This window comes from Chryseobacterium piscicola (assembly GCF_900156685.1).
GTDB classification, from domain to species: Bacteria; Bacteroidota; Bacteroidia; order Flavobacteriales; family Weeksellaceae; genus Chryseobacterium; species Chryseobacterium piscicola.
In genome coordinates this window covers 1-115343 of the sequence record NZ_FTOJ01000007.1, presented here as the reverse complement: position 1 = coordinate 115343, position 115343 = coordinate 1, and the positions used below count along the sequence as shown (strand labels likewise).

At 33.9% G+C, this 115343-nt stretch carries 96 protein-coding genes, 9 tRNA genes, 1 other RNA gene and 1 pseudogene (1 of these 107 running past the window's edge); 56 read left to right on the top strand and 51 right to left on the bottom strand.

Going from position 1 to position 115343, the window contains the following annotated elements:
- The 3 genes in view from BW939_RS11465 to BW939_RS11455 are tightly spaced (at most 2 nt apart) and all read left to right on the top strand, a layout consistent with a single transcriptional unit that may run on beyond the window.
- Window positions 1-255, top strand: the final stretch of a protein-coding gene (locus BW939_RS11465) for a C40 family peptidase (RefSeq protein WP_076452157.1). It extends 462 nt beyond the left edge of the window; the window shows 255 of its 717 coding nt (coding positions 463-717); the start codon falls outside the window, past its left edge; the stop codon is at window positions 253-255.
- A gap of 1 nt (window position 256) precedes the next feature.
- A complete protein-coding gene (locus BW939_RS11460) occupies window positions 257-727 on the top strand; it encodes a DUF1648 domain-containing protein (RefSeq protein WP_076452156.1) in 471 nt (156 codons plus the stop codon).
- A gap of 2 nt (window positions 728-729) precedes the next feature.
- Window positions 730-1968, top strand: coding sequence for a 3-deoxy-D-manno-octulosonic acid transferase (locus tag BW939_RS11455; RefSeq protein WP_076452155.1), 1239 nt, complete (start codon window positions 730-732; stop codon window positions 1966-1968).
- Here BW939_RS11455 and BW939_RS11450 read toward each other — a convergent pair.
- Window positions 1960-2586 carry a deoxyuridine 5'-triphosphate nucleotidohydrolase gene (locus tag BW939_RS11450; protein ID WP_076452154.1) on the bottom strand — a complete coding sequence of 209 codons (627 nt, stop codon included), beginning with the start codon at window positions 2584-2586 and terminating at the stop codon, window positions 1960-1962. The two genes, BW939_RS11455 and BW939_RS11450, sit on opposite strands and share 9 nt — an antisense overlap.
- The gene (locus tag BW939_RS11445; protein WP_076452153.1) at window positions 2586-3338 is read right to left on the bottom strand and encodes a glycosyltransferase family 2 protein; all 753 of its coding nucleotides are present in this window, start codon (window positions 3336-3338) and stop codon (window positions 2586-2588) included. The genes BW939_RS11450 and BW939_RS11445 overlap by 1 nt, the downstream gene beginning before the upstream one ends.
- A gap of 148 nt (window positions 3339-3486) precedes the next feature.
- Between BW939_RS11445 and BW939_RS11440 the strand changes: the two genes are divergently transcribed.
- The 11 genes from BW939_RS11440 (at window position 3487) to BW939_RS11390 (ending at window position 14020) form a co-directional block, all read left to right on the top strand.
- Window positions 3487-3966 carry a lipocalin family protein gene (locus BW939_RS11440; RefSeq protein ID WP_076452152.1) on the top strand — a complete coding sequence of 160 codons (480 nt, stop codon included), beginning with the start codon at window positions 3487-3489 and terminating at the stop codon, window positions 3964-3966.
- Window positions 3967-4140: 174 nt separating this feature from the next.
- The gene (gene leuS / locus BW939_RS11435) at window positions 4141-6981 is read left to right on the top strand and encodes a leucine--tRNA ligase (RefSeq protein WP_076452151.1); all 2841 of its coding nucleotides are present in this window, start codon (window positions 4141-4143) and stop codon (window positions 6979-6981) included.
- A 240-nt stretch (window positions 6982-7221) separates the two neighbouring features.
- Window positions 7222-8094 (top strand): MotA/TolQ/ExbB proton channel family protein, encoded by an 873-nt coding sequence (locus tag BW939_RS11430; RefSeq protein WP_076452150.1) that lies wholly within the window; start codon window positions 7222-7224, stop codon window positions 8092-8094.
- Window positions 8095-8156: 62 nt separating this feature from the next.
- The gene (locus tag BW939_RS11425; protein WP_076452149.1) at window positions 8157-8747 is read left to right on the top strand and encodes an ExbD/TolR family protein; all 591 of its coding nucleotides are present in this window, start codon (window positions 8157-8159) and stop codon (window positions 8745-8747) included.
- Between the two features lie 20 nt (window positions 8748-8767).
- Window positions 8768-9316 carry an ExbD/TolR family protein gene (locus BW939_RS11420; RefSeq protein WP_076452148.1) on the top strand — a complete coding sequence of 183 codons (549 nt, stop codon included), beginning with the start codon at window positions 8768-8770 and terminating at the stop codon, window positions 9314-9316.
- Window positions 9317-9343: 27 nt separating this feature from the next.
- Complete coding sequence (locus tag BW939_RS11415) at window positions 9344-10177, top strand: energy transducer TonB (RefSeq protein WP_076452147.1); 834 nt, start codon at window positions 9344-9346, stop codon at window positions 10175-10177.
- A gap of 105 nt (window positions 10178-10282) precedes the next feature.
- Entirely contained in the window at window positions 10283-10483 is a 201-nt protein-coding gene (locus BW939_RS11410; RefSeq protein ID WP_084566648.1) for a C4-dicarboxylate ABC transporter, read from the top strand.
- Entirely contained in the window at window positions 10476-11345 is an 870-nt protein-coding gene (locus BW939_RS11405) for a PstS family phosphate ABC transporter substrate-binding protein (protein WP_076452146.1), read from the top strand. Before BW939_RS11410 ends, BW939_RS11405 begins: the two co-directional genes overlap by 8 nt.
- A gap of 75 nt (window positions 11346-11420) precedes the next feature.
- On the top strand, window positions 11421-13097 hold the full coding sequence (locus BW939_RS11400; RefSeq protein ID WP_076452145.1) for a tetratricopeptide repeat protein: 1677 nt from the start codon (window positions 11421-11423) through the stop codon (window positions 13095-13097).
- 91 nt (window positions 13098-13188) lie between these two features.
- On the top strand, window positions 13189-13908 hold the full coding sequence (gene bshB1, locus BW939_RS11395; protein ID WP_076452144.1) for a bacillithiol biosynthesis deacetylase BshB1: 720 nt from the start codon (window positions 13189-13191) through the stop codon (window positions 13906-13908).
- Between the two features lie 36 nt (window positions 13909-13944).
- Window positions 13945-14020, top strand: a tRNA-His gene (locus BW939_RS11390).
- Window positions 14021-14146: 126 nt separating this feature from the next.
- On the opposite strand, the gene BW939_RS11385 is transcribed toward BW939_RS11390, so the two are convergent.
- A complete protein-coding gene (locus BW939_RS11385) occupies window positions 14147-14482 on the bottom strand; it encodes a DUF3276 family protein (protein WP_076452143.1) in 336 nt (111 codons plus the stop codon).
- A gap of 124 nt (window positions 14483-14606) precedes the next feature.
- The gene (locus BW939_RS11380) at window positions 14607-16244 is read right to left on the bottom strand and encodes an ABC transporter ATP-binding protein (RefSeq protein WP_076452142.1); all 1638 of its coding nucleotides are present in this window, start codon (window positions 16242-16244) and stop codon (window positions 14607-14609) included.
- A gap of 90 nt (window positions 16245-16334) precedes the next feature.
- Here BW939_RS11380 and nusB point away from each other — a divergent pair, with 90 nt between their 5' ends.
- From nusB to BW939_RS11360, 4 genes are all read left to right on the top strand, one after another.
- On the top strand, window positions 16335-17240 hold the full coding sequence (gene nusB / locus BW939_RS11375; RefSeq protein ID WP_076452141.1) for a transcription antitermination factor NusB: 906 nt from the start codon (window positions 16335-16337) through the stop codon (window positions 17238-17240).
- A gap of 10 nt (window positions 17241-17250) precedes the next feature.
- Window positions 17251-17754, top strand: coding sequence for a DUF1573 domain-containing protein (locus BW939_RS11370; protein ID WP_076452140.1), 504 nt, complete (start codon window positions 17251-17253; stop codon window positions 17752-17754).
- Window positions 17755-17760: 6 nt separating this feature from the next.
- A complete protein-coding gene (gene yajC, locus BW939_RS11365; protein WP_076452139.1) occupies window positions 17761-18117 on the top strand; it encodes a preprotein translocase subunit YajC in 357 nt (118 codons plus the stop codon).
- 213 nt (window positions 18118-18330) lie between these two features.
- The gene (locus BW939_RS11360) at window positions 18331-19065 is read left to right on the top strand and encodes an SDR family NAD(P)-dependent oxidoreductase (protein WP_076452138.1); all 735 of its coding nucleotides are present in this window, start codon (window positions 18331-18333) and stop codon (window positions 19063-19065) included.
- Between the two features lie 36 nt (window positions 19066-19101).
- Here the strand turns inward: BW939_RS11360 and BW939_RS11355 are convergent, their stop codons facing one another.
- The 9 genes from BW939_RS11355 to BW939_RS11315 all read right to left on the bottom strand — a co-directional run bounded on the left by BW939_RS11355 (window position 19102) and on the right by BW939_RS11315 (window position 29806).
- A complete protein-coding gene (locus BW939_RS11355; RefSeq protein ID WP_028123041.1) occupies window positions 19102-20067 on the bottom strand; it encodes a Fic family protein in 966 nt (321 codons plus the stop codon).
- Between the two features lie 72 nt (window positions 20068-20139).
- Window positions 20140-22314, bottom strand: coding sequence for a DNA helicase RecQ (recQ, locus tag BW939_RS11350; protein WP_076452224.1), 2175 nt, complete (start codon window positions 22312-22314; stop codon window positions 20140-20142).
- 156 nt (window positions 22315-22470) lie between these two features.
- Window positions 22471-23520, bottom strand: coding sequence for an acyltransferase family protein (locus tag BW939_RS11345; protein WP_159439269.1), 1050 nt, complete (start codon window positions 23518-23520; stop codon window positions 22471-22473).
- Window positions 23521-24185: 665 nt separating this feature from the next.
- Window positions 24186-24422, bottom strand: coding sequence for a type II toxin-antitoxin system ParD family antitoxin (locus BW939_RS11340; RefSeq protein ID WP_076452136.1), 237 nt, complete (start codon window positions 24420-24422; stop codon window positions 24186-24188).
- Between the two features lie 126 nt (window positions 24423-24548).
- On the bottom strand, window positions 24549-26303 hold the full coding sequence (gene aspS / locus BW939_RS11335) for an aspartate--tRNA ligase (protein WP_076452135.1): 1755 nt from the start codon (window positions 26301-26303) through the stop codon (window positions 24549-24551).
- A 169-nt stretch (window positions 26304-26472) separates the two neighbouring features.
- A complete protein-coding gene (locus tag BW939_RS11330; RefSeq protein WP_076452134.1) occupies window positions 26473-26910 on the bottom strand; it encodes an ankyrin repeat domain-containing protein in 438 nt (145 codons plus the stop codon).
- A gap of 395 nt (window positions 26911-27305) precedes the next feature.
- On the bottom strand, window positions 27306-27959 hold the full coding sequence (locus tag BW939_RS11325) for a DUF937 domain-containing protein (protein WP_076452133.1): 654 nt from the start codon (window positions 27957-27959) through the stop codon (window positions 27306-27308).
- 77 nt (window positions 27960-28036) lie between these two features.
- The gene (locus BW939_RS11320) at window positions 28037-29293 is read right to left on the bottom strand and encodes a protein O-mannosyl-transferase family (RefSeq protein WP_076452132.1); all 1257 of its coding nucleotides are present in this window, start codon (window positions 29291-29293) and stop codon (window positions 28037-28039) included.
- Between the two features lie 3 nt (window positions 29294-29296).
- Window positions 29297-29806, bottom strand: coding sequence for a DUF2480 family protein (locus BW939_RS11315; protein ID WP_076452131.1), 510 nt, complete (start codon window positions 29804-29806; stop codon window positions 29297-29299).
- A gap of 118 nt (window positions 29807-29924) precedes the next feature.
- Between BW939_RS11315 and lpxB the strand changes: the two genes are divergently transcribed.
- From lpxB to BW939_RS11290, 5 genes are all read left to right on the top strand, one after another.
- A complete protein-coding gene (gene lpxB / locus BW939_RS11310) occupies window positions 29925-31034 on the top strand; it encodes a lipid-A-disaccharide synthase (RefSeq protein WP_076452223.1) in 1110 nt (369 codons plus the stop codon).
- 54 nt (window positions 31035-31088) lie between these two features.
- A complete protein-coding gene (locus BW939_RS11305; protein ID WP_076452130.1) occupies window positions 31089-32864 on the top strand; it encodes a ComEC/Rec2 family competence protein in 1776 nt (591 codons plus the stop codon).
- Between the two features lie 140 nt (window positions 32865-33004).
- Entirely contained in the window at window positions 33005-33667 is a 663-nt protein-coding gene (locus tag BW939_RS11300) for a succinate dehydrogenase cytochrome b subunit (protein ID WP_076452129.1), read from the top strand.
- Between the two features lie 15 nt (window positions 33668-33682).
- Window positions 33683-35695 carry a fumarate reductase/succinate dehydrogenase flavoprotein subunit gene (locus BW939_RS11295; protein ID WP_076452128.1) on the top strand — a complete coding sequence of 671 codons (2013 nt, stop codon included), beginning with the start codon at window positions 33683-33685 and terminating at the stop codon, window positions 35693-35695.
- 24 nt (window positions 35696-35719) lie between these two features.
- Window positions 35720-36487, top strand: a complete 768-nt coding sequence (locus BW939_RS11290) for a succinate dehydrogenase/fumarate reductase iron-sulfur subunit (protein WP_076452127.1) — start codon at window positions 35720-35722, stop codon at window positions 36485-36487.
- A gap of 62 nt (window positions 36488-36549) precedes the next feature.
- Here the strand turns inward: BW939_RS11290 and BW939_RS11285 are convergent, their stop codons facing one another.
- The gene (locus BW939_RS11285; RefSeq protein ID WP_076452126.1) at window positions 36550-36765 is read right to left on the bottom strand and encodes a helix-turn-helix domain-containing protein; all 216 of its coding nucleotides are present in this window, start codon (window positions 36763-36765) and stop codon (window positions 36550-36552) included.
- Window positions 36766-36931: 166 nt separating this feature from the next.
- On the opposite strand from BW939_RS11285, the gene BW939_RS11280 reads away from it, so the two are divergent.
- The 7 genes from BW939_RS11280 (at window position 36932) to BW939_RS11250 (ending at window position 45006) form a co-directional block, all read left to right on the top strand.
- On the top strand, window positions 36932-37237 hold the full coding sequence (locus BW939_RS11280; RefSeq protein WP_076452125.1) for a hypothetical protein: 306 nt from the start codon (window positions 36932-36934) through the stop codon (window positions 37235-37237).
- A 62-nt stretch (window positions 37238-37299) separates the two neighbouring features.
- Window positions 37300-38055 carry a GLPGLI family protein gene (locus BW939_RS11275; protein WP_076452124.1) on the top strand — a complete coding sequence of 252 codons (756 nt, stop codon included), beginning with the start codon at window positions 37300-37302 and terminating at the stop codon, window positions 38053-38055.
- A 232-nt stretch (window positions 38056-38287) separates the two neighbouring features.
- Window positions 38288-39820 (top strand): TlpA family protein disulfide reductase, encoded by a 1533-nt coding sequence (locus BW939_RS11270; protein WP_076452123.1) that lies wholly within the window; start codon window positions 38288-38290, stop codon window positions 39818-39820.
- A gap of 156 nt (window positions 39821-39976) precedes the next feature.
- Window positions 39977-41383 carry a 23S rRNA (uracil(1939)-C(5))-methyltransferase RlmD gene (gene rlmD / locus BW939_RS11265; RefSeq protein WP_076452122.1) on the top strand — a complete coding sequence of 469 codons (1407 nt, stop codon included), beginning with the start codon at window positions 39977-39979 and terminating at the stop codon, window positions 41381-41383.
- 36 nt (window positions 41384-41419) lie between these two features.
- Entirely contained in the window at window positions 41420-43891 is a 2472-nt protein-coding gene (locus BW939_RS11260) for a zinc-dependent metalloprotease (protein ID WP_076452121.1), read from the top strand.
- 1 nt (window position 43892) lies between these two features.
- Window positions 43893-44369 carry a DUF6452 family protein gene (locus tag BW939_RS11255; protein ID WP_076452120.1) on the top strand — a complete coding sequence of 159 codons (477 nt, stop codon included), beginning with the start codon at window positions 43893-43895 and terminating at the stop codon, window positions 44367-44369.
- Window positions 44335-45006 carry a DUF6048 family protein gene (locus BW939_RS11250; RefSeq protein WP_076452119.1) on the top strand — a complete coding sequence of 224 codons (672 nt, stop codon included), beginning with the start codon at window positions 44335-44337 and terminating at the stop codon, window positions 45004-45006. Before BW939_RS11255 ends, BW939_RS11250 begins: the two co-directional genes overlap by 35 nt.
- Window positions 45007-45026: 20 nt before the next feature.
- On the opposite strand, the gene BW939_RS11245 is transcribed toward BW939_RS11250, so the two are convergent.
- Window positions 45027-45497, bottom strand: coding sequence for a hypothetical protein (locus BW939_RS11245; protein WP_076452118.1), 471 nt, complete (start codon window positions 45495-45497; stop codon window positions 45027-45029).
- 122 nt (window positions 45498-45619) lie between these two features.
- Here BW939_RS11245 and BW939_RS11240 point away from each other — a divergent pair, with 122 nt between their 5' ends.
- From BW939_RS11240 to BW939_RS11225, 4 genes are all read left to right on the top strand, one after another.
- On the top strand, window positions 45620-47623 hold the full coding sequence (locus BW939_RS11240) for a M43 family zinc metalloprotease (RefSeq protein WP_076452117.1): 2004 nt from the start codon (window positions 45620-45622) through the stop codon (window positions 47621-47623).
- A 329-nt stretch (window positions 47624-47952) separates the two neighbouring features.
- On the top strand, window positions 47953-49989 hold the full coding sequence (locus BW939_RS11235; protein WP_076452116.1) for a M43 family zinc metalloprotease: 2037 nt from the start codon (window positions 47953-47955) through the stop codon (window positions 49987-49989).
- 179 nt (window positions 49990-50168) lie between these two features.
- The gene (locus tag BW939_RS11230) at window positions 50169-53135 is read left to right on the top strand and encodes a reprolysin-like metallopeptidase (RefSeq protein WP_076452115.1); all 2967 of its coding nucleotides are present in this window, start codon (window positions 50169-50171) and stop codon (window positions 53133-53135) included.
- Window positions 53136-53514: 379 nt separating this feature from the next.
- Window positions 53515-58167, top strand: coding sequence for a GEVED domain-containing protein (locus BW939_RS11225; RefSeq protein ID WP_076452114.1), 4653 nt, complete (start codon window positions 53515-53517; stop codon window positions 58165-58167).
- 194 nt (window positions 58168-58361) lie between these two features.
- Here BW939_RS11225 and coaE read toward each other — a convergent pair whose 3' ends face one another.
- From coaE to ruvB, 5 genes are all read right to left on the bottom strand, one after another.
- A complete protein-coding gene (coaE, locus tag BW939_RS11220) occupies window positions 58362-58997 on the bottom strand; it encodes a dephospho-CoA kinase (RefSeq protein ID WP_076452222.1) in 636 nt (211 codons plus the stop codon).
- Between the two features lie 7 nt (window positions 58998-59004).
- Window positions 59005-59871 carry an MBL fold metallo-hydrolase gene (locus BW939_RS11215; RefSeq protein WP_076452113.1) on the bottom strand — a complete coding sequence of 289 codons (867 nt, stop codon included), beginning with the start codon at window positions 59869-59871 and terminating at the stop codon, window positions 59005-59007.
- Window positions 59868-60509, bottom strand: a complete 642-nt coding sequence (locus BW939_RS11210; RefSeq protein WP_076452112.1) for an FMN-binding negative transcriptional regulator — start codon at window positions 60507-60509, stop codon at window positions 59868-59870. Before BW939_RS11210 ends, BW939_RS11215 begins: the two co-directional genes overlap by 4 nt.
- A 103-nt stretch (window positions 60510-60612) precedes the next feature.
- Window positions 60613-60915, bottom strand: a complete 303-nt coding sequence (locus tag BW939_RS11205; RefSeq protein WP_317043281.1) for a four helix bundle protein — start codon at window positions 60913-60915, stop codon at window positions 60613-60615.
- 20 nt (window positions 60916-60935) lie between these two features.
- On the bottom strand, window positions 60936-61958 hold the full coding sequence (gene ruvB / locus BW939_RS11200; protein ID WP_076452111.1) for a Holliday junction branch migration DNA helicase RuvB: 1023 nt from the start codon (window positions 61956-61958) through the stop codon (window positions 60936-60938).
- Window positions 61959-62114: 156 nt separating this feature from the next.
- On the opposite strand from ruvB, the pseudogene BW939_RS11195 reads away from it, so the two are divergent.
- The 4 genes and pseudogenes from BW939_RS11195 (at window position 62115) to BW939_RS11180 (ending at window position 66228) form a co-directional block, all read left to right on the top strand.
- A pseudogene (locus BW939_RS11195) lies at window positions 62115-62479 on the top strand (four helix bundle protein).
- 28 nt (window positions 62480-62507) lie between these two features.
- Window positions 62508-63731 carry an imidazolonepropionase gene (gene hutI / locus BW939_RS11190; RefSeq protein WP_076452110.1) on the top strand — a complete coding sequence of 408 codons (1224 nt, stop codon included), beginning with the start codon at window positions 62508-62510 and terminating at the stop codon, window positions 63729-63731.
- Window positions 63732-63771: 40 nt separating this feature from the next.
- Complete coding sequence (gene hutG / locus BW939_RS11185) at window positions 63772-64692, top strand: formimidoylglutamase (protein ID WP_076452109.1); 921 nt, start codon at window positions 63772-63774, stop codon at window positions 64690-64692.
- 243 nt (window positions 64693-64935) lie between these two features.
- Complete coding sequence (locus BW939_RS11180) at window positions 64936-66228, top strand: aldehyde dehydrogenase family protein (RefSeq protein ID WP_076452108.1); 1293 nt, start codon at window positions 64936-64938, stop codon at window positions 66226-66228.
- A gap of 70 nt (window positions 66229-66298) precedes the next feature.
- Here BW939_RS11180 and BW939_RS11175 read toward each other — a convergent pair whose 3' ends face one another.
- From BW939_RS11175 to rpsU, 15 genes are all read right to left on the bottom strand, one after another.
- Window positions 66299-69400: an efflux RND transporter permease subunit gene (locus BW939_RS11175; RefSeq protein WP_076452107.1), complete on the bottom strand. Its 3102-nt coding sequence runs from the start codon at window positions 69398-69400 to the stop codon at window positions 66299-66301.
- A gap of 103 nt (window positions 69401-69503) precedes the next feature.
- Window positions 69504-70586: an efflux RND transporter periplasmic adaptor subunit gene (locus BW939_RS11170; protein WP_076452221.1), complete on the bottom strand. Its 1083-nt coding sequence runs from the start codon at window positions 70584-70586 to the stop codon at window positions 69504-69506.
- 5 nt (window positions 70587-70591) lie between these two features.
- Window positions 70592-71833 carry a TolC family protein gene (locus tag BW939_RS11165; RefSeq protein WP_185115895.1) on the bottom strand — a complete coding sequence of 414 codons (1242 nt, stop codon included), beginning with the start codon at window positions 71831-71833 and terminating at the stop codon, window positions 70592-70594.
- A gap of 473 nt (window positions 71834-72306) precedes the next feature.
- The gene (locus BW939_RS11160; protein ID WP_076452106.1) at window positions 72307-73671 is read right to left on the bottom strand and encodes a sensor histidine kinase; all 1365 of its coding nucleotides are present in this window, start codon (window positions 73669-73671) and stop codon (window positions 72307-72309) included.
- Window position 73672: 1 nt separating this feature from the next.
- Window positions 73673-74353 (bottom strand): response regulator transcription factor, encoded by a 681-nt coding sequence (locus BW939_RS11155; protein WP_076452105.1) that lies wholly within the window; start codon window positions 74351-74353, stop codon window positions 73673-73675.
- Between the two features lie 252 nt (window positions 74354-74605).
- Window positions 74606-74677, bottom strand: a tRNA-Thr gene (locus BW939_RS11150).
- Window positions 74678-74716: 39 nt separating this feature from the next.
- Window positions 74717-74789: transfer RNA gene (locus BW939_RS11145), tRNA-Gly, on the bottom strand.
- An 86-nt stretch (window positions 74790-74875) separates the two neighbouring features.
- Window positions 74876-74956 (bottom strand) — tRNA-Tyr (locus BW939_RS11140).
- Window positions 74957-74972: 16 nt separating this feature from the next.
- Window positions 74973-75046, bottom strand: a tRNA-Thr gene (locus tag BW939_RS11135).
- Window positions 75047-75135: 89 nt separating this feature from the next.
- A tRNA-Gly gene (locus BW939_RS11130) sits at window positions 75136-75211 on the bottom strand.
- Window positions 75212-75297: 86 nt separating this feature from the next.
- Window positions 75298-75378, bottom strand: a tRNA-Tyr gene (locus tag BW939_RS11125).
- 20 nt (window positions 75379-75398) lie between these two features.
- Window positions 75399-75472: transfer RNA gene (locus BW939_RS11120), tRNA-Thr, on the bottom strand.
- 108 nt (window positions 75473-75580) lie between these two features.
- A complete protein-coding gene (locus tag BW939_RS11115) occupies window positions 75581-75871 on the bottom strand; it encodes an HPF/RaiA family ribosome-associated protein (RefSeq protein ID WP_076452104.1) in 291 nt (96 codons plus the stop codon).
- Window positions 75868-76755 (bottom strand): tyrosine-type recombinase/integrase, encoded by an 888-nt coding sequence (locus tag BW939_RS11110; protein WP_076452103.1) that lies wholly within the window; start codon window positions 76753-76755, stop codon window positions 75868-75870. Before BW939_RS11110 ends, BW939_RS11115 begins: the two co-directional genes overlap by 4 nt.
- Window positions 76756-76837: 82 nt before the next feature.
- Window positions 76838-77035, bottom strand: coding sequence for a 30S ribosomal protein S21 (rpsU, locus tag BW939_RS11105; RefSeq protein WP_076452102.1), 198 nt, complete (start codon window positions 77033-77035; stop codon window positions 76838-76840).
- A 146-nt stretch (window positions 77036-77181) separates the two neighbouring features.
- On the opposite strand from rpsU, the gene ssrA reads away from it, so the two are divergent.
- Window positions 77182-77581: a transfer-messenger RNA gene (gene ssrA, locus BW939_RS11100) on the top strand.
- A 65-nt stretch (window positions 77582-77646) separates the two neighbouring features.
- Here ssrA and BW939_RS11095 read toward each other — a convergent pair.
- The 7 genes from BW939_RS11095 to BW939_RS11065 form a co-directional block, all read right to left on the bottom strand.
- Window positions 77647-78372, bottom strand: coding sequence for a glycosyltransferase family 2 protein (locus tag BW939_RS11095; RefSeq protein ID WP_076452101.1), 726 nt, complete (start codon window positions 78370-78372; stop codon window positions 77647-77649).
- A 20-nt stretch (window positions 78373-78392) separates the two neighbouring features.
- A complete protein-coding gene (locus tag BW939_RS11090) occupies window positions 78393-80663 on the bottom strand; it encodes a tetratricopeptide repeat protein (RefSeq protein ID WP_076452100.1) in 2271 nt (756 codons plus the stop codon).
- Window positions 80635-82950: a YfhO family protein gene (locus BW939_RS11085; RefSeq protein WP_076452099.1), complete on the bottom strand. Its 2316-nt coding sequence runs from the start codon at window positions 82948-82950 to the stop codon at window positions 80635-80637. The genes BW939_RS11090 and BW939_RS11085 overlap by 29 nt, the downstream gene beginning before the upstream one ends.
- Window positions 82951-83014: 64 nt before the next feature.
- Window positions 83015-84301 carry a hypothetical protein gene (locus tag BW939_RS11080; RefSeq protein WP_076452098.1) on the bottom strand — a complete coding sequence of 429 codons (1287 nt, stop codon included), beginning with the start codon at window positions 84299-84301 and terminating at the stop codon, window positions 83015-83017.
- Window positions 84302-84307: 6 nt separating this feature from the next.
- Window positions 84308-84784 (bottom strand): T9SS type A sorting domain-containing protein, encoded by a 477-nt coding sequence (locus tag BW939_RS11075; protein WP_076452097.1) that lies wholly within the window; start codon window positions 84782-84784, stop codon window positions 84308-84310.
- Window positions 84785-84948: 164 nt separating this feature from the next.
- Complete coding sequence (locus BW939_RS15950) at window positions 84949-85794, bottom strand: hypothetical protein (RefSeq protein ID WP_185115892.1); 846 nt, start codon at window positions 85792-85794, stop codon at window positions 84949-84951.
- A gap of 509 nt (window positions 85795-86303) precedes the next feature.
- Window positions 86304-87500 carry a LuxR C-terminal-related transcriptional regulator gene (locus BW939_RS11065; RefSeq protein WP_076452095.1) on the bottom strand — a complete coding sequence of 399 codons (1197 nt, stop codon included), beginning with the start codon at window positions 87498-87500 and terminating at the stop codon, window positions 86304-86306.
- A gap of 375 nt (window positions 87501-87875) precedes the next feature.
- Between BW939_RS11065 and BW939_RS15855 the strand changes: the two genes are divergently transcribed.
- Complete coding sequence (locus BW939_RS15855) at window positions 87876-88025, top strand: hypothetical protein (protein ID WP_159439268.1); 150 nt, start codon at window positions 87876-87878, stop codon at window positions 88023-88025.
- Between the two features lie 411 nt (window positions 88026-88436).
- On the opposite strand, the gene BW939_RS11060 is transcribed toward BW939_RS15855, so the two are convergent.
- Genes BW939_RS11060 through BW939_RS11035 form a run of 6 tightly spaced genes read right to left on the bottom strand, consistent with a single transcriptional unit; the run spans window position 88437 to window position 97570 of the window.
- Complete coding sequence (locus tag BW939_RS11060; RefSeq protein ID WP_076452094.1) at window positions 88437-90812, bottom strand: AIPR family protein; 2376 nt, start codon at window positions 90810-90812, stop codon at window positions 88437-88439.
- Window positions 90813-90815: 3 nt separating this feature from the next.
- Complete coding sequence (locus tag BW939_RS11055; protein ID WP_076452093.1) at window positions 90816-91784, bottom strand: PD-(D/E)XK motif protein; 969 nt, start codon at window positions 91782-91784, stop codon at window positions 90816-90818.
- A 2-nt stretch (window positions 91785-91786) separates the two neighbouring features.
- Entirely contained in the window at window positions 91787-94615 is a 2829-nt protein-coding gene (locus tag BW939_RS11050; protein ID WP_076452092.1) for a Z1 domain-containing protein, read from the bottom strand.
- Complete coding sequence (locus BW939_RS11045; protein WP_076452091.1) at window positions 94612-96069, bottom strand: ATP-binding protein; 1458 nt, start codon at window positions 96067-96069, stop codon at window positions 94612-94614. Before BW939_RS11045 ends, BW939_RS11050 begins: the two co-directional genes overlap by 4 nt.
- A gap of 9 nt (window positions 96070-96078) precedes the next feature.
- Window positions 96079-96336, bottom strand: coding sequence for a hypothetical protein (locus BW939_RS11040; protein ID WP_076452090.1), 258 nt, complete (start codon window positions 96334-96336; stop codon window positions 96079-96081).
- Between the two features lie 4 nt (window positions 96337-96340).
- On the bottom strand, window positions 96341-97570 hold the full coding sequence (locus BW939_RS11035) for a DNA cytosine methyltransferase (protein WP_076452089.1): 1230 nt from the start codon (window positions 97568-97570) through the stop codon (window positions 96341-96343).
- Between the two features lie 509 nt (window positions 97571-98079).
- Between BW939_RS11035 and BW939_RS11030 the strand changes: the two genes are divergently transcribed.
- From BW939_RS11030 to pyk, 5 genes are read left to right on the top strand one after another with little or no spacing between them, the layout of a single operon-like run.
- Entirely contained in the window at window positions 98080-98319 is a 240-nt protein-coding gene (locus BW939_RS11030; protein WP_002976354.1) for an acyl carrier protein, read from the top strand.
- Window positions 98320-98351: 32 nt separating this feature from the next.
- Window positions 98352-99596, top strand: a complete 1245-nt coding sequence (gene fabF, locus BW939_RS11025) for a beta-ketoacyl-ACP synthase II (RefSeq protein ID WP_076452088.1) — start codon at window positions 98352-98354, stop codon at window positions 99594-99596.
- Window positions 99597-99605: 9 nt separating this feature from the next.
- Complete coding sequence (rnc, locus tag BW939_RS11020) at window positions 99606-100370, top strand: ribonuclease III (RefSeq protein ID WP_076452087.1); 765 nt, start codon at window positions 99606-99608, stop codon at window positions 100368-100370.
- Complete coding sequence (locus tag BW939_RS11015; RefSeq protein ID WP_076452086.1) at window positions 100348-100821, top strand: IPExxxVDY family protein; 474 nt, start codon at window positions 100348-100350, stop codon at window positions 100819-100821. Before rnc ends, BW939_RS11015 begins: the two co-directional genes overlap by 23 nt.
- The gene (gene pyk, locus BW939_RS11010) at window positions 100814-102259 is read left to right on the top strand and encodes a pyruvate kinase (RefSeq protein WP_076452085.1); all 1446 of its coding nucleotides are present in this window, start codon (window positions 100814-100816) and stop codon (window positions 102257-102259) included. The genes BW939_RS11015 and pyk overlap by 8 nt, the downstream gene beginning before the upstream one ends.
- Before the next feature lie 72 nt (window positions 102260-102331).
- Here the strand turns inward: pyk and BW939_RS11005 are convergent, their stop codons facing one another.
- On the bottom strand, window positions 102332-103849 hold the full coding sequence (locus BW939_RS11005; RefSeq protein ID WP_084566647.1) for a DUF4394 domain-containing protein: 1518 nt from the start codon (window positions 103847-103849) through the stop codon (window positions 102332-102334).
- 246 nt (window positions 103850-104095) lie between these two features.
- Here BW939_RS11005 and tuf point away from each other — a divergent pair, with 246 nt between their 5' ends.
- The 10 genes from tuf to rplL all read left to right on the top strand — a co-directional run bounded on the left by tuf (window position 104096) and on the right by rplL (window position 110989).
- A complete protein-coding gene (gene tuf, locus BW939_RS10995; RefSeq protein ID WP_076452082.1) occupies window positions 104096-105310 on the top strand; it encodes an elongation factor Tu in 1215 nt (404 codons plus the stop codon).
- Window positions 105311-105363: 53 nt separating this feature from the next.
- Window positions 105364-105434: transfer RNA gene (locus BW939_RS10990), tRNA-Trp, on the top strand.
- A gap of 12 nt (window positions 105435-105446) precedes the next feature.
- A complete protein-coding gene (gene secE / locus BW939_RS10985) occupies window positions 105447-105653 on the top strand; it encodes a preprotein translocase subunit SecE (protein ID WP_076452081.1) in 207 nt (68 codons plus the stop codon).
- 17 nt (window positions 105654-105670) lie between these two features.
- Entirely contained in the window at window positions 105671-106213 is a 543-nt protein-coding gene (nusG, locus tag BW939_RS10980; RefSeq protein ID WP_076452080.1) for a transcription termination/antitermination protein NusG, read from the top strand.
- Window positions 106214-106287: 74 nt separating this feature from the next.
- On the top strand, window positions 106288-107541 hold the full coding sequence (locus tag BW939_RS15850) for a hypothetical protein (RefSeq protein WP_076452079.1): 1254 nt from the start codon (window positions 106288-106290) through the stop codon (window positions 107539-107541).
- 84 nt (window positions 107542-107625) lie between these two features.
- A complete protein-coding gene (locus BW939_RS10970; RefSeq protein ID WP_123891592.1) occupies window positions 107626-108489 on the top strand; it encodes a hypothetical protein in 864 nt (287 codons plus the stop codon).
- Window positions 108490-108819: 330 nt separating this feature from the next.
- Complete coding sequence (gene rplK / locus BW939_RS10965; RefSeq protein ID WP_047444876.1) at window positions 108820-109263, top strand: 50S ribosomal protein L11; 444 nt, start codon at window positions 108820-108822, stop codon at window positions 109261-109263.
- 11 nt (window positions 109264-109274) lie between these two features.
- Window positions 109275-109967, top strand: a complete 693-nt coding sequence (gene rplA / locus BW939_RS10960) for a 50S ribosomal protein L1 (RefSeq protein ID WP_076452077.1) — start codon at window positions 109275-109277, stop codon at window positions 109965-109967.
- Window positions 109968-109984: 17 nt separating this feature from the next.
- A complete protein-coding gene (gene rplJ, locus BW939_RS10955) occupies window positions 109985-110572 on the top strand; it encodes a 50S ribosomal protein L10 (protein WP_076452076.1) in 588 nt (195 codons plus the stop codon).
- A 48-nt stretch (window positions 110573-110620) separates the two neighbouring features.
- Entirely contained in the window at window positions 110621-110989 is a 369-nt protein-coding gene (gene rplL / locus BW939_RS10950; RefSeq protein WP_076452075.1) for a 50S ribosomal protein L7/L12, read from the top strand.
- A 728-nt stretch (window positions 110990-111717) separates the two neighbouring features.
- Here rplL and BW939_RS10945 read toward each other — a convergent pair.
- Both BW939_RS10945 and BW939_RS10940 read right to left on the bottom strand, forming a co-directional pair.
- Window positions 111718-113670 carry a zinc-dependent metalloprotease gene (locus tag BW939_RS10945; protein WP_076452074.1) on the bottom strand — a complete coding sequence of 651 codons (1953 nt, stop codon included), beginning with the start codon at window positions 113668-113670 and terminating at the stop codon, window positions 111718-111720.
- A 545-nt stretch (window positions 113671-114215) separates the two neighbouring features.
- A complete protein-coding gene (locus BW939_RS10940; protein ID WP_076452073.1) occupies window positions 114216-114572 on the bottom strand; it encodes a prevent-host-death protein in 357 nt (118 codons plus the stop codon).
- Window positions 114573-114984: 412 nt separating this feature from the next.
- Here BW939_RS10940 and BW939_RS10935 point away from each other — a divergent pair, with 412 nt between their 5' ends.
- The gene (locus BW939_RS10935; RefSeq protein ID WP_076452072.1) at window positions 114985-115278 is read left to right on the top strand and encodes a hypothetical protein; all 294 of its coding nucleotides are present in this window, start codon (window positions 114985-114987) and stop codon (window positions 115276-115278) included.
- Window positions 115279-115343 lie beyond the last annotated feature (65 nt).

Below are 115343 nucleotides of genomic sequence, written 5' to 3'. Positions count from 1 at the left end.
CTTCCGCGCGATGCTTCGCAACAAGTGGAAGTGGGAGAGTCTCTTACTTTTGTAGAAGAAACTGCACCTGGAGATCTAGCTTTTTTTGAAAACGCAGAAGGGAAGATAATTCATGTGGGGATTATGCTAGAAAATCAAAAAATCATTCATGCTTCAGGAAAAGTGAGAATTGACACGTTGGATTCTACCGGAATTTTTAATGAAGAGTTGAATCAACATACACATAAATTGAGAGTGATAAAAAGTGTAATTTAAGATGAAAACTTCAAATTTACTTTTCAGCATAAATATTATACTTCTTGTTTTTATTTGGGTTTTCGTAGGAGCAAATTATGCGGGGCTACCGGAGGCCGTTCCTTCTCATTTTGCAGTTAACGGAAATGTAGATGGAGAAAGTAAAAAGGGGGCAATCTGGTTTTTGCCGGGGATTGCTACATTTGTATTTTTACTGCTTTTAGGTATTCCTAGAGATCCCAATTCACCACTGTTGAATGTTCCCGATTCTTATCGGAATAAAGAAAGCCTGAAACTTTTCGCATACAGCATATTGTTTCCTATATTGCTTTTGCTAGCAGATACAGTAGTGGAAAGTATTCTTATTGCGCAAGGTAAATTGCAGGAAATGAGCAATGCCGTGTTTATTTTGTTAGCCCTTTTGTTTATTATAATGGGAATACACATCTTCAGAATGATTAAAGAAAGCAAATCTGAAACATCTAAAATATAAAATTGAAATTCCTTTACAACATATTCATTCAACTTCTCATTTTCGGAATGAAGGTTTTCTCATTGTTCAATGCAAAAACTAAAAAAGGCATTGTAGGGAGAAGGCAATCTCTACATATTGTACAATCTAAGTTTTCTCCCAAAGAGGAGGTTTTGTGGATGCATGCAGCAAGTTTAGGCGAGTACGAACAAGGTTTGCCTGTTTTAGAAAAGCTGAAAGACCAGTTTCCTTCATATAAAATTTTGGTGACTTTTTTTTCACCTTCCGGCTATGAAAATGTGGTTAAAAAAAACACAATAGCAGATGCCGTCTGTTATCTTCCGTTCGATCGAAATTCAGATTTAGAAGAGTTTTTAAATGCATTTCAGCCTAAACTTTTTTTTACTGTAAAATACGATTTTTGGTATAATCTTTTAAATCAACTGAAAAAAAGAAAAACAAAAATATTGGTGATTTCAGCATTGTTTTATGAAAGGCAATCATTCTTCACTTCCTATGGAAGATGGTTTGTAAATCAGTTACAAAAAAATATTGATTGGTTCTTTCATCAGACTCAGCATTCTTATCTTTTGGCTAAAAGTATTGGTTTGCAAAAATCGTCTGTCACTGGCGATACAAGATTTGACAGGGTGAAATATCAGAAAAATCGTGATAATCACGTAGATTACATCAAAGAATTTATAGGAAACGAAAAAGCAATTGTTTTTGGAAGTTCTTGGCAAGCAGAAGAGAAATTAGCCAAAATGATTTTTGAAAAAGATCAAGATGTAAAATTAATCATTGCACCGCACGATTTAAAAAGAGTTAACAACTTAAAAGCAATTTTTCCTAATGCAATTCTTTACAGCGATTTAAAAAATTCTCAAACCCTCGAATCCTCGAACTCTCAAACACTTATCATTGATAGTATTGGTTTGCTATCAAGATTGTATTCTTATGCTGATATTGCCGTTGTGGGAGGCGGTTTTCAAGATTCTGGTTTGCATAATATTCTTGAGGCGGCTACCTTTGGTGTTCCTGTGATTTTCGGGAACCAGTATAAGAAAAATCCAGAAGCAGATGATTTAATAAAATCTGATGGTGGAAAATCTTTTGAGCATGAAAATGAAGCCGCAGAGTTTGTTCTTTTCCTTTTAAACAATAATGAAGAATTAGAAACTAGGTCAGAAAATGCTGGGAAATTTGTCTCTGAACAACCCAATTCAACAGAATTAATTGTAAAGAAAATTTTATCACTTTAGAAATCCCTGACTTTTAATATCTTTAATGATTAAGTCAAAATGATCCGGAATTCTTTCTATAGTCAGCCAATTGAAGTCTATTCCATTATTGATGAAAAGTTTTTCAAGGTAAACATTCGATGTGATTTTGGCGTGCAATTCAGAGAGATATTTGTCAATTTCCAACCAATAATCTTCATTTAGTTTTTTAGTTAACGACAAGGCTTTTACTACTTTATTGATGATGTATAGATACAATTTATATATGTCATTAAACCTTTGTCTGCTGAGTTTGTCATTGGATTCTAAAATCTGATTGATGAGAAAAAGATTCAAGGTAACATCTCCAAATTTATCGGTCGTTACTTTTACATGCTCCGTAATTTCAGCACTTATTTTCCGGATTAAAACAACAAAATATTTTTGATTACTAATATGTTTCGAGATAGATTCTACCTTTTCTTTGATGTACTCTTCCATTGCATCCCGCTTTTGATCGGTAGTTTCAGTATCAATCAATTCAAAATAAAGTTTTTTAGACAAGATTTTATCCTTTTTCAATAATCTGAAAATTAATTTATCCTTTTCGGTAGGTGTAAGTACACTTAGTGCAGCTTTAAATTCTTTAGAATATTCCATTAATTAAATATTTTAGAGTATTTCAAAAATCCGTTAAACGCCCAATTGGCAGTGTAATACAAAGACTTTACTGTAGAGAATTTCATAAAATCTTTGTACACCAAATATTGATCTTTTACAATATTTTGTTTTTTTCTGGATATACTCGATGCATGCATTCTGTATTTTGCCATAGTCTTCGGCAAAGCTTTTCCTTCAGAGATTTTCTTCAAAAGATTCAGCCACATTACATGATCTTCACGCTTGCTTCCTTCTGGGAAAAATTCTATGCCAACTCTTTTAGAATCATACATAGATGAAAGAAGTGAAAGCCTGCAGGTTTTAAGCAAATTTTCAAATGTTACGGTTTTATCAGCCTTGAAGTCTTCTATTATTGGATTGAGATTTTCATCACATCTTGCATAGTTGGAGTACGCAAGTTCCGCATTTTCCTTTTTCATAAAGTTCACCATCTCTTCCAAAAATTCTGGATTCCAAAAATCATCAGCATCCAAAAAAGTAATAAATCTTCCGGAAGCTTTTCTTAGCGAAATATTTCTTGCATGACCAGCGCCACCGTTTTTTTCTGCAACATGGAGAATAATTCTCGGATCTGAAATGGTTTTAATGATTTCTGCAGAATCGTCTTGAGAGCAATCATCAGTAATCAGCCATTCCCAATCGGTAAAAGTTTGATTGAGAACTGAATCTATAGTTTCTTTCAGAAATTTTGAAGAATTATAGCAGGGAGTGATGATGGAAACTTCAGGCATTTGTAGCTTTTTGTACAAAGATAAACTTTTTAAAATGTGTTTAAATAAACCAAAATCACAAGAAAATGTAAAATATGATTCCAAAAATCAAAAAAAATAACGAAATATTTAAAAAAAATCATAATTTTAGCCCTTGAAAAAATGTTCTATGAAGAAATTAGCATTATTATTTGCAGGATTAGCTCTTTTTGCCACTACAACTACAGCTTGTAAAGACGACGAAACTACAGCTCCCGATGTCCCTTTGGTAGGAACTTGGCAGCCGTTGACAGAAGTGAGAACAGAAGTTCCGGCCAATGGTGCTGGTTTTAGTGACTTGGTTACCTACAGTACATGTCAGCGCCAAGCAAGATGGGTTTTTAAAGAAAATAGTTCTGGTACACGTACAACTTTTGAAGAGTCTGGAGTTTCGCCCGTAGTTTGTGCCCAAACTTCAAACCGTACTTTCTCTTATAATTATAATAAAGATGCTAAAACAATAGAATTAAAGTACCAGGGAACCGTTGTTTCTGATAAAGGTAAAATTACAAAACTAGATGCAGACGCATTGAATGTGATGATAGAAGATACCACAGATCCTACAGTATATAAAACAGTAACGTATTCTTTTAAGAGAATTCCACAATAATTGTTGAATATATTTTATTTACAATATCAAGTCTCATCTCCGGATGAGATTTTTTGTTTTTACCTTAAGCTATTTTAACTCTTATTTCTTTTAAAATCATTATTTTTGTGAAAATTAATATTAGAACTGTAAAATCTAATATCCAAAATATAACATCTAATATCTATAAATAAAGTGTTTTACGATCATCAGCAGATAGAAAAAAAGTGGCAGAAATACTGGGAAGACAATCAAACCTACAAAACTTCCAATAACACAGACAAACCGAAATTTTATGTTCTCGATATGTTTCCATATCCATCCGGAGCAGGGCTTCATGTAGGTCATCCGCTTGGGTATATTGCATCAGATATCTATGCAAGATATAAAAGACATCAAGGGTTTAATGTTCTTCATCCGGTTGGTTATGATAGTTTCGGGCTTCCGGCTGAGCAATATGCAATTCAAACAGGAACGCATCCTGCTATTACAACAGAGCAAAACATTACTAGATATGAACAACAATTAAGAAAAATTGGCTTTTCATTCGATTGGAGCAGGGAGGTAAGAACTTCTGATGCTTCCTATTATAAATGGACGCAATGGATTTTTATTGAATTGTTCAATTCTTGGTATAATAAAGATACTGATCAGGCAGCATCTATCGAAACGTTGATTAAACATTTTGAAGAAAAAGGAACAGAAGGGGTAAATGCCAATCAAAACGAAGAATTAAATTTCACAGCAGAAGAATGGAAGTCTGCTTCCGAAATCGATAAAGAAGATATTCTATTAAATTACCGTTTGTCTTTCCGAGCTGAAACAACAGTGAACTGGTGCCCTGCTTTAGGAACCGTTTTAGCCAACGACGAAATCAAGGACGGAAAATCTGAAAGAGGAGGTTTCCCTGTTTTCCAAAAGAAAATGATGCAGTGGAGCATGAGAATTTCTGCATACTCAGAAAGATTATTGCAAGGCCTGAAAACTCTAGACTGGCCACAACCATTGAAAGATTCTCAGGAATATTGGATCGGGAAATCACAAGGCGCACAGGTAAGGTTTTTAGTTGATGAACAAGAAGCCAACAACCAACAAGCAACAGCCAACAACTCTATAGAAGTTTTTACCACAAGACCAGATACTATTTTCGGGGCAACTTTTATGGTTTTGGCTCCAGAAAATCCTTTAGTAGAAAACATCACAACCGCAGAACAAAAAGCTGAGGTTGATTCTTATATAGAAGAAACGTCCAAAAAAACAGAACGTGATAGAATGGCAGACGTGAAAAACGTTTCGGGTGCTTTCACGGGAAGTTATGCCATCAATCCGTTTAGTGGAGAAAAAATGCCGATCTATATTTCAGATTATGTTTTGATGGGCTATGGAACGGGAGCGGTAATGGCAGTCCCAGCACATGACGAGCGCGATCATAGATTTGCAAAGAAATTTAATTTAGAAATTAAAAAAGTTGTAGAAAATGATGAAGACGTTCAAGAAAAATCTTTTGATTCTAAAGATTCAGTTTGTGTAAACTCAGGCTTTTTAAATGGATTAAATTATAATGAAGCCAAATCTAAAATAATTGCTGAGATAGAAAACAAAGGAATCGGTCACGGAACTACAAATTATAGACAGCGTGATGCGATTTTCTCAAGACAAAGATATTGGGGAGAGCCAGTTCCTATCTATTATAAAGAAGGAATGCCTTACACCTTGCCAACTTCTGCTTTGCCTTTGGAGCTTCCTGAAGTAGAAAAATATTTACCGACAGAAGATGGCGACCCACCATTAGGAAATGCAAAAACTTTTGCCTGGGATGAAGCAAATCAAAAAGTGGTTGAAACAGATTTAATTGATAACAAAACCGTTTTCCCATTAGAATTATCTACAATGCCGGGTTGGGCAGGAAGCTCATGGTATTTCCTGAGATATATGGATCCTAATAACGATGAGGTTTTTGCTAAAAAAGAACTCTCAGACTATTGGGGACAAGTAGATTTATATATTGGAGGTAGCGAACATGCAACCGGTCACTTATTATATTCTCGTTTCTGGAATATGTTCTTAAAAGACAGAGGGTATATTAATCAGGATGAGCCTTTCCAAAAGTTGATTAATCAGGGAATGATTTTGGGGATGAGTGCATTTGTTTATAGAATTGAAGGAACTAATCAATTTGTTTCTAAAAATTTGATAAACGAACATAAAACTCAGGCAATTCACGTAGATGTATCTTTACTGAAAGGAACATCTGACGAATTAGATACTGTAGCTTTCAAAGCCTGGAGACCAGATTATGCTGATGCAGAATTTATTTTGGAAGATGGTAAATACATTACAGGCCGTGAAGTAGAAAAAATGTCTAAATCAAAATACAATGTTGTAAATCCTGATGACATCTGTGAAGAATATGGAGCAGACGGTCTAAGATTGTATGAAATGTTCTTAGGTCCGTTGGAACAATCTAAGCCTTGGAACACGCAAGGTCTTAGTGGAGTTTACGGTTTCTTAAAAAAATTCTGGAATTTACATTTTAATGGAGAGGTTTTTGAAGTATCAGATGAGGAACCTACGAAAGCAGAATATAAAGTATTGCATAGCTTAATAAAAAAAGTGGTTTATGATATAGAAAATTTCTCTTTCAACACTTCTGTTTCTTCATTTATGATTGCTGTAAACGAATTGCAGAAATTGAAATGTAATAAGCGTAATATTTTAGAACCACTTGCTGTTGTCATTTCTCCTTATGCACCTCACATCTGCGAAGAACTTTGGAGTTTAATGGGTAAAAAAGAATCTATTGAATATGTAAGATTCCCTATACTAGACGAAAAGTACCTTGAAGAAGACGAAATAGAGTATCCAATTAGTATTAACGGGAAAACCAAATTCAAAATCTCACTGTCTGCACAACTTTCTCCGAAAGAAGTGGAAAGTTTAGTGCTTCAAAATGAGAAAATGGAACAGATTTTGGAGGGTAAAACTCCGAAAAAAATCATTGTTGTACCCAAAAGAATAGTCAATATTGTAATTTAAAAAAAACTTAACATTGGAACATTTTAAAAAATTAGACTTTAAATTTTTTAAATATTCAATGTTTTGTAGTTCATTAGTAGAATATTGATAAAATAATATCTTATTTTTAGCAAAATAAAAACAGATTAATTATTTGTTATCCTAAAAATACAAAATGTTTATTTATGTCTCTTGCAAGTTAAATTATTTTATCTTTATTTTACAATCTCAAAAATTTTAAACAATATAATTTAGTTAAATATGGAAATGAATGTTTCAAAAAATGAAGAGCAAGTAGTTGCTAAAAAGAAGAGCGGTCTAAACCCTGCTATTGTAATTCCTGTATTATTCGTAATTGGAGTTGCTATCTATATGTTTGTGTTGGGTAATCCTTCAAACTTCCAGCATACTGAGAAGTTTAAAGGTGCATTATCTGTTGCTTTAAGCGATGTGGAAGGTAAAAAAATTGAACCAGCTGAAGGTTCAATGATGGGTATTGTTTACAAAGGAGGACCTGTAGTTCCAATCTTGCTTACATTTATGATCACGGTTTTGGTGTTTTCTATCGAGAGAGCTTTAATCTTAGGAAGAGCAAGCGGTAAAAACAACTTAGACAACTTCGTAACAACAATCAGAACGTATCTGAACAAAAACCAAATTAACGAAGCTTTGGAAGAGTGCGACAGACAGCAAGGTTCTGTTGGAAATGTTGTAAAAGAAGGTCTTACTACTTATAAAATTCTTGAGAAAGATGCTACTTTAAATAAAGAGCAAAAATTGGTTGCATTAAGCAAGTCTTTAGAAGAAGCTACTACTTTAGAAATGCCAATGCTAGAGAAGAACATGATGATTCTTTCTACTTTAGGTACAGTAGCAACTTTGATTGCACTTTTAGGAACTGTACTTGGTATGATTAAGGCGTTTGCTGCATTAGGTGCAGGTGGAGGATCTCCAGATGCTGCTGCTCTATCTACAGGTATCTCTGAAGCATTGATTAATACAGCTTTAGGTATTGGTACTTCTGCGATTGCAATTATCCTTTACAACTATTTTACATCTAAAATTGATGGATTAACTTATAAAATAGACGAAATAGGATTAAGCATTCAGCAATCTTTTGCAGAATTCAACTAATACTTGAATCTGGTCTGCAAACAGACACAATCTTATTTTGTTAAATTTTATAAATATTTAATATGGCGAGAGTCAAACCAAAAAGACACGGGGTAGTTACGGATATGACGGCAATGTGCGACGTTGCTTTCCTGCTCCTTACGTTCTTCATCCTTACAACGCAATTTAAAAAGCCGGATGCAGAGCAGATTACTACGCCATCTTCAGTTTCAACACAAAAGTTGGATGATACCAACTTGATGACGATAAGTGTAACTCCGGATGGAAGATTCTTCTTTACACCTACTACTACACCAAGTGAGAGAGAAACAGTTCTCGATTTAATGGCTGGTGAATATAGAGTTGGGTTTTCAGAAGCTCAGAAAAAAGCATTTAAAAATGCAAGTGCCATCGGTGTTGCTATGAAACAGCTTCCTTCTTATTTAGATAAGCCGGAAGATGTGAGACAAGAGATCAAAGGAATTTCGGTTCCTATGGATTCTGTGAATAAAGAATTAACCAGCTGGGTAAAATATTCTTTACAGGCAAACCCACAAGCTAAATTAGCCATTAAAGGGGATGCTAAAGCACAATATCCACAATTCAAAGCTCTCTTTGACGGATTGAAAGAAATACAGTTTTATAAATTTGTACTGATTACTTCTTCTGAGTAGTCGGATTAAAAAAGCGAATAATGGCAGAAGTACAAGTACAAGAAAAAGGCGGCAAAGGCGGCAAGGTAAGATCCAAAAAGCACAATGCCAGAGTTGATATGACTCCCATGGTAGATTTAGGTTTCTTGTTGATTACATTCTTTATGTTTACCACAACTTTCAGCAAACCCAATATTATGGATATGAAGTTGCCGGCCAAACCACCAATTAACCAACCGGAAACTGATAAACCTGAGATTGATTTATCAAACGCAATTACATTTCTTTTAGGAAAAGACGATAAAATGTATTATCACCAGTATGACCAAACAGGTCTTACAGATCCGAGCAAGTTGACCCCATCAACCTTAGATTCTGAAGACATTGCGAAAGTTATAGCAACAGCAAAAGCTAGAGCTAAGAAACCTGAGATTTTTACTATTATCATCAAGCCTACCGATGATTCTACTTATGAAAACTTTGTAGATATCTTAGATGAAATGGCGATTACTAAGACTGATCACTATGGTATCGGTGAGGTAAAGCCTTGGGAAAAAACTGTTTATGACCAAAAAGTTGGAAATAAATAAGTTGTTTAATATTTTAAATTAAAAAGTATGTCAACAGATAATTATACTGCTACAACTCCTACTCTTGATGAGGTGGTATTTGAACGCAGAAATAAAGAGTATGGTGCGTACGACCTTAGATTGGCGTATAGATCATTGCTTACAAAGGCATTTCTTTTAGGTACTCTTATTTTTGTTCTTCTTGTAGTGGGCCCATTTTTATATTTGAAAATGACTCAGGAGAAAGCAAAAGAAGAAAAGATTGTGGAAGTAAATTTAGATGATATCAAAGATTTGCCTCCGCCACCTGAAGAAATAAAGGCACCACCTCCACCACCTCCACCACCAGTGGAGCCACCAAAAGTGGAGATTGTGAAGGATATGATTCCTGAGCCAAAACCAAATCCTAAAAGAGAGGAGCCGCCAAAGAAAATGGAGGAAACCAAAGATACCACGATAGGTACAGCAGATCAAAAAGGTGAAAAAACAACAGCTTTTGTACAGCCACCACCACCAAAAGATACTGGTGCTGGTAAAGCAGTAGAAGCTCCTAAAGCAGATCCTAATAAGATTATTGAAGGAGGTCTTGAGCAACAAGCTGATTTTATCGGTGGTATTGAGAAATTCAGAAGATTGGTAGGAGACAACTTCGATCAGTCGGATTTTGAAGGTCTTGGTGAAACTATAAGTTCAAGTATCAGTTTCGTTGTAGAAAGAGATGGTACAATTTCTGACGTGAGAGCTACTGGTTCAAACTCAGCTTTTAACAAAGAAGCAGAGAAAACCATCAGAGGAATCAAAGGAAAATGGACTCCAGGAAAAATGCAAGGAGATTATGTAAGATCTAGATTTAGATTACCATTAAAAATGGCTTTCGAATAGCTTGATTCTTAATTAAATATAAAAAGAGCAACAATTTATTTTGTTGCTCTTTTTTATTAACTTTTTTTAACTTTCATACTGATATTATTTTAGTATTTTTGCTATATGTTGTTTAGATATTTATCAATTTTGGTGGGTTTATGCTATATTCTTGTAGGCATATTTACCATTATTTACAAAGCGTTTATTGTATTTCCGCTAGAGCAAATTACTGCATACGCTTTAGGTGCTGTGCTGATAGGTTATGGTATTTTTAGAATTGCCAGAGGCTATTATCAAATAAAAAAATCAGACCAAGATGAATAAAAATTTCGCATACCTGCTTCTCTTATTATCATTTTTCATATCATGTTCTAAAGATACTACAGATTCTCCACAATCGGGGACTATAACAGTAGTAGCCGACGAGTCTTTTGAAAATGTAACAAGGGTTTTGAAAGACCGTTACATGCTTTTTTATCCTAAAACAAAAATTAATTTTGTCACCAAAAAAGAAAATGTAGCACTACAGGATCTTCTGCACAATAAAGCGAGAGTAATTGTAATGTCTCGTGAGCTAACAGACGATGAAAAGACGGCTTTTAAACAAAAATTCAATGCAGAAGTAGAGCCAGCAAGATTTGCAGCAGATGGTTTGGTATTTATAGTTTCAAAGACTTCATCATTAAGTCAACTATCGATAGACGAGATAAAAAGCAGACTTTTAGACGGTAAAAATTCATTAATATTTGATGGGTCAAATTCTGCGAATACGAGTTTTATCGCTAAACGACTAGGGATCTCGCCTAATGATTTAAAATATTCTTCACTTCCTAATAACGAAGAAATCATTAAGCAAATCAATAAATACCCAAACAGTATCGGTGTTGTTGGCTATAATTCGATAAGTCGACCTCACAATACAGAATCTAAAATGTTTCGTGAATTAGTAAATGTACTTCCGATCAGTAATTCTGCAGGAAAGACTATCAGCATCACGCCGCAAACTTTGAAAAATAATTCTTACCCTTTCACAAGAGTCTTATACTTCATTACAAATGAGCCTTATTTTGGGTTAGGGAACGGTTTTGTAAGATTTTCTTGTTCACAACCTGGGCAAATCATCGTTAAGAAACAAGGATTACAGCCTTTTTATATCATTCCGAGAGAAGTGAAGATTACGGAATAATATACTGAATGGTCTGATAATTGATAAAATATTTAAGGTAAAATTTAAAATAATTATAATTTCAAAAATATGTCAATGGAAATAAGAGTTGGAATATCTAAAAAATTAGCATTAGGAGGAATTGCTGCATTTTCTTTTTTAAATGTTGCTTATGCGCAGAGTGCTCAACAAGGTGAAAACTTGGTTGAAAGCTACAAATTTGGTCAAGCTAAAGAGGTATTTACCCAATTGGTAGCCAAAGAACCTACTGATAAAAACTTTTTCTATTTAGGAAATACGTATCTGTCTCAGGCTGAGCCTGATTTTGCTAAAGCTACAGAAGCTTTTAATAAAGGATTAGCTTTAGATGCAAAAAAATCTTTCTATAGCAGACTAGGTTTAGCATCTGTAAAATTAGGTAAAGGAGATAAAGCTTCTGCAATCGCTGAGATTAATGCAATCGTGAAAGATTCTCGCGAGAAAGACAATGATTTGTTGGTTGAAGCAGGTAAAACTTTAGTAAAATATGAAAAAAATAGCGATCCTAGACTAGCTATTGAATTATTGAAAAAGGCTGTAGAAAAATCTGAGAAATCTGGAACACCGGCATCTTATTTATATAATTTAGGTGATGCATACAGTGCACTGGGTGTACAAACTAAAAATGGTGTAGACTATGGTAATGCAATGACTGCTTTTGAAAAAGCTTTGCCATCTGCAAAATCTAAAGCTGTAGTGTACACAAGAATGGGAGCACTTTGGATGAATGCCAAGGCTTATGCCAAAGCAAAAACTAATCTTGATCAAGCTGTAGCAGCAGATCCTGGTTTCTCTCCGGCATATAAATCTTTGGGTACATTGTATAGCATTTATCAAGATTGGCCTCAAGCTTCAGCGAGCTACAAAAAATACCTTTCGTTAGCTGATAATGATCCAGATACAGTTCTGGATTATGCAAAATTGGCATTTTTGTCTAAAGATTTTGAAGGCGCAGGATCGTCTTTAAATTCAGTTTTTGATAAAGTTCAAGATCCTATTAAATATAGAATCAAAGCTTATCTTGATTATCAGAAAAAAGATTATGCTTCAGCAAAAACGAATATTGAAACTTTTATGTCTAAAGCTGAGAAATCTAGAATGCAACCTAGTGATACTGGTCTTCTTGGTCTTATTCAGGCAGGTTTGGCAAAAGCAAACAACGATCAAGCAATGTTGGCAGATGCAAAAGCAAAAGTAGCGATTGCAAAAGCAGCTAAAGACGATACATTCAACTGGGATGAAGAGCTAGAAATCGCAAGTGGTGCCAAAAAAACTATTGTGAAAGTTACTGCTCCGGCAGATGGGCCAACGAATGCTACTATAGATGCTTTAAACAAGAAATTGCTTGCTGATCCTAAAGATTCAGATGCTTTGTATTCATTAGCTACAGAATACCAAAACGTTGAAAACTGGAAAGGCTCTGCTTATGCATGGCAAAAACTTACAGAGGTTCTTCCAACTTGGGAATCTGGTTACTATGGTTTAGGATATGCTTTCCAAAAAGCAGGTGATGCAGAAAATGCAATAGCTTCTTACGAAAGATATATCTCTACATTGGCTACAAAGACTCCTGAAGAAAAGGAAAAAGGTAAGGAAACCCTCTCTACTGTTTACTATAATCTGGCTAACTTAACCAAAGGTGATAAAGCGAAAAGCTTACAGTATATTACAAAGTCTATCGAAACTTTTTCTACACCAGATGCGGTGAAGTTGAAAGAAAGCTTATCTAAATAATTTTTAGATTATATTAGAATAAATTCAAGAGACTGTTTTTTTAAGCAGTCTCTTTTTTTATAAATTATATTAAAGTAATTATCTTTGAATCATGAAAACATACATACTTGCCTTTGGCGCACATCCAGATGATGTAGAATTGGGTTGTGGTGGAACAATAGCTAAACTAATCTCAGAAGGAAAAACTTGTGTTATCGTAGATTTAACGAGAGGAGAATTGGGAACCCGAGGAACAGACCAAACAAGAAAAGAAGAAGCTGCTGAAGCTGCCAAAATTCTGGGTGTGGCGGCAAGAGAAAATTTGGGTTTCAAAGACGGGTTTTTGGTTAATTCTGAAGAATATCAAATAGAACTCGTAAAAATGATTCGCAAATACAGACCAGAAATCGTTTTAGCTAATGCCATTGATGATAGACATCCAGATCACGCCAAAGCGGCGAAATTAGAGTCTGATGCGTGCTTTTTATCTGGGCTTAGAAAAATTGAAACTGTACTCAGCGGGCAATCGCAGGAGGCTTGGAGGCCGAAACAAATTTACCATTATATACAGTGGAAGGATGTGAAGCCTGAATTCGTTATTGATATTTCCGAGCATCTAGATAAGAAAATTGAAGCGTGTATGGCATTCAAAACTCAGTTTTACGATCCAAAATCTACAGAACCAGAGACGCCAATTACCTCAAAAGATTTTTATGAAAGCTTAACTTACCGCGCACAAGACCTAGGAAGATTGTCTGGTGTAACGTATGCAGAAGGCTTTACAACGGAAAAGTTAATTGCAATGAAAAATTTTGACGGAATAGTTTTGTAATTAAAATATCTTTCCTATATTTGCACCACGAAAAACGGTGATTGTAGCTCAGTTGGTTAGAGCGCCGGATTGTGGTTCCGGAGGTCGGGGGTTCGAGACCCCTCATTCACCCTAAAAAAGTACACTTTTAAAGTGTACTTTTTTTTTATATTTACTTGTAAAGATTTTATCCAAATAGTGGATCCCAAAAAAAAGCATCCTTTAAAGATGCTGTCTATTTTTCTAATTTTTTCTGAGATTAAATTTCCTCGTCAGATTCTATTGTAAATGTTCTTCCTTTGAAATCTTTATCGTGCTTTTCAGAGATTACATCTTCTCCTTTTTCGTTGATGATAAAGTCTGTAGATTCATTAAACATATCTTGGAAATTCTTGAAATCTTCTTTGTAAAGATAGATTTTATGCTTCTCAAAAGTTGCTTCACCATTGTCTCCGAAATTCTTTTTACTTTCGGTAATCGTCAGATAATAATCTCCCGCTTTAGTCTCGCGAACATCAAAGAAATACGTCCTTCTTCCTGCCTTTAACACCTTCGTGAAAATTTCATTTTCATGGCGTTCCTTATAATCACTCATTATTAGATAAATTTTTAATCTTGTTTAGAACAAATATAAAAGTTTTCTTTTAACCACGAAATTTTTTTTATGATTTATTTAACAATTATGAAAGAAACTGTTAACCGCTTGCAGAATTGTCAATTTAAGTAAGGTAAATGATTTTATCTGCTCGTTGTGCGCTAGATTCTCTGTGTGTAATAATAATCGATGTTGCATTTTTGATTTTCCGTTCAATATTTTCAAGAATATTCTGTTCTGTTTCCGTATCTAAAGCTGAAAGGGAATCATCAAAAATGATTATGCGAGGATTTTTGATTAATGCTCTTGCAATACATATTCTTTGCTTTTGGCCGCCAGAAAGCATTACCCCACGTTCGCCTACTGTTGTTTTGTACTGATCTTTAAACTTGATAATGTTCTTGTCTACATCTGCTATTTTAGCATATTCTACTACTTTTTCGTGTGAAGGATTATCTATTGCAAAACCGATGTTGTGCTCTATGGTATCAGAAAAAAGATAACTTTCCTGAGGTGTATAGCCAATGTGATCTCTGTAATTTTTTAAATTGTGGTCTTTAAGGTTTTTACCGTCAATAAAAATTTCTCCAGATGTAGGATCTATCAGCCTGCAGAGAAGAAGGGCAATGGTAGATTTGCCGCTTCCGGTTTTACCCATGATGGCAAGTGATTTTCCTGCTTCTATTTTGAAGCTTAAATTTTCTAATGCTTTAATTCCTGTATTAGGGTAAGTATAAGATACGTTTTTGAACTCAATATCTCCTTTAATTTTGTATTCATCAAAATTGGTATTTGAGATTTCAGATTTTTTATCCAAAAACTCATTGATTCTTTCCATTGATGCGTCTGCACGTTGATTAACAGATGTTACCCAACCCACCATTGAAAACGGCCAAATTAAAATATTGATGTACATAAAGAAGTCTGCAATTTTACCTACAGAAAGCTCTCCGGCGATATATTTTTGTCCACCAACTAAAATTACCACAACATTTAGCAGCCCAATAACAAATAAAATGATGGTAAAGAAATAAGCCTCAGTTTTTGCTAAATCTAAAGCTTTGTCTTGATAATCGGAAACCTTGGCGCCATAATTTTTTTTAATATAGCTTTCTTTAGCAAAAAATTTCACTACTCTTATTCCCGAAAAGCTGTCTTGTACAAAAGTAGAAATGCCAGATTGGCTTTTCTGCATTATTTTAGATTTTTGATTGATGATTGAGCTTACTTTAAAAATCACATAAGATAAAATCGGAAGAGGAAGTAAAGTCCACAATGTCATAGAAACATCTGTAGTGAGCATGTAAATACTCGTGATAATTAATAAAATAATGAGGTTGACCACATACATCACGCCGGGGCCTAGATACATTCGCACTGCTACAACATCTTCGCTCAGCCTGTTCATTAAATCTCCGATGGTGGTTTGTTTGTAATCTGTAAGCGAAAGATCTTGGTAATGTCTGTAGATTTTATTTTTAAGCTCGTATTCAATTCTTCTAGAAGCAACAATGATGGTCTGTCGCATCATAAAAGTGAAAATACCTGTAAGAAGAGAGCAACCAACGATGATGGCAACGTAAACAAGAACCTGCTTGTTGAATCCCAGATGTCCGCCTTTGGTAAGTTCGTCTACAGATTTACCGATAAACTGTACCTTGTAAATATTAAAAAAATTACTTGCGATGATAAAAAGTAATCCCCAAAAAAGGAGTATTCTGTGTTTCCAGAAATATGGATTTAATGTTTTTAGCGCTTTCATAAAGTTTTACAAAATTACAAAATTAGCTTCACTCTACGAATTTCATCAATTTTAAATTTCATATCTTTGCAGTCATAAAAAGCTCTTTGAATGTTAGGAAGAAGACAAATCCGTGAGAAAGTTGTAGAATCGGTGTATTCGTATTGCCAAAACCCGATAAAATTTGATGTATTAGAGAAAAATATGTTCTCTTCTATAGAAAAAATTTATCATCTTTATATTTATGAACTCAATTTTTTGGTAGCGTTGAAAGACCTTGCCGAAAACCAAATAGAGATCAGTAAAAACAAATATTTGAAAACAGATTCAGATATTAATCCTAATCAAAAATTTATCAGCAACCAAATCCTGAAAAAGCTTGAAGAAAATCCTGAGAGATTATTTTTCTCTGGTCAGCACAAAGATTTGAAGTGGGATTTGCATGATGATCTTCTGGTAAAAACGTTCCAAAGAATTACAGCCGGGAAAAGATATCAGGATTTTATGAAAGAAGATGGTTATTCTTTTGAAGAAGACCAAAAATTCATAGGTAAATTATTCTTAAGATATATCGCAGAAAATGACGATTTCCATGGATATGTAGAAGATAGAGAGCTTACTTGGTCAGACGATCTTCATATTGCCAACTCTATGGTACAAAAAACGATTGGATTCTTAAAAGAAAATGACGAAAGTAAAACTTTGATTAAAATGATCAAAGATGAAGAAGATAAGCATTTTGCTTCAAAATTGATTCGTGAAACTTTAAACGATTGGGAAAACAACGAGAAGAAATTAAGCGAAAGACTCGAAAACTGGGATCTTGAAAGAATTGCTTTGATGGATAAAGTGATTTTGGCAACCGCTATTACAGAATTGGATAAATTCCCTCTTACTCCTTCAAGAGTAATCATCAATGAATATATTGAAATAGCAAAAGTATTTGCAACCGACCGATCAAATATATTCATCAATGGTATTCTAGATAAATACTGCAAAGATCTAAACAGAAATTAATACATTTAAAATGAAAAAAACAGTATCAATCATCGCATTGTCGGTAATAGGATTGGGTTTGGTTTCATGTAAAAAAGAAACTAAAGAAACACCAACAGCATTAAATACAAATGCAGACTCTACTGTAGCACCCGCTCAAGATTCTATAGCTCCTATGGTTTCTGGAGAAAGCACACCAGCTACTGCTTCGTCTTCACCCATCACCACTATTGCTCTTTCTGAAAGTAATTTCGATTTTGGGAAAATAAAAAAAGGAGATAAAGTAAGCCACGTTTATGAAATTACCAATATGGGAAAAAATCCGTTGGTTATTTCTGAAGTTAAACCAGGTTGCGGTTGTACAGCTCCAGAATTTACAAAAGAACCAATTTTACCAGGTAAAAAAGGGAAAATCACACTAAGTTTTGATTCTTCAACTTTTGATGGTGCAGTTCAGAAGTTTGCAGATGTATATGCAAATGTAGAAAAGGCTCCTATAAAACTAACGTTCAATGCCAATATTGAACCTAAATAATTAGCTATGTTAACAATATTTTTACAAGCAGCACCCAATAGCAATCCTTATATGATGCCAATCATGATGGTGGCTATGATTGTTGGTTTTTATTTTCTGATGATCAGACCTCAGATGAAAAAACAAAAGCAAGAGAAAAAATTTCAAGAAGATTTGAAAGTGGGAAGCAGAGTAGTGCTTACTTCTGGTCTTCACGGAAGGATTGCCCAAATTCAGGAAGACGGAATTGTTATTGAAACATTATCCGGAAAACTAAAATTCGAGAAAGCGGCTATCTCAAGAGAGTTTACAGCTACTAGATTTGGTGATAAAGCTACAGCAAATACAGACAAAAAAGAAGTTATAGAAACTGAAAAGAAATAATTTTTAGTTTTACAATATATTGCTAATCGGCGCGGTGAAATTTGTTCACCGCGCCGATTCTTTTTTTATCGTCATACACAACAAAATGGAGTGAATGATTTTAGGAAAGAGATTTTAGCAAATTTATTACTGATTTCATTGGAAATATTAAGTTTCATATAAGTTTTAAGAAACGTATTTGTGTTCCTTGGGTTTATAAAATATCTTTGCATAATGAATCAAAACACAAACAAAACCGTTCTTATTCTCGGTGCAAACTCGGATGTTGCCAAACAATGCATCATTCAATATATTGAAAAAGGATTTTCAATCATTGTAGCTTCTAGAAATACGAAATCACTTGAAGATTTTATTAAAGTAAAAAATATAAATCCATCAAAAATGACTGTTTTGTATTTCGATGCAGCAAATTTTGATTCACACCAGAAATTTTATGATCATCTTCCTATAAAACCTCATATTGTTGTTTACGCTGCAGGATTTTTAGTGGAAAATTCAGACGCTTTAAATGATTTTAAAGGAACTCAGCAAATGATGCAGGTGAACTACATAGGAGGAGTTTCTATTCTGAATATTGTGGCAATGGACAAGTCTAACAAAAATTTAGAAAGAATCATCGGTTTATCTTCACTTTCCGGAGTGAGAGGAAGAAAAAGCAACTTCGTTTACGGAAGTACAAAGGCTGCTTTTACAACTTATTTGGCCGGCTTAAGACAAGAATTGTCGCATAGGAATATTACGGTCAATGTATTGGTCAGTGGATATATCAACACAAAAATAAACGAAGGTTTGGAACTCAATAAAAACCTTTTAATGGAGCCAGATTATGTTGCAAGCCATATTGTGAATGCAGGAAACTCCTTCACAATCGTTCCCAATTGGAAATGGAAGATCATCTACTGGATTTTAAAATTGTCACCAGAATTTTTGGTAGCGAAATTGCCCTAAATAGATAAGCGAAGATAAAATCCTCGCTTTCTGTATCTAGTGTTTTTTCAAAATCCTTTTTCGATCGCGATTATCAATATAATCTAAAACGGCTTCTTTCGTCGTCATCCAATTTCGGCCTTCTTTGAAAGCGTCTATTTTTCCTTTTCTTGCCAAGAGGCTCACATATTCCTGGCCGTAAGGGAGCTTTTCCTCTTCCACAATGTCTGAAATTGAGCGGTAATTATCATAAGTGTTATTAAGACTTCCTAAATAGATATTTAAACTCCTTTCCAAAGCTTGTAAAATGAGCAATACCAATTTTGCATAATTCCCATTATTAGCAGAATTCAAAGCGTCATAATATTTTTTACGGTCGTTTTTCAGGATGATGGCAGGCGGAAAACCTTCTTTCATAAGCAACAAATTAAATAACAGCCTTGCCGTTCTTCCATTCCCATCAAAAAAAGGATGAATCCAAACAAAACGATGGTGAAAAATGGCAGATTTCAAGACGATATTTAGGTCAGAACTATTTGCCCAATCTGTTAATTCTGTAATATAATCATCTATTTTCAAGGCGTTAGGCGGAACGAAATTGGCTCCGGAAATCCTTACTCCCGATGTTCTGAATCGTCCGGCAAAATCTTTTTCAATTTTTTGGAGAACCAGTTCGTGGATGTTCAAAATATCGGTTTCTTTCAAAATATAGCTATCCGATACTAAGCTTTCTACCAATTCAATCGCCTCTTGGTGATTTACAGCTTCGAAATGTTCTCGCAAAGATTTTCCTTTAATGGTGAATCCTTCTTCTATCACCATTTTTGTTTCTTGCAGTGTTAAAGTATTCCCCTCGATACTGTTAGAATTGTAGGTCCATTCTATCATCAAACTTTCTTTAATGCTTTTCAATGCATAAGTAGGAATTGGGCGCAACTTGTCTAACTCTGCTTTTTTCTGCAGAATTCTTTCAAGTTGTTTTTCTAAACCTTCAAAGTGATATGGATATTCTTGCCATTTCATTCCACAAAATTACAACTTTATTTTAATATCGTATATTATATAAATTAATGATATCCGATATTAATATTTTTTTTATTGCTGAGATTGATGATAAGCTATCGCAATATGAATTTCAAAATAAGAAAAATCATCACCTAATTCATCTTTTATAGATTTTAATGAAGGAATTGATTGTGTTTTTGCAAGTTCTATTATGGGTTCTATTTTGTTAACATCCATCAATTCATTTGGCTTTATTGTTCCTACTGCTACAAAATTTACCAAATGATTTTGGATGGTGTTGATAGATAGATTTCTCGTTTTAGCGATTTCTTCTACACTATTTCCATCTTTAAACATTTGAAAAGTGATGGTAAAAGTTCCAGCTTCGTACTTTTTGGTGCTTTTGGAAGGCGTTTTCTTCTTAGGTTTTTTCTCTGAAATTTTACTGCTCAAATTATTATTCTGGCAAAATTCAATAATCGTGGGAAGAAAAATCTCACCATATTTTTCAATTTTAAAAGCTCCGAAACCACTTATCTCATTCAATTGTTCTTTTGAATTGGGAAGATAAGTTGACAACTCCAGCAAAGTTGCATCGGAGAAAATAACATAAGGAGGAACATTTTCACTTTCGGCGATTTCTCGTCTCAAGATCCTTAGTTCTGCAAACAAATCTTCATTGGCGTTGATATTGGGTGTTGAGTAATCAGTCTCTATTTCAGCGACAGTCACGGCTTTGGCTTGTTCCTTTACTTTTTGGAAGATGACTTTTTTATTTTTAAATAATATTAATTTGCTCTCTTCATTTAATTTTAAAACAGAAAACTCCTCATTCGATTCACTTAGAAAACCATTGATGAGCAATTGTCTTAAAAGATTTTGCCAATAATTTTTATCTTGATTATTTCCAATGCCGTAAGTAGGCAAACTGCGCATAAAATCTGTAATTTTCACACTTTTGGAGCCTCTCAGAAAATCAATTATAAGATTTTTTCCGTATCGTTCTTTAAGTCTGAAAACAGCACTCAGTAATTTTTGAGCATCAACCGTTGCGTCCCAATTCTCGAAATTACTAAGACAATAATCGCAGGAATTGCAATTGCCATCGTGCTTTTCGCCGAAATATTCCATAAGATATTGTCTTCGGCATTTTTGCATTTCTGCAAAGTCAGACATTTGCTGAAGCTTTCGCAACATCAGTTCAGATTGTTCCTCATTACCTTCTATCATTGCAAATCTTCTCAATTTCGTCACATCAGCATTTGAATAAAATAGAATGGCTTCACTTGGCAAACCATCTCTTCCGGCTCTTCCCGTTTCCTGGTAATAACTTTCGATGTTTTTTGGCAAGTCTGCGTGCATCACAAAACGCACATTGCTCTTGTCTATTCCCATTCCAAATGCAATCGTTGCCACTATTACCCGAATTTTGTCCTTCAAAAAGTCTTCCTGAACTTTAGCTCTATCTACAGACAAAATTCCGGCGTGATAAAAAGCCGAACTGATGCCATTTTCTTTCAATTTATTAGACATTTCTTCCGTTCCTTTTCTAGACAAACAGTAGACAATCCCTGAGTCGTTCGGATGTTCATTGAGATATTGAATAATATTCTGAAGAACAGATTGCTTTGGCTGAACAAAATATTTGATGTTGGCTCTATCAAAAGAAGAAACCAAAACCAAAGGTTCATTGAGATTCAATTGTTTGATGATATCTTTCCTCGTGATTTCATCCGCACTTGCCGTTAATGCAATAATTGGGATTTTAGGAAACTGATTTTTAATTCCATTCAGAAATAAATAATCCGGACGAAAATCGTGTCCCCAATGCGAAACACAATGCGCCTCATCTACCGCAAACAGGGAAATATGGATGTCATTCAAAAATTTTAAAAATGCACCATTATCTGCGCTCAATTTTTCGGGAGCAACATATAAAAGTTTAAGTTTTCGGTTTTTTAATTGATTTAAAGTCTCGTTTTGTTCATAAGCCGACATCGAAGAATTGATGTATGCAGCAGGAATTCCGTTCACGCGCAAGGCATCAACTTGGTCTTTCATCAAAGCAATTAATGGTGAAATAACTATGGCAGTTCCTTCCAAAACCAATGCCGGAACTTGATAGCAAAGCGATTTTCCGCCACCAGTAGGCATCAAAACAAAAGTATCTTTTTTCGAAATTACATTTTCAACTGCGTTTGCTTGCTCTAGTCGGAAATTGTTATAACCAAAATATTGCTGTAATATTTCTAAAGGTGATTTCATCATTTAAAATTTGTGTTTAAGTAAAAATAGTAAGTTTTGATTTTACTTTTTATTAAAAAGAAAGAATATTGGAATCTAGTCATAGAAAATAACCAAAATTTTTGTCTTTGGTTTTAAATTTAATTATAAATCGTACAGTAAAATGCCAGTTTTATTTCAGGCAAATTTTCTTTTAAAAGTAAGAAATTTCTTTTCTATTAGATTATAGCTAAGTATGGAAATCAGATACGCAAAAGTAAAACTCGCCAAAAAATTTCCGATGATGTTGAGATGTAAGTAATATAAAATTAAGGTAAAACAAAGCGGATGATAAACATACAATCCGAAACTGATTTTCCCAGTAAATCTGAGGAAATCAGTGCTCAGAATTTTGCTGATTATGCTTGTGTTTTTTGCAATTATTACAAGAGAAACAAAACTGCCATAGAAAATTGCAAGAATAATATGCCTTGAAATTTTATCAAACAAAGAATAATCTCCGTTTTTAAATGAAACATATCCCAAAGGAATAGTAGAGAGTAGAAATAGTGCAAAAAAAATAGTGCTGTTTTTGGAGATGAGTTTTTGCTCAATTTCCAGTACGGAAAGTAATGCTCCGATGGCAAGTTCGTCAAACCTTGCGAAGGTAAACTGAGATTCTTCGAGGTTATTTTTTATGAGTACAATTCTTGTGATTACAGAAATAATAAAGAGAGTTACAATGCCCCATTTTATATTTTTTAATGGTAAAAAATAGATGATGAATGGCCAGAATAAATAGAAATGTTCTTCAACGGAAAGAGACCAATAATGGCTTGGCCCGATATTTTGCCATTCAAAAGTAGATGCGAAATTTTGCAGGAACGTCCAGTAATAAATTTGATCCGAAAAATGGGGAAAAGCATTTTTGGTAATTAGAGGGATAAAAAAATAGTAGATAATCAGGAAAAAATAATACAAAGGAAAAATTCTTAGGGCTCTTCTGATGTAGAAATTTTTGAAATATGATGGTTGATCTTTAGTATTCAGCAATATTCTGGTAATGAGAAATCCGGATAAAACAAAGAAAAGTGAAACTCCGGTTTTTCCAAAGAGCGAGAGTTTTTTCAGAAGCAGAACACTCTCATTGGTAGAATTAAAATCTTGAAAAAAATGATAAAACATTACCATAATAACGGCAATAGCACGTACTCCGTCTAGTTGGTTGTAATGTTTAAGGTTTTTCATTTCTAAGATTTTTAAAGAGTTATTAGATTCCGTTTTTGTCATAGTAATTTTTAGAATTGATTTTTTTCGGTGTTAAATTTCTTTAAAATCATATTTACGCTCAAGGGATTTCCTTTTTTTTAGATTATTTTTTGTCTAAAATGACAATAATATGAAAAGTTGTAATGTAAAGATATTAATTATCTAAAATACAGTAATTAATACTATACTAATTAAATTTCCTAGCTGGAATATTTTGATGTGTATTCTGAAATTACATTTTCAACTGCGTTTGCTTGCTCTAGTCGGAAATTGTTGTAACCAAAATATTGCTGTAATATTTCTAAAGGTGATTTCATAGGATTTGTGTGTTAGTAAAAATAAGACATTTTAATTATTTTTATGTTTGATTTTAAATGAAAGAAAACCTCATAATTATAGAAAACTATGAGGTTTTATTATAAATTCTAGAATTTAATCTTGATTAAAAATAATTGACATTTTTTTGGATAGAATTAATAGGTCGCTCTTATGAAGCTTTAATTTTAAAAACAACTATTTTCTATTAACAGTTTGCTCCTAATGGAGCTGTAAAATATCCCATCGGGATGTACTGTAATAGAAAAATGAAATGACCAAGAAGCAAAGCTCCAGGGGAGCGACCTGTCTATTCATTTTTAGGCAACCTATTTTTGATGCAGATTTTCTTTAAATTTTTCACGATTAAAATTGACAGAAAACCCAGATTTTTCTCCTTTTTTAAGTTCTTTAATCAATTCAAATTTCTGGGTTTCTTCTTGTTTAAACGTTCGTAAAGCAGCTCTTACAACTTCACTTGCAGAAGAATATTTTCTTGTTTTAATTTGAGAGTTGATAAAATTGTCGAAATAATCTCTCAATAAAATCGATGTATTCTTAGCCATAACTTTAGAGTTTACTTTCTAAAATTAAATATACCAAGGTTTGGTATGTATCCAAATTTACTTATGGGAAAATTGTTGGATATTATTGATGTAAAAAAAAGCGAGAAAAAAATTCTCGCTTTTAATTTATGATTTTAAATTCAATTGTAATTCCAACTCATTCAGCTGTTCCTGATGAATCGCCGCCGGCGCATCAATCATCACATCTCGGCCAGAGTTATTTTTCGGGAAAGCGATATAGTCTCTGATTACTTCATTTCCATCAAGAATCGCCACCAATCGGTCAAATCCGAAAGCCAAACCACCGTGTGGCGGAGCGCCGTATTTGAAGGCGTTCATCAAAAATCCGAACTGCGCTTCTGCTTCTTCTTTTGAGAATCCTAAAAGGTCAAACATTTTCGATTGCAAATCTCTGTCAAAAATTCTGATAGAACCGCCACCAATTTCGTTTCCGTTTAACACCAAATCATAAGCGTTGGCTCTGGCTTTTCCGGGGTCGGTTTCCAAAAGGTGGAAATCTTCGGTTTTCGGAGACGTGAAAGGGTGGTGCATAGCGTGGTAACGTCCGCTTTCTTCATCAAATTCTAATAGAGGGAAATCTACAACCCAAAGTGGTGCAAATTCGTTTCCTTTTCTTAAGCCAAGACGGTTTCCGAGTTCCATTCTTAACGCTGAAAGTTGGGTTCTCACTTTGTCAGCATTTCCGCTCATTACGAAAATTAAATCTCCAGCTTTTGCTCCGAATTCTTCTGTGATTTTCTTTAAATCGTCTTCAGAATAGAATTTATTGACAGACGAAGTTACAACGCCATCGTTTTGGAATTTAATCCAAACCAATCCAGTTGCGCCTATCTGTGGGCGTTTTACCCAATCCACCAATTCGTCGATTTGCTTTCTGGTGTAATCTGCAATTCCTTCAACGTTGATTCCGACAACCAATTCTGCTTCGTCGAATATTTTGAAGTCTTTTCCTTTTGTTAAATCGTTCAACTCGTGGAATTCCATTCCGAAACGGATATCCGGTTTGTCGTTTCCATATTTTTGCATCGCATCTGCGAAAGTCATTCTTGGGAAATCTTGGAAATCATTTCCTGTGATGTCTTTCAAAAGAACTTTTGTCATTCCTTCGAAAATATTCATAATATCTTCCTGCTCTACAAACGCCATTTCGCAATCGATTTGAGTAAATTCCGGCTGTCTGTCGGCTCTTAAATCTTCATCACGGAAACATTTTACGATTTGGAAATATTTGTCCATTCCGCCAACCATCAACAATTGTTTGAAAGTTTGTGGCGATTGTGGAAGTGCATAAAACTGTCCAGGATTCATTCTACTTGGAACCACGAAATCTCTTGCGCCTTCCGGAGTAGATTTGATTAAAACGGGAGTTTCAACCTCAATAAAACCTTCGTCTGAAAGATAATTTCTTACTTTCTGCGCCATTTTGTGACGGAAAATCAATTTATCTCTTACGGGAGCTCTTCTGATATCCAGGTATCGGTATTTCATTCTCAGTTCTTCGCCACCGTCGGTTTCGTCTTCAATGGTGAAAGGAGGCAGTTGAGATTCATTAAGAACTTCTAATTTTTCAACTAAAATTTCAATTTCTCCTGTTGGAATATTGGGGTTTTTGCTTACTCTTTCTATTACTTTTCCTGTAATCTGAATTACGAATTCACGTCCCAATTTTTTTGCATTATCCATCAATTCTGCTGAAGAACGGTCTTGGTCCCAAACCAATTGTGTGATTCCATAACGATCTCGCAGATCTATCCAAATCATAAAACCTTTGTCGCGGATGGTTTGTACCCAGCCAGAAAGTGTTACTTTTTCATTAAGATTTTTAAGAGATAGTTCTCCGTTTGTGTGCGATCGAAACATAAAATTGAGTTTAAGATTAAGATTTAAGGTTCAATATTTGTGAAATCAACTTCATGAGATTGAATATGAACTTTTAATTTACGGGTGCAAAGATAAGATTTTTGAAGGGTTTAGAAATAAAAAAAACTTCCCGAGGGAAGTTTGTGATGTATTTTTTTTAAAAAATATATTATTTAAGAAGTCCTAGAACTGCAGTACGCTTATAAGTTGTAGCATAATCTTTAGCAGTTAGCCCATTGTTGTCTTTTGCATCTTTATTAGCCCCTTTTTGTAAAAGAATTTTCACAAGTTCTGGGGTGTCAAATTTTGCCCCTTCCATTAGCGGAGTGTTCCCTTTGCAGGCAATATTTACATCTGCACCGTTTTGTAAAAGGAAATTAAAAATTGCAGTTTTATTAAACCTTGTAGCGTATGCAATTGGTGTGAAAGATTCGTCTTTTACATTGATGCATTTATTGTAAGAGTCTTTAGGGAAGGCTTTTTTAAACTCTTCTACGTTACCTGTCTGGAAACGTCTTTGCTGTTCGTTTGTGATTTGCTGAGCATTTACTGTTACCGAAATGATGACGAATGCTAAAGATAAGAAAGTAGAAATTATATTTTTCATAGATCAATTATTTTCTTAATTATATACAAATGTAAATATTTTTTTTGATAAATTTTGATGCAACTTGCAAAGAGACAAACGGTAAGTTAAAATTTCTTTAAATTTTATTCTATTAGTATAATGATTTCTGTTTTTTTCCATTTTTTTTGGTTTATCTAATGTGGTTTGTGCTTTTGTTGTATTATTGTTTATTTAGGGCGCTATTTGAAATAATAAGATTAATTCATAGAATGATTTTCAAGAATGTAATTGCTTGTTTTTCATTATTAGACTCTTATTATTACAAGTTTGTATTTCTATATCAGGAAATAATAAATAATTATTGAAATTTTAATTTTAAAAAAAATACCGAAGAAATAATTCTCCGGTATTCAAATATTTAATTTTAATTTCTATTATTTTCCGCCAAGAAACCCTCCAAGTAGGTCGCCTAGTCCGCCACCACCTTGCTTGTTGTTTCCAGCGCCTCCAAGTACGCTTCCCAAGATATCGCCCAATCCTCCAGCAGAAGATTGCGCTCCGCTTCCTCCAAGTACGCTTCCTAAGATATTGCTTAAAGGATCATTTTGCCCTTGGGCCTGATTTTGTGCATTGCCAAGAATTCCACCTAAAAGATCTCCGAGACCACCTGCTCCAACGTTGCTTTGTTGTTTTTCTTTACCTATATAGCCCATAATTACTGGTGCAAGCATTGCCAAAATAGGTCCTATTTTATCAATGGAAATTCCTGTATTTTGTGAAAGATTATTTTCAAAGGTATTTTTTTCGTTTCCGAAAATGTGTGAAAGGATAGAACCTCCTTCGTTTTGTCTTGCATCAGCCTGTGAAACATCATCTAAGATACTTCCGTCATGGTCTTTGTCTAAAGCGTTATTTAAAGCTTCAGCCTCTTTTGCGTCTTGAGATTTGTTTCTAAGATAAGAAATAACCAATGGTGCAGCTACTGCCAAGAGTGCTAAAATCTGTGTTTTGCTTACTCCAAATTTATTTTCTGCTTGTTCAGCAACTTGATTGCCTGTGTTTCCTGTTAAAAGATCAATTAAACTCATTTTGTGTTTAAATTTTAATTATTATACTTCAAATTTAGTAAAAAATATTCTTTGTAGTAAAACACAAATACAATATTTTAAAATTTCTTTATTTCACTTTCTGTAAAGCCTTTAGATTTCATAAGTTTTACATATTCATCCACAGAAGCCTTCATCCAATGTATGGGTTCTGGAGCTGTTTTTTTATCAATTACGAATTCTATTATCCCCTTATTGTTATTCATCCAAGGTAAAAGATAATATGCAATTCCACCTTTGTAACTTTTGAAATCATCAAATGCTTTTCCTTTCGCAGTTTTCCCTACAATACAAAAGGATAAAATGTAAAACACGGGTATAAAAGCACATGTGAAAGAAGTTTTTTTGAATAGATTTTCTCTGTACGTAAATCCGTATCCTATAGCTATTGCAAAAATAATGTTGAATGGTAAGAAAAAAACATAATTATCTGATACTGCATAAAATGTAGAAAAGCCGTACACAAAAAAAGAGCATACTAGGAAAACGAAAAACATTTTTCTGTTTTCTTTGTACAAAGTAAAGATACCCACGATGCCAAAAAAGATAAAAAATGTAAAATTATAAACCAAGTAGAATATTGATTTTATAAAATCTGTGATGTATTGTATAGAATTTTTTTTGAAAGAATCTGCCAACCATTCACCTTGGTCAGATGAATAGGGAGAATTAAGAGGTAATCCTTGGGAATAATTTAAAATAAATAAAGCCGAAAAAATGAATGCAAATAGTACTAAAGAAGTAATTGCCTGTTTTTTTTGAAATCTCATATAATAGATGAAAGTCAAAAACCCAGGTATCATAAGTACGTTCTGAATGTGTACCCACATAGAAACACCAAAAAACAAACCGCAGAGTACAATGTAAAATGTATTTTCAGAATAAAAACTTTTGATCATACAGAAAATAAAAAGAGCTATCCATAAACAATTGAAGGTGTAAACTTCAATTATTTCTGCATTTCGCCAAAAACTGAAACTAAAATCAAAGATTACTGCGGCAACAAAACTGGTAAATTTGTTTGCATTTAAAGTAAAAATGCTGAAATAAACAACGACTACCGATAAAGCAGCGGAAATGATAACTAAAGCTCTGTTGGCCTCAATTCCGCTCAAAGAAAAAATGTCTTTAAACAGTATTGCAGTATTAATGTAAAGAAAATGAGAAGTTGCCGTGGCAGTTGTAATGTAATCGCCTTGCTCTACAGTGAGTACAAAACCGGTACAGTCGGCAAAAGGTATTCTATCAAAACTGCCACAGTAGTAAATAGTAAGAAAAATTAAAAAAAGCAGAAGCGCGGTAACGTATCTATTCATTCATTAATTTTTCAAAATAGGAACATTCGAACAAGCTTCTCCGAACATGAGAGATTTTACAATAGGCTGTATTTTTTCTACCAATTCTACATAGGCATTTTCGGGAATTTTTTTGTCTGAACAACCTTTTACCAACACTCTTTTGCCGTTCATTTCAGAAAAATCATGGTTTTTGATGGCATCATGCATCAGAATTATTTCTAAATTGTCTAAGTCCCCAAAAACTATTTTTTTTGTCACATTGGTTAATTTTGCTGTGATTAAAAAATAGGCCCAAAGCGGTACAATTGCATCTGCAGAATTATAGATATAAACGAAAGAATCGCGAAAATCTTCAATGTTGATGTCTGACACTTTTTCGCGAAAGTCTTTTTCTTTTAAAACCATTTCCATAAAAAGAAAATCTTTTAGATCAATCCCTTTTCTATTGCCTTTGGGAACCAAATCGGAAAGGTCGAAATTAATCAATCCGCTGGTGGCTACTTTATTTTTTATTTCAAATTCTTCTGACATTTTTATCATTATCTTTGAAGCAAATTTACTCAATTATTATTTGAAATTTGAGGTTTACAATTTAAGTTTAAATGTCACTTCAATAGACAAAATCATTCATCGTATATCATTTTACATTATGAAATACTACATCATCGCAGGTGAGGCATCCGGAGATTTGCACGGAAGCAATTTAATGAAAGCTTTAAAGCAGAAAGATTCTCAAGCAGAATTCAGGTTTTGGGGTGGAGATTTGATGCAGAAACAAGGCGGAATTTTAGTGAAACACTATCGTGATCTTGCATTTATGGGATTTCTGGAAGTGGCGAAGAACTTGAGGACGATTTTAAACAACATTAAAATCTGTAAACAAGATATTAAAAAAAATAAACCAGACGTTTTGGTTTTAGTAGATTATCCGGGCTTCAATCTCCGAATTGCTAAATTTGCTAAAGAAATAGGAATTAAAGTGGTTTACTATATTTCGCCACAGCTTTGGGCTTGGAAAGAAGGTCGTGTAGAGATTATCAAAAAATATGTGGATGAAATGATGGTTATTTTGCCTTTCGAGGAAGAATTTTATCAAAAACATGGAGTGAAATCTCATTTTGTTGGGCATCCACTTTTAGATGCAATTTCAAGTCTCGATGATATTATCGCTGATGATTTTAAATGTGAAAATGGCCTAAACGAAAAAGAAATAATAGCTCTTTTACCAGGCTCTAGAAAACAAGAAGTGGAGAAAATGCTGGAAATCATGCTTTCTGTTCGCCCCTATTTTGAAAATTATCAGTTTGTGATTGCCGGTGCGCCGAGTTTGGAAAAAGAATTTTACCAAAAATATGTGGATGATAACGTGCATTTCGTTTCCAATAAAACATACGATTTACTTAGGTGTTCCAAAGCAGCATTGGTAACATCTGGAACGGCTACATTGGAAACGGCTCTCCTCAATATTCCGGAAGTGGTTTGCTATCGTGGAAGCAAAATTTCTTACGCAATTGCCAAAAGATTAGTGAAAAATATTAAATACATCTCTTTGGTCAATTTGATTATGGATAGGGAAGTGGTGAAGGAATTGATTCAGGATGAACTCAATACCAAAAATCTTGTCAGCGAACTGAATTTCATTCTAGAAGGCGATAGAAGAGAGGTTATGCTCACTAATTTTAAACTTTTAAGGGAAAAACTAGGAGGAAAAGGCGCTAGTGAAAATGCAGCAGATATTATTTTAATTCAAAAAAAATAGAAAAAAAAATTCACTGTATTATAAAAATTTTTAATTTAGTTTGTTCAAACACAAATGATTTTGAACAAGCAACCTCTCTTGATTCTTGTCCTTTCTTTTATCCTAGGAATTTTCTTTCAGGATATATTTTCTTTTGATCAAGGTTTCATCTTTGTAATTCTTTTATTTTCAATAATAATTATTGTATTATTTTTTCTGAAAAATCGTATTGTATTTAAAATCAGAAATCTTCTTCTCATAATTTTACTTTTCGGCTTAGGAATTTTTTTTCATTTTTATAATAGTTGGAGTGAAGATAATTTGAATTTAAAGTCGAATGAAACGATTGTTTTTAAAATTTCAAAGAAGCTGAACTCCAATGATAAATATAAAAAGTATGAAGTTTGTGCTCAGGTTGGTGAAAAATCGTTTGATGCAATTGTGAATGTAGAAAAAAATCACAAAGAATTAGATTTTAACCATTATTATCAAACTAAAGCGTATGTTATTCAATCTAAATCTCCTGAACATGATTTTCAGTTTGATTATGCAAAATATTTAAAACGTAAAAACCTTCATTATCAATGTTTTATCAATGGGCAGATTTTCTCTGTAATAAGAAATGATTTAAATCTAAGCGAAAGAATTAGGCAAAAACGTCTTGAGATTTTGCAAAAAATCAATCATTCTGAAATGAATTTCAGTAGTCGGGAGTTTTTAAAAGGAATTATTCTTGCAGACCGTACAGAAATAGATTCTCAAACCCTTCAAGATTTTAATCGTTCTGGTTTGGTGCATTTTTTAGCTATTTCAGGAACACACATAGTTGTAATTTTCGGAATGTTTTACTTCTTGTTGATGAGGTTTTCGCCCGTTGGTTTGAAGAAGTACGCCATTGTCATCAGTTTACTATTCATCTGGGTTTTTGCAATCTTCATTGGTTTTGGAAACTCTGTAGTGCGCTCTTGCATTATGATTTCAGTTTATTTTATTTACGTATTGCTACAACGTAAGCCAGATTTACTTCACTCAATGGCACTTTCTGCCTTTGTTATTTTAATTATTGATACTCAGCAGATTTTTGATGTTGGCTTTCAGCTGAGTTTTCTTGCTGTTTTAGGGATTTATTGGCTCAATCAACCTATTCTGAAATACCTTCCGAGGCAAGATAATTATTTCAAGAGACTTATTTTCAATACAATTTCTATTTCTATTGCTGCACAATTGGCTACCTTGCCTTTGGTTTTTTATTATTTTCATCAGTTTTCTTTGATTTCTATTTTTGCCAATTTCTTCATTGTTCCTTTTTCAGAATTAATCATCATTTTTTCTTTTGTAATGACGGCCTTAATTGGTTTAGATTTAGATTTTGAATTCATTGTTGTAGCCTATGACTTTATTATTCAAGTGTTGTTAAAAATTATTCATTGGTTTGCTGGTTTTGATAGTTTGTTTTTTGAAAACATTCCTTTGAATTTAACTGAAGTAGCTGTTTTAATGGGAGTTGTGTATTTACTTAAACCTTTGCTTAATAAGTTTAATTCAAAAAATTTCTCTAATGTGATTTTCTTAATTATTACATTTTTTATCATAAGGATTTTATTTAATATTACTGAAAATCAAAAAGATGAATTGTTGATTCATCACTACAAAAAACAAATAGTAGTTTCTGTAAAGACTAGAGATAAAGTAGAATTTTGGATCAATTCTCAAGGTCCAAAAGATAAAATTCAACAATACATTATCAATCCATATATTTCATCACGCAGAATTCATCAATTTGAAATTAAAAATATGCCGCCCGCATCAAAGATGGTTACTTTTAAAGGCAAATCTTATCTATTGAAATAATTCTTGAGGTAAAACTTCATCCATTTAGATGAATTTCAATCCTATTTAGAAACATTACAAACTGCTTAATAGTGAGATTTCTCACTTTTTAGTTTTGTTAACATTTCTTAATTTTGTGGAAAATCAAATTTAAACTCAATATGGCAGGTTTAACAAGTACTTCGATAGGAAGGAAATATGCAATGGCACTTTCAGCAATGTTTTTGCTGATTTTTTTGTTGATGCATTTATCCACCAACATGACATCTGTTTTCAGTGAAGATGTTTTCAACTCAGCTTCTCATTTTATGGGTTACAATCCGGCGGTTCAGTTCCTGATGCAACCTATTTTGATGTTTGCAGTGATATTCCATTTTGTAATGGGATTCATTTTGGAAATAAGAAATAACAAGGCACGTCCTATAAAATATGCCGATAACAAAGGTTCTGCTAACTCTACATGGATGTCTAGAAATATGATTATTTCTGGTGCTGTGATTTTAGCATTTTTGGTATTGCATTTTTATGATTTTTATTTTCCTGAAATGAATTACAAATACATTCAGGCAAATACACCAGATGAGACCAGATATTATGCTGAGCTTCATCACAAATTCCACGATCTTTGGAGAGTGATTCTTTATGTAGTCGCTTTCGGTTTGCTTGGTTTACACTTAGCACACGGATTTCAGTCTTCTTTCCAATCAATTGGAGCGAGACATCCAAAATATACACCAGTAATTAAGGCTTTTGGAAATTGGTATTCTATCCTTATTCCGCTTGGTTTTATTTTCATCGCAGTTTTTCATTACGTAACTCAATAATTTCAATATACTAATATGAGTAAATTAGATTCTAGAATTCCAGCTGGTCCACTTAAGGATAAATGGAAAAATCATAAAGACCATATGAACCTTGTTGCGCCTAACAACCGTGATAAAATTGATATTATTGTTGTAGGTACAGGTTTGGCAGGTGGTTCTGCAGCAGCTACTTTAGCTGAGCAAGGATATAATGTAAAGGCATTTTGTTATCAAGATTCACCTAGAAGAGCCCATTCTATTGCGGCACAAGGTGGTATAAACGCGGCTAAAAATTATCAGGGAGACGGTGACTCTACTTACAGATTGTTCTACGACACCATTAAAGGTGGAGATTACAGAGCAAGAGAAGCAAATGTTTACAGATTAGCTGAGGTTTCTGCAAATATAATTGACCAATGTGTTTCTCAGGGAGTTCCATTTGGTAGAGATTACGGCGGACAGTTAGATAACCGTTCATTTGGTGGGGTTCAGGTTAAAAGAACTTTCTACGCAAAAGGACAAACTGGTCAGCAGTTATTATTAGGTGCTTATTCTTCATTAAGCCGTCAAATCGGAAAAGGAAGAGTGAAAATGTACAACCGTCATGAAATGCTTGAATTGGTAATCGTAGACGGAAAAGCAAGAGGAATCATCGCAAGAAACCTTGTAACAGGCGAGATCGAAAGACACTCAGCTCACGCAGTGGTAATTGCTTCAGGAGGTTACGGAAACGTTTATTTCCTTTCTACCAACGCAATGGGATCAAACGTTTCTGCAGCTTGGAAAATTCATAAAAAAGGAGCGTATTTCGCTAACCCTTGTTATGTTCAGATTCACCCGACTTGTATTCCGGTTCACGGAACTCAGCAGTCTAAACTTACCTTGATGTCTGAATCATTAAGAAACTCAGGCAGAATCTGGGTTCCTAAAAAAATTGAAGATTCAGTTGCCATCAGAGAAGGTAAATTAAGACCTGAAAACATTAAAGAAGAAGATAGAGATTACTATTTAGAAAGAAGATATCCTGCATTCGGAAACTTAGTTCCTCGTGACGTTGCGTCTAGAGCAGGTAAAGAAAGATGTGATGCTGGTTTCGGAATAGAAAATAATGAAACTAAAGAAGGGGTTTACCTAGATTTCTCTACAGAGATTATTAAAAAAGGTAGAGAAACCGCTATCGAAAAAAACATTCAAAATCCTACAGATCAACAAATATACGATCTTGGAAAAGCTTGGATTGAAGAAAAGTATGGTAACTTATTCGTAATGTATGAAAAGATTACGGCAGATGACCCTTACAAAACCCCAATGAAAATTTATCCTGCCGTTCATTACACAATGGGTGGTGTATGGGTTGATTACAATTTACAATCTACAATCCCTGGATGTTTCGTAATTGGTGAAGCCAACTTCTCAGACCACGGAGCCAACAGATTGGGTGCTTCTGCATTGATGCAAGGTTTGGCAGACGGATATTTCGTTCTACCTTACACTATTGCAGATTATCTTTCTGCTGACATCAGAACGGGAACAATTCCTACAAATTCTGCTGAGTTTGAAGCAGCTGAAAAGGAAATTAAAGACAAAGTAAACTTCTTTGTAAATAATAAAGGAACACATTCAGTAGATCATTTCCACAAAAGGCTAGGACACATCATGTGGAATAAGGTGGGGATGGGAAGAACTCCTGAAGGTTTAAGAGAAGCGATTGCAGAAATTGATCAAGTTAAAAAAGATTTCTGGAAAGACGTGAAAGTAATGGGTGAAGCTGAAGGAATGAACACCGAGCTTGAAAAAGCGTTCAGAGTAGCAGACTTTATCGAGTTAGGACAATTGATGGCTATCGATGCTTTACACAGAAACGAATCTTGTGGAGGGCATTTCAGAGAAGATCATTCTACTCCTGAAGGCGAGGCAGAAAGAGATGATGTTAACTTTAAATATGTAGGAGCTTGGGAATATCAAGGTGATGATATCAAACAGGAAGTTCTGCATAAAGAAGAGCTTATCTATGAGAACATCGAAGTTAAAGCGAGAAGTTACAAATAATCTCCAACCTATAAATATAAAATTATGAGTGCAAAAAAAGGCCTTCATCTTACGCTGAAAATTTGGAGACAAAAAAATACAAAGACCAAAGGTCAGTTTGAGACCTACAAAATATCAGATGTTTCTACAGATTCTTCATTCTTGGAGATGCTAGACATTCTGAACGAAAACTTAATCAACGAAGGAAAAGAACCTATCGCTTTTGATCACGACTGTCGTGAAGGAATCTGCGGGATGTGTTCTCTTTACATCAATGGTAGAGCGCACGGGCCAGATACCGGGATTACAACGTGTCAGCTTCACATGAGAATGTTCAAAGACGGTGAAACTATCGTTATCGAACCTTGGAGAAGTGCAGCATTCCCAGTTATCAAAGATTTGATGGTAGACAGAAGTGCGTTCGACAGGATTATGGCTGCAGGTGGTTTCATCTCGGTAAATACTTCCGGAAATACTTTGGATGCCAATGCAATTCCGGTTCCCAAAGAAGATGCAGATAAAGCAATGGATGCTGCAGCATGTATCGGTTGTGGAGCTTGTGTAGCTTCTTGTAAAAACGGTTCAGCGATGTTATTCGTTGGAGCTAAAGTTTCTCAATATGCACTTTTACCTCAAGGTAGAGTAGAAGCTAAGAGAAGAGTTTTGAACATGGTAAAAGCGATGGATGAAGAAGGATTCGGAAACTGTTCAAACACCGGAGCTTGTGAAGTAGAATGTCCTAAAGGTATTTCTCTAGAGAATATCGCAAGAATGAACAGAGAGTACTTTGTTGCAAATGTAGACAGAGGATAATCTGTTTAAAAACAAATCATAAAAAACCGGTTTCAAACATTTGAAACCGGTTTTTTTGTATTTTAAGCTTCTTGCAAAAATTCCTTCATTTCATCACAAGATATTGAAAAATAAGCTTTGATTTTTTCGAGGTACTCTAAGGTGGCTTTTTCGCTGCCATTCTCTATTTTAGAAACTTTACTTTGGGGAATGCCTAAATCTATGGCTAATGTTTCCTGTGAAATATTTTTTCTTTCTCTAAATTTTCTTAGACGAAAACCTCTTTCTTTATTAGTCATTTGTTGTTTTTTTGTGGTTCAAATGTAAAAAAAAATAATTTAAACACGTAAAATATTTTTGGTTTTAAGGTGTACGATTATTCTAAAATAGAATAGGTAGCGAAAAATAATATTTTCAAATTTGTGAAGGTTTTTAAACTATTAATAAACAAAATTTTTAAACATTATGAAAAAACTATTCGTAGGAGCTGCTATTGTAGTAGCTGGATTAGCAAGTGCAAAAAATTCCGTAGAAAGCAAAGTAGAGACTAAGCCAAAAACTGAGTTTAAAGCTGAAGCAAAAACAGAAGCTAAACCAGAGGTTAAATACGTAAAACAAACATGCGGAGTACAAATTACGTATTATTCTGGAGGTCAAGTTGTAGGTAGCCAACTAGTAACATCAGAACAGGAAACTTTGTCAGATTGCCAAAAATGGCAAAATGGAGTAAGATTTGCTTTGCAAATTGCAGGCTATTGGACGGTAGGATAACCCTAACAAAACTTAAAGTCCCTATTAAAAAATAGGGGCTTTTAATTAATAAAATCAATAATATGAATAAAATATTCTTTTTCATCCTATTTTCAATCTCTTTATTTTTCAATGCACAACAAATCCACGTTAGATATTTGAAGGTGCTGTCTTCTTTTGCAACCACTCACGAAGATCTATATATTAAGAACAATCAAGTTATATCAATCCAAGATTCAATTATCACCCAAAATAAATTAACTGACAGTTGGACGATGGCTGTTAACATAGACAATGGAAAAAAACCTCCAAAACAATATTATGTATCTGATTTAAGTAAGGATAAATCAAAAGATTTCTTTTTTACTTCAAATGTGGATAGCAGAAGTTTTTTCATCTATGATAAAGTTGATCAACCAAATTGGAAAATAGAAGAAAATCAAACGAAAACAATCGCTGGCTATAAATGTATAAAGGCAACTGGTGTGTTTAGAGGTTCAAATATTACAGCGTATTTTACAAAGGACCTACCTTACTCTGCCGGACCATTCAAATTTTATGGATTACCTGGTTTGATACTAGATATTAGGGTAGATAATATGGATCATGAAATATGGAAGGCTGAAAAAGTTACTGTCGATGATAAAAAATCTATAGTTTATAAACCACAGTTTCTCAAAAATGAAAAAATAAGCTTAAAAGATTATGTAGAAGTAAAAGAAGCTCACCTGAATAGTTTATTTAAAAAGGTAAGTGATGCTCTTCCAACTTCAGGTGGGAAAATTACTGTTCAAAATAACCAAAGGTTTACCGTGGAACAAAAGTATGAATGGGAATAGAATCAATAAACAAAATTTTTAATTCTAACTGAGGCTGTAATTCTAACTGAGTCAAGAGTATATTTAAAATAGTAATAATGAAAAGATAAGACGAATTTGTTTTGTAAGACAGTAAAACAACAAAACAAAAATTCAATTGATTTTTTTAGTTAAATCTTTCATAAAATAAGTTTAAACAGTATCTGTAGTTGGCTTGAAAAACTTATTTTTGCCTAATTATTTAAAATCAAAAATGAAGAAATATCTTTTGTTATTCGTCATTGCAATATTTGTAATGTCTTGTTCAAAAAAAGTTGAGATCAAAGGAAAGATCGCAGGAAGTTCTCCACTAGAAAGAATCGAGTTTGTAGAGGCTTCCGGTGTAGCTACTTTACCGTTAATCAATATCGGTTTAGATAAAGACGGAAATTTCACAGGAAACTTTGAAGCTCCGAAAGACGGAATGTACCTGATGAATTATGCAGGGAAATCTAACCTTATTTTCTTAAAAGGGGGTCAGAATATCAATATTTCGGGTAATTCTGCTACATTTCCAAACGAATTCACAGTAACGGGAGACGGTAAAGCAGATAACGAATTCTTTCAGGCTTGTCAGAAATATTTAATTACCTATGGTCAAACTTTAGATATTCAGGGATTAAGTAATGGTACTGAAGCCGATTTTATTAAAGGAATTAAAAAAATTGAAGCTGACCTTAATAAGAATGTTGATGAAAACATCAAAAAATTCAACCCTGGGAAAGAAATTACACAATGGAAGAAGAATGATGTAAACACTGCAATTCTTAATGTAATGGCAGGTTATGAATTATCACAAATGCAAAAATCGGGTAATCCTGCATTTAAAGTTTCAAAATCTTTTACAGATTATGAAAACAAATTGCTAGAGAATAAAGAAGAGATGGTGAAATCTAGTCCTTTCTTCAGACAATATCTTTTAACGAAACTAAGCCCAGAATTTGAGAAATTTGCTCAAAACGCAGCTAAAGGAAAAGCGGATATTACAGCTTCAGAGCTTTTTGATGATTTCCTTAAAACCAAAAAAGATTTATCACAAGTTGCCAAAGATTATCTTTTGTCATTCGTAATTGCTCAACGTGATATGCACTTGGGGACTTCTGCAAAAGCTTCTGCAAAAATCGCTGAGATTATAGAAAAAGATATTAAAGACGCTTCGGTAAAAGAAGATCTTAAAAAAATGCAGTTTGCCATCAACGGTGTTAAAATAGGAGATGCTGTTCCGGATGTGAAATTGGTGAAACAAGACGGTACTGCTTTCAAACTTACAGAAAATGGTAACAAGCCCACAGTTGTAGTATTCTATGCATCATGGAATCCTTATATTGCAGAAGGTACAGTTCCAGTAATGAAAGAAGTGGTAAACTTCTATAAAGCTAAAATGAATTTCGTTTACGTAAACCTTGATGATACAAAAGATCAGTTTGCAAAAACAAGCAGTGCAATGCTAAAAGGTATTGCAGGAACAAATGTTTACGCAGAAGGAGGTTTGAATTCTGATGCTGCCAAAAAATTCGGAATTTATGGTTTCAAACTACCTTGCTTCATCGTTGTAGACAAAAGCGGTAAAGTGGCAAGCAGACCATACATGAATTTGGGCGAGCAAGAATTGGTAACGATTCTTGATAAGCAAACAGGATTGTCTGCACCAATGGCAGCACCAAACCCTCAGCAACAACAAATGCTGACTCCAGAGCAAATGCAGGAAATGGCGCCTCCACCGCCACCTGTTGAGACAAAAAAATAATTGATAAAATACAGCAAAACCTTGTCTTCGGATAAGGTTTTTTTTATTTGTATTTTTGCAAACTGAAATCGATAGGTTTCGGAAAAAAGTATTCGAAAAAATAGAAAACTTACGGAGATAAAATAGAAAACTAACTCCGTAGCAATAGAAATTGTTATGAGAAAGAAGAAAGATGTAATTCTAGAAAATATAAAACTTTTTGCAGCTGGTGCAAAAGGGGTTGCGATAGGAAAAACCCAAGAAGGGAAAACTGTTTTGGTATCGGGAGCAATTCCTGGTGATGTGGTAAATGCGAGAGTGAAAAAATCGAAATCTAATTATTTTGAGGCAGAAGTAAAAGAAATCGTAGAGAAATCACCATTCCGTGTAGAGCCGAAATGCATTCACTTTGGTGTTTGTGGAGGCTGCAAATGGCAGAATATGAGTTACGAAAAGCAACTCGATTTCAAACAAGAAGAAGTTTACAATAATATTAAAAGAATCGGTGGAATTGAAAACTTTGAAACTATTCCTATTTTGGGTGCAGAAGAGCAGTATTTCTACCGAAATAAAATGGAGTTTTCTTTCTCTAACGCAAGATGGTTGACGCAATATGAAATCAGCTCGGAAGAAAATTTTGGAAGCAGAGATGCTTTAGGATTTCATATTCCAGGGATGTGGAGTAAGATTTTAGATTTAAAGGAATGTTTTCTACAAGAAGATCCTTCTAATGCAATTCGTTTAGCGGTTAAAAAATTTGCCGAAAATAAAGGTCTAGACTTTTTTGATGTGAAAGCTCAGAAAGGCTTCTTGCGTACCTTAATGATGAGACAAAATTCTAAAGGAGAATGGATGGTTTTGTTCCAACTTTACAGAGAAGAAAAAGAAAACCGTACTCAATTATTTGATTTTCTTCTGGAGCAATTCCCACAAATTAAAACACTGGTTTACGCCATCAATCCTAAGCAGAATGATTCTATTTATGATTTAAATGTAAATACCTACTTCGGAGATGGTTTTTTAATGGAAGAAATGGATGGGCTGAAATTTAAAATAGGACCTAAATCTTTCTTTCAAACCAACTATAAACAAGCTTTAGAACTCTACAGAAAAACACTTGAATTTGCCGATTTAAAAGGCGATGAAGTAGTTTACGATTTATATACAGGCACAGGAACAATTGCCCAATATGTTGCAAGAAATGCAAAACACGTTATAGGAATAGAATCTGTGCAAGAAGCCATCGACGCAGCCATCGAACATGCTGAACTAAATGGTTTAAAGAATACTACTTTCTACTGTGGCGATATGAAAAATGTTTTCAACGATGAGTTTTTAGAAAATCATCCGAAAGCAGATGTTCTTATTACTGATCCGCCAAGAGATGGTATGCACCAGAAAGTGGTAGAGCAAATCTTGAAATTAGCCCCAGAAAAAGTAGTTTATGTGAGCTGTAATTCTGCTACACAAGCAAGAGATATTGCATTGATGAAAGAGCATTATACCTTAGTGAAAATTCTTCCTGTAGATATGTTCCCGCAAACGCACCACGTGGAGAATATAGCACTGCTTATCAAAAAATAATTGCTTAATTTTGAAATTGTAAATTTAAAGAACTGAATGAAAAACGTGAAAAAACTTTGCATAGCGCTAGCTTCTGTGGTATTTATGATGTCTGTACAGAATTTTTATTCTCAAGAAAAAGATTCTACTATTATAAAAAAAGATCCGGCCACTGCGAAAAAGGAAGATGATAAAAAGAAGTCGCCAATGAAGCCTTACAAAGAAATTATTACCGATAAGGCAATTTCGGATGATGGCGTTTTCACAGTTCATAAAGTTGATGACAAATATTATTTTGAAATTCCGGATTCTGTATTGAAAAAAGAATTTCTCCTGGTAACAAGACTCACCAAAGCGGCTGCAGGAATGCGTTCCGGAACATCTGGTTATGCAGGTGACCAGATTGGTCAGCAGGTGGTAGCTTTCGAGAAAGGCCCGAAAGATAAAATTCTTTTAAGATCAATTTCGTTTGTAGATTATGCTAAAGATTCTACATCAGATATGTACAATTCTGTAACGAGAAACAACGTGCAGTCAATCATCAAATCTTTTGATGTGAAAACGTATGGTGTTAATAAGAAAACAACCGTAATAGAAGTTACAGATGTTTTGAACGCAGATACAGAACTTACTTCTTTCTCGGTTTGGTATAAAGATGCTTACAGAGTTGGAGCTTTCCAAAAAGATATGTCTTTTGTGAATTTTGTAAAGTCTTATCCTACGAATATTGAAATCAACACTACGAAAACTTTCGCAAGAACTTTAGGGAAATTATCTCCGGAGCTGGCAAAAGATGCACCCAAAATCAGCGGAAATTATACAGTAGAAGTTAACTCTTCATTTGTGCTTCTTCCTGAAAACAAAATGCAGGCAAGATATTTTGACCAGAGAGTAGGGTATTTTACAGTAGGTTACACAGATTTTGATCTGGATCCTCAGGGAGTGAAGAAAATTTCTTTAGTGAAAAGATGGAGACTAGAGCCAAAACCTCAGGATCTAGAAAAATATAATAATGGTGAACTGGTAGACCCTGCAAAACCAATCGTTTTCTACATTGATCCAGCAACTCCCAAAAAATGGATTCCTTATTTAATACAGGGCGTTAATGATTGGCAAAAAGCTTTCGAAAAAGCAGGTTTCAAAAATGCCATCATCGCAAAGGTTCCGAACTCAAAAACAGATCCGGAATGGAGCCTTGAAGACGCAAGATTTTCGGCTATTGTTTATAAGCCTTCAGACGTACCTAATGCTTCGGGACCCTCAATTTCAGATCCAAGAACAGGGGAAATCTTAGAAAGTCATATCAATTGGTATCACAACGTAATGCAGCTTTTGAGAAACTGGTATTTCGTTCAGGCATCTCCAAACGACCCAAGAGCTAGAAAAGTAGAGTTTGACGATAAATTGATGGGAGAACTCATTCGTTTTGTTTCTTCTCATGAAGTGGGACACACTTTAGGCCTGAGGCATAATTACGGTTCTAGCTCTACCGTGCCTGTTGAAAAATTAAGAGATAAAAAATGGGTTGAAAAAAATGGGCACACTCCTTCAATTATGGATTATGCAAGATTTAATTATGTAGCACAACCAGAAGACAATATCAGCGATGCAGGGATTATGCCTAGAATTGGTGATTACGACGATTGGGCTATTGAATGGGGATATAGAAGATTTAATGAATACAAAACCCCTGAAGCTGAAAAAGAATTTTTAAACAAATGGGTCATTAAAAACCTTAAAAATGATAGACTTTGGTTTGGTACAGAAACGAATCCTTTTGACCCCAGATCCCAAAGTGAACAAGTTGGTGACAATGCTATGCTTGCAAGCACTTACGGAATCAAAAACCTTAAAAGAATCATTGATAATCTAGAGGAATGGACAAAAAAACCAAACGAAGATTACGATAATTTGGGAATGATGTACGATCAAGTGGTTACTCAGTTTAAAAGATATGCCGGCCACGTTTCAAAATATATTGGTGGTGAAATGGAAACGCCTAAAATGGTGGAACAATCTGGAGCTGTTTACGAACCTGTCTCTAAGAAAGAACAGAAAGAAGCGATGCTATTTTTAAATGAAAATGTTTTCGCCACTCCAAATTGGCTCATTAAAAAAGAAATTTTTGAGAAAACAGGAAAAGCACCAGCAGAAACGATTTCTGATATTCAAACCGGTGTTTTGTCTAGAATATTAAGCCCTATGGTATTGCAAAAAATGTATCAAATGGAAACTATCGATTCTAATACGTATACTTTAATTGAGTTGTTTTCAGATTTGAATACTTCTATTATAAGAAAAGATAATCCGGATGTTTATTCCAGAAATCTTCAGAGAAATTATGTAGAACAACAAATAAAATTGGCAGATTCTAAATCTTTTGAAAAAACAGATGTCTCGGCTGTTGCAAGAGGAAATTTAAACTCAATAAAAAAAGAATTGGCCGCAAAAACTGATGAAAATACGATAAACAAATACCATTACGAAGATCTTGTTTTTAGAATAGAAAAAGCTTTAGACCCAAAATAAAATGAAGAAGGTTTTTAAATGTATATTTTTGTTTTCTTGCCTCGGAATAGTTGTAAGTTGCGGCGGAGATGATGACATCTGCGAAAGCGGCGAGGGAACTCCAAGGATGAAAGTGAAATTTAGAAATATAGGAAATCAGCTTAAAAAGGTTGATTCTATATATTTAAGAGTAGATTACGGTAACCGAATTGTAGATTTTGGTAAAACAGCCAATGCAGATTCACTTTTGATTCCCTTGAGGGTTGATGATTCGCCATATACAGATATCTATTTTAAAACAAGAAAAAAGGAAATAGAATCTAAAGTAAGGGTGAATTATTCTACCACATCATCTTATGTGTCGCCAGGATGTGGGATAAAAAAAACGTATCAAAATGTAAATTCCCAATTGACAATACCTGGTTTGGTAACGGCAGTAGCAAACGGGCAAAACTTTATCGAAAATGAAGACAAAACTAATCTTTTCCTTACTCTTTAGTGTTATTGTATTGCAGCTCTCTGCACAAGATATAAAAGATAAAAAGGAAGATAATAAAAAAGAAAAATGGATTTACAAACCCAACTTTATGGTGGGTGTAGACGTCTTGAATGGTACTGTTGCTTTTTTTTCAGACCGTCAGCTTTTTCAAGGTTTTATTTCGTCAAAAGTTAAAGGAAATACCCATGCCATCATAGATGCCGGTTTTGAAAAAAATAGATACCTGAAAAATGGATATGATGCCACCGTAAACGGGCCATTTGCTAAAATTGGCGCCTTTTATATGTTGGCAACAGATAAAGAGAATGAATTGAATGGTTTCTATGCAGGAGGAAAAGTTGCTGGATCTTTTTATAATCAAGAGTATAAGGCAATTCCTGTGAGAGGTTTTGGTGGAAGCTCGTCTAGTGTTTCTATGCCCTCATCTTCACAATCTTCTTTTTGGATAGAGGGTATTATAGGAGGAAGAGTACAACTTTTTGAATCCAATTTTTTCATTGATGTCAGTATGCAGCCACATTATTTGATTTCAACCTCAAAACAAGACGAAGTACAACCCATGATTGTTCCTGGTTTTGGGAGAAGTTCTAGTAAATTTAATATGGGATTTTCTTGGTCTCTGGCATATAAATTTTAAAACAATAAAAAGGGTGGAAGTTAATTTCCACCCTTCTTTATTCCAACTGTATTTTGAATACTTAGGTACAGGTCTTTCAGTTCTTCGGGAGGATTTCCAGAATCAAAATCTGATGAGCCGTAGGTTTTACCGTCTTTTTCAATCGTTATTTGTGAAGCTAAAGCAGCATCGCTGTATCTTTTGGTTGTAGGTGATTGGTAGGATTGTAATTCATTAAGATTTAACTGCGCAATTTTGTCTGAAATCATTTTCCAACTGCCGGAAGAAAGGCTTTTGCTTGTTATAGTTCCATTCATATTGGTTTCCACATTATCTGAAGTGATGGTGAATAATCTATTGGTACCTCTGGTTCTTTCAGATAAGGAAATTCTTTGAACGGAGAGTTTTCCTGCCTCTGTTTTATCTTTATTCATACTCATTTCGCTGGTTTTTGCTGTATTACAGTTGATTAATGTAAGTAAAATTATGGCGAGGCTAATGTGTAGTTTCATTTTAAATTTTTTGTAAAAATACAGTAATTTTGATGCCAAATATTTATTTTAAATAAATTTTTAGACTAAATATTTATGCAAATTCTAATTTTGAATTATATTTGTAGTAAAATAGAATCTATATGAATATAAAATCTACAATTTTAAAAACAGCAGTGTTATTTGCTTTTTACAGCGGTGGATTGGTTTTCGGCCAGTCTGTAAAGGGGGATAGAAATGCTGGGTTTTCTCATCCATCAGCAGAAGAATTAGCAAAAGCAGGAGGGATAGAAAGATGTTCATCTACAGAATATGAAGCATTTTTGCAAAAGCATTTTCCTGGTAGAATGACGGCAGATCAATTTGAGGCGTGGCTTGCACCTTTGGTTGAAAAAGAAAGAAATAACAGTAATAAATCTCAGAATGGGAATATCGTGACCATTCCCGTAGTGGTGCATGTAATCCATGCTGGTCAAGCGTATGGTGCCGCTCCTAATATTGTTGATGAGCAGGTACAATCGCAAATTACGGTAATGAATAATGATTTCCGAAGAATTGCCGGAACTCCCGGTTTCAACAGTAATGCGATAGGAGCTGATACTCAGATTCAGTTTGCTCTCGCAAAAGTAGATCCAAACGGTAATCCTACCAATGGTATCAATAGAGTAAATCTTTGCCAGGCAAGTTGGTCGCAGACACAAATAAATTCATTTGTAAAACCCGAAACAATCTGGGATCCAACATTGTATATGAACATGTGGAGCGTGCAGTTCTCTTCTTCAGGTTTGTTGGGATATGCACAGTTTCCATCTGGTTCAGGTTTAGCAGGGCTTAATGCTGTAGGAGGAGAAGCGTATACAGATGGAGTTGTGGCAAACTATTCCACTTTTGGAAGTAGTGATTATAATAACGGATCATTTATTTTGGGAGCACCTTATGATAAAGGCAGAACAATGACGCATGAGGTAGGTCACTTTATGGGTCTTAGACATATTTGGGGAGATGCAACTTGTGGTGATGATTTCTGTGCAGATACTCCTACTGCTCACACATCAAATTATACTTGTAATCCTAATATTGCAAGCTGTACCGTTCCTTCAGTTTTTGAAATGGTGCAAAACTATATGGATTACACAAATGATACTTGTATGAATATTTATACAATTAATCAAAAAGATAGAATTACGGCAGTGATGAACAATTCTCCTAGAAGAGTGGAATTGAAAACTTCTACTAAAGATATTGCAATCCCATTATTTCCAAATGATGCAGAAGTAAAACTAGAAAGAGATTGTACAACGTTAAGCTGCACTACAGCGACTGCTCAAAATGTAAAAGTTTCGCTTTATAACAGAGGGAATACAACGATGACCTCAGCGGTTATTACTTACACAGTAAACAATTTGTCGCAAACTTTTAACTGGACAGGTAGTCTTGCTCAGGATAAATACGCTATTGTAACTTTGCCTATGCCAACTAATGCTTTGGGTGGCTATATGAATATTGCTGTAAATACCGTAAACGGTGTTGCAGACCAAAGAGCATCCAACAGTAATATATTTGTAGACTACATGGGAGCTCCTACAAGATTAAATGAAAGTGTAGTATTCAACCTTCAAAGAGATCAATATGGTAGTGAAACCTCTTGGGAACTTAAAAATAGTGCTGGCATTACAGTCTACAGTGGAGGACCTTACACAGATGCTGTAAATCCACCATTAATTACCCAAAACTGGACTTTGAACGCAAACGAATGTTATACTTTTGTTATTTCAGACTCTTATGGTGATGGTTTTTATCCTTACGGTGGTTACTACAATATTAAGTCTACCACAGGATCTACTTTGGTTACAGGATCACATTTTGCATCTAGCCAAACCAAATATTTTAAAATACAGACTCTAGGCACTGCTGAAGCAGTTAAAAGAACTTTTGGCATCTATCCAAATCCTGCAACAGATGTTTTGAATGTTACCAATTTGTCTGATAATGCAAAATATGAAATTCACAATGCTGTGGGGCAACTTGTAAAAAAAGGAAATGTAGAAAATGAGCAGATAAGAGTGGCAGAATTTGTAAAAGGAATTTATGTGATTACCATAATAGATAAAGATTTGAAAGAAACTCTTAAATTTATTAAAAAATAACAGTTATTTCAAATTTATAAAAAAGACCTCCAATTCTGGAGGTTTTTTTTATAGATAATTCGGTGTAGTATTCATATAATTTTAAATTAAAAATATATTTAGAGTCTGTTTAAAAATGATTAAAAAACAAATTTTCAAGGCATTTTTCTTTTCCCCAACCCTAAAGGGTGGAAAAATGCCTTGAAAATTTCATCAAAATTAACTCCCTTTAGGGTTGGGGAAATTAATTTTGATGAAATTTAAACGGACTCTTAGAAGCTTATTTATTTACCAACAATTTTATTAATTTTAAAAGAAATATATTTGCATTTCAAAAAAAAAAATTGGAAATGCAAAAATTTACTACTTTTAAATTTCTATTTTTATTATCAATGATTTTTGGAGGAGTGCTTAATGCTCAGAATACCGGAAAATTGATAAATAAAAGTGGAAGTTTTCCTACCAAAACCGCTGAAGAAAGATCTCATTCACATGGTTTTGAAAGATGTTCAACAGATGAGTACGAGCAATACTTGCAAGCAAAATATCCCAAAAGAATGTCTACCCAAGAGTTTGAAACTTGGTTGGCACCATTGGTAGAGCAAGCAAAAGCCAATAAATCTCAAAACGGTAATATCATTACTATTCCCGTAGTTGTACATGTTATCCACAGTGGTCAAAATGTAGGAGCAGCACCGAATATCACTGATAACCAAGTTATTTCACAAATTACTGTGATGAATAATGATTTCCGTAGAATGATGGGAACACCAGGTTTCAACAGTAATGCTGTAGGAGCAGATACTCAAATTCAGTTTGCTTTGGCAAAAGTTGATCCTAATGGAAATCCTACTAATGGTATAAACAGAGTAAATCTATGTCAAGATAGCTGGAATCAGGATGATATTGATGATTACGTAAAACCTACTACAATTTGGGATCCAACACTATATATGAATATGTGGAGTGTTAATTTTTCAGACTCTGGGCTTTTAGGTTATGCACAATTTCCTTCAAATTCAGGTCTTGGTGGTCTTAATCCCAATGGAGGTTTAGCAAATACCGATGGGGTAGTTGCCAATTTTGCGACATTTGGTAGTAGTACTTATAATGATGGTACTTTTATGCTATCTGCACCTTATGATAAAGGCAGAACTATGACGCACGAAGTAGGTCATTTTTTAGGTTTGAGACATATTTGGGGAGATACAACATCTTGTGTTGTAAATGCTACAGATAGTAACAATGATTATTGTTTGGATACGCCCGCTGCTGCAGGTGCTAATTACAATTGTGTAACGATTGATTCTTGCCCCTCAAATCCTGGTAATGACATGATTGAGAATTATATGGATTATACTACAGATACTTGTATGAATATCTTCACAATCAATCAGGCAGCAAGAATTACAGCAGTAATGAATAATTCACTAAGAAGAAATACACTTAAAACCTCTACTAAAGATGTTGCAATTGCTTTGTTTGCAAACGATGCCGAAGTAAAAATTGATGGAGGTTGTTTAGCTGGTGTATGTGGTGGTGGTGTTTTGCGTCTCAATTTATATAATAGAGGAACTGCTAATCTTACTTCTGCTGTTATTTCTTATTCTTTTGGTGGAGGTACACCTCAATCTTATTCATGGACAGGTAATTTAGCACAAGATAAATTTAGTTTAATAAGTATACCTGTAGATCCTACAATTCCAACCTCTTCAGTTACTACTACAGTGACTTCTGTAAACGGTGGAGCAGATCAAAGAGCTTCAAATAATGTTTCTACTGGAAATTATATAAAACCAACAAATCCAGAATATTTTAATACGACTACGGTTGCATTTAATCTTCAAAGAGATTTTTATGGATCTGAAACAAAGTGGACGCTAAAAAATGCTGCCGGACAAGTATTATATAGTGGAGGTCCTTATGCAGATTCTACAACTCCAGTACTGCCAGTATTAATTACACAAACATGGACTTTGCCGTTAGGATGCTACATTTTTGCAATTTCTGATGCATTTGGAGATGGTCTTGATGGAACTGCTGGTGCTTATGTAAGCCTGCAGACAAGTTCGGGACAAGTGATATACACAGGAAGTGATGCCATTGGTAGCTACGCTACAAAATCTTTTACAAACCAGGTTTTAGCGGTATCTGATGTGAAAAAAGAAACATTTAGTATTTACCCGAACCCTGCTACAGATGTTTTGAATGTAACAAAAATATCAGACAATGCTCAATATGATATACACAATGCTGTTGGTCAATTAGTGAAAAACGGAAAGATTAAAAATAATCAAATAACGATTTCAGAATTGATAAAAGGTAATTATATCATCACAATAAAAGATAAAAATCTTATAGAAACCTTTAAGTTTATCAAAAAATAATGTAAAATATTTTTTTTTTTTAATCCAAAAACCTCTTGATTTCAGGAGGTTTTATTTTTATTTATCTTGATTATAGTATTAGTTTATGTTAATTATTTAAATAATGTAAACGAATTGTAAGATATTGCTTACATTTGGATGTTAAAAATTAACAAATAATTCAAAAATAGTTCTTTTTTATGAAAAAACTTATTACTGCTTTATTTTTAAGTACGGTAGGTGGGTTTGCATTCGGACAGTGGTCTCCTGTTAGTCAGAAGAGAAATAGTTTCGCAGATCCGTCACAATTAGAGTATAAACTTGATATTGCAAAAATCAAGAGCCAACTTAAAAATGCCCAAGAAACAGGATTGGGAGCCAAGCCTGTAGAAATTATACTTCCTACATTACGTGGGAAAATGGAAAGATTTGCTGTCTACAGTTTTCCTGTAGTAGTAAAGGAACTTGCAGATCAATACCAACTAGGCTCTTATGTGGGAGTAGGAATTGATGATCCAACAAAATCTATAAGATTTTCGGTTGCTCCTAATGATTTTCAGTCTATGATGATTGGAGGATCTGGCGACTATGAATTTATTGAGCCTTTGCTTAGTGATAAAACAACGTATAGGGTTCATGCAAAATCAAAAGCTACAGGAGATAAAAGCTTCATTTGTTCTACAGATGAAGGTATTGGTGCTGTAAAGCAGATTGAAGAGATGGCAAAAAACGGAAGTTCTTTTAGCAATCAATTTTCAGACTTCTCTAAGATGTCAGATAAAAAATACCGTACAATGAGATTGGCGATGTCTGTTACAGGAGAGTATACTGCTTTTCATGGCGGTACTGTTGCAGGAGCTTTAACAGCTATAAATGCTACCTTAACTAGAGTGAATTTTGTTTTTGAAAAAGATTTTGCACTTCATTTAAATTTACAGAATTATCCAAATGTAATTTATACAAATGCACTTACAGATCCTTATCAAGATGCTTCAACTGGTGCTACTGGTGGATGGAATACTGAACTTCAAAATACCCTAACAGCTAATGTAGGTAACGCTAACTATGATATAGGTCATCTTTTTGGTGCTTCTGGTGGTGGCGGTAATGCTGGTTGTATTGGTTGTGTTTGTGTAAATCCAACTGCTGCAGTTCCTAAAGGTAAGGGTTCTGGCTATACTTCACCTTCAAATGGTATTCCTCAAGGAGATACTTTTGATATAGATTATGTAGCACACGAGCTTGGGCATCAGTTGGGTGCTAACCATACTTTCACTACTGGTTATGAAGGTACTGGTGTCAATATGGAGCCTGGGTCTGGATCTACCATTATGGGTTATGCTGGAATTACTGGTGCTGATACTGATGTACAGGCAAATTCTGATGCTTACTTTCATAAAGCAAGTATCACACAAGTACAGACAAACCTAAACACGAAAACATGTGATGTAGAAACTACAGTGGTAAATGATCCACCGGTTATTGCTGCTTTACCAACGTATACTATTCCTAAAGGTACTGCATTCGTTCTTACCGCATCTGCTACAGATGCTCAAAATGATCCTATGACTTATACTTGGGAGCAGGTAAATAACATTACTGCAACCAGTCAGCTAATTAATAAGAATAATCTTGGTACAACAACATTTGGTCCGTCTTTCAGGTCATTTACACCTACAACAAATCCTACGAGATATTTTCCAAAATTACCATCTGTGCTAAACGGAGTTTTAGATAACTCTAATAATGGTTGGGAATCTGTTCCTATGGTTGCTAGATCGATGAAGTTTGCTGTTACCGTAAGAGATAATAATCCTACCACAACCCAACAGCAGACCCAATTTTCAGAACAGACTATTGAAGTAGGAGCGGATGGTCCTTTTAAATTGACCACAGGTGGATTTTTGTATAGCAATGCCGCAAATACAGTAACTTGGGATGTAGTAAATACAGCTTCGGGAGCATATAACTCTCCAAATGTTAAGATTGATTACTCTACTGATAACGGTGTTACATGGGCTGTACTTTTAGCATCAACTGCTAATGATGGTACAGAATCTATTGCTGCATTGCCTACAACTCTAAACGGTCAAACGGTTGCTTTGAGAGTTTCTTCTATAGGAAATGTTTTCTATGCATTGAAAAAAATGTCTGTAGTTGCACAAGCAACTTGTGGTGCTACAATCACAGGAGTTACTGTTACAAATGTTGCCAATTCTTCAGCAACTGTAAATTGGCCTGCCGTATCGGGAGCGACATCTTACGTTATCCGTTACAAAAAAACAAGTGAAACTACTTGGTTACAAACTACTGCAATTACAAATACAGTAGGATTAACAGGGCTTTCAGATGGCTCTAATTACGAAGTTCAAGTTGCATCGGTTTGTGGTACTCAAGGTCCATTTTCTGCTAGTGTTAACTTTACAACATCTGCAGTATCTTTTTGTACAATATCTGCAACCAATACAGCTCAATTTGAATATATTTCAAATGTAAGCTTGTCTTATAATGCAGTCAACTTGATGACCAATACTTCAGGTCCTTCAAATTATACAAACTACAGTACTAATACTGCTCTTCAGCCTTCATTGGCAGCAGGTAATACTTATGGATTATCTATTACAGTTGCAGATCCAGATTGGGATACGGCGGTAGTGTTTATAGACTTTAATAATAATGGAACTTTTGAGAGTACAGAAAGAGTCTTAAATTATCCTACAGCTGTGCCAACGGCACCAATTACTGGAACATTTACAGTGCCTGCTACGGTTGCTACTAATGCATTGCTTAGAATGAGAGTTATTCTCTATTTCGCAGGTAATGCAAATGCAGGGCTATCTTTAGGTGCTACGTTTGCGGGATGTGGAACATTTTCTTACGGAGAAGTGGAAGATTACAGTGTTTTAGTTCCTACTTTAAGCACAAACGAAACTTCTTTAGTAAAGAGTACTATCCAAATCTATCCAAACCCTACAACAGATGTACTAAACATCACAAAAGTTTCTTCAAATGCTAAATTTGAAATCCACAATGCAGTAGGTCAGTTGGTGAAAAATGGAAGTATAGATAATAATCAAGTAAGAGTTTCTGAATTGGTGAAAGGAACTTACTTAATTACAATCAAAGATAAAGACATCAATGAAACTGTGAAGTTCATAAAAAAGTAATATTAAATTACCTTAAAAATAAAAAACCTCAGAATTTTCTGAGGTTTTTTATTTTTAAATTATTCGAATAAAAAAACTCAAAACACCTACGAATTCTTATTTTATTTAAAATTATTCATAATATTAAAGATGTAAAATATCTATATCAGTAATATTTCCGCAAAAAAATGTTTTATTTTTTAGGTAAATCATTAAAAATGTTTAGCTTTGTATCTAATATAAAATAATACAGCCTATGAAAAAATCCTTTACATTTTATTATTTCTCAATTACTTCTCACGTTTTAAACAGTACTTCCCTGTTTAATAGTTCAAACAATTTTTAATTAAAAATTTATGTGTAATTCTTACATCCTACGGGATTTTAATATTGTAAAAATATGAAGAAGATTCTACTACTTTTTTCATTTGTCCTGGCATTTCTAACGAATGCACAGGTAAGTACCTACAGTTTTGTGCAGTCTACCGGGACATACACACCACTTACGGGTGCCACTGTTTTAGCGACGGCAACGTCTGCTAATACGCTGGATAGCGCAGTTTATCCTGTTACATTGCCATTCAATTTTTCATTTAATGGAGTAAATTATTCTTCATTAAATGTATCTACTAATGGTTTTTTAACATTTGGTGCTACGGCGCCGGGAACATTTACTTCTGCACCAATTTCAAGTACAGAAGCGTATAGCGGTGCTGTTTCTCCTTTCGGAGGAGATTTGAATGCTATTTTTAATGTTGCATCTGTAACTGGTAATATCAGTTGGGCAGTTGTTGGTACAGCTCCTAACAGAGAAATTGTAGTGCAATGGGCTGATTTCAGACCTACTTGGTCTACATCAACAACTAATGCATATTCTATTTCTTTTCAAGTTAGATTAAAAGAAACAGTTAATACTATTTCCGCAGTCTATCTTAAAGGTTCTTATCTTGCTGGTACTACAGCTATAAGTGGTACAAGACAAGTGGGACTTAGAGGTGCTACGAATGCTGATTTTAATAATCGTCTAAACTCCACAACTGTACTGTTTACTGCATCTACTGCTGGAACAGCGAATACTAGTACACAATCGTATAATACATTAAACGCTACACCAGGAATGCCTGTTGATGGTTTAACTTACACTTGGACTCCTCCAAGTTGTTTTGCTCCGTCTGGGCTTGTGTCTGGCGCTACAACACCTACTACTGCTTCAATTGGATGGGCTGCTCCAAGTACTCCTCCAGGAAATGGTTATGAATATGTTTTTTCAACAACTAATACTACTCCTGCGGTTACTGCTACAGGTACTCCAACTAATGCATTAACGGCAGCTTTGGGGCCATTGGTTACTGGTACAACATATTATTGGTGGGTAAGATCAATCTGTTCTCCTACGGATAAAAGTGCTTGGGTAGCGGGTCCTCCTTTCACTCCTGGGCAAATTGGTGGTGGAATTGCAACAACATCTAATTTACCTGTTTATTCATGTTTTGGATATAACTATTCTCAACAACTTTATACTGCATCAGAAGTTGCGGGTGCCATAGGTGCCAATAATTTTATTACTAAAATTAAATTTTTTGTAGCAGCAACTGCCACAACCCAAGCGAATTATAACCAATGGGTGATATACATGGGCAATACTACAAAAACTGATTTTACATCTAATACAGACTGGGTTCCTGCAAGTGGTTTACAACAAGTTTATACAGGAACAATACCGAATATGACCAATGGGCAATGGGTTGAAATTACTCTTACAAGTCCTTTTGTGTGGAATGGTACATCAAATATTGTAGTAGCTGTAGACGAAAATGCTAGTGGATATTCATGTACTCAAACATGGGGTAGCTATGCAGCTGGTACCAACAAAGGTATTTTATATTACTCTGATGGTACCAATCCGGATCCTGCTTCACCGCCTTCAGCGAGCAGCAGATATTCTGATATTCCAAGATTACAGTTAGTGGCTGGATTATTACAACCTTGTACAACTGCTCCACCATCTAATATTGCTGTTGGACAGCTGACGCCAACAACCGCGACGGTATCATGGTTAACTTCAGCTGGAGCAACCTATGTACTAAGATACAGGATTGCACCGAGTGGAGCATGGACTACAGTTCCTTTAAATACTCCGCTTACAAGTAATTATACGATAACACTTCTTAACGAGCTTACTGCTTACGAAGTTCAAGTAGCAACGATTTGTGGTGGTACGCAAGGTGCATTCTCTCCTTCGTTTCCATTTACTACACCTGCAATAACTTACTGTACTGCTTCTGGAAACTTTGCAGATGAATTTATCTCAAACGTTACAGTGAACCCTACCGGTATGGCACAGATGGTAAGTACATCACCAATTGGTACTGCTGCACCTTATTATTCTGATTATACTAATGATCCTGCGAGACAAATTACTATGATCAGAGGAACATCAAATAATACTATATCAGTAACGAGATCTTGGCCATTAACGGTATTTAATAACGCTACTGTTGTATGGATTGACTGGAACAGAAACGGAACTTTTGAAGATTCTGAAAGAGTTATAAATGAACCTTCTAATGGTAATGCTGTAAATGCATCTACTCCGTTTAATGTACCAACTGTTGCACAAGGTGCTTATGCAGGAAATTTAAGTCTTAGAATGAGAGTAATCATTCAGGAATTTAGTACGCCTGTTGCTTGTGGAACTTTCAGTTATGGTGAAGTAGAAGATTATTCTGTAAAACTAATTGATCTTTTACCTTGTACTATAGCTGCTCCTACTCCGGTAACAGTTTCTAACATGACAGCAACAACAGCTTATGTATCTTGGATGCCTGCAGCTGGTGCAACATATTCTATAAGATATAGATTAGGGACTACAGGTCCTTGGTTGCCTTCTGCTACAGGTCAGGTTTTGGCTGCAGGGGTAAGCTATTATACAATTACAGGTCTATCTGAATCTACAGCTTATCAAGTACAAGTAATGACTACTTGTAACGGTACTGCCGGTGCTTGGGGAGCTTCAGTACCATTTACTACACCACCACTTACTTATTGTCCGATGGTGGGCGGAGGTACAAATGATCATATTGCTAACGTAACAGTTTCTCCTACTGGGCAGGCTGTAATGAGCAATACATCAGTACAGAATGGTTATACATTATACAATACTCCTGCTACTTTAATCAATCTAGAAATTGGTTCTGCCAACAACCAGATTTCAGTTGGTAAAGGATGGACTCCTGGATCTACATTCAGTGATGCCGTTACTGCTTGGATTGATTACAACAGAGATGGGTTTTTCACTGATGCTGAAAGAATTTTAATTTCTGCAGCTAATACTACAACACCGGTTACTGCAACATTTCCAGTTCCAGCAACAGGGGTTTATACGGGAACTTTAAATACGACTTTAAGAGTTGTCTTAAATCGTAATACTGCTCCGGTAATGTGTCAAAATCCGGCAAACGGAGAAGTTGAAGATTACTATGTAAAACTTAGACCTTGTAGCAATGTTGCTCCTACACCTCCTACATTTACAACAGTTACACATAATTCTGCAATTGTAAATTGGGTAATAGCTACTAATAACCTAAACTACATTGTACAATATAGACCATTTGGTACTACAGCTTGGATCACTGTAAATGCTTCTACACTTAATAGTAATCCACCATTGGCGTTGACTGGTCTTACACCTGCTACACAATATGAAGTGCAAATATCAGCAGTATGTAACGGAACTCCAGGTACTCCAACGCCTATAAGAACGTTTACTACTAGATGTGATCCTACGCCTCCAAACGTAACGATTTCAAACGTAACTTCAGGTTCTGCTACAGTAACTTGGAATCCTATTGTACCAAGTGCAACGTATGTAATGAGATATAGAGTGGTAGGTTCTACAACTTGGATTAACGTAACGTTGCCAGCTCCACCAACAAATACATTTATCTTAACAGGTTTAAGTTCTTATGTAACTTACGAAGTACAGATTGCAAATATTTGTAATGGGGAAACTACTACGAATCCTTATTCTAACTCTCAAGTATTTACAACTATTAGAGTTTGTTCAATTCCGCCTCCGGGATTAACGATTACACAATTGGCTCCTACAACTGCAGAAGTTACTTGGGATGCTTACACTGGTACTGGAGCTACTAACAGCTACATCTTAAGATATAGAAAAGTAGGAATTCCTAGCTGGACAACAGTAAACGTAAATAATACGAACACTTATACAATTACTGGATTAATAGAATTGACTAAGTACGAAATGCAGGTAGCAAACGTTTGTACAGGTACTCCTGGAAACTTTACTCCACTTTATTACTTTACAACTCCTACTGTAGTATATTGTCAAATGGCATCTACAGTTTCTGGAACAGAGTATATTAATAAAGTAACAGTAACTCCTTTCCAAGGTGTTGCAAAAGAAAATGCTTCTGTTGCATCTACTTATACTGATTATACAGGTAATGCTGCTAAGCATATCACGCTTGTACAAGGAAGTCAAGGTAACATAGTTAAAATTGATAAGACTTCATCTTCTGGTTCAAACACTGGAGTAGCAGTTTGGATTGATTTTAACAGAAACGGATACTTCGACGTAAACGAAAAAATCCTTTCAAACGGACCAAACAATGCAGACACTGCAAGTGCAGCATTTACAGTTCCTGATGATGCTTTCGTAAGTATGACAGACTACAAGTATGTAGTGATGAGAGTAGCAATGCAAAAAGATGCGATTCCTGTAAACTGTACCAATTTCCAAAATGGAGAGGTAGAAGATTATACAGTGAGAATCGTGAAGCAACCCGTTGTTAATCCTCTTAACCAAACTGATATTATGATTTACCCTAACCCGGTAAGTACTGTACTGAATGTGAAAAATATTAGCAAAAAAGCGAATTACAAAATTTACACTGCAGCAGGTCAATTAATATCAGACGGATTGATCTTGAACAATAAAATTGACGTTAGCAGATTGATCAACGGACTTTACGTGATTGAATTGGTTGATGGCGACAAAACTGTTCAGAAGAAATTTATTAAAGAATAATAAATTATATTTAAATAGAATAAGCTCTCAGAAATGAGAGCTTATTTTTTTTAACTGAGATAAACAAAAGGACTAAGGAGAATAAAAGGTGGGATGCAATCGTATTATTACAAACCATAGAATATAATTTATTGCTACAAGATATATTTTTGTTATAAGTAAAATCCCGCTGAAAATTTTCAGCGGGATTTTATTTATTCAATCTCAAAAATTACTTTTTCAGTTTGATCTTTCAGGTCGTCAAGATTGGTGTTGTTGTAAATTATACAATCAGCCAGCTTGATTTTTTCCTTTTCTGGCATTTGTTTTTCCATGACAGTTTGTACTTCTCGGTACGTCTTCCCGTCGCGATCCATCACTCTTTTTATTCGGATATTATCTTCGGCGGTTACCAAAATTGAGCGGTAGCATTGTTTATTTAATTTTAATTCAAATAACAAAGCGGTTTCTTTAAATATTAAATATTTCTTCTGCTTTTTTACCCAATTCTCAAAGTCTATACGAACCGCGGGATGAATAATTTCATTAAGACGATGAAGTATTTCATCATCATTGAAAACTTTTTGAGCTACAAATTTACGATTGTATAAGCCGTCTTCGTTATAGGCTTCCGACCCTAAAAGTTCTTTTATTTTTAGCTTTAAATCTTCATTATCATTTACGATTTCTTTTGCTCTGATATCCGAATAATAGACCGGAAATCCGCAGTCTTCAATGAATTTAGCCACCGTGGTTTTGCCAGAACCAATTCCACCAGTTAAGCCTATTATTTTAGAAACCGATAAGGGATCGGGCTCACTATTTTGATTTTCTGAATTCAATTCTTCCATAGCTAAATTAATATCCAAAAACATCATTAAAACTGAAAGTCTCATCCAATCGAACTCCTTTTTCAGTCATTTTTAAACTGGCCAATTCGTGGTGTGCATCATGCTCCAGAAATAATAAATAATCATTATCTACACATTGTTTTAGAAACTTTGCTTTTTCTTCCACTGTTAACAACGGTCTTGTATCGTAGCCCATCACATAAACCTGCGGAATATGTCCTGTTGTAGGAATTAAATCTGCGGCAAAAACTATTGTTTTTTCTTGATATTGAATGACTGGTAACATTTGCTTTTCTGTATGACCGTCTACAAAGATGACGTCCATTTTCAAATCTGGCACAAAGCCATAATTTCCGGTTGCAGGAAGTGGCAAAAAATTTAGTTGGCCACTTTCTTGAATTGGAAAAATATTTTCCTTTAAAAAACTCGCTTTTTCTCTTGGATTAGGCTCTGTTGCCCATTGCCAGTGATTTTCATTCGTCCAGAATTGCGCGTTTTTAAAAGCTGGTCTGTATCCAGATTTATCATCGTTCCATTCAATAGCGCCTCCACAATGGTCAAAATGAAGATGAGTAAAGAAAACATCAGTAATATCTTCCTTTACAAAACCATATTTCTTTAAATTATTATCTAAATTATCGTCACCCCAAAGCGAATAATGACCGAAAAATTTATCATCTTGCTTGTTTCCGAGACCGCAATCAATTAAAATTAATTTCTTACCATCTTCTACCAGCAAAGATCTTGTGCCTAGTTCAATTAAATTTTTTTCGTCTGCAGGATTTGTTTTCTCCCACAAACTCTTTGGGACGACCCCAAACATCGCTCCACCATCGAGCTTAAATTTTCCACATTGGATAGGATATAGTTTCATATAATATTAGGTTTTTTAATATTGTTTATCTTTTTTATTTGTTTCATCTTTCCCGCAATTTGTCTTCCGTTTTCATCGCTATTTTCAAGATTTAAAATAATACTTTCGTAATCATTTTCCTTTCTGTTCTGAGACAATTTTTGTTTAATGAAAATCTCTGTAGGGATTATTTTTAAGCCAAAAGCACCTTTCATTTCTTTTTCAACAAATTCTTTTCCCATATCTTTCACCATCATCGGGCATTGCTGGAATTTTTCATATTTATAAGTCAGTTTTTCCAAGTGATTGTAGAGTTCTTCCTGATTCATGATATCAACTTTTCCATAAACCTGTACCGCTTCATAATTCCATGTTGAAACATTAATATGGTCATACCAGCTACTGGAAATATAGGCATGTGCTCCCAAAAAGTCACAAAGAACTTCATCTCCATTAGCCAAAGTTTTCGCTTGAGGATTTGCCCTTGAAATGTGAGTTTCGATATAAATATTTTCGGGATCATCTTCGTTCAGTATCATCATAGAATGGGTTGCACGAATTTTATTCACTGAGGAAATTAGTAAAGCAAAAGAATTTTCTTTAATGATTTCTTTCATCAAATTGTAATCTTCACTTTTATATAATTTAGGAATAAACATTTTATATTTGATAATTAAAAATTAAGATTGAATAAATAATAATTTTGTTTGGACGTTTTTAAAATTGCAGTTAATATTTTTATGACTTCCTCAATATCCATTTTTAGAGAATTAAATTCTGTATCATTAATGAATTCTGTTTTATGTAAAAGTTTATTCCAATAAATGATTGATAGGCTTCCTTATATGATATTTGAAGTTTATAAATGAATTCTTTTTTACTAAACGGGGCGATACCCTCTTCTATATTTGCTCCAATTGAAGTTCCGCTTCTAAGCAATTGTTTTGATAGAGTTTTTTCATTTCTTTCATGGTAAAGAACTTTATACAAGTTGACAATTATAATTGAAAAATCAAAAGATTTATTTCGAATAACATTGTTCTTTTCTTGAAACTTACTTTCCATTTTCCGAGATTAAATATTCATTAAAAAAGTTCTCCAGGGTTTCTAGGTACCGCAATATTCAAATGTCTATAGGCTTTTTCAGTAACCTCTCTTCCCCTCGGCGTTCTGATGATAAATCCTTCCTGAATTAAAAAAGGCTCATACACCTCCTCCAAAGTCTCTGGGTTTTCTGCGATGGATGTTGCCAAAGCTGAAATACCTACAGGTTTTCCTTTGAAATTTTCAATCATCACTCGCATGATTTTATTATCCATTTCATCCAAACCAAATTCATCTACATTTAAAGAATTTAAGGCATATTTAGTAATTTCTATTTCAATTTCGCCATCACCTTTTATTTCTGCAAAATCACGTACTCTTCTTAAAAGGGCATTGGCAATTCTCGGAGTTCCACGGCTTCTTCTTGCAATTTCAATTGAAGCATCTTCATAAATTTTAACGCCCAAAACTCTAGCACTTCGAATAATAATCATTGATAAAAGTTCAATGGTGTAATATTCCAGTCTGCTTTGAATTCCGAATCTAGCCAACATCGGTTTTGTAAGCATTCCACTTCTTGTAGTTGCTCCAACAAGGGTGAAAGGATTTAAACCAATCTGAACACTTCTGGCATTGGGACCGCTTTCCAGCATAATATCTATTTTGTAATCCTCCATTGCAGAATACAGATATTCTTCCACCACAGGCGAGAGACGGTGAATCTCATCAATGAAAAGCACATCATTTTCTTCAAGATTCGTCAGCAAACCAGCTAAACTTCCAGGCTTATCCAAAACAGGGCCGGATGTGATTTTACAGCCTACACCAAGTTCGTTCGCAATAATATTTGCCAAAGTTGTTTTTCCCAACCCGGGAGGACCGTGAAGTAAAACATGATCGAGCGCACCGCCACGTCTTTTAGCAGCAGTGACGAAAACCTCAAGGTTTTCCAATGTTTTTCGCTGTCCTGCGAAGTCTTTGAAGCTCTGCGGGCGGATTTTTTCCTCCTGCATCAGCTCTTCATTGGAGTAATTTTCTTTATCTGGATGTAAGAAATCAGGCATTAATTCAGTTTCATTTACCGTAAAGATAGGAAAATTAGGTTAAGATTTACATTAATTTCAGCCTGAGATTTAGGTTAAGATTGCACACTCTACCTTTTATCATTTACAAGATTGATATATTTTAAGTATTTTTGAAAGGAGAATTATTAATAACAAATGATAAAAGATTTTAATGAGATGCCCGTTTGGCAAAAGGCAATGGATATTGCTGGAAAATGCTTCAAAATATCTGTAAAATTATCTAGAAAAGAAGACTTTACACTTGCTTCACAATTAAGAAAATCTGCAGAAAGTATTTCAGCGAATATTGCTACAGGTTTTAGAAGAAGAACACCAAAAGATAAAAGCAGATTTATGATATTTCTAGAGGTTCTGCATTGGAGACAAAAAGCCATTTGATATACGGTAACAGAGTAAAATATTTTTCAGAAAAAGAGTGCTTAGAAATACAGAATAGGATTGGTGAAGTGATATATGATTTAAATAAAATTACAAATCGTTTAAACAATATGCAGCCTTAATCTAAGCCTCAACCTTAACTTTAATATAATGAAATTAATAGGCCCTTTCAAGCAAGTTATAACGCTTGCCAATCTTCCGTTAAGAGGAAAACTTTCTGATGAGCAAATAGAAATTATTGTTGATGGTGGAATTTTAGTTAACGAAAATAAAATTCAAGCAATCGGAAATTTTGAAACTTTAAAATCTGAAAATCAACATATAGAAATCGAAACAATTGAAGGTGAGCAAATCGTACTTCCTGCCTTTGTAGATTCTCATACCCATATTTGTTTTGGTGGAAACCGTGCCAACGATTTTGCCATGCGAAATGCAGGAAAAACCTATCTTGAAATTGCCGAAAGTGGCGGTGGAATCTGGAGCTCGGTACAACATACAAGAAATGCGTCAGAAGAAGAATTGCTGAAAAATTTATTAGAAAGAATTGATTTTTTAGTTTCTTTGGGAATTACCACCATTGAAGTAAAAAGCGGATACGGTTTGGATGTAGAAAACGAACTGAAAATGCTTCGAATGATAAAAAAAGCTCAGGAAAAAACTAAGGCAACGCTAGTTCCAACTTGTCTTTCAGCACATTTAAAACCAAGAGATTTTGAAGGAAGTAACGAAGAATATTTAAATTATATTTTAACTGAAATTTTACCAAAAGTAAAGGAAGAAAACCTTGCAAAAAGAGTTGATATTTTTATTGAAAAATCTGCATTTCAACCTGAGGAAAGTAAAATATTTTTACTTAAAACTAAAGACTTAGGTTTTGAAATCACCGTTCATGCAGACCAGTTTACACCTGGAAGTTCAAGAATTGCGGTAGAAGTAGGCGCGAAATCTGCAGATCATTTAGAAGCAACGATAGACGAAGATATTGAGTTTTTGGCACAATCTGAAACAGTGGCAACTGCTTTACCGGGAGCTAGTTTAGGTTTAGGTGAAAAATTTACTCCTGCCAGAAAATTATTAGATGCGGGAGCAATTGTGGCGATTGCAAGTGATTGGAATCCGGGATCTGCACCAATGGGAAATTTGATTACGCAAGCTTCTATTTTAGCAACATTTGAAAAATTAACAACCGCTGAAGTTTTGGCAGGAATTACTTTTCGTTCTGCTTTTGCACTCAATTTAGAAGATAGAGGAATTTTAAAAGAAGGGTTAAAAGCAGATTTTGTAACCTATAAAACCAATAATTTCCAAAACGTTCTTTATAATCAGGGAAGCTTGAATGCGGAAAGAGTTTATATTAACGGGAACATAGTTTAAATGTTCTTGGCATTTATGCTATACTTTAAAAACTAAAAGGATGAATACTATTTGGCAAGGAAGATTAGATGGTGAAGAACTTCTTTATCACAGAATATTTCAGAGCGTAAAAGCAGAAAATAATTACGATGCAATTTCAACTAATGATTTCGTTTTACACGGATTTGCCGTTGACGAAGGTGTTCGCAGAAATAAAGGAAGACAAGGTGCAAAAGACGCTCCCGATGTTATCCGGAAAAATATGTCTAATTTTCCTGTGATTCGCCCGGATTTTTCACTTCTTGATTTTGGAAATATTACCTGTGAAGACGGAAATCTTGAAAATACCCAGAATGAATTGGCGAAAAGAGTTTCGAAAGTTTTGCTAAAAGGTGGTCAATCTTTGGTTCTTGGCGGTGGTCATGAAGTGACTTTTGCACATTACAAGGGTGTGAAAACTGCTTTTCAGGAACAGAAAATTGGTATTATCAATTTTGATGCTCATTTTGACAACAGACAACCCGAAAATGGTGTAGGAGCAAGCTCAGGAACTGGTTTTTGGCAAATTGCTCAGGAAGGCGAGATTCATTCTCTACACATCGGAATTCAGAGAAATTCTAATACGTTGAAGCTTTTTGATACGGCTCATCAGTTTGGGATGAAATATATTCTGGCAGATGAATTGTTCTTCGAAAATCTACCGTCGGTCTATGAAAGAGTTAATGACTTAGCAGATTCGGTAGACTTTCTTTACATGACGATTTGTATGGATGTTTTCAACGCTTCTATTGCACCAGGAGTTTCTGCTTCAGCTTACAACGGAATTTTTGCAGATGCAGCTTTCATGCATTTATACAGACATATTCTTAGAAATACAAAGTTAATTGCCTTGGATATTGCAGAAGTAAATCCCAGTCTTGATATTCAAGATCGTACCGCAAGATTGGCTGCAAGTTTGGCTAATGAATGGTTGATGATTTAATTTTTCCTCACATATTAAGCAGATTGCCCAGATTGATTGAAGTAATGAATCTGCCCAATTTGCAAAATAAGCGATAGAAATATTCTAAATTACCTTAAAATTCACTTAGTTGTAATAAATACAAATCATAGAATTTATAATTAATTAAATACGATATAAGGAACAATATTTGTTGCCTTAAAAATGCTTAATCCAAAAGCAGGAGATTCGCAATCCTTGAATCTGTAAAATGGAAATTTTAAAATGGAAAATTTAATAGAAAAAAAGCTGTTAAAAGCTAATCAAACTTTTCAGGAATGGAAAAAAGTTCCGTTTGAAGAAAAGCAAAAACTCATTGCAAAAGCTGCAGAAATTTTTAAAAATAAAGCAGAAATTTTTGGTAAATTAATTACTGAGGAGATGAATAAGCCTATTTCTCAAGCCATTTCTGAGGTTGAGAAATCTGCTTTGATGATGAATTATTATGCGGATGCTGAAAATATTTTAAGCCCGGAAAAAATAGAATCTGAATTCAAAATTTCAGAAATTCAATATGTTCCCAAAGGAGTTATTTTAGGGGTAATGCCTTGGAATTTTCCGTTTTGGCAGGTTTTAAGATTTGCAACGCCTGCAATTTTGGCAGGAAATACAGTGGTTCTAAAACACGCATCAATCTGTTTCGGGAGCGGCAGTGCAATTGAAAAAGTTTTTATTGAAGCAGGTTTTCCTATAGGTGTTTTCCAGAATTTGGAAATTGGTCATGGTGAGGTAAAAGAAATTTTAGAACATGCCACTATAAAGGGTGTAAGTCTTACGGGAAGCGAAAAAGCGGGAGCTGAAGTGGCTTCTATTGCTGGGAAAAACATAAAAAAATCTTTGCTAGAACTAGGCGGAAGCGATGCTTTCATTGTTTTGGATGATGCTGATTTGGATGAAGCTGCAAGGGTAGGAGCTTTGGCAAGGCTTCAAAATTGCGGTCAAACTTGTGTTGCAGCCAAAAGATTTGTAATTCAAAAAAATATTGAATTTGATTTTCTTCCAAAATTTATAGAAGAGTATAAAAAATATGTTCCCGCTGATCCTAAATTAAAAGATACAAAATTAGCCGGAATGGCAAGACCAGATTTAGCTGATGATTTAGAAAAACAGTACCAAAAAGCTTTAGAATACGGAGCGGAAGCAATTATTCCTTTGGAAAGAATTTCTAAAAATGAGTTTAATCCTGGTTTGATAAGAGTAGAAGAAGGAAATCCTATTTTACAGGAAGAGTTATTTGGTCCTTTAGGAATGTTAATGATTGCTGAAAATGATGACGATGTTTTAGAAATTGCCAATAATATTCCTTTCGGATTATCCAATTCGGTTTGGACGAAAAGTAAAGAACGCCAGAATTTTTTTATAGATGGTCTGCAATCTGGAACTGTAAATATTAATAGAATGACGAGTTCAGACCCGCGTTTTCCATTTGGAGGAACTAAAACTTCAGGCTACGGAACGGAACTGTCTCTACACGCATTGAAAGAATTTGTGAATATAAAGACGGTTATTGGAATTTAAAAAAAATAAGAATTGTAAAATCAAAATCTCCCGAAATTTCCGGGAGATTTTTTTAGGTTAAAATAAAGAATTATATAATTTCCTGTGATTTTTTACTTCTGTTAAAAATCCAGAATATAATTGGAAAAATAAGTAACGTTAATACCGTTGCAGTAATCAGTCCACCGATGATTACAATAGCCAGTGGCTTCTGAGATTCTGACCCGATGCCTGTAGATAAAGCAGCAGGTAAGAGCCCAATAGATGCCATTAAAGCAGTCATTATTACGGGTCTTGTTCGAGATTTCACCCCTGTCAATACGGCATTATCCAATGATAAGCCATCTTTTATATTTTGATGGAATTCGGTTATCAAAATCACTCCGTTTTGAATACAAATTCCCAATAAAGCAATCATTCCTACGCCGGCAGAAATTCCGAAATTCATTCTTGTTATATGGAGAGCTATAATTCCGCCAATTAAAGCAAAAGGTACATTGGCTAATACTAAAAGTGAATCTTTTATGTTTCCGAAAAGTATAAACAAGAGGAAAAATATTCCCAAAATACTGATGGGTACAACCTGAGCTAATCTGGCAGTCGCTCTTTGCTGATTTTCAAATTGGCCAGTCCAGCCCAGTTTATATCCTTCGGGAAGGTTTATTTTTGCCACTTCTTTTTGTGCATCACTTATTGTGCTACCCAAATCACGATCACGAATTGAGAATTTAACACCTATGTAGCGTTTGATGTCGTCACGGTAGATAAATGCAGCTCCGTTATTTTTCTCAATTTTCCCCACTTCTTTCAGAGGAATCATGGTTCCGTTTTGTGTAGGAATCATTAATGAAGCAATATCATTTTCATCTTTTCTGTATTCTTGTGAATAACGCAGCCTGATTGGAAATTTTCTTTCGCCATCATACATTTCCGAAGCTGTTTTTCCTCCAAAAGCCATTTCTAGAACGGCTTGTGCGTCTTCTGGCATTATTCCGTACGCCGCCATTTTGTTTCTGTCCCAAACTACATTAACTTCTGGTTGACCAATATTTTTAATAATTCCGGCATCACGTACGCCCTCAACATTTTTTATAGATTTTAAGACTTTATCTGCTATTTCGTCTAAGGTTTCAAGATTGTCGCCATATATTTTAATCCCATTTTCAGCTTTAAAACCAGCGACGGCTTCAGCCACATTATCTGAAATCGGCTGTGAGTAATTGAATGTAATTCCTTGATAATTGCTCAGTTTTTTATCAATATTTTCTATCAATTGTTCGTAGGATATTTTGCGTTTCCATTCATCTTTAGGTTTCAAATTGACGGCGAATTGTACAAATCCAAATCCGTTCGGGTCTGTTCCGTCGTTACTTCGTCCGGTTTGAGCTAAAACATCAGTCACTTCGGGAATATTCATAATATCTTTTTTTAAAATTTCAGCCGTTTTCAAAGATTCTTTTAAAGATGAGCTCATTGGCATTTCTGCAGTAATCCATAACGACCCTTCATTTAATTGTGGCAAAAACTCTGTGCCCAAGAATTTCCCTGAGAATAAAGTGATTATTACAAAAGAAATAGAGATAATTAAACTTAATTTTTTATTTTTAAAAGTAATTCCGAAACCTTTCAAAATAATTCTGTCCCAAAAATTCACAAAAGGATTGTTTTTCTCTTTTACATTTTTGTTTAAAAGCAAATGCGTTAAAACAGGAACCAATGTAAGGGTGAAAAGCAATGCGCCAATTAGTGCAAAACCAAGTGTAAATGCCAATGGTGAAAACATTTTTCCTTCTACTTTCTGGAATGAGAAAATAGGAATTAAAGATGTAATGATAATTAATTTTGAAAAGAAAATTGCCTTTCCTAAACCAGTTCCTGTTTGCTTAATCCAACCTGCTTTTGCTAGTTTATTAAATCTTTCAGGCCCATATTTTTTGGCTTTATGATCCAGCATTACAAAAATTCCTTCTACCATAACGACGGCTCCATCTATAATAATTCCAAAATCTACGGCTCCTAGTGATAGTAAATTTGCACTCATCCCTGCTATTTTCAAACATAAAAATGCAAAAAGCAAAGACAGCGGAATGATGATGGAAACAATTAAAGTTGTTCTCCAATCTGCCATAAAAATTAAAACAATCACTGTAACGAGGATGATGCCTTCCATCAAATTGTGCATCACGGTTTCTGTAGTAAAATCCATCAAATGATCTCGATCGTAGAACGTAACCATTTTTACATCTTTTGGAAGGATCTTTTCGTTTAGTTCTTTAATTTTAGCTTTCACGCCAATCAAAACTTCACGGGGATTTTCGCCTTTTCTCATCACAACGATTCCTTCTACTGTGTCATCATGTTTATTGAGTGCTGCTTGTCCCACTCTAGTTCTTGAGCTTTCGTGAACTTGGGCAACATATTTTACCAAAATAGGGTTTCCGTTGTCATTTTGTATTGTAATATTTCCAATGTCATCGCTAGATTGCACCAAACCAATACCTCGTATTACATAAGATTGTCCGTTTTTTTCGATGACATCACCGCCTACATTTAAATTACTTTTCCTTACCGCTTCATATACCTGAAGCGGTGTTAAATTGTATTTATCCAATGCCCTTGGGTCAATACTCAATTCAAAAACTTTATCCTGACCTCCGAAAACATTAATGTCTGCAACACCCGGAACCCCACGAAGCGCCCTATCTATCACCCAGTTTTGTAAAGTTAGAAGTTCCCGAGAATCTTTTTTATTGCTTTCTAAAGTATATCTGAAGATTTCACCAGTAGGTCCGTAAGGTGGTTGTACTTCCGGATCAATACCTTCAGGAAGACTTACATTTCGAAGTTGATTGTTAACTTGATTTCTTGCAAACATATCGTCAACACCGTCATCAAAGAGAATTTTCACAATAGAAAGACCAAACATCGTGGTACTTCTTACACTTGTTTTTTTCTGAACAGGGCTCATGGCCAATTCAATAGGTGTTGTCACAAAACGCTCTACTTCTTCGGCACTTCTACCATCCCACTGTGTAATGATTACTATTTGTGTATTGGTAACATCCGGAAAAGCCTCAATAGGCATATTTTTGAAACTGATAAATCCCGCAACAGCCAAAATAGATACCCAAATAAAGGTAAAAGCTTTATTTTTCAGTGAAAATGAGATTATGTTTTTTATGAATTTATTCATTATAGAAATTACATATTTGATAAAAAAGGTGTACTTAAATGATTCTAAAACGTATAGAAAGAAAGATTTTTTTGATTTATAGTCACTTTAAATTTCTTAACATTTAATTATTTAAAGAACGGTAAATCAACAATTGATTATTGGTAATTACATTTTCGCCTTCTTTCAAACCTTCTGAAATATAGGTGACATCGCTATTTTGTTTCAATACCTGAATTTCCTTGATTTTCAGATCGTTTCTAGATTTGAAAACCACAACATAGCTTCTATTATCATCAAAAATTACTGCTTTAGAAGGAATAGAAAGGGCCATTTTGTTTTCAGATTTTGAAACTTTTATGGTTGCTTTACTATCCGGAATCAGCAATCCTTTGGTGTTATCCAAAACCACTCTTGCTTGCATTGCATTGGTTTCGGGATCTATTATTTTAAATATTTTATCAATCTTTCCATCAAAAATTTTGTTGGGATAAGATAATGTAGAAACCTGTGCCGACATTCCGAGGCTTATTTTTTCGATGTCAGCTTCATTGATATTCATTATTGCCCATACATTTGTGGTGTTGGCAACATCAAATATATTCTCGCTTCTGTCGCTTCTCAGCTGCATGTCTTTATTAATATCTTTGTGTACAATGTAGCCGCTGATGGGAGCTAAAACGCTGTATATATTTCCGTTTTTTACATTATAAACTGTACTTACTGCACTGGCTCTCTGCAATTGATCTTTGGCTTTTTGTACTTGGCTTTTTGCTTCTAGAACTTCTCTTTCGGTATTTAGTTTTCCGTCATACATTTCTTTTGCTACACGCATGTTGTTTTGGGCTACAATGAGGTCTGTTTTTGCATCACTTACTTCTTTTTGTACTTCTGCAAGTTCTGTACTTCTAATGGTAGCGAGTACCTGTCCCTTTCTCACATAATCTCCGAGCTCTACATTTACACTCATTACATTTCCACCTACCAATGGGAAGACATCAATGTAGGAATTTTTATCTGCAGAGATTTTTCCATAAAAACTGTAAAAATCTTCAATTGTTTTGTGTTCTACTTTTGCTACAGAAATAGATTCTAGCATAGTATTACTGAGCTCAAAACCTTTAGGTTCTATAGTTTTTGGCTGTTCTTGTTTACTGCAAGACCACAATAGAAGTATTGAGAATAGAGGTGTAATTATATTTTTCATCATTTTTAATAGAAGATTTTAGTTTGTACAATAAGATTGAGGTTTTCTGCAGACTGGATGAGGTTATTTTTCATATCATAGACCTGAAGAACAGTCTGGCGGTAAGTTTCCATGAAATCTGTAAACTCAATGAGACTGATGTTGCCATTTCTGAAATTTTTGAGGATTCCGCTGTATACCGTTTCCAAATTATTTTGATCAATAGATTTTATTTGAGACAACTGCTCAAAATTATTTTTCCAGATATTGTAGGCAGCTTGTACTTTAGTTTCAAGCGAAAACTTCTGGAATTCGGCATTTTTTTGATTTTGCAGAACTGCCAAATTTGCCTTTTCAATATTTCCCTTATTACTTTTCCAAAGCGGAAGGGGAACCCCAATCATCAAATTAACTTCGTTTTTAAAAGTTCCACTAGCTTGATCGTATTGTGCACCCAAATTCAAATCGGGTACGTTGAGAGATTTTTGCCACTGTGCGTACAGCTTACTATTGTCGATAAGTTTAATATTATATTGATAATCTGCATTATTTTGCAAGGCTTTTTCTTTCAAAGCTTCTTGGTTGCCAAAAGGCTGAGATGCCAAAATTTCTTTTACTTCTTGATCTGAAATTTGTGGATCGATTGTATTGCTAAGTCCGGTAAGAATTTGGAGGTTTTGCTGATATTCAAGCAGGTCTTTATTGATGTCTGTTTTGTCTGAATTTAGCTGAACGACGATGCTCTGAAGCCTTACTTCATCCTTTAAAGAAACGTTTCCTTTTGCTGATTGCATTCTGTAGACTTTCAAAAGCTCATTCATATAACCGAGTTGCTTTGTGATGCTTTCAAGCTTTACCTTTTGGTAGTATAAATTGAAATAGGCAGAATGAAGTTCTGTTTTTAAACTTGCTAAAAGCTGAGTAAATTGTAGTTGAGCAAGCTCTTTATTAGATTTTGCAAAAGCGATTTCATTTTTCTTTTTTCCTCCAAGATAGATGAGCTGAGTAATTTCGGCACCTTTTGCTCTTCCTGCATCAAAAGCTCTTTTATCTTCGGGATTGTAAGCGTTGATGTATCCGCTTAATTGTGGGAGTTCCCATATTTTCGACTGGATAATATCTGCATCTGCCTTATTGATATTATACTGCTCCGCCAAAAGCTGAAAGTTATTTTTCTGGAAGGCTTCTTCGCAATCCTGAAGTGACATTTGCTGCTGTGCCACCAAAAACGAAGAAACAACAATAAAGAGTCCGGCAAATTTGTTCATTATCATTATTTTGAAGACAAAATTGCGGATGCGCGATTAAAACAGACTTAAATACGGCTTAAAAAATTATTAAAAGATATAATGAAGCTTACAAAAATACTTATCAACATCAGTTGGATTATAATTGAAAACATTAATTTTTGATTACTTTTTTTTAAAAATATTATCAATTGTGTAGGGCTTTAGCCGAAAGTTATAATAGTTTTTGGCTGAAGACAACTCTTTATTTTCACATTTTAAAAAATTACTAAAACCCGTTCTTATTGATATTTGTAAAAAATTCACCAACCGAACTTAGGTTACCAAAGCCTTTTTAAATGCAATTTGAAAATTGTCACTACATTTTATAGAAAAACATCTAAGCTTTTACACCAAATCTCGGATGCTTTTTAGAAATATATTCAAGGTTTTTAAAATGTATAGTATCTCAAAAAAAAGTGATTTTCTTGTCTTAGATTTTTCCTGTCTTTCCACTATTTATTGAATGTAATACTAAACGTATTTGTATTATTTTTATAAGAGGTGTAAATAATTTTTGCACCGTGATATTCCAAAATTCTTTTCACAATACGAAGTCCGAGTCCTGATCCTGAAATATTTTGAGAATTGTTGCCTCGTGTGAATGCTTCAAAAAGTTTTGGTTGCTCTTTTTCGGGTATAGTTTGCCCGAATGATACTACGTCTATTACGATTACATTCTCATCTTCTGTAAGCAATACATTCACTTCTTCTGTTTCAGAATAAATTGCTGCGTTTTTTAAAAGATTGATAAATACGATAATTAATAAAGATTGAACTCCCTTTATCGTAAGCAATGCATCTTCTAAGGAGGTTTCAGCAATATTGAAATTCATTTTAAGGTTAAGAAAACTTTTTTTTACCCTATCGAAAGATTCAAATACAACTTCATCAATACGCACTTCTTCGTAGATGCTTTGTATATTTTCTTTGTCAAATTTCGTCAGCAAGAGAAGTGAATTGGTAAGGTCTGAAAGCACATACACGTCTTTCAACATCTGCTGAAGTGCAGAAAGAGTAGTGGGTGAGTGGTCTTCAAGCTTGATGAGGTTTTCAATTTGAAAAGCCATTCTCGTAATAGGAGTTCGAATTTCGTGAGAAGCACTTGCCGTAAAATCTTTTTGAGACTGAAAAATATCATTCAGTCTTATAATCATGGTATTGAAAGATTGTGCAAGAATACTGATTTCATCTTTAGAATCTTTTACGGGAATCTGCGTATTCAGTTTATGGGCTGTAATTTCGGAAACTTCTTGGTTTAGTTGCTCCAAAGGATGCAAAAATTTCCCCATAAAATAATAACTGAAAAAGCCAATCAACAAAATGCTTGTAATATATGCCGTAATGAGGAGATATTTCAAATAAGCAAGTTTAGATTTACCATTAGTATCGTATGCACTGGTAAGAATATAGTAATTTTCACCATTGATGTTTCGCTTTGCAGCGTAGATTTCGGGGAATGTTTTTTCGGTAAAAACAGATTTTTTTCTATCTAATTCATCTAAAAGTTTAGAATCCCAAGTTACTTTTTGATCTTTAATTGTTGAATAAATGAGTTCTTTATTTTCATTGAAGATTAATATTTTTTCATTTAAAAGAATATTATCTGAATTTTCATTGAAAAAAATGGGCGCTTCCTCTTCGAAATCTTTAGACCTTAGTATAAAGTGAGAGGTAAACTCTAATCGCTGTACAAATCTTTCCTTAAACTCTTCTCTTCTGAAATCGTTGAATAAGATATAAATAATAACCATCACAATCCCCACAAGAATGGAGAATGAAATACTTAAAGTAAGTGCGATTTTCCTTTTTAAAGACATTTTATAAAGGACTTAAATAATATCCGAAACCAGACCTTGTATGAATAAGTTTTACATTAAAATCTTTATCGAGTTTTTTTCGTAGAAAATTGATGTAAACTTCTACCGTATTGGTATTCGTATTGAAATTGTGCTCCCAAACGTGCTCTGTAATTTGTTGCTTAGAGACCGTTCTTCCCTGTGCTTCGGCAAGATAAAGCAAGAGCTGAAATTCTTTCAGGGTAAGAGCAATTTCATTTCCGGATCTGAATACTTTTTGTTCGGTTTTATTGATAATCAAGTCTTCAACTCTTATCACATCAAGCTCAATATTCTCAGATTGTGTTTTTCTGCGGAGAAGAGAGTTTATCCTCAATAAAAGTTCTTCAAATTGAAAAGGTTTTACAAGGTAATCATCTGCGAGTCTTGTGAAGGCGTCTTTTTTATCTGAAAGATCTCCGTAAGCCGACAAAATAATGATAGGCGTAGATTTATCAAACGTACGTAAAGTTTGGCAAACGTCTAAACCATTTATTTTTGGTACATTAATATCGAGAAGATAGAGGTCGTAAGAGTTGTTTTTTATTTCCCTCAAAAATGTATCTCCGTCAAAAACTTTGCTGCAGGTAATTTGGTTAGATTCTAAAAATTTGCACAATTCGGCAGAGAGTATAAGATCATCTTCCAGTAAAAGAATATTCATCGGAACTAATTTTATACGAAAGTAAAAAAAATAATTCTGATATTTCCTGAAGAATGGCTTTGAGAGGAAAGGTTTAATTAAATTTTAAGAATTTAGCGTGTTTTGCTTTAAATTCAAATAAGATCAGACTAATACATCGTTTTTAAGATTTTAAACAGTTTGAATAAAGTTTAAACTAAAGGAAAAGCAGATTGATTTAATAAAAAAAATAGGCTAAAAACAAAAAATCTCGATAGAATCGAGATTAAATTGAGCCAACTACGGGACTTGAACCCGTGACCTCTTCCTTACCAAGGAAGCACTCTACCGCTGAGCTAAGTCGGCCTTAAACAAAAAATCACACTATAAGCGTGATTTCAGTTGAGCGGAAGACGAGGGTCGAACTCGCGACATTCAGCTTGGAAGGCTGACGCTCTACCAACTGAGCTACTTCCGCAATTTTGTCTCCAAAATTATTGGTAAACGTTTTGTAAACTTAAAGAAAACTTTATAATTTACAAATTTTATTTGTAATATAAACCGTGGGGAGAGCAGGATTCGAACCTGCGAAGCCGAAGCAACTGAGTTACAGTCAGTCCCATTTAGCCACTCTGGAATCTCCCCGAGTTTATATTAAAAGAGCCTCCAGAGGGACTCGAACCCACGACCTGCTGATTACAAATCAGCTGCTCTAGCCAACTGAGCTATGGAGGCAATTTAATAAAAACTGAAAGCTTTCAGAGAAATTCTACTCTGCGCTGCATCAGCAGTTAAAAAAAAATCAAACCTAATATGGTATGAATTGGAGCGGAAGACGAGGGTCGAACTCGCGACATTCAGCTTGGAAGGCTGACGCTCTACCAACTGAGCTACTTCCGCAATTTTGTTTCCAAAACTATTGGTAACGGTTTGCAAATTTAAATTTTTTTTTTAAAACCTGCAAGACTTTTTTTTAATATAAAATGTGGGGAGAGCAGGATTCGAACCTGCGAAGCCGAAGCAACTGAGTTACAGTCAGTCCCATTTAGCCACTCTGGAATCTCCCCAGATATTTTATATTAAATTGAGCCTCCAGAGGGACTCGAACCCACGACCTGCTGATTACAAATCAGCTGCTCTAGCCAGCTGAGCTACGGAGGCAAAATAAAAAAAGAATTCAAAAGATCGCTGTTCCTTTTTTGCGTGTGCAAATATAGAACGGATTTTTTGAATTCTCAAATTTTTAGTATGTTTTTTTTAACTTTTTTATTAAGCCATTTCTTTTTTCTTGATTAGTAGCTTCTTAGCTGTATCAACGCATTGGTCTAAACTTTCCTCAAAAGTGGCGCAAGTCTTTTTCACAACGATATCGTCACCCGGAACAGCCAAAATTAGCTCTGTTGTTTTGTTTTCTCTGTCTGAAGCATTTTCTACTTTTAAAAAAACTTTGCACTCTTGAATTTTATCGTAGAAAGTAGCCAGCTTGTTTACTTTTTTCTCGATGTGATCTTCTAGTGGCTCGTGTGGTGTTAAACCAATTGATTGTACTGTGATCTTCATAATTCTTCTTTTTTTGCGGCTCTTGGATGAGCCAGATTAAACACTTTTTTCAATTGTTCTATATTGGCATTCGTATACACTTGAGTACTGGCAAGACTAGAATGGCCTAATATTTTTTTTACTTTTGATATTTCTGCCCCATTATCTAAAACATGTGTAGCAAAGCTGTGTCTTAAAATATGTGGACTCTTTTTTTCTTTCGATGTTACAAGACTAAGGTACTTATTAACGGCTAAGTAAACAAATTTTTCGGTAAGTTTTTTACCGTTTTTATTTACAAAAAACAAATTCCGAGCATCTTCCTGTGGTTTTCTGATACTTAGGTACTCTGATAGAAGTTCTGCAAGTTTTTCTGATATAGGAACGTATCGTTCTTTGTTGCCTTTTCCAATAATCTTTAGCTCTTGTGTCTCAAGGTTTACGTTTTCAAATATCAAGCCACAAAGCTCTGCTTTTCTTATGCCTGTTTGGTAAAGTGTTTCAATGATGCACTGTTTCAGAAGGTTGTCTTTTTCATGAAAAACTTCTTCATCTAGTTTTATCATTTCTTCCTTCGAAATTGGTGTTTGCTTTTCTGCATAAAATTTCAATGAACTAATGTTTTCTACAGGCGAGGTTTTTATTTCTTCAATTTTTAATAAAAATTTATAAAAACTTCGAATCGTTGAAACTTTTCTATTGATGCTTCTTTTGGAAATGTTTTTTTCGCTGAGGTCAACGATAAAATTACGTATGATTTTTTTATCAGCTTTTAAAAGATCTTCAGAGCCTTCAGTACGAAGGTAGAATTCTAGAAAATCTTCCAAATCTTTTGTATAGCTTGTAATGGTGTGGGGAGAATAGCGCTTTTCGTGCGTAATGTATTGAAGAAATTTGTTAATCATGAAGAAAGTGTAAAACAAAAAATTCACTCTATAAATATAACTATTTAAAGAGTGAATTTAGTATGCGATTTAAGAAAATTTCTTAAGCCTGCTCTTCTTTGCTAAGGTTAATCTGCTTGTAAGCAGCTTTAAGCCTAGATTGTCTTAAGGTTACAGACGGCTTAATAAAAGCTTGTCTTGATCTTAATTGACGAACAGTACCTGTTTTGTCAAATTTTCTCTTATATTTTTTAAGGGCTCTGTCGATAGACTCTCCGTCTTTTACTGGAATTATTAACATAAATTACATCTCATTTTGGATTGCAAAAGTATAATTTTTTTATTGATTACCAAAGTATTTCTTTTTAAAATTGATTTTATTTTTCATAAAATATTAATATGAATTGAATTTAAACAAAAAATTGTATATTTGTAATTACTAAACATGGGGTTGACTGGTTTCGACAGCAAGATCAATGGGTAAGTAAGCATGCAGAGAACCGTAGCGCGATCTCTTAAATCCCTTGCTACAAAATTTTAACTGGCAACGAAGAGTTCGCTCTTGCAGCTTAATCCGAATAAAGTAAGATTTTAGGCGCTTTCCCGAAGATAGTAAGGAAGCAAGATGTCTCACAAATGCTCTGTTTTGCGGCGTTTGATTCTGAGATATAGTAATGCAGAAATAAGGTTTTAGGAGCTTTGACTAAGACTCGAAAAATTCAGAAGCTAAGGTTTAAGTTGGGTGTTTGCTCTCTGCTTAGGCTCGAAAATCAATAGCGAAATAAGCATGTAGAAATCTTATGTATTGCTTGTTTGGACGAGGGTTCGAATCCCTCCAACTCCACAAACAACTACAAATCAGTTATTTGTAGATCTTAAAAACTGAATCAGGGACTAACGTTCCTGATTTTTTTATTTAATGTGAAAATTTTTCTTAAACATTGAACAAAAACTAACTGAAAGTACTCCAAATCCGTACTTTACACTTCTGCTAAAATTGATGCTTGATGCTTCCGGAAAATATTTTGTGGGACAACTGATTTCTCCAATTTCAAATCCTGCATCGAAAATTTGGGTGATAACCTGATTATCGAAGATAAAATCATTGCTGTTTTTGTGATAGTTGATTTTTTCCAACACTGCTCGATTATAAGCACGATATCCCGAGTGGTATTCGCTTAATTTTTGATTAATTAAAAGATTTTGAACCAAGGTAAGGAAACGATTGGCAATGTATTTATAAATTGGCATTCCACCTTTTAAAGCACCTTTTCCCAAAATACGACTACCTAAAACCACAGGATAAACTTCATTAGCAATTAAACTGCACATTGCGGTAATTAGTTTTGGGGTATATTGGTAATCCGGGTGCAGCATTACTATTATATCTGCGCCTAGCTGTAATGCTTTATCATAACAGGTCTTTTGATTAGCTCCGTAGCCTTTATTTTCATCGTGTTTTATGATATGTTTAATATTCAACCGATGGGCCTCTTCAAAAGTGTTGTCTGAACTATGATCGTCTACCAAAATTACATCATCAACAATATCAAAAGGTATTTCTGAATAAGTTTGGCTTAATGTTTTTTCTGCATTATAGGCAGGAAGTACAATAATCACTCTTCTATTTTTAATCATAAAATTAATACTTTGAGTAATTATTTTTGTAATTGAGGAAGAATTTTTTGAGCGTCTTGTTTTCGATCCTGAGCCATGTAATTTTCATACAAAAAACTCAAATTTCTTTTAATAATTTCGCCCTTCTCTTTGTTTTCATCCGGAAGTGATTTTGCAGATTTTACTACCTCTTGAAATAATTTTTCTGATTTTTTTAAATCTATTTTAGGCAATTTTCCCGCAAAAACATATTTTTGAATACTTAATGCGTAATTTTCTTTATAATCTCGGTTTTCTGGTTGCTTTTCGTAAGCCTTTTTTGTGTAGAAATAGCTCTTTTCTTGATCTCCCTTGATTGAGTATGCAGTTCCTAAAAGAAAATCTGCATAGGAATTATTTGTATCTGTTTTTTCGGCAAGATGAAGATAAGTAAAAGCTGTATTGATATCACCGAAATCCTTTCCGTATAATTTTCCCAAAGAGGTGTAACAAAGGCTTTTAAAAGTGTTTATATCTTTCAAATACTGTATGGGCTTATAGGTTTCCGTCATTTGATATGCAGCTTCCGCAGTTTTCAGATATTGCAACCGCTCTTTGGCTGTTATTGTTTCTTCATCGCCAAGCATTTTATCGGTTCTGGCGAGGTTAAACCAAACAAGTCCATACATTGGGTGGATATCTAATGCTTCTTTGTAATAGGGGAGAGATTCTTGCAGTAAATTTATATTTTCCGCAATTTCATCATCCGTCAAAGATCTTTCCTCTTCCTGGATCTGAAACGATTGGTTAGCAATCTTTTCTAAAACGGCTTCACCAAAATCTGATTTTACTTTAGCGCTATTTTTTGAAATTTTGATATCGTGTGAGAATAAAGTAAGATTATCTTTCCAAACCGGATTTCTATTTATAGTAATTGCGATATATAAAATGCTAACTATTCCCACTGATCCTAAAATCAATCTCGCGCCAATTTTATCGAATAAAAGCACTAAAAAACAGGAAATCGCTATTAAGATGCCCAAAGAAGGCATAAACATAAACCGCTCTCCCATATTGGTTCCGATCGGGAAAAAAACATTTGAGACAATTGAGAACGTTATAAAATAAAAGAGAATTCCAAAACTATAAATTCTTTTCTTTTTCAAACCTAAAATGGCAAGTATCACAAGTCCAAGATTTAGAATTAATGAAAGCCAAACACTTAGGTCTGAAAATGATTTTACAGAAATATGTCTGGGATAATAATCATAAGTTAAAGGCGTTGGGATAATTAGCAATTTTAAATATCTGCCAAAAGTGTAAATATTGGTCGCCATCTTATTTGCAAAAGGCATTTCAGTGATACTTTGTAAAGAAGGATTTTGTAAAACCATTACATCAGATCCTTCCAAAAGTGGTTTGAATTCTGCATTTTTATTGAGGACAAGAAATGGATTATTCATCATTTCCGTATCATTTTTAGATTTTAGATCTATAACTCCCGCAGCATTTGTTCTCAATCCAAAATAGATGATAACTGGAATAATTAAAAAGCCAAACGATAAAAGTACTTTTCTAAATTTTAAATTCCCAAAAAACCAAAGTGTTAATGGGATAACTACAACAAACATTAATGCATTTTCTTTTGCAAGGCTTCCAAGGAAAAAATAAAATGAGGCTAAAAAAATTAAAGGCCATTTATTTGAACTGGGTTTGGTGAAAATTTTAAAAAAGAGCGTAGCAGAAAGCAAAGAAAAGAGCAATGATAAAATTTCATCACTTCCTTTTACATTGGCAACAACTTCTGTATGAATTGGGTGTACTGCAAACAAAAGTGATGTAATAAAAGCCAATAGAAAGCCTTGTTTATGTTTCTCAAAGATTAAGAATAAAAATCGGTATAAAACCCAACACAATAATCCATACAGCGAAACATTCAGAAAATGCATCATATTCGGAAATGTGGTTTTTTCTGATAGATCATTGAGTACGTTGCCGTTTTTATCTGTTCTTATTTTTCCGGTAATAGCGTCAACTGCTGGTTTTGCAAGTAATTCTGAAAAGATTGCATAGATTGTTGGTGTTAGCGGCCGCCATCTTCCGCCGGAAACTGCGTCAGTGTTTTGTCCGGAACTTCCATACATAAAATCGTGCGTGAAAATATCAGGAATTCCTCCGATTCCTCTTTGAACCAACTGATTTTTATGAATAACCACAGTATCATCAACCGCCCATTTATTCGGGACAGAATTCAGATAGATTAACATTGCGATAATGGCAACAAATAAACCTGAATAATGGCTATTACGAATGAAATTTAATATCCTTTCCATTGGCTAATTTTTTTTTCTGATAAAATAATAATCCGATAAACAGCACCAAAGATAATGTAGAAATATAAATTCCCAATAGTTTAAAAGGTGGACTGTAATCCAATATAATTTTGTGATTTCCTTTTTTTAAAGGAATAAAAGTTAATCCTCCAAATGCCTTGTAAATATTGACCAATTTACCATTGTCTTTCACTTTCCAGCCCTCATCAAAAGGCATAGAAAAAAATAAAAATTTGGAATTGGCAACATTGATGGTACCAGAAATATGGTTGTTAGAAAAATGATTAATTTTTAATGAATCTGTCTGTTCGTAAATATTGTCTTTTGGAAATTCTGCTTGAATTTTTGAGTTTTTAAATTGCCTCAGGTCTTTATCATCGACTACTAAATATCTTGAACCAAACGATTCCTTTTCTTTTTTTGAATATTTATTAAACTCTCTTACTCCTAAAATGTTGTCATAACAAAAGCCAAACGGAAGTGAATTTGGATCTTTGAGAATCTTAAAATTACCTTTATCATCAACTTCTTCAAAACCCAATTTTAAAAGTTGATCACTTTCTGGTTTTGAAGCAACAAAATATTTTACAGAACAAAGTTTCATCAGAAATGGAGAACTTCCTAACCCTTTTACAAATCTTGTTTCGGGCTCTTTACCGGGCTTTATTACCCCGAAAACTTTAAGGAAGTTAATGTAATTTTTGTTGTTGAAGGAATTGTATACGGCAGAAGAATTATAATTTTGAATTTTGGCCTCATTATAAGAAGCGAGCCAGGAAATACCTGAATAAAAATCTTTTTCTATCCTGAAAAAAGTTTTATCAGTTTTATTAATATTTTTTATTGCTTCAAAAGAGTCATCATAGTAACCCTTTTTTAAAATATCACTGGTGCTGCAAATATTTCTTTGAGAAATAATTTGTGACGACATCGTTATTATTTCAACCAACAAAACAGGTAAAATAAAGATGATAAGTCTCTTAAACTTTATTTTTTTGCTAAAAAATAAAATTCCGGTATATGTTAGAGTAAAAAATACAGGAATTAAAAATTTTGAGGGATGATTTTCTTTAAAATTTAACAACCCGAAAAGTAAAATCACAATGCAAAATACCGCCGTAATCAATAACGGCTTTATAAAAACTTTTCGAGAATTAATTATTCCAGAAAAAATAAATCCCGAAATAACGCAAAGCATTAAAGCGAAAAATGTATTTAAAACCCTGTAATAATCTCCCGAGTAAAACCAAACCAAATTTCTTATCGCTGGCGAAAGGAAAATTAAAACCATTGGCAAGACGCTTATTATAGCAATAAATTTCCCTTTTTTACCTAAAATAGAAATCTGAGAAAATAATAACAGCGTGAAAATCCCACAGTACAATAAAGGCGCTTCAAAATAATTTCTGTAAAGTGAAAAATTATTAACATCTCCCAATATATTTGGACTAAACAATCGGTAAATGGTAGAAATAAGTTCATTTTTATCTGATATAAAATCCGGGAAAACTTGAAACGTAGAAATTTCGTTTGAACCTCTTGGGCTGTTTTTCATTAGACTTATACTGCTTAAAAGCATCCAGCAACTTAAACCTATGCCAATTGCTGCACTTATACCAAGAAATAAAATTCTATTGAAGTAGATTTTCTTTTCAGGTTGGTTACGATATAAAAAGAGGATACAATATGCAACACAAAAAATAAGAGCAAAAAATAAATTTACGGGATAACTGATTCCTATCAATGCAAAAACAATGACGATCCAATGGTATTCTTTGGAAGTAAAACACCTTTGCAAAGCAAAAAGTAAAAATGAAAAATGAAATGCGATAGGGCAAAATAAAGTGACCGACCACGTTGCAGACAAAATGTAGTAGCCGGAAAATGCCCAAGACAGGGAAGCAAATACTTTTGCGGTAAAGGCTAATTTATGCTCTGAAAGAAAAAGATACATCATTAAACCCGAAAGATAGATGTAAATCAAAGGAATGATCAGCATCATTTGCTCCGCTGAAATACCTGTAACTTTAAAAAGAAACCAGGAAAAAGGTTCAAATGAGTAAGGGTATAAATTTTCTCCCAAGCCATTATGAAAAGACCAGCTAGGCAAAAAGCCATCTTTTGCTGCAAGCATTCTGTTATAAAGCAAAGGATAATCATTCACATAAGAATCTGATCCTAAATCTTTAAATATAAAATACAGATCCCCGAAAATAAATTCACGAAAGAGTAACACTTCTAAAAAAAGAAGAATTACAGAAAAGCCAATAAAATTTTTTATTTTCATAAAACCAATAAAAACAAAAAGCACATCCCAATTGGTGGAATGTGCAATTGTCGAGTTTTAAAACTTATTTTAGTTTTATAATTTTGATGTAGTTCGCCTTTGAAGCAGCAAAATCAGCACCTATAACTGTACTTCCTGATGCCGCGCGGATATAGAAAAAGTCATTGGCATTCATATAAACGAGCCTTTGCAAGGTACTTCGCTGTTTATATGGACTTTGATTAGCGTTATTCCCTAGTGAAGATCCTGTACCAAAATAACTTGTTTCTACGTTTCCTAGACCATTATAATCCAACATTAAAAAACTATACGTGTTTGAACTGACCAATTGAATATCTACAAAATACAATCCGGCAGTTGTTGCAGTAAATTTACTTATTAGGTTTGCATTTGTATTAGACGTACCTGTATTTGCATTTGGATCCGTTACATTTGTAAAAGTATTACCACCCGTTAGAACAGCAGGCGAAGTATTGCTTGAAAAATTAACCGGTGAAGGTAAAGAAAGTGAAGATCCCACTGCTGTGCTTTGAGCAACAGTTATAGTTGCATATACCTCATAAGTAGTTCCGGCGGACGAAGAAGTTGACCCCCAGGAAAGATTGCTTCCGTCAGTAGTTAAGAACTTTCCATTATTTCCGGTTTGAGTGGGTAAAGTAGTACCAGTGGTTGGCGTAGACCAACTTCCATCACCTCTTAAATAAGTAGTTGCACTTGCTGTTCCTGTTGCCGAAATTTTTCCTGTTGTAACGGAAGCATCTGCTAATTTTGGGTTTGTAACCGCCCCGTCATTTATTTTGGCGGTACTTACTGCATTGTTATTAATACTTGTAACTGCATTGCTAGAGATTGAAATATCTCCCGTAACTGTTGCCGGAGATTGTGCTGCAAAAGGTGCCGAAGATCCTGTTACAACAATTTGTCCTGCGGCTGTTCCGTTTTTCAGTCCATTATCTGCAGTTTTAGCATTTAAAGCATAAGGCACGCTAAGAAGTTGCTGTGTTCCGGTGATATTGTATGAAGTTCCACCAGAAGGATCTATTTCTGTTTTTACAAAGTATTTATCTGCACTCCAGTCGATTGTGGTTAAAGAGCCACTTGTAACTGTCCCGCTTCCCAATTCTGTGCTAACCAACCCATTAGCGTTAGTAGTTGCTGACTGGGTTTCAGAATACACCACAGTTCCTGTAGCAGATGTTTTAAGAATGCTGAATTTAATTCCTACAGATTGATTCATTACCAATGCATTGCTAGAGTTTCTTACAACTGCCTGATAGCTCAGCTGGTTCGGAGCCTGTCCGAAAGAAAAAGATGCCAATAATACGGCAACTAAAAAGAATAAATTTTTCATTATAGTTTATTTTTTAATAATTTTAAATGTTTTCAAGTCTTTTGTACCCTGCAAAACTTTTAAGATAAATGTTGACGGCGGCAATTGCCCCATTTCTATAGAAGTGGTTTCTGCAGATATTTTTTGTTTGCTGATTATTCTTCCGCTTAGATCATACAGCTGGTAAGAAAGACTTTTAACATCTGTATTTTTAATTTTTAAACTAAGCTGGGAAACTACAGGATTTGGGTAAACGGAAACTTGCAGACTGATATTAAGATTATCAGTTCCTAGAAAAGCTGTGATACTGTAATCTTGCTGCACCCCGGATGATAAAGAGCCAGCAGTTCCTGTGCTTGTAGTGTACATCGCCTGCCCAACTGTGTAACTAGCGGTACCGCCACTTCCTGTAGCATTACCGCCAGAAGTTGCCACTGTCTGTTGTGCATTCATCTGCGCCAGAACAAGCAACAAAGGCGCAATAAATAATTTTTTTTGATTCATAATTGTAGGTTTTAAGTTTTAAGTTTAATTAGTTTTCATCATTTGTGTTTTATGAGAAAATTGAGAAAGAATTTAAAATAGTCCGTGTCTTTTTCACTTTTTCGGCATGGATTGCAAATTAGTGTTGTCGGGATTTATTTTATTTTTAAATATTATTTTTTAATTTATTTAATTCTAATTATATTCAAATATGTACCACCATTATTACTTGTATTACCTGTCACTGAATTACTCGCACTAAAACCATAAAAGTTTAATGTATTACCAGCTGATAAATAAAGTAAAGTATTTATTGTATTATTATTTTTTAAATGTGAGCTGTTAGTTTGTGTAGTATAATTTGAACGATATAAAATTGCACTAGTCATTGTACCACCTATAGCGTTATTTAAGTCCATATAAAAAGGGATTCCAACAATGCTTGAACTTACGCCATCGGTTGTAGTTCCAACAATTTGTGCATTTATTTGATACCATCCCGCACCAGTTGAACCAACGGTAAATGTTGAACCATTCCATGTATTTCCTCCTGTTAGCGCGGCATTTGCTGAATTACTTCCAGAAAATATTACAAGATTTGCAGAAGTTCCATTTCCTAAACTTGTAATAGATTGTGAAACATTGTTTCTAATATCCAATTCCACGTTGGGGTAAGTAGTTGTAAAAGTTGGTGTAACCCATTGTGCGTTAAAATCAGTACCGTTAACTTTTGCTAAAACCTGGTTAGTTGTACCGCCAGTTGGTACGCCGTTTTTCGCCGATAAAGCATAAGGAACGCTGAGCAGTTGCTGTGTCCCGGTAATGCTGTAATTGGTTCCGCCTGCAGGATCGGTCTCTGTTTTTACAAAATAAGTGCTCCCTGCCCAGTTGATATTGGCAAAAGTACCCGTTACAACGGTTCCACCACCGATCTGTAAACTTACAAGACCGTTCGCGTTGGAGGTTGCGGTCTGCGTTTCTACATAAACTGCCGTCCCCGTTGCTGAACCCTGCAAAATACTGATACGCATACCCACGGATTGGTTTATTACAATATTGTTGCTAGAATTTCGAACTACCGCCTGATAACTTAATAAATTTGGCGCCTGAGCGGAGATAATTGAGCTGAACATTAAAGCTGCCGCAACTAATAACTGATTGATTTTTTTCATGATTATAGAATTTGATTTTTTTTAGTTTTTATAGATATTATAATTATTGAAAATTTTTTGCTGAGGTGCAAAATTATTTCATAGTTTCCATAACTGATTTTATGTCATTCATCTTCAAAGGCAGACTATTTACTAAGCAAATAATGACTGCCATCCAAAATTTTGTTTTTAAAAATACCATGTGTTTTTATATTTTACGAAGCAAAGAAACTTCATAAAATGTAAAAAAACGAAAATAAACGGGTAGTTTTTGGGTAGTTTAGAGAATAGAAAATTGATAGTTTTATGAAAAAAAACAGTTCTACGAAATTATTTAAATAGGGAGAAAATTTTAATAGCTTGATTATCAGTAGTCGTTTTTTGTAAAATCATTCAAAATCTTTTAATTGACTTCTTTTCTTAATATTCAGGATATCATAAATAATTTTTATATGATATTTTATTGTGTTTTCGGAGACATGAAGTTGATTCGCAATTTCTTTATAACTTTTTCCTTCTTTTATCATATCAATGATGCTAAGTTGTCTCTTGTTTAATAATGAGAGGTTAGAAACATTTGTTTTTTCATTAAATTCATATTGCGTCACCATCGTTCTCATCTCTCCTATAGTGTGAACTTGAGCTTTGTTTATTCGTTTTAGTTTAAAGGAATATCTTAGCACTAAAATTATAATAATGAAAAGCAGCAATAATGCAATTGTGTAAGAAATGACAGTGATCCACCAATATTTTTTTTCTTTCTGTTCGTTGTCTCTGGATTTTAATTCTCTATCGAAGTGAAGTTCCTGTAAATTTTCTGCAGGTTTTAAAATAAGAGTTAAAGAATCATATTTTTTTTGAAATTTAAAAGTATTAGTTGCATCTTTCCTGTCTTTATAAATGTTCATCATTACCTCTGCCAAGTATATCTCATATTTTATTATGTGGCACTCCTTTGCTTTTTCAATCCCTTTTTTGTAATAATTATTTGCCTTCTCAAATTCTTTCGTGGCAAAATATAATTGTATTTGTTTTCCAAAAACAATAGGTAAATCACAGTGATTATCTTTCTGCATTAATCCGGAAGCTTTTTTATAAAAATTCTCTGCAGCTTCATAATTGATGCTTAGAAACTCTATATATCCCTGTTGCATCAAAATTTTAGATTTACTATCGCTGTTCAAGTTTCTGTAGTTTTCTGCAGCAATCTTTTTCATTATTTTATCAGCCTTCTTGTAATTTTGCGTATCGAAAAAGGCAAATGCAAATTGGGCGTTAATCTCATCTTCAGAAACTATAAGCTTGTTTTCTACAGCGATTTTTTTAGCGTCAGATAGATACAATAGCACTGATTTGTAATCCTGCAATCTTTTATAGGTCATAGATAACAAGATATTAATTTCTATCTGGTCATGCGCAGTTAAGTTTTCGTTTGAAAGCAGATGTAGGAGTGTATCCTGAGATTTTTTATATTCTAAATTATTATTATACTCATAAATTTTGTCATTTAATTTAACAATATTTACCTCTTGAGCCAGCGAAATTTGGAAGCAAAATATTAGAAAAACAAATAGATTTATTTTCATTTAGCTATTTTTGATTTTTACAAAAATAGCAATAAATACTATTTTAGAAACGCATATCATCTTTTAAAAATTATTTTAAATAATTGGTACTGTTTACTATTGATTATACTTTGTTTTCTTACTCAATTGTAATACAGAATTCAAGAAATTTTGCAAAAAAAACTTAGTCAGCCTCATATTTGAAACCAAGTCTACAGAATGTATAAAGTAATCTTGGTGAATAACATAAAAGAATTAGCTCTTGTAAAAATGAGCCGAATAATCTTTGTAATCGGCTCATTATGTACATTTTGAAGTACAAAAAATCTGGTTTATAAAATTTTACTTTACAGTTAGGCGACACCAATGGTTTAATTTTGGAGATTTTCTAAAGAAATGGAGGAAGAAGTTTTTATAAAAAACAAGTCGTCTGAAGCTTTGCAAACTACAAAAATACAAGACGAATATTTTAGCCGAGAAGATAAGATGTCTCCTATAAAAGGTAATCTGAAAATGAAAGACTACCGTATGAAAAGCAAGAAATAATTGTGAAGTTGATAATTGAAGTCTAAGATTCTTACTCAGTACCGTTAACGGAAAATTTGATTTTAAGCGGGAATAAAATCTTAATGGATTATGAAAACAATATTAGTTCCAGATTATTGAGACTAAAAAGTGGGCCTATGTGATTATTTTTCGGCAGATTTGGAAATGCTATATTTCATTATCAACCGGATTCCGAATGTTAAATTTTTTACAAATATCAATAGGGAAGGGGTTAGCTCGTTTTAGGAACTAATAATAAAGGCTTAGTTTTAGCCAAAACCTCCTATTAGTTTCGGCTAAACCCTTTGATGCTACAAAATTTACATTGGGCTAAAGCTCTAATTGTGAAATTTATTTTTGGCAGATCATTTTTTTATTTAAATGAATTTTTTTTTTTTTGATCATTTATACCTACACTTTTATCCCAAACTTCTTCAGCTTCAACAAAGACTCAAAAGCTTTCATCAAAGATTGCTCTTTTATTTGTTCATTTTTCGCCAAGACTAATTGTATTGATTTTACATTGCCCAATTCCGGTATGGTGAAAATTCTGGTTTGATTGGCCAAGTCGATTATTTTTTTCCAATCGTCTTTTGAAAGGAGTTTTAATCTGTCAAACATAAATTTAATTTCTACAGATTCTTGGTTTTCAAATTTAGATAAAGCTTTTGTTTCCTCTAAAAACGAAGGATTTTCGGCAACATACTGAATCACTTTTTTGCCGACAGTAATATCTCGAGGCAATAGATTTTTATTTTTCTGAATAGCCTTTAAAACTTCTTCCACCGAATGTCTACTAAAATCTTCAAGAGAATATTTGGCTAGATAAATACAAAAGCCATCCCAGAATTTCAATCCAAACTTGTGAATTTCACTGATGATGAAAAGACGGTTTTCTTCATTATTAGTGTCAATTTCCTTTTCATTTTCTCGGTTTTCTTTTTCTTCGCTAGAAATTAAATAGGTTGCTACAACTTCCTGTACATCTTCATTGTAAGGCGATTCTTTCAGTTTGTTCCAAGAAGATTCTCTTTTGGCATATTCGGAAATCAAACTGTTGCTGGCCTCTTTTACCAAATGATCGTACACAAAAACTAAAAGCTTTTTGAAATGATTCGTCAGTGCATCATCTATTTTTTGGTGTTCATAGATTTTCCATAAATCCAATCGATTATCTGTCAAATAATGGAAATAGGAAAGTGTGTAAGCAACGACAAATGATTTTAAGTTGGTATCGCCGATGGCATCTACATTTTTGCGTCCGAATAATTTATCTATCGACTTGAATAAAATGGCATTTGCAATCAATTTTTTGTAGAGATTTTCGCCAGGCAACTTATTTTTACTTACTAAAATATTAATTTTTTTAGTGAAATGAATGAAATTTTTCTGCGAACCTTGCGACACAAAATGCGGCTCCAATTCCCAAAGATTAATAAACTTAGCAACGTCTGACTTTACAAATTTAAGATGAGAAGGATTTTGTTCCTTGAATTTTTTCTGCTGACTTGGTGTTTGTTTGTTTAGCGTTTCTCGGTATTGTCCGTTTGCACGTTCAAAAAACCAAAGTAACGATTGGTTTTTATTTTCCGGATTTACCACATATTTCTTTCTAGAAAGATTTTCTATTTGTACAAAATATGGATTATTGGAAGACAAATCCAATTCGGAAACTTTATTTTGACTATTTGCAAAGCGTGAAATATTGGGAACTTCAATGTTTTTCTGCTCCTTGTCTTTGATGACCGTGAGTTTCATCTGAACAAAAATTTTGCTCAAATCTGCTTCTTTGTATTTTTTCTGCGTGTGATAAAGCGAAGCCGTAGTTTGTCCGCCATTCACGATTTGAAAATCATTCAGTCTTGTGATAACCAGTTGCCCGTCTACAGATTTTGTTTCAACGCTTTCGGCGGTTGCAGTGATTCCGTTGTTGTAAGGCAAAAACATTTGCGGTTTTGTACGAATAGTATCCCGAATTCCCTTATTAAATTTTCCAGCCTGACCGAGAAATGCACGAACGTTGCTTTCTAGTAATTCGTTAGAAAATTCTTTGTACAAATTGGCTAAAACTTCGCCTGGAACAATCGCCAAATAACAATCGTACATTTCATCAATGCTCGGAACTTGAAGGCATTGCAAACCTTTTCCTTCTTCTGTGAATTTTTCAAACTCAATTTCTATAGGCTCGTGAACACTATTGGTTTCGTTGATTTTAAATAATCTTGCCACGTCCCAAGTGTGTACAAAAACATCTACTTCATTAATTTCCAATTTTTCTTTTTCGTGATTAGAGAAACCATTAATTAAAAAATAAACATTTATTCTGTCGAAATCTTTGCCTTGTTTTCCAATAATTTTTATCAATTCATTGAGTTCTGTATGCGAATGGTCGATGTAATCAATATGTCTTTTGAGCGAAGAATTAATAAATCTTTTGATTTGATTCAGCGATTTTGTGTATTCATCTTTTAGAATATTGTACTCGTAACTGTCGTTTCTAAAACACGTAATAAACAGATCTAAAGTTTCAAAATAGCTTTTATTATTTTCATCTTTGAATTGGTCTTTCAAGCAATAACCGTTGATTTTCCAATCAATTCCGCCTTGACTGTTGGGATGAATGTACGACAAAACTCTTGCACCTTCCGACTTTCCAATAGATTCAAAAACTTCGATGCAGTATTCTGTAAATTTATCTTCAAAACTCGCTCCTTCTCCGTCTGAATAAACCAAAGAAGCTACATCAGATTTTAATTCTTCAATGTAATTTTGCAATGCTTTTTCCATTAATTAAAAATTTTGGATAATTTCTTCCATCTCTACGATGAAATTTTCTACAGCGGAAAGTTCTATTAAATAAGAAGTATTATATACACCAACTGGAAGCTGACTTTTTATGATTTTTGGAAATTCTTCAGATACCGAAAAAGAATATGTTTTTTTCAAAGAATACATTTTGTTGTAATGTTCTTTGTCTTCTTCAAAATATCCCAAAAGCATTAATCTTTCATTGAAAAATTTGAGTTCATCAATATTGGCAGACAGTTTTTGTTGAGTTTGGTCAATTAAAGAATTGAGTGTAAAACCATTTTCTTTCACATCTTCCGCAGTGTACAATATCAAAAACAACTCGTTCAGATTTTGAGCGTCCAATTGTCCTTCGTTGGTAATTTTTAGTTTTGGATATTTTGAGGAGGTGAGTTTTATTTCAATTCCGGTTGCTCCAAAAACAAAATCTTTGTCTTCAAAATCGGGTCCAGTCCAAGCGTTTAAAATAGTTGAAGAAGATTTATGATGGTCTAAAAGATGATTGATGAAAAGCAATTCGCCAATTAAACCTTTCTGTTGTTCAATGCTTAAACCATTGAAATTAATTTTGTCAAATAGTTTTTTCCATTTAGAAATAACGTTCAGGGTTTTTGTAACGGCTTCATTTTCTGTTACGCTTTCGGCAATATCTTCTAAAATATTTTGAATAAATAATGAAAAAATATCTTTTAAATCATTGTCGAGCAAATAGATATTCAGTTCGCAAAAATTATCCGTTTCAACAATGAAAATCTCCACGCTTTTGAAACGATAATTTTTAAGTTCCGGAATTTCTACATTTTTGGAAACAGACATTATGTACAAATGCTGTCCGGTAATATGATTGGTCGCCGCGTAGCAATTGAGATGCGGAATATCTTCAATCCTTGTTTTTATAATGATGTCGCCTGTTGGTTTTTGGGTTTCCCAAATTGATTTGATATTAACCATAATTATTCGTTTTCGTTATTTGGAGAATCATCATCTTCTTGTGGGTCTTCGTCGAAACTATCAAAAATGGTAGTTGTGTAAGAAGTTTTTACTTCGTTCTCAATCTTTGGAAAGTGAAGACTGTAGCCAATTATTGGGATTCCGTTGTTTACATTTGGTGTTCCTCTTTCGTCTAAAGCATAAATTAAAAGCAAGCCTTTTTTCTCGTTTTCTCTTTCAATTTTTATAGCATCATTTTTCTTTAAATCAGCAACTGCTAAGTCAACTTGTCTATCAACTGTATCGTCAATTTGGTTTTTTGAAATTAAATAATATTCTCCGTCTCTCATTAATTGTTGATTACGTACTGAACAACCTAACACAAAAGTTTCACTGCCTATTTGAATTTGATAGGTTTTTACTTTTGTATTATTGGCTCGTTCACCTTTTTTTGAACCACCTTTAAAATCAATAAAAGTATCGGTATCGGTATTTGAAACAATAGCAACAGACCATTCCTTTATTTCATTTTGAGCTAAAACATACTCTCCTAATTTGGCATTTTTAATTCTCAATAAATCAATTTTGAAATTATCTAAAAAAGTTGCAATTTTTTCTTTGTCAAAATCTTTAATCAAAACATATCTTGGAATTTTATCCCCATCCTTATGTTTAACTATTTCAACCGGTTTATTTCCAATATTCAACAATGATTGGAAATTTTTAAAATTACTTTCAATTGCAGATTTCGTTTTCAATAATTGATAAGTTTGAGGATTCGTTCCAGAAAAAGAAATATCAATATTTTTAGAAAAATGAAGTTTTGCTAAACTCGTAATCGTCATCAAACCGTGATGATTTCTAACTTTTAATCTAAAATCTTTTGGACGTTGATGTGAAGCTGTCATTTCATCAAAATCATTTCGCATTTCTTCGGTCGCCATTGTAATATGGTTGAACCATTCGAAAATTTGTTCGGTGGTGTACAATCTGCACAAATCCACATAACCTGGTCGATAACCAAACCAACGACCCATCTGCATTAGGGAATCGTACATTTTTGTAGTTCGCAAATAATAACTTACAGACAATCCTTCCAAAGTAATTCCTCTTGATAATCGGCTTCCGCCAACTGCAATTACAGACAGCCCATTTTCGTGTCGGTTGTAATCAATTTCTTCAATATTGTGATATTCTAAATTGGTTGTAGAGCGAGTTCCGTGTACTGAACGAACATCAATTTTTGATACTGCTTTTTTCAATTCGCCTTTTACTTCTTCCCAAGAATGTTGTTTGATTCGGATGTCTTTATAATCTAAATTTTCTAAAACATTGTCTGTCGTTGGAACAAAATCTGATTCATACAATTCTTTAAGTTCGTATAAAATTCCAGCATCTTCACTTCTGATTGCATTGGCGTATTCTTTTGTCTTTTCATTGACCAAAGAAGCGACTCTGTCTATCCATTTTACCAATAATGCAACGTGAATCAACATTGAATTATGTTTGTTTTCGTGACCTCTTAATCTTCGGATTGCACAAGTAAGGATGAAAGACTTAATTGCTTTTTCTAAACTTTTCGGAAGATATTCTGGTAAATCTTCTTTGTTATTCTTGTTGATGGTTTTGAAAAACGGAGGATCATAATCATTAATTGCTCTGAAAATATCCAACGGTTCTTTTTCTTCTCCGTTCGGATTTTCAAAGCCAAATATTTTTGCAGCACCAATGTAGTTTGTAGGCGCTTTTATGTTGATGATGAAATCTCTCGGAAATAAATCTTCTCCAATTTTATATTCTTTATTTTTTACGATGGTTGTTAATTCATCGTTATGTTCTTGCGAAATAAACAAATTTGCATAAGGCGTTGCTGTATAGCCAATAAAAGTATTTTGGTTGAATAAATTCAGTAATGTTCTTATTAATTTATTGATGGTTTTAATGTCATCGATACTTTTGCTTGCATTTACAGAAGCTGCATCGGCTTCGTCGTCAATTATTAAAACCGGAACATCAAACAATTTTGGCGAACCGTCAACAATTTTTGCATTAACATCTTTAGAAAACCAATCAATTAGATTTTCAAGAATGCTTTTGTTTTTTTTGATGACAAAAACAACTGGATTTTTTCCGATTGGAATGTTTAATCTATTCGCAACGGATTGACTGAAATCTCCTTCGTCTCCAGTTTTGTAGTACGACGATGTTAAAGAATAAATATCTGTATTGACTTTGTATTGTCCAACGCCAATAATTTTGTTTTCATTTTCTCTAATGAATGCAGAACTGTTTCTTCCGATGTATCCTGAATCAATTCTTTCCTGCGTTTGTCTTCTCAATGAACTGATTGTTCCTGCAATTACAATAATTACTTTGTAACCCGCATCTGTTGCTTTATTAATTAAACCAACATAATTTGAAGTTTTACCAGATTGAACGTGACCAACAACCATTCCTCTTCTGTCAAAGGATTTTGTTTCTTTCGGATTTACGCATTTGTCAAGAATTTTATCTGTGAAATCGTCTAAATCATTTACAGGAAATGACGGGTCGTTTTTCTGCATTTCCAATTTGTACCTATTCCACAATTCAAAATCTATATTTACTTTTTCGTCATTAAGCCAAGGTGTAACTTTTTCATCATAAAGTTCCGTGATTGCTCCACTTCCAATGCTGAAATCAGCACGAAGAATTTCAAATAATTCTTCTTCATCAAAAATTTGTCCCTCCACAATATTCATTGCTTTGGTCTTCTCAATAATGGTAAATAATACTTCATCAGTAATTTGTCCTTGATGCAGCGATAATAAAGTATGTGATATTGCTCTTGCAGATTGTAGTAATGTACTCATTTTAAATAGTCATTAATTAGTGGAAATAAATTAAAAGGCGTTGAAGACATAATTTGCTGTTTTGCTAAAGATTCAGGAATACCTTGCTGAACATATATTTTGTATAATTCAATGGCTAAATTTAACAAATCATCACTCGGTGTTTCCGAATGTTTTTCTAATTCGTGAAAAGCTGGGTCTTCATTTTGATTGCTTAAAATCAATTCAATTGGCACATTTTCTTCCAAAAGTTTTAGTGCTTTTGATATCAACTTATTATTGTCTGCCAATAATGAATTTATTATTGGATGTTTTCTATTGATTTTATATTTCTTGATTCCTTCACGAGTAATTTCGTCTTTCCATAAAGGTTCATAATTTGAATTCGTGATTTGCGAAACTGTTTTTTGCCCGCGCCAATTATAGATTTTAGCAGATTTCATAACCGCCATTTTCGCAATTCTTGAAAGCTCACGGCGGATTTCGATTGGCGGTGTTGCTGTGGATTTTTTAATATCAAGATTCCAATTGAAATCACTTGAATTAGAAAAATTTACAGCAATTCTTGCCAGTTTTGCGTAATCTCTTTTCTTTTCCAAGCCCAACCAATCTCCAGAAACTAATAGCCTATCTCCACGATAAACATAAAATCCTTGTTGTTGGAACCAGCCGAGAGAACCTCCTGTTTTATCGTAGTCTTCTTTACCAATTTCAGACATATGAGGCAAAATAAAGTAAGTAACTTCTACATTATCAAATTTTTCGGGCAATCCCATTTCGGGTTTTGGGTCGAGATTTAATAAAAAAGGATTATAGGCTTCAATTTCTTCATTCTGAAAGAAAATTTTGATTCTTTTGCTTTCAATGAATTTATGAAACACCAAACTCAAATGTTCTCGCACATTTTCCATTTCTTGGTAAAATGCATTCTTCACACTTTCATTATTGCTTTCAGCTTTACCAACAATCCTGTCTAATTTTTCCCAAAGCACTAATGTTCCAGACTTTTGCTCATTAATTTCATCAATTAAATCTGAATCAGAAATATAATCTAAGAGTTGCCATTCTTTTTCTTCATTTATAAAATCAATATCCCAACATCTTTTAATTGTTGAAAAATTTACACGCTTAGAAACACACGTCAATCTTTTACATTGAGAAAAAGATGCAGTTTTCAATCCCATTCCGAAGCGACCCAAATCTTTTTCGTTTCGTTCGTCTTCTGGGTCTTTACTTCCCGGAGTCATTGCTACAACCAATTCATCTTTATTCATTCCATCTCCATTATCTTTAATGGCAATAAACGAATCTTGACCATTCCATTTATAAGAAATAGCAATTTCATTAGCATTTGCAGAAATACTATTATCAATAATATCAGCAATGGCGGTCGATAAGTTATACCCAAAACTTCGATAAGAATTAATGGTTGATTTTGGATTGGGTTTGGCTATTTCGGCTTTGAATTCGTGCATTTATTCGTTTTATTTAACTAATAAATGCTCTATTTCATTGTGAAAAATCTCATAGATTTCAATGTTGTTTTGCTCACAAACATCAAAACATTGATTCATTAATTGATTTCTATCTTCGGCTTCTTTCTCAGTGTAAAAGGGAAGTCTTGTTTCGAAATTTGTATATTCTGTAAAATCATCATCTGGATGAACTGACAATTTTTCTACGTGGATTAGGTGTTGTGCAAAATTTGCAACATCTTCTACATTTGTGATTTGTGTTATCATAATTTTATTTTAAAAGTTTTTTAATTTTTTTCGCAATGCCTTCACCCATCAAAACCGGCACAGCATTTCCAATTTGTTTAAACGCTGCCGTCCTGCTCGACTCAAAAAAATAATCATCGGGAAAAGATTGTATTCTTGCGGCTTCTCTCACGGTAATTGAGCGGTTTTGATGAATATCTGGATGTATGTAATAATGTCCATCTGCACAAATATGCGCCACCACGGTATGCGAAACACCTTCGTGATTCACAACTTGAAACCGGTTGGTAAAAGTTTTCACATTATTATGTTTTATAAGACGTTCTGGTAATTCCCCATAGTTTAAGCGTTTACCTTTGTTAACCCATTTATCAACAGCAATTCTGTAAATCTCGAGATCGTTTTCGTTATTAAAACGAGAAATGTGTTGTGTTGTAAAATCAATTTCCTTGCGAATTCCAGAAAATTCTAAGTATTCATTGGTTCGTTTTGTATATTTTGATACACCCCAATTTCCTTGTCCACTTTTAATTTTAGGTAAGTCCGAAAAAAGATGTTTTGCGATCTGAAACTGCATTTCCATTCTTTTAAACTGTGGATATTCTAAATTCAAATCATTTCGCCAACCGATAATAATTACTCTTTTCCTGTCTTGTAATACTCCAAAATCCCTTGCGTTTAAAACCTGTTTATCCAGTTTATATCCTGCCTCTCGTACTGCATCAAAAATCAATTGTAAATACTCACCATTTTTGGCAGAAAGAATTCCAGGCACGTTTTCAAAGACAAACATTTTGGGTTGGTACTTTTTCAAAAACTCAACATAATGTTTGTATAAGTGGTTTCGAGGGTCATTCGTCATATCTTTTCTCACTCTTCCCGCTACAGAATACGCTTGGCAAGGCGGACCTCCAATCACTAAATCGACTTTCTTTGTCCCCAATTCTGCATCAATTTGCTCAAAAATTATGGGCAAAGTATCTTCAGAAATTTCTTTATTGATGACCGATTTTATGAGATGATCTGGGATTTTATTCCAAAGTTCGTCTCTGGTGATTGTTCCTTTCAGATAATCATAATATTCTTCCTCCCGACCTTTCTCTTTCAACCAATGAAAAGCGGTTCGTGTTCTTAAAGTATCGCAAGCATCTTTATTCATTTCCACGTGTGCAACAGGCGTAAAACCTGCTTTCACAAACCCTTCCGAGAGTCCGCCTGCACCTGCAAATAAGTCGATGAATTTTATTTTTGGCATTGATTCAATAATTATGTTTTCTTTATGCTTTTCTATTATATTTAAATTTTACAAAATACAAATATTTCATTTGCAAAATTACAATCTTAATGTAATAATAAAGAGCTTAAATCCAAACAATGTGTAAAGTTACTGCTGAATTTTTAATCTAAAAAAAGGGTTTCCGTAATTTGGTAAAAAAATTGAAAATTATTTTAAATCTTCTCTCTCTATTGAAGTCAACCAATAAGCCCAGAAATTAAAAAGGAGTTTTCTTCTAGATAAACAAATGAAAAACAATACTATAATAAGAGTATGTTTTATATTGATTTTAAATTAAACAAAAATAGTCCCACAACTTTTTTTTATCACACACTAAAATTAAAATATTCTAAACTCCTGATTACGAAAAGACTAAAACGGGTTGGGATAAAATAACGTTAGTCTACCGACAAAAAAGACTAAAAAAATGTTTTATCATAAAGAATTTTATATATTTGCACCATCTAACAATAAAAAAAATATTTACTATGTCAGACATTGCATCAAGAGTAAAAGCTATCATCGCTGATAAGCTTGACGTTGAAGAAACAGAAGTAACTCCTGAGGCTAGCTTCACAAACGATTTAGGAGCAGACTCTCTGGATACAGTTGAACTTATCATGGAATTTGAAAAAGAATTTAACATTCAAATCCCTGATGATCAAGCTGAAAAAATTACTACTGTAGGGCACGCTATTGCTTATATAGAAGAAGTAGTAAATAAATAATATTCTTCAACAAAGAACTTTAAAGAAAATTTATGGAATTAAAAAGAGTAGTTGTAACAGGATTTGGAGCGCTAACACCTATTGGGAATAATGCACAAGAATACTGGGAAAATCTTGTAAAAGGTGAGAGCGGTGCCGCTCCGATTACTCTTTTTGATGCCACAAATTTTAAAACAAAATTTGCCTGCGAGGTAAAAAATTTCGATCCTCTTCAGCACTTCGATAAGAAGGAAGCTAAAAAGATGGATAGAAATACTCAATTAGGGATGGTGGCAGCAAGAGAAGCTGTAGCACATTCTCGTATTATTGAAGACAATGTTGATAAACTTAGGGTAGGGGTTATCTGGGGTTCTGGAATTGGTGGTTTAGAAACTTTTGAAAATGAAGTTTTAGGATGGGCAAATACAGATATTCCAAGATTTAATCCTTTCTTTATACCAAAGATGATTGCGGACATTACACCGGGACATATTTCTATTGAATATGGTTTCCACGGTCCCAATTATACCACAGTTTCTGCTTGTGCATCTTCCGCCAACGCATTGATTGATTCTAAAATGCTGATTCAACTAGGAAAAGCAGATGTAATTGTATGCGGAGGTTCTGAAGCTGCAGTTACCGCAAGTGGAGTGGGAGGGTTTAATGCCATGATGGCACTTTCTACAAGAAACGATAGTCCTAAGACGGCTTCTAGACCATTTGATAAAGACCGAGATGGCTTTGTTTTGGGTGAAGGCGCAGGATGTATTGTACTTGAAGAATATGAGCACGCGGTAAAACGTGGAGCCACTATTTATGCAGAATTATTAGGTGGAGGAATGAGTGCTGATGCACATCACATGACTGCACCACATCCTGAAGGTTTGGGAGCTTATCTGGTAATGAAAAATTGTTTAGAAGATGCAGGCTTAACTGCTGATGAAGTAGATCACATCAATATGCATGGAACATCTACTCCATTAGGAGATATTGCAGAGTCTAATGCAATTTCAAGATTATTAGGAGAGCATGCCTACGATATTCAGATTAATTCTACAAAATCGATGACCGGACACCTTTTGGGTGCAGCGGGTGTTATAGAAGCGATTGCTGTTTTGGGTACCATCATTCATGGTGTAGTTCCACCAACAATCAATCACTTTACAGATGATGAAAAAATCGACAGCAGGTTGAATTTTACATTCAACAAAGCAGCCAAAAAAGATGTGAAAGTAGCTATGAGCAATACTTTCGGATTTGGAGGTCACAATGCTTGCGTTCTTTTTAAGAAAATCTAAATTTTACTGATGGAGTTACAGAAATACTTTTCTAAATTCCTCCTCAAAAAAAGAAAAAAGAAACTCACTGAGAGAGACTCTTTCCTTAGTACAGAATTGTTTAAAATTTTAGGTGCTGAGGTACAAAATGTGGAACTCTATCGTGAAGCTTTTGCACTAAAAACCTCTTCTAAAAATAGTGATAGAAACTATGAAAGGCTTGAGTTTTTAGGAGACTCTGTTTTGGGGACTATTATTTCTTGCCATTTATTTCAGACTTATCCGCAGGCTAATGAAGGTTATCTTACGCAGATGAAATCTAAAATCGTTAACCGCAAAAATCTAAATAAGCTAGGTGAAGATTTAAAACTCACACAGCTTCTTCAGAAACAAAGCGTAGTAATCGCCTTAGGAGAAAATATTTGTGGTAATTTATTCGAAGCACTGGTAGGTGCAGTGTATCTTGATTTTCAGTACGATACCTGTAAACGTATTGTCTTGGAAAGATTGCTTACACCTTCTGAAATCATCAAGCTCGAAAATAAAATTGTAAGCTACAAAGGTCTTTTGCTAGAGTGGTGCCAAAAAAAGAAACTGAACATAAAATACGAAACTTGTGAAGAAATGCAACCTAATAAAGCAATAGTATTCAGATGTCATGTATGGTTCGGAGAAGAAAAAATTGCCAACGCTACAGAAACTTCTAAGAAAAAAGCAGAAGAAAAAGCTGCACAGCGCGCATTCTATATTTTAAATAAAAAAGAGAACATTCTTGGAAGTACAAAAGCTTTATGATATTGATGACATCGAATTTGATGATATTACCATTGGTTTGGTAAGAGTAGTAAAGCATTTGCCCGACCACGAATTTTTTTTTAAGCTTAACCAAAATGGTGAGCTTACTTTTACAAGAATAAATGATCTGGTTTATCACGGATCTTACTACGATTACTGCTTCCCTAGATTTGAGGCATATCACAAGACTACAAAAACACGCTTTACTTTTATATCAAACAAATCATCTGAAAGTAAACAAAAAAAAATTCAGACTGAACTCTTTTCAGGAGAAGAAAACATTAAATTTTTATTAAATAATCAGGTAGATGTAGAATATATATTACACAGTTCTGAACAGTTTCCTGATTTTTCCGTAATTTTGCTCCCTGATAATCTTGTGTTTCCGATACAAGATTATATTTTGAGTTCTAATGAAGAACTATATCAAATAATACAGTATTATGAATAAGTATTTAAAGAAGACAAAAATTATTGCAACGCTTGGTCCGGCTTCATCTTCAAAAGAAGTCATGTTGGGATTAATGAAGGCAGGTGTTGATATATTTAGAATAAATTTTTCGCATGCAGATTACGATTTAGTTCGAAGCAATATCTCTTTTATCAGGGAACTTAATAAGGAGTACGGATATTCTGTAGGTATTTTAGGAGATTTACAAGGTCCGAAATTAAGAGTAGGGGTTGTAAAAGAGGGTTCTTATCTGAATCCTGGCGATATTCTTACTTTTACCAACGAAAAAATAGAAGGAGATTCTACTAAAGTTTATATGACGTATCAACAATTTCCACAAGATGTGAAAGTTGGTGAAAGAATCTTAATAGATGATGGTAAATTGGTTTTGGAGGTTCTTGAAACTAATAATATTGACACTGTAAAGGCTAAAACAATCCAAGGTGGACCCTTAAGTTCAAAAAAAGGAGTCAATCTTCCCAATACCAATGTTTCACTTCCTGCTCTTACAGAGAAAGATATTTTGGATGCTAATTTCATGATGGATATGGAAGTAGATTGGATCGCTCTTTCTTTCGTACGTCATGCACAAGATATTATTGATCTTAAGGAATTGATTTCAAAACATCCTAATGGTAAATTTAAAACGCCAATTATTGCTAAAATTGAAAAACCAGAAGGCGTAAAAAATATAGACGAAATTTTATTGGAATGCGACGGGCTCATGGTTGCACGTGGAGATTTGGGCGTAGAAGTTCCGATGGAAGAAGTTCCTGCTATTCAGAAAAATTTGGTAGAAAGAGCAAGATTCTTCTCAAAACCTGTAATTATTGCTACTCAAATGATGGAAACAATGATCAACAGTCTTACACCAACAAGAGCAGAAGTAAATGACGTGGCCAATTCTGTTTTGGATGGTGCTGATGCTGTAATGCTTTCAGGAGAAACATCTGTAGGTAGATATCCTGTTCAGGTGGTAGAAAATATGACGAAAATTGTGAAAAATATAGAAATGACGCATTTCTACCAACACAAAAACGAACCTATTGAAAAAGACTATAACTGTATCGATGAACGATTCATTACCAATAGAGTTTGCCTGGCTGCAGTAAGAATTGCGAAAACTACAAATGTTACTGCTATTGTTACTTTAACGAATTCAGGATATACCGCTTTCCAGCTTTCGGCTCATAGACCCAATTCTCACATTATTGTTTATAGTGGTAATAAGAGAGTTATTAATATGCTGAACCTTCTTTGGGGAGTTCGTGCTTATTATTATGATATGAATAAGTCTACTGATGAAACAATTATCCAGGTAAATATGCTTACTCACAATTATGGCTATATTGAAAGTGGAGATTTTGTAATCAATATTAATGCAACTCCTTCTTTTGAAGGTGGTAAAACAAATACATTGAGACTTACAACAGTTTAAGTTTTTCAAGAAACCAAAAAAATCTCACGAAATTTTCGTGAGATTTTTTTTTTTGCTTAAATTTTAATTCAATTAAAATCCTAAACCAATAGTAAATCCTTTTACCGGATTCGGATATGTTGCTGATGATGTAGCAGCACCTGTGGCAAGGTTTACCATGTAAATTTTATTTTCGGTGCCTACTGATGCCAATAAATAAGCATTTTGAGACTTTGCACCGATATCAAAACCGTTTGCTCCAGTAATATTAATGCCCAAAGATCCTTTTTCTACAATCGTACCATTGTTTGGCGGGTCTTGTAAATACAATTTGTCTGTAGTAGCATCAATTACAAAAAGCTGTGTAGATGTAGCTCCTGTAAAATTGTTGGTGTAAGCAGCCGCACTAAGTGTAGATAATGCTGGATTAATTGCTCCGTCAACACTTGCAACAGTTCCATCAACAGGGTTTAGACGAAGGTTTTGCCCAGTATTGCTCACAACCCTGATTCTGTCAACTGTCGGGTTAAAATCAAAACCAAATTCAGATCCAGTTAAGAGAGGAGTGAATGGTGTTCCTGTACCTACTACAGATGCGGCACCTGTTCCAAGATTAATTGTGTAAAGCATGCTTTTACTTCCTAAGGCATAAAGCTGTCCGTTTAAAGGTCTGAAATCAATACCCAATATACCTTCTCCGCTTTGCAATCCGGTAATAGCTTTAGTAACCAATCCTTGAGCAGGATTATTTGGATTGAAAATTTGCAAAGCATTAGCATTATCAATTGCATAAGCTACAGGATTAGTAGGGATAGCAAGATCAATAACCTTTTGAGATAGTTTACCAATTTTTACGGATGCACCAGTACCAAGATCTGTTTTATAAAGACTGTTTTCTGTGCCATTTGTTGCTGCAACCAAAGCCACACTATTATCTGGGTTGATATCAAAAGCAACCTGTCCTGTAAAAGAAAAGCCAAGGTCACCAACAGCAACCAAAGTTCCATTATTTGGAGGATCTTGTTTGAATAATTTTTTTGAAGTTACATCAATATCGTACAAAATAGTACTGGAAGCGCCAGATGTGCTGTTTGTATAAGCAATTCCAGATACAGATGAAGTTGTAGCAATTGAAGTATCTGTAAACGCTGTTACTCCTGTTTCAGGATGTAGTCTTAGATTTTGTCCTGTATTAGAAACTAAACGAATTCTGTCAACAGTAGGATTAAAATCAATAGAAGCTATAGAACCGGAAATTGCAGGTGCAAAAGCTGTTGTACTTACCGGTCTTGCCACAGATGTTGTTGTATTAATGATGTAAAGTTTACTAGCATTAGATAATGCATAAAGTTCGCCAGTAGCAGGTCTAAAATCAATACTCATTAATTTTTCACCAGATGTGATGCCAGTTACAGCAGTTTTAGACATGAAAGTAGCGGTATTATTTCCGTTAAATGAAACCAATTCATTGTTTTCGGTAAGACCATAAACTAAGATGTCTGGACCCTGCATCCCTTCTATCATCGGTTCCATTGTGTTTTCATCGTCATTACACGATAGTGTTGTACTCATAACCGCTCCAGCTAAGAGTAAAGAAAGTAGTTTTTTCATAATAATTTGATATTTGAAGTTAATAATACAGTTACATACGAAATAAAAATCCTTTTGGATTTGCAGAGAGATTTTTTTAATCCAATATTTTGTTTAAATTTGCAATTCCTAATTTGGAAAACGAAAGGTTTGCGAGTAAAAAGGTTTGTTTTGAAAAGTTTTTTTAATAAAAAGTTTTTGATATTTAAAAAATCGTTATATTTGCACACCGAAAATTTGAATAACAATAAATAAATAATTTAAATCATGGCAAAGGAAACGTTTAATCGTAACAAACCACACTTGAACATTGGTACTATTGGTCACGTTGACCATGGTAAAACTACACTTACTGCAGCGATTTCTGCTGTATTGGCAAGCAAAGGTCTTGCTGAGAAAAAAGATTTCTCTGCTATTGACTCTGCTCCAGAAGAAAAAGAAAGAGGGATTACTATCAATACTGCTCACATCGAGTACGAAACTGAAAAAAGACATTACGCTCACGTTGACTGTCCAGGTCACGCGGATTACGTAAAGAACATGGTAACTGGTGCTGCTCAGATGGATGGTGCTATCGTTGTGTGTGCTGCTACAGACGGGCCAATGCCACAAACTAGAGAGCATATCCTACTTTGTCGTCAGGTAAACGTACCTAGAATCGTTGTTTTCATGAACAAAGTTGACATGGTAGACGATGCTGAGTTATTAGAGCTTGTTGAAATGGAATTGAGAGACTTATTGTCTACTTACGAATTCGACGGAGATAACTCTCCAGTAATTCAAGGTTCTGCACTTGGTGCTCTTACAGCTGCTACTGCAGAAGGAGGTGCTAAGACTGATGACCAATGGTTCAAATCTGTTGAGCAATTAATGGATGCTGTTGACGAATGGATCGAGCAACCACCAAGAGATACTGATAAGCCTTTCTTGATGCCAATTGAAGACGTATTCTCTATTACAGGTAGAGGTACTGTTGCAACTGGTAGAATTGAAGCTGGTATTATCAACACAGGAGATCCTGTAGATATCATCGGTATGGGTGAAGAAAAATTAACTTCTACTATTACAGGAGTTGAGATGTTCAGAAAAATCCTAGATAGAGGTGAAGCTGGAGATAACGTAGGTCTATTGTTGAGAGGTATTGAAAAAACTGACATCAAGAGAGGTATGGTTATCGCTAAGAAAGATTCTGTGAAGCCTCACAAGAAATTCAAAGCTTCAGTTTATATCCTTTCTAAAGAAGAAGGTGGACGTCACACTCCATTCCACAACAAATACCGTCCTCAGTTCTACGTAAGAACTACAGACGTTACAGGTGAAATCTTCTTACCAGAAGGTGTAGAAATGGTAATGCCTGGTGATAACTTAGAAATTACTGTAGAATTGCTACAACCAATCGCTCTTAACGTAGGTCTTAGATTTGCGATCAGAGAAGGAGGTAGAACAGTAGGTTCTGGTCAGGTTACTGAAATCTTAGACTAATCATCTTAAAATAAATTAAAGTTCCGTAAGGAAACTTACGGAACTTTTAATCTACGGGCATCGTCCAATGGTAGGATACCGGTCTCCAACACCGTTGATCTGGGTTCGAATCCTAGTGCCCGTGCAAAAATAAATTATGAGTTCATTTGTCGATTTTTTAAAAGGTTCTTATAACGAATTCAGATATAAAGTTGAATGGCCGAAGTGGTCAGATTTGCAATCTTCTACAATTGTAGTAACTATTGCAACAGTGATTCTTGCATTATTTACCTTTGGGGTTGATGAGCTTTTTTCTAAAGCTATCAGCAATATCATAGGAATGCTAATCAACATGTTCAACTAAAAAAGGATTTTCCCATAATGAGTGAATTGAAATGGTATGTGCTGAAAGCCATCAGCGGACAGGAAAATAAAGTGAAAAACTATATTGAGACAGAAATCAAACGCTTAGGCTTTGATCAGTATGTAACTCAAGTAGTTATCCCAATGGAAAAAGTTATCGTTCTAAGAAACGGTAAAAAAGTTCCAAAAGAGAAGCCATACTATCCTGGTTACCTAATGGTAGAAGCCGATTTAATGGGAGAAATTCCACACGTTATCAAAAACATTCCAGGAGTAATTTCTTTTTTAAGCTTAACGAAAGGAGGTGATCCTGTTCCGATGAGAAAATCTGAAGTGAACAGAATGCTTGGTAGAATGGATGAGCTTTCAGAATTTGCTAGTGATGTTGAAATCCCTTACATTGTAGGTGAAAACGTAAAAGTAATCGATGGGCCTTTCAATGGTTTCAATGGTACTGTTGAAAAAATTCTTGAAGATAAAAAGAAAATTGAAGTTTCAGTACTTATTTTCGGTAGAAAAACGCCAATGGAATTAAGCTTCATGCAAGTAGAAAAAGTTTAAACAATTAAAGTTTATCAATATAAAAGCGAATTTTTTAATTCGCTTTTTTTATTTTTATACGCAGAAATTTAGATATGATTAAAACTATCAAATTAAAATTCTCAGCTTTATTTTTCAATTGGAAAACTTTTCTACTATTTAATTTTATCATTCTACTTGTTAAAATCGCAATCTCTTATTCGCAAGGTTTTGAGATAGGTTTTTTTGAAGATTGGAGAATTGCAGAAAATTTGGCTCTACATGGCAGTTATTCTTGGCAAATAGAGTTTGGTAGCTCAGCATTTAAACTACCAATTTATCCTTTATTTTTATTTTTTTTTATAAAAGTTTTTGGATCTATTGCCGCTATAAAATGGATTCTTTTTCTACAGCATATCGTCTATTTTTGTATTCCTATACTGATGGTGAAATGTTTTAATAATTTTAAATTATTGAATGTAGGGTTTTTATCAGGTTATTTTTTTATATTTTCACCTTCCTATTTTTATTATTCTAGCGTGCTAGAAGCTACCAATTTATTTATTCTGTTTTTTTTGCTTTGGTTTTATTTTTATTCTTTCTTGTGGAATAACAATACTTCGCTAAAAAAAGTTATTTTCCTTTCAATAATGACAGGTTTGTTAGCTTTAACGCAAGTTGTGGTAATACCCATCATGCTCTTCTTAATTATTCTTTTGTATATATATAAAAAAACAAAAATTTCTACAATAGCACTTATATTCTTTATTGCGGGTATTCTCTACAGTCCGTGGATAATTAGAAATTATGTTGTTTTTAATAAAATTATTTTAAGTAAAACACCAGTATGGCAGAATGTATATATGGGTTATATTTCAGAACATCAGATTTTCAAAAAGAATGTTTTTCTTTCCGAAGTAGAAGAGAAAAAGGTTTTGGATCAAATACCTTTACATGATGAATTTGAAAATGAAAAGATGTACAAAAAAGTAGTAGAAACTATTCAAAAAAGACATAGCTATGCTGCTTTAAAAAAAGCTTTAAATAATTTTGTTAGCCTGTGGTATGTTCCGAATAGATATTTCTATGATAATAGTTGGTCTATTTTACTGGGTAGAAAATTGTATGTATTAGTTCTAGATGTATTTCTGTGCATGGGTTTGTATTATTTTTTTAAAAAGAAATTTTATAAAATCCTTCTTTTTAGTTCAATTATTTTGGCTGGTTTTACAGTTCCGTACTTAATTGGGCATGCAGCAAATGTTAGATTTAAGTTAGATTTTGAATGGATTCAAACTTCTATCATTGCTTTTTATATAATGATGATAGGTAAAGAAAAGTGTACAATACAGAATCCGGATTTTGATTAATTCTAATCTTTTTTTAGTTAGTTTTACAACTTAATAGACAGTGTTCTTTCACTTTCTTTATTAAACTAAAACTAAACTAAAATTATGAAGACATTTCAAATCCTAATTTTGTTATTGGCTCAAATATGTCTTGGGCAATCATTAATACACCATACCACAAATTATTTTGGACCTAATGCAAATCCCGTCCCCGAATTTACAGATGCTACCATTCCCGAATTTACTCAAGTAAGTATTGACGGTGATTATTATTTCGGACATGGGGACGAAACCTTTTCAAATCTTACCAAAATTGAAGTACCACTCATTGCAGAAAAAGTGTCAGTTAAAATCTGGAAAACAATTTTGGAGTATTATTCCGTTACAGACCAAATTTTTGCAAGAAGGCAAATGCAAAAGAAGCAAGGCTCGGCTACTGGAGATTTCTATGTGCAGACAAGAATTAAGCTATTATCTGAAGGAACTGGAAAACCGTCAATAATACTAAATTCTACATTGAAGACTGCATCTGGAAGTGATTTTAAAAATCGTAGGTTTTTTAATACTGCTGGTTATTATTTTGATTTAGAATTGGGTAAATCTTTTAAACTAAACAATTTTTTTATCGAGGAAGTTCGCTTGGTTTCAGATTTTGGTTTCTTCTCGTGGGATATACAAACCCCAAATCTTAATGTGCAAGATGACGCCATAATGTATGGAGCGAAATTAATTTTAAAACATAAAAATATCAGTTGGGAAAACCTATTTTCTGGTTACAATGGATGGATTACGAGAGTAGAGGATTATGGTGACAGACCAATGATTTTTTCATCAAAATTAAATTTGGAGACTAAAAATAATACAATATGGTCTCTGCAATTTCAGCACGGCATCAAATATTTTCCTTATGAGCAGATAAGAATCGGAGTGCAACTTCCATTAAGAAAACTTACTCCAAGATTTTTTTAAATTTATAAATAATCTGTTTAAAAACAATTAAAAAATAAAATATTCAAGACATTTTTCTTTTTCCTAACCCTAAAGTCTGGAAAATTACCTTGAAAATTTCTTCAAAATTACTCCCTTTAGAATCGTTGAAATAATTTTGACGAAAATTACACAATGTTTAAAAATAATTAATTTTATTTCTGTATTTTAATGAGTTAAGTATTTGGTAATTCAAAATAATTTCATAATTTTGCAGTCCGAAAAGTAGGTTTACTTTATGTGAGTGCGGTAACCTGCTGAATAATAAATGCTTCCAAACTCATTAATTATTCAATTTTTAAAAAACAAACAATGGCTAAAAAAGTCTTTAAAATGGTTAAGCTCCAAGTAAAAGGAGGAGCAGCAAACCCATCTCCACCAGTAGGTCCGGCATTAGGTTCTGCAGGTGTGAACATCATGGAGTTTTGTAAGCAATTTAACGGAAGAACTCAGGATAAGCCAGGTCAAGTTTTACCTGTAGTAATTACAGTGTACGAAGACAAATCTTTTGAATTCGTTATTAAAACTCCACCTGCAGCAATTCAGTTAATGGATGCAGCTAAAATCAAAGGAGGATCCGGTGAACCAAACAGAAACAAAGTAGGGGCTGTATCTTGGGCGCAAGTTCAAAAAATAGCTGAAGATAAGATGACAGATCTTAACTGTTTTACTTTAGACTCTGCTCTTTCTATGGTTGCAGGTACTGCTAGATCTATGGGATTAAGAGTAACAGGAACTAAACCAACTAACGCTTAAAACTAAGAGAAATGGCAAAATTAACTAAAAAGCAAAAGGAAGCTTTAAGCAAAGTAGAAAAAGGAAGAATTTACAACCTTGAAGAAGGTTCTGCTCTTGTAAAAGAAGTAAACACTGCAAAGTTTGATGCTTCTGTAGATATCGCGGTAAGATTGGGTGTAGACCCAAGAAAAGCTAACCAAATGGTAAGAGGTGTAGTATCTCTTCCTCACGGTACTGGTAAAGATGTTAAAGTTTTGGCTTTAGTAACTCCAGATAAAGAAGCTGAAGCGAAAGCTGCTGGTGCAGACTATGTAGGTCTTGACGAATATTTACAAAAAATAAAAGAAGGTTGGACGGATGTTGACGTTATCGTTACTATGCCAGCTGTTATGGGTAAATTAGGACCTTTGGGTAGAGTATTAGGACCAAGAGGTTTGATGCCTAACCCAAAATCAGGTACTGTAACTATGGAAATTGGTAAAGCAGTAACTGAAGTAAAAGCAGGTAAAATTGACTTTAAAGTAGACAAATACGGTATTATCCACGCGGGTATTGGTAAAGTATCTTTCGATGCTGCTAAAATCAAGGAAAATGCTCAGGAATTAATTTCTACATTGATCAAAATGAAACCAACTGCTGCTAAAGGTACTTATGTGAAGAGCATTTACTTGTCTTCTACAATGAGCCCGGGTATTGCAATTGATACTAAAGCTATTAACTAATTATAATCCTTAAGACAATGACAAAAGACCAAAAAGTTGTAGCGATACAAGAGATCAAAGACTTGCTTCAGGATGCTAAAGTAGTTTATGTAGCAGATCTAGATGGTTTGAATGCAGCTAAATCTTCTGACTTCAGAAGACAAGCTTTCAAGCAAAATATTAAAGTGAAAGTTGTAAAAAATACACTTTTGCAAAAAGCAATGGAACAAATTGATGGGATTGATTTCTCTGAAATGTTCGAAACTTTCAAAGGTAACTCTGCATTAATGATTGCTGATACAGCTAACGCACCAGCAAAATTAATCAAAGACTTTAGAAAAAAAGAAGAGAAGCCAGCTTTAAAATCAGCTTTCGTACAAGAAACGTTCTATGTTGGTGACAACAATCTAGATGCTTTAGTAAGCATTAAATCTAGAGAAGAAATGATCGGTGAAATCATCGGATTACTTCAGTCTCCAATTCAAAGAGTTGTTTCTGCTCTTCAAAACAAATCTGAAACTGCAGAAGCTACAACTGAAGAAGTTGCTGCACCTGCTGTAGAAGAAACTCCAGCTACTGAAACTCCAGAAGCTGCTGCAGAAGGAGAAGCTCCAGCTGCAGAATAATTAGACTCTCAAAAAAATCAATCAATAATCAACAAAAACATTACAACAATGTCAGATTTAAAAAATTTAGCTGAAACGCTAGTAAACTTAACAGTAAAAGACGTAAACGAATTAGCTACTATCCTTAAGGATGAGTACGGAATTGAGCCAGCTGCTGCTGCTGTAGTAGTATCTGCAGGTGGTGCAGGTGAAGCTGCTGAAGAAAAAACAGAATTCGATGTAATTCTTAAGTCTGCAGGTGCTTCTAAATTGGCTATCGTTAAATTGGTAAAAGATTTAACTGGTGCTGGTCTTAAAGAAGCTAAAGATATCGTAGATAGCGCTCCTTCTGCAATCAAAGAAGGTATCTCTAAAGACGAAGCTGAAGCTCTTAAGAAGCAATTAGAAGAAGCTGGTGCTGAAGTAGAATTGAAATAATTTTCAATTTAAAATATAAGAAGTGGTAAACGAAAGTTTACCACTTTTTTTTTGCCTTTAAATAGCTAAAATACATCCGGAATATTAAATCCTTTGGTTTTCTTATTTTAAATTATCTGTTTGTCCGCAATCCGTCATATTTCAAAACTTTTTTTATTCTTTGATAAGTTAACACCTTAACGATAATTTTAAAAATTTAACGCCATTGGTGAATTTTCAAAAGCGAGCCTTAAAAAACAGAGAGTAGTTAATTAAATGTTGTGAACTTCATCTTCAAAATTGGAATTTTGATTGATAACAGACATTCAAATCAAATTATTATACAATTCATACCTCGAAATCTGAAAACTGCCCATTCATCGTAAACCTATGCTCCAAGAAGCAATATTTTTTTTGCAGAAACTGTAATATTACTCACCTTAGGTTATATTCAAATAAAGGAGCTGATTCGCGGTGTAATATTTCTGCAAATAAAGCACTTATACAATGAGTTTTGAAAGAAAACTTCAAACGAAAACGAGCGTCATTCGCAAAATTTTAATTAAAATTTATCTCAATGTGAATACAATTTAAAGTAAAATAGCTGAAATCTTCTAATAAAACATAAATTTTAAGTATTTTATTTTCATTGAATGCATTTGTTAAACATGTGCCCAATCAAATAAAAACAATATGGTGCTGCTTTAGAGGATTAATAAATCAGATCTAAAAATGTTTTAATTTAATGTCTACTTTTTCAAAATTTTATGTTTCACGGTATTCAGTTTGTTATCCGAAATTTCAACTACATAATATCCTTTTTCAAGATTTGATACATCAATTTTATTGTCATTCACATTGCCTTTCATTACGAGTCTTCCTTCTGCAGAATACAGTGCGAATTTTTTATACTCCACATTAGATTGTATGTAAAGAATGTCATCCACAGGATTTGGGTATACTCCCGCTGATTCAAATTCATGCTCTTTAGTACTAAGGCTTCCGTTGCTAATGGCAAGCTGATAATCTTCTATTTCCCCGAAAGACACTCTACATGATGTAGCAGCAGTGAAGCCGCTTCCGGCAGTGGTAAGTGCAATTCTCATTCTGTAAGATCCAGCAGCAACAGTTGAGGGTATAAGGAAAGACTGTGTTATACCATTAAATCCGCTTTGTTGAATTACTTTTTCTGTAGTTTCATCAAAATTATTGTCTTTGTTCCAGTCTACATATACTTTTACATATGCAGTATAAGCACTTCCCGTGCTGCTTGCTTTAGCTTTAGCTTCTAAGGTTACGGTAGTTCCTGCTGCAATATTAGCAATGTGTGTGGCGTAGTAATTTCCTACAGAGCCAGAAGAGCAACTGCTGTTTAGGTTTTGCATCAGGGTGGTGCTGTTTTGGGTTATTTTTACATTTTCAATATTCCAATTGGCGTCTGTGGCATTACCGGGAGAGCATGAGGTGATATTATTGTTTCCACACAATGCCGGAAACTGAATGAGTGCCGTTTCTGCAGAATAATTTGATTTGGTATTAGATGCTTTTATTCTGAAATTATATTTTGTACCAGCAGTAAGCTTAGAGAAATTGTTTGCAGTAACTATATTTTTCATCACTCCTTTTACGGGAATGTAAACGGTACTTCCTTCAGCTTTTGCTTCAACTAAATATCCCGTTTCTACGGTAGAATTATCTATCCAATTCAAAGCAAACTGGTTGCTGTAATCTGTAGCTGTACTGGTAATGTTTGTAGGTACAGGCTGAGGTGTTTCGGGAGCGTTTAACGTAAAAGTACTTGAATTGGTAACGATAGGAAGTCCTGTAAACTGCATCCTGTCATTTTGGCCATTGGTAAATAAGTAAGGAGCGCAAAAATTATAATCCATCATATTATTTACTAACGGAGTAAAGAGATCAGCATTGGCATCTGTTACAGTACCAGAATACAAACAGTTGGTTACTGCTGCATTTCCGTTTCCTCGTGGATCTGATGGCGTGTCGCAGATAAAATCTCCTTTGGTATCGCAGTTTGCAGAAAGCCTTGGTGCGGGCTCGTTGAAATTTCTGGTGACAAGCTCCCTGTTGCTCACAGTAGCATTTGTAGAATTATTGAATGTATGCGAAAGCCCGAAATAATGCCCAAACTCATGTGGTGTTGTTTTGTCGTCATCCAACTGACCGTTGACTACCCAAGTGATGTTGAAACTTTGGCTAGACGGGGCTACATAAGACCATCCGCCTACGCCAGACCCTCCTCGCTTTACACTATTGGCAAGGAAAAGATTCATAGAATTGTTGGAGCTGTTTTGCTGGCTGAAAGATAGAGTTTCAGCATCGGTTTGATTTCCGCTGTGGTAGAGTGAATTGGGGTAATATAGAAAATCGGTCCCTTTAAAATAAAACTGTACGTTGATGTCGGCAAATTTTCTGTTGAGTTCAGATAATGCATTATTTAGACTGTTGGCAGACACATATCCTGTGCCGTCATCCATCCCTATCAAATGTGCTTGTACAGCAACATACGTTATAAGTTGCGTGTTTTTTGAAGCCGTGTTGTTGGCTCTTATTTTGTCTGCTAAATCCCGAGTTATGATAAATTGCTCGTAGGTTTGGTCTTCTGTACCACATTCTAGATGTTGAGCATGGGATAGACCAAAAATCCCAGTAAGGGATGCAATAGAAAATAATGCTTTTTTCATAAAGTCTTTATTAGTGATTAAGTTTTTTTTTAAAACATAAATTTATCACTTATTAACTAAAGTTGAAAAAAAAACATTCATTACACATAATATTTGTATTCTGATAGGTCTATTGCTTGTTTTTTAGTAGTTTTTATGAATATTATTTCTATTAAAATTATTATTGTAAACTACTAATAGCAAAAAAAAGAGTAGAAAAAAGAACTTTTGCACACAGGTAATGTTTTAATTCTTTTAAAATTAAAATATTGAATATTAAGATTGTTTATTAAACACTTAGAAGAGAAAATAATTTCTAATTGTAAATCAATTGAAATATTCAAAAAAAACGTAAAGGATTTAGTAATAATAGGATTGATAGGAAATAAGTAAATTTTTGGAAATTTTTATTACCAATAATCACAGTGTCAAAACTGTTGGCTCCAAAAAATTATTCAAAACCATTTGTTACCTATAATTTTTTTTAAAATTATAGGTAACAAATGGTAAATTATGAAGAGTTTTTCTCCAGCTTAGAAAAAGCAAGAGAAGTCTCTCTTTTTTTATTAGAGGTTGTAGTTGGCAATTACCAACTCAAGAATAAAATAGATGAATTTTTGCTCAATCTCATCACGGTTGGCAAGTCTATTTTTGTACTCATAAGATTTGAAAATTTGAGATAGTCTGCTGTAGTTTACAAACACCTCATCACGCAACTTTACTCTTGCGTTACCGTCTTTTCTTTGGATCAGAGTATTATCTATGGTACGAACCTTAAAGATTGCTTCTAGCAATTTTGGATACCCATTTGTTTTTCCACCATATCTTTCAATAATATTTATTTTGAAAGTATCAAATACGATATTGTGGTATACAAGGTCGCGATTTGATGATGGAGAGTTGAGTTCAAGTTTGTACTGCATCAATTAAATTTTGACAAAGGTAAAAAGAAAAAAAAATAATAACGATTATTCACAGTACAAAGTTTAGTAGACTTTGAATTTTGATTGACATTAGTAGCGTTTTTGGGTGTTTCTAAGGTAGAAAAATAGTTGTTCTAAAATTTTGATCTTTTTTATACAATCCTATTCTCTTAAAATTATAATTGTAGCATTCATTGAAAAATCCAATTTACTAGAATGTTTACTATTTTCCCTCTGCGCGAAGATTCTCGCGACTTTGAGCAATCAAGTTTAATTTTTGAAATTATTGACAATGTAAAAATTTTCACGAAATAAAAACTTAATTTTTGGCAATGATTTTTTTTTTCTAAGCATTTCTTTTTATTTCAAAGAAAAATATTCTATTTTTGCGAACAATTTAAAACATAAACACATGATGAAATTAAGACTATTGCCACTTTTTATGGCATTTTTATGCACCTTTGTTAATGGTCAGAGTACGGATCTTGACCGCTCATTTTTTTCTACCAAAGAAGTAAGGCTTGCCCAAAAATTTACAGAAAATGAGAATAGAATGTATTCGGTAAACGTTTCTCAAAACATAACCGGAGTCGCTGTAAATACTACAGATATTTATCTAAATGGTTTTTCAAGAGTAGACAATAATGCAACCTACGCTTTCGATTTGCAATTGAGCCTGGATATGCAAATAAAAATTCCAGTATAAGTTAAGCTACATTTTGATAAATTTTGTTTTGATTATTAAACTCTTCAATAGTTTTGTATTTCAGT

Excerpts from the sequence above, each read along its gene's own strand:
- BW939_RS11460 (WP_076452156.1), top strand. The coding sequence starts at position 257 with ATGAAAACTTCAAATTTACTTTTCAGCATAAATATTATACTTCTTGTT.
- BW939_RS11450 (WP_076452154.1), bottom strand. The coding sequence starts at position 2,586 with ATGGAATATTCTAAAGAATTTAAAGCTGCACTAAGTGTACTTACACCT.
- BW939_RS11445 (WP_076452153.1), bottom strand. The coding sequence starts at position 3,338 with ATGCCTGAAGTTTCCATCATCACTCCCTGCTATAATTCTTCAAAATTT.
- BW939_RS11440 (WP_076452152.1), top strand. The coding sequence starts at position 3,487 with ATGAAGAAATTAGCATTATTATTTGCAGGATTAGCTCTTTTTGCCACT.
- BW939_RS11430 (WP_076452150.1), top strand. The coding sequence starts at position 7,222 with ATGGAAATGAATGTTTCAAAAAATGAAGAGCAAGTAGTTGCTAAAAAG.
- BW939_RS11425 (WP_076452149.1), top strand. The coding sequence starts at position 8,157 with ATGGCGAGAGTCAAACCAAAAAGACACGGGGTAGTTACGGATATGACG.
- BW939_RS11420 (WP_076452148.1), top strand. The coding sequence starts at position 8,768 with ATGGCAGAAGTACAAGTACAAGAAAAAGGCGGCAAAGGCGGCAAGGTA.
- BW939_RS11415 (WP_076452147.1), top strand. The coding sequence starts at position 9,344 with ATGTCAACAGATAATTATACTGCTACAACTCCTACTCTTGATGAGGTG.
- BW939_RS11410 (WP_084566648.1), top strand. The coding sequence starts at position 10,283 with ATGTTGTTTAGATATTTATCAATTTTGGTGGGTTTATGCTATATTCTT.
- BW939_RS11405 (WP_076452146.1), top strand. The coding sequence starts at position 10,476 with ATGAATAAAAATTTCGCATACCTGCTTCTCTTATTATCATTTTTCATA.
- BW939_RS11400 (WP_076452145.1), top strand. The coding sequence starts at position 11,421 with ATGGAAATAAGAGTTGGAATATCTAAAAAATTAGCATTAGGAGGAATT.
- bshB1 (WP_076452144.1), top strand. The coding sequence starts at position 13,189 with ATGAAAACATACATACTTGCCTTTGGCGCACATCCAGATGATGTAGAA.
- BW939_RS11385 (WP_076452143.1), bottom strand. The coding sequence starts at position 14,482 with ATGAGTGATTATAAGGAACGCCATGAAAATGAAATTTTCACGAAGGTG.
- BW939_RS11380 (WP_076452142.1), bottom strand. The coding sequence starts at position 16,244 with ATGAAAGCGCTAAAAACATTAAATCCATATTTCTGGAAACACAGAATA.
- nusB (WP_076452141.1), top strand. The coding sequence starts at position 16,335 with ATGTTAGGAAGAAGACAAATCCGTGAGAAAGTTGTAGAATCGGTGTAT.
- BW939_RS11370 (WP_076452140.1), top strand. The coding sequence starts at position 17,251 with ATGAAAAAAACAGTATCAATCATCGCATTGTCGGTAATAGGATTGGGT.
- yajC (WP_076452139.1), top strand. The coding sequence starts at position 17,761 with ATGTTAACAATATTTTTACAAGCAGCACCCAATAGCAATCCTTATATG.
- BW939_RS11360 (WP_076452138.1), top strand. The coding sequence starts at position 18,331 with ATGAATCAAAACACAAACAAAACCGTTCTTATTCTCGGTGCAAACTCG.
- BW939_RS11355 (WP_028123041.1), bottom strand. The coding sequence starts at position 20,067 with ATGAAATGGCAAGAATATCCATATCACTTTGAAGGTTTAGAAAAACAA.
- recQ (WP_076452224.1), bottom strand. The coding sequence starts at position 22,314 with ATGAAATCACCTTTAGAAATATTACAGCAATATTTTGGTTATAACAAT.
- BW939_RS11345 (WP_159439269.1), bottom strand. The coding sequence starts at position 23,520 with ATGAAAAACCTTAAACATTACAACCAACTAGACGGAGTACGTGCTATT.
- BW939_RS11340 (WP_076452136.1), bottom strand. The coding sequence starts at position 24,422 with ATGGCTAAGAATACATCGATTTTATTGAGAGATTATTTCGACAATTTT.
- aspS (WP_076452135.1), bottom strand. The coding sequence starts at position 26,303 with ATGTTTCGATCGCACACAAACGGAGAACTATCTCTTAAAAATCTTAAT.
- BW939_RS11330 (WP_076452134.1), bottom strand. The coding sequence starts at position 26,910 with ATGAAAAATATAATTTCTACTTTCTTATCTTTAGCATTCGTCATCATT.
- BW939_RS11325 (WP_076452133.1), bottom strand. The coding sequence starts at position 27,959 with ATGAGTTTAATTGATCTTTTAACAGGAAACACAGGCAATCAAGTTGCT.
- BW939_RS11320 (WP_076452132.1), bottom strand. The coding sequence starts at position 29,293 with ATGAATAGATACGTTACCGCGCTTCTGCTTTTTTTAATTTTTCTTACT.
- BW939_RS11315 (WP_076452131.1), bottom strand. The coding sequence starts at position 29,806 with ATGTCAGAAGAATTTGAAATAAAAAATAAAGTAGCCACCAGCGGATTG.
- lpxB (WP_076452223.1), top strand. The coding sequence starts at position 29,925 with ATGAAATACTACATCATCGCAGGTGAGGCATCCGGAGATTTGCACGGA.
- BW939_RS11305 (WP_076452130.1), top strand. The coding sequence starts at position 31,089 with ATGATTTTGAACAAGCAACCTCTCTTGATTCTTGTCCTTTCTTTTATC.
- BW939_RS11300 (WP_076452129.1), top strand. The coding sequence starts at position 33,005 with ATGGCAGGTTTAACAAGTACTTCGATAGGAAGGAAATATGCAATGGCA.
- BW939_RS11295 (WP_076452128.1), top strand. The coding sequence starts at position 33,683 with ATGAGTAAATTAGATTCTAGAATTCCAGCTGGTCCACTTAAGGATAAA.
- BW939_RS11290 (WP_076452127.1), top strand. The coding sequence starts at position 35,720 with ATGAGTGCAAAAAAAGGCCTTCATCTTACGCTGAAAATTTGGAGACAA.
- BW939_RS11285 (WP_076452126.1), bottom strand. The coding sequence starts at position 36,765 with ATGACTAATAAAGAAAGAGGTTTTCGTCTAAGAAAATTTAGAGAAAGA.
- BW939_RS11280 (WP_076452125.1), top strand. The coding sequence starts at position 36,932 with ATGAAAAAACTATTCGTAGGAGCTGCTATTGTAGTAGCTGGATTAGCA.
- BW939_RS11275 (WP_076452124.1), top strand. The coding sequence starts at position 37,300 with ATGAATAAAATATTCTTTTTCATCCTATTTTCAATCTCTTTATTTTTC.
- BW939_RS11270 (WP_076452123.1), top strand. The coding sequence starts at position 38,288 with ATGAAGAAATATCTTTTGTTATTCGTCATTGCAATATTTGTAATGTCT.
- rlmD (WP_076452122.1), top strand. The coding sequence starts at position 39,977 with ATGAGAAAGAAGAAAGATGTAATTCTAGAAAATATAAAACTTTTTGCA.
- BW939_RS11260 (WP_076452121.1), top strand. The coding sequence starts at position 41,420 with ATGAAAAACGTGAAAAAACTTTGCATAGCGCTAGCTTCTGTGGTATTT.
- BW939_RS11255 (WP_076452120.1), top strand. The coding sequence starts at position 43,893 with ATGAAGAAGGTTTTTAAATGTATATTTTTGTTTTCTTGCCTCGGAATA.
- BW939_RS11250 (WP_076452119.1), top strand. The coding sequence starts at position 44,335 with ATGAAGACAAAACTAATCTTTTCCTTACTCTTTAGTGTTATTGTATTG.
- BW939_RS11245 (WP_076452118.1), bottom strand. The coding sequence starts at position 45,497 with ATGAAACTACACATTAGCCTCGCCATAATTTTACTTACATTAATCAAC.
- BW939_RS11240 (WP_076452117.1), top strand. The coding sequence starts at position 45,620 with ATGAATATAAAATCTACAATTTTAAAAACAGCAGTGTTATTTGCTTTT.
- BW939_RS11235 (WP_076452116.1), top strand. The coding sequence starts at position 47,953 with ATGCAAAAATTTACTACTTTTAAATTTCTATTTTTATTATCAATGATT.
- BW939_RS11230 (WP_076452115.1), top strand. The coding sequence starts at position 50,169 with ATGAAAAAACTTATTACTGCTTTATTTTTAAGTACGGTAGGTGGGTTT.
- BW939_RS11225 (WP_076452114.1), top strand. The coding sequence starts at position 53,515 with ATGAAGAAGATTCTACTACTTTTTTCATTTGTCCTGGCATTTCTAACG.
- coaE (WP_076452222.1), bottom strand. The coding sequence starts at position 58,997 with ATGGAAGAATTGAATTCAGAAAATCAAAATAGTGAGCCCGATCCCTTA.
- BW939_RS11215 (WP_076452113.1), bottom strand. The coding sequence starts at position 59,871 with ATGAAACTATATCCTATCCAATGTGGAAAATTTAAGCTCGATGGTGGA.
- BW939_RS11210 (WP_076452112.1), bottom strand. The coding sequence starts at position 60,509 with ATGTTTATTCCTAAATTATATAAAAGTGAAGATTACAATTTGATGAAA.
- BW939_RS11205 (WP_317043281.1), bottom strand. The coding sequence starts at position 60,915 with ATGGAAAGTAAGTTTCAAGAAAAGAACAATGTTATTCGAAATAAATCT.
- ruvB (WP_076452111.1), bottom strand. The coding sequence starts at position 61,958 with ATGCCTGATTTCTTACATCCAGATAAAGAAAATTACTCCAATGAAGAG.
- hutI (WP_076452110.1), top strand. The coding sequence starts at position 62,508 with ATGAAATTAATAGGCCCTTTCAAGCAAGTTATAACGCTTGCCAATCTT.
- hutG (WP_076452109.1), top strand. The coding sequence starts at position 63,772 with ATGAATACTATTTGGCAAGGAAGATTAGATGGTGAAGAACTTCTTTAT.
- BW939_RS11180 (WP_076452108.1), top strand. The coding sequence starts at position 64,936 with ATGGAAAATTTAATAGAAAAAAAGCTGTTAAAAGCTAATCAAACTTTT.
- BW939_RS11175 (WP_076452107.1), bottom strand. The coding sequence starts at position 69,400 with ATGAATAAATTCATAAAAAACATAATCTCATTTTCACTGAAAAATAAA.
- BW939_RS11170 (WP_076452221.1), bottom strand. The coding sequence starts at position 70,586 with ATGAAAAATATAATTACACCTCTATTCTCAATACTTCTATTGTGGTCT.
- BW939_RS11165 (WP_185115895.1), bottom strand. The coding sequence starts at position 71,833 with ATGAACAAATTTGCCGGACTCTTTATTGTTGTTTCTTCGTTTTTGGTG.
- BW939_RS11160 (WP_076452106.1), bottom strand. The coding sequence starts at position 73,671 with ATGTCTTTAAAAAGGAAAATCGCACTTACTTTAAGTATTTCATTCTCC.
- BW939_RS11155 (WP_076452105.1), bottom strand. The coding sequence starts at position 74,353 with ATGAATATTCTTTTACTGGAAGATGATCTTATACTCTCTGCCGAATTG.
- BW939_RS11115 (WP_076452104.1), bottom strand. The coding sequence starts at position 75,871 with ATGAAGATCACAGTACAATCAATTGGTTTAACACCACACGAGCCACTA.
- BW939_RS11110 (WP_076452103.1), bottom strand. The coding sequence starts at position 76,755 with ATGATTAACAAATTTCTTCAATACATTACGCACGAAAAGCGCTATTCT.
- rpsU (WP_076452102.1), bottom strand. The coding sequence starts at position 77,035 with ATGTTAATAATTCCAGTAAAAGACGGAGAGTCTATCGACAGAGCCCTT.
- BW939_RS11095 (WP_076452101.1), bottom strand. The coding sequence starts at position 78,372 with ATGATTAAAAATAGAAGAGTGATTATTGTACTTCCTGCCTATAATGCA.
- BW939_RS11090 (WP_076452100.1), bottom strand. The coding sequence starts at position 80,663 with ATGGAAAGGATATTAAATTTCATTCGTAATAGCCATTATTCAGGTTTA.
- BW939_RS11085 (WP_076452099.1), bottom strand. The coding sequence starts at position 82,950 with ATGAAAATAAAAAATTTTATTGGCTTTTCTGTAATTCTTCTTTTTTTA.
- BW939_RS11080 (WP_076452098.1), bottom strand. The coding sequence starts at position 84,301 with ATGAAAAATTTATTCTTTTTAGTTGCCGTATTATTGGCATCTTTTTCT.
- BW939_RS11075 (WP_076452097.1), bottom strand. The coding sequence starts at position 84,784 with ATGAATCAAAAAAAATTATTTATTGCGCCTTTGTTGCTTGTTCTGGCG.
- BW939_RS15950 (WP_185115892.1), bottom strand. The coding sequence starts at position 85,794 with ATGCGTATCAGTATTTTGCAGGGTTCAGCAACGGGGACGGCAGTTTAT.
- BW939_RS11065 (WP_076452095.1), bottom strand. The coding sequence starts at position 87,500 with ATGAAAATAAATCTATTTGTTTTTCTAATATTTTGCTTCCAAATTTCG.
- BW939_RS15855 (WP_159439268.1), top strand. The coding sequence starts at position 87,876 with ATGGAGGAAGAAGTTTTTATAAAAAACAAGTCGTCTGAAGCTTTGCAA.
- BW939_RS11060 (WP_076452094.1), bottom strand. The coding sequence starts at position 90,812 with ATGGAAAAAGCATTGCAAAATTACATTGAAGAATTAAAATCTGATGTA.
- BW939_RS11055 (WP_076452093.1), bottom strand. The coding sequence starts at position 91,784 with ATGGTTAATATCAAATCAATTTGGGAAACCCAAAAACCAACAGGCGAC.
- BW939_RS11050 (WP_076452092.1), bottom strand. The coding sequence starts at position 94,615 with ATGAGTACATTACTACAATCTGCAAGAGCAATATCACATACTTTATTA.
- BW939_RS11045 (WP_076452091.1), bottom strand. The coding sequence starts at position 96,069 with ATGCACGAATTCAAAGCCGAAATAGCCAAACCCAATCCAAAATCAACC.
- BW939_RS11040 (WP_076452090.1), bottom strand. The coding sequence starts at position 96,336 with ATGATAACACAAATCACAAATGTAGAAGATGTTGCAAATTTTGCACAA.
- BW939_RS11035 (WP_076452089.1), bottom strand. The coding sequence starts at position 97,570 with ATGCCAAAAATAAAATTCATCGACTTATTTGCAGGTGCAGGCGGACTC.
- BW939_RS11030 (WP_002976354.1), top strand. The coding sequence starts at position 98,080 with ATGTCAGACATTGCATCAAGAGTAAAAGCTATCATCGCTGATAAGCTT.
- fabF (WP_076452088.1), top strand. The coding sequence starts at position 98,352 with ATGGAATTAAAAAGAGTAGTTGTAACAGGATTTGGAGCGCTAACACCT.
- rnc (WP_076452087.1), top strand. The coding sequence starts at position 99,606 with ATGGAGTTACAGAAATACTTTTCTAAATTCCTCCTCAAAAAAAGAAAA.
- pyk (WP_076452085.1), top strand. The coding sequence starts at position 100,814 with ATGAATAAGTATTTAAAGAAGACAAAAATTATTGCAACGCTTGGTCCG.
- BW939_RS11005 (WP_084566647.1), bottom strand. The coding sequence starts at position 103,849 with ATGAAAAAACTACTTTCTTTACTCTTAGCTGGAGCGGTTATGAGTACA.
- tuf (WP_076452082.1), top strand. The coding sequence starts at position 104,096 with ATGGCAAAGGAAACGTTTAATCGTAACAAACCACACTTGAACATTGGT.
- secE (WP_076452081.1), top strand. The coding sequence starts at position 105,447 with ATGAGTTCATTTGTCGATTTTTTAAAAGGTTCTTATAACGAATTCAGA.
- nusG (WP_076452080.1), top strand. The coding sequence starts at position 105,671 with ATGAGTGAATTGAAATGGTATGTGCTGAAAGCCATCAGCGGACAGGAA.
- BW939_RS15850 (WP_076452079.1), top strand. The coding sequence starts at position 106,288 with ATGATTAAAACTATCAAATTAAAATTCTCAGCTTTATTTTTCAATTGG.
- BW939_RS10970 (WP_123891592.1), top strand. The coding sequence starts at position 107,626 with ATGAAGACATTTCAAATCCTAATTTTGTTATTGGCTCAAATATGTCTT.
- rplK (WP_047444876.1), top strand. The coding sequence starts at position 108,820 with ATGGCTAAAAAAGTCTTTAAAATGGTTAAGCTCCAAGTAAAAGGAGGA.
- rplA (WP_076452077.1), top strand. The coding sequence starts at position 109,275 with ATGGCAAAATTAACTAAAAAGCAAAAGGAAGCTTTAAGCAAAGTAGAA.
- rplJ (WP_076452076.1), top strand. The coding sequence starts at position 109,985 with ATGACAAAAGACCAAAAAGTTGTAGCGATACAAGAGATCAAAGACTTG.
- rplL (WP_076452075.1), top strand. The coding sequence starts at position 110,621 with ATGTCAGATTTAAAAAATTTAGCTGAAACGCTAGTAAACTTAACAGTA.
- BW939_RS10945 (WP_076452074.1), bottom strand. The coding sequence starts at position 113,670 with ATGAAAAAAGCATTATTTTCTATTGCATCCCTTACTGGGATTTTTGGT.
- BW939_RS10940 (WP_076452073.1), bottom strand. The coding sequence starts at position 114,572 with ATGCAGTACAAACTTGAACTCAACTCTCCATCATCAAATCGCGACCTT.
- BW939_RS10935 (WP_076452072.1), top strand. The coding sequence starts at position 114,985 with ATGATGAAATTAAGACTATTGCCACTTTTTATGGCATTTTTATGCACC.